The organism is Mycobacterium senriense (genome assembly GCF_019668465.1).
GTDB lineage: Bacteria > Actinomycetota > Actinomycetes > Mycobacteriales > Mycobacteriaceae > Mycobacterium > Mycobacterium senriense.
In genome coordinates this window covers 2793066-2905128 of sequence record NZ_AP024828.1, presented here as the reverse complement: position 1 = coordinate 2905128, position 112063 = coordinate 2793066, and the positions used below count along the sequence as shown (strand labels likewise).

The 112063-nt window shown below is 66.6% G+C and carries 122 protein-coding genes, 2 pseudogenes and 1 riboswitch (2 of these 125 only partly in view); of the genes and pseudogenes, 58 read left to right on the top strand and 66 right to left on the bottom strand.

The window, feature by feature from the left end:
- Positions 1–944 carry the 3' portion of a carotenoid oxygenase family protein gene (locus MTY59_RS14055; RefSeq protein ID WP_221041689.1) on the top strand. The gene continues 571 nt to the left of window position 1, outside the view, so only the last 944 of its 1515 coding nucleotides appear in the window; its start codon lies beyond the left edge, outside the window; it ends in the stop codon at positions 942–944.
- Positions 944–1426 (top strand): VOC family protein, encoded by a 483-nt coding sequence (locus MTY59_RS14050; RefSeq protein WP_221046438.1) that lies wholly within the window; start codon positions 944–946, stop codon positions 1424–1426. Before MTY59_RS14055 ends, MTY59_RS14050 begins: the two co-directional genes overlap by 1 nt.
- A 4-nt stretch (positions 1427–1430) precedes the next feature.
- Here MTY59_RS14050 and MTY59_RS14045 read toward each other — a convergent pair whose 3' ends face one another.
- The 8 genes from MTY59_RS14045 to MTY59_RS14010 all read right to left on the bottom strand — a co-directional run bounded on the left by MTY59_RS14045 (position 1431) and on the right by MTY59_RS14010 (position 9370).
- Positions 1431–1865 carry a hypothetical protein gene (locus MTY59_RS14045; protein ID WP_221041688.1) on the bottom strand — a complete coding sequence of 145 codons (435 nt, stop codon included), beginning with the start codon at positions 1863–1865 and terminating at the stop codon, positions 1431–1433.
- A 67-nt stretch (positions 1866–1932) separates the two neighbouring features.
- Positions 1933–2703: a VOC family protein gene (locus MTY59_RS14040; protein ID WP_221041687.1), complete on the bottom strand. Its 771-nt coding sequence runs from the start codon at positions 2701–2703 to the stop codon at positions 1933–1935.
- Between the two features lie 87 nt (positions 2704–2790).
- Positions 2791–3264, bottom strand: coding sequence for a type II toxin-antitoxin system Rv0910 family toxin (locus tag MTY59_RS14035; protein ID WP_221041686.1), 474 nt, complete (start codon positions 3262–3264; stop codon positions 2791–2793).
- 3 nt (positions 3265–3267) lie between these two features.
- Positions 3268–3456 carry an antitoxin gene (locus MTY59_RS14030; RefSeq protein WP_007777099.1) on the bottom strand — a complete coding sequence of 63 codons (189 nt, stop codon included), beginning with the start codon at positions 3454–3456 and terminating at the stop codon, positions 3268–3270.
- A gap of 66 nt (positions 3457–3522) precedes the next feature.
- Entirely contained in the window at positions 3523–5904 is a 2382-nt protein-coding gene (locus MTY59_RS14025) for a cation-translocating P-type ATPase (RefSeq protein WP_221041685.1), read from the bottom strand.
- Positions 5901–7484, bottom strand: coding sequence for a serine hydrolase (locus MTY59_RS14020; protein WP_221041684.1), 1584 nt, complete (start codon positions 7482–7484; stop codon positions 5901–5903). The genes MTY59_RS14025 and MTY59_RS14020 overlap by 4 nt, the downstream gene beginning before the upstream one ends.
- 39 nt (positions 7485–7523) lie before the next feature.
- Positions 7524–8633, bottom strand: coding sequence for an MBL fold metallo-hydrolase (locus MTY59_RS14015; protein WP_221046166.1), 1110 nt, complete (start codon positions 8631–8633; stop codon positions 7524–7526).
- A 5-nt stretch (positions 8634–8638) separates the two neighbouring features.
- Entirely contained in the window at positions 8639–9370 is a 732-nt protein-coding gene (locus tag MTY59_RS14010; protein WP_221046165.1) for an enoyl-CoA hydratase, read from the bottom strand.
- 27 nt (positions 9371–9397) lie between these two features.
- On the opposite strand from MTY59_RS14010, the gene MTY59_RS14005 reads away from it, so the two are divergent.
- The 3 genes from MTY59_RS14005 to MTY59_RS13995 all read left to right on the top strand — a co-directional run bounded on the left by MTY59_RS14005 (position 9398) and on the right by MTY59_RS13995 (position 13003).
- Positions 9398–10870: a carboxyl transferase domain-containing protein gene (locus tag MTY59_RS14005; protein ID WP_221046164.1), complete on the top strand. Its 1473-nt coding sequence runs from the start codon at positions 9398–9400 to the stop codon at positions 10868–10870.
- Positions 10871–10939: 69 nt separating this feature from the next.
- Entirely contained in the window at positions 10940–11650 is a 711-nt protein-coding gene (gene prrA / locus MTY59_RS14000; RefSeq protein WP_007777113.1) for a two-component system response regulator PrrA, read from the top strand.
- Positions 11651–11665: 15 nt separating this feature from the next.
- Positions 11666–13003 (top strand): sensor histidine kinase, encoded by a 1338-nt coding sequence (locus MTY59_RS13995; RefSeq protein ID WP_221046163.1) that lies wholly within the window; start codon positions 11666–11668, stop codon positions 13001–13003.
- A 4-nt stretch (positions 13004–13007) separates the two neighbouring features.
- Here MTY59_RS13995 and arfC read toward each other — a convergent pair whose 3' ends face one another.
- The 3 genes and pseudogenes from arfC to arfA all read right to left on the bottom strand — a co-directional run bounded on the left by arfC (position 13008) and on the right by arfA (position 14508).
- Complete coding sequence (gene arfC / locus MTY59_RS13990; RefSeq protein WP_221046162.1) at positions 13008–13487, bottom strand: channel accessory protein ArfC, sunset domain variant; 480 nt, start codon at positions 13485–13487, stop codon at positions 13008–13010.
- Positions 13488–13516: 29 nt separating this feature from the next.
- Positions 13517–13597, bottom strand: a pseudogene (gene arfB, locus MTY59_RS27345) (channel accessory protein ArfB); the annotation flags it as partial.
- Between the two features lie 11 nt (positions 13598–13608).
- The gene (arfA, locus tag MTY59_RS13985) at positions 13609–14508 is read right to left on the bottom strand and encodes a channel-forming protein ArfA/OmpATb (RefSeq protein ID WP_250160825.1); all 900 of its coding nucleotides are present in this window, start codon (positions 14506–14508) and stop codon (positions 13609–13611) included.
- Positions 14509–14594: 86 nt separating this feature from the next.
- Here arfA and MTY59_RS13980 point away from each other — a divergent pair, with 86 nt between their 5' ends.
- Positions 14595–14858, top strand: a complete 264-nt coding sequence (locus tag MTY59_RS13980) for a DUF2630 family protein (RefSeq protein ID WP_221046160.1) — start codon at positions 14595–14597, stop codon at positions 14856–14858.
- A complete protein-coding gene (locus MTY59_RS13975; protein WP_221046437.1) occupies positions 14855–16429 on the top strand; it encodes a phytoene desaturase family protein in 1575 nt (524 codons plus the stop codon). Before MTY59_RS13980 ends, MTY59_RS13975 begins: the two co-directional genes overlap by 4 nt.
- 21 nt (positions 16430–16450) lie before the next feature.
- Here MTY59_RS13975 and MTY59_RS13970 read toward each other — a convergent pair whose 3' ends face one another.
- Positions 16451–17749: a citrate synthase gene (locus tag MTY59_RS13970; RefSeq protein WP_221046159.1), complete on the bottom strand. Its 1299-nt coding sequence runs from the start codon at positions 17747–17749 to the stop codon at positions 16451–16453.
- 158 nt (positions 17750–17907) lie between these two features.
- Positions 17908–18570: a pyridoxamine 5'-phosphate oxidase gene (gene pdxH, locus MTY59_RS13965; RefSeq protein ID WP_221046158.1), complete on the bottom strand. Its 663-nt coding sequence runs from the start codon at positions 18568–18570 to the stop codon at positions 17908–17910.
- A gap of 72 nt (positions 18571–18642) precedes the next feature.
- Between pdxH and MTY59_RS13960 the strand changes: the two genes are divergently transcribed.
- Positions 18643–19764, top strand: coding sequence for a citrate synthase 2 (locus MTY59_RS13960; protein ID WP_221046157.1), 1122 nt, complete (start codon positions 18643–18645; stop codon positions 19762–19764).
- Between the two features lie 130 nt (positions 19765–19894).
- Positions 19895–20353: a VOC family protein gene (locus tag MTY59_RS13955; protein ID WP_221046156.1), complete on the top strand. Its 459-nt coding sequence runs from the start codon at positions 19895–19897 to the stop codon at positions 20351–20353.
- Positions 20354–20426: 73 nt separating this feature from the next.
- On the opposite strand, the gene MTY59_RS13950 is transcribed toward MTY59_RS13955, so the two are convergent.
- The gene (locus tag MTY59_RS13950) at positions 20427–22115 is read right to left on the bottom strand and encodes an FAD-dependent oxidoreductase (RefSeq protein ID WP_221046155.1); all 1689 of its coding nucleotides are present in this window, start codon (positions 22113–22115) and stop codon (positions 20427–20429) included.
- A gap of 17 nt (positions 22116–22132) precedes the next feature.
- Entirely contained in the window at positions 22133–23158 is a 1026-nt protein-coding gene (locus MTY59_RS13945) for an AurF N-oxygenase family protein (RefSeq protein WP_221046154.1), read from the bottom strand.
- A gap of 244 nt (positions 23159–23402) precedes the next feature.
- On the opposite strand from MTY59_RS13945, the gene serC reads away from it, so the two are divergent.
- Positions 23403–24521, top strand: coding sequence for a phosphoserine transaminase (gene serC, locus MTY59_RS13940; RefSeq protein WP_221046153.1), 1119 nt, complete (start codon positions 23403–23405; stop codon positions 24519–24521).
- A 122-nt stretch (positions 24522–24643) separates the two neighbouring features.
- Positions 24644–25417 carry a septation protein SepH gene (gene sepH / locus MTY59_RS13935; RefSeq protein WP_065029274.1) on the top strand — a complete coding sequence of 258 codons (774 nt, stop codon included), beginning with the start codon at positions 24644–24646 and terminating at the stop codon, positions 25415–25417.
- Positions 25418–25495: 78 nt separating this feature from the next.
- Here the strand turns inward: sepH and MTY59_RS13930 are convergent, their stop codons facing one another.
- The 3 genes from MTY59_RS13930 to MTY59_RS13920 are packed head-to-tail and all read right to left on the bottom strand — an operon-like array spanning position 25496 to position 27070.
- Positions 25496–25774 carry a DUF2537 domain-containing protein gene (locus MTY59_RS13930; RefSeq protein ID WP_065056357.1) on the bottom strand — a complete coding sequence of 93 codons (279 nt, stop codon included), beginning with the start codon at positions 25772–25774 and terminating at the stop codon, positions 25496–25498.
- Between the two features lie 10 nt (positions 25775–25784).
- Positions 25785–26642, bottom strand: coding sequence for a TrmH family RNA methyltransferase (locus MTY59_RS13925; RefSeq protein ID WP_221046152.1), 858 nt, complete (start codon positions 26640–26642; stop codon positions 25785–25787).
- A complete protein-coding gene (locus MTY59_RS13920) occupies positions 26639–27070 on the bottom strand; it encodes an Rv0880 family HTH-type transcriptional regulator (RefSeq protein ID WP_221046151.1) in 432 nt (143 codons plus the stop codon). Before MTY59_RS13920 ends, MTY59_RS13925 begins: the two co-directional genes overlap by 4 nt.
- A 203-nt stretch (positions 27071–27273) precedes the next feature.
- On the opposite strand from MTY59_RS13920, the gene MTY59_RS13915 reads away from it, so the two are divergent.
- Together MTY59_RS13915 and MTY59_RS13910 are read left to right on the top strand one after the other, a co-directional pair.
- Positions 27274–27549 (top strand): DUF2530 domain-containing protein, encoded by a 276-nt coding sequence (locus tag MTY59_RS13915; RefSeq protein WP_221046150.1) that lies wholly within the window; start codon positions 27274–27276, stop codon positions 27547–27549.
- A gap of 20 nt (positions 27550–27569) precedes the next feature.
- Complete coding sequence (locus MTY59_RS13910) at positions 27570–28025, top strand: SRPBCC family protein (RefSeq protein ID WP_221046149.1); 456 nt, start codon at positions 27570–27572, stop codon at positions 28023–28025.
- A gap of 212 nt (positions 28026–28237) precedes the next feature.
- Here MTY59_RS13910 and MTY59_RS13905 read toward each other — a convergent pair.
- Positions 28238–29023 (bottom strand): annotated as a pseudogene (locus MTY59_RS13905) (DUF3027 domain-containing protein); the annotation flags it as partial.
- Between the two features lie 142 nt (positions 29024–29165).
- Between MTY59_RS13905 and MTY59_RS13900 the strand changes: the two are divergent.
- Together MTY59_RS13900 and MTY59_RS13895 are read left to right on the top strand one after the other, a co-directional pair.
- On the top strand, positions 29166–30836 hold the full coding sequence (locus MTY59_RS13900; protein ID WP_221046148.1) for an MFS transporter: 1671 nt from the start codon (positions 29166–29168) through the stop codon (positions 30834–30836).
- On the top strand, positions 30833–31333 hold the full coding sequence (locus MTY59_RS13895) for a DUF2771 domain-containing protein (RefSeq protein WP_221046147.1): 501 nt from the start codon (positions 30833–30835) through the stop codon (positions 31331–31333). Before MTY59_RS13900 ends, MTY59_RS13895 begins: the two co-directional genes overlap by 4 nt.
- Before the next feature lie 16 nt (positions 31334–31349).
- Here MTY59_RS13895 and MTY59_RS13890 read toward each other — a convergent pair whose 3' ends face one another.
- The 3 genes from MTY59_RS13890 to MTY59_RS13880 all read right to left on the bottom strand — a co-directional run bounded on the left by MTY59_RS13890 (position 31350) and on the right by MTY59_RS13880 (position 34823).
- A complete protein-coding gene (locus MTY59_RS13890) occupies positions 31350–32354 on the bottom strand; it encodes a glutathione S-transferase family protein (RefSeq protein WP_221046146.1) in 1005 nt (334 codons plus the stop codon).
- A gap of 15 nt (positions 32355–32369) precedes the next feature.
- Positions 32370–34322: an acyl-CoA dehydrogenase family protein gene (locus MTY59_RS13885; RefSeq protein WP_221046145.1), complete on the bottom strand. Its 1953-nt coding sequence runs from the start codon at positions 34320–34322 to the stop codon at positions 32370–32372.
- 93 nt (positions 34323–34415) lie between these two features.
- A complete protein-coding gene (locus MTY59_RS13880) occupies positions 34416–34823 on the bottom strand; it encodes a cold-shock protein (RefSeq protein WP_221046144.1) in 408 nt (135 codons plus the stop codon).
- Between the two features lie 164 nt (positions 34824–34987).
- Here MTY59_RS13880 and MTY59_RS13875 point away from each other — a divergent pair, with 164 nt between their 5' ends.
- The 4 genes from MTY59_RS13875 to MTY59_RS13860 all read left to right on the top strand — a co-directional run bounded on the left by MTY59_RS13875 (position 34988) and on the right by MTY59_RS13860 (position 38032).
- Entirely contained in the window at positions 34988–35395 is a 408-nt protein-coding gene (locus MTY59_RS13875; protein WP_221046143.1) for a YccF domain-containing protein, read from the top strand.
- The gene (gene moaA, locus MTY59_RS13870; RefSeq protein ID WP_221046142.1) at positions 35392–36474 is read left to right on the top strand and encodes a GTP 3',8-cyclase MoaA; all 1083 of its coding nucleotides are present in this window, start codon (positions 35392–35394) and stop codon (positions 36472–36474) included. Before MTY59_RS13875 ends, moaA begins: the two co-directional genes overlap by 4 nt.
- Complete coding sequence (locus MTY59_RS13865; RefSeq protein ID WP_221046141.1) at positions 36467–36757, top strand: MoaD/ThiS family protein; 291 nt, start codon at positions 36467–36469, stop codon at positions 36755–36757. The genes moaA and MTY59_RS13865 overlap by 8 nt, the downstream gene beginning before the upstream one ends.
- Before the next feature lie 235 nt (positions 36758–36992).
- Positions 36993–37179, top strand: a riboswitch (cyclic di-AMP (ydaO/yuaA leader).
- A 13-nt stretch (positions 37180–37192) separates the two neighbouring features.
- Positions 37193–38032, top strand: coding sequence for a transglycosylase family protein (locus MTY59_RS13860; RefSeq protein ID WP_221046140.1), 840 nt, complete (start codon positions 37193–37195; stop codon positions 38030–38032).
- Between the two features lie 116 nt (positions 38033–38148).
- Here the strand turns inward: MTY59_RS13860 and MTY59_RS13855 are convergent, their stop codons facing one another.
- From MTY59_RS13855 to MTY59_RS13840, 4 genes are read right to left on the bottom strand one after another with little or no spacing between them, the layout of a single operon-like run.
- Positions 38149–38574, bottom strand: coding sequence for a molybdenum cofactor biosynthesis protein MoaE (locus tag MTY59_RS13855; RefSeq protein WP_221046139.1), 426 nt, complete (start codon positions 38572–38574; stop codon positions 38149–38151).
- On the bottom strand, positions 38571–39053 hold the full coding sequence (locus tag MTY59_RS13850; protein ID WP_221046138.1) for a MogA/MoaB family molybdenum cofactor biosynthesis protein: 483 nt from the start codon (positions 39051–39053) through the stop codon (positions 38571–38573). The genes MTY59_RS13855 and MTY59_RS13850 overlap by 4 nt, the downstream gene beginning before the upstream one ends.
- The gene (moaC, locus tag MTY59_RS13845) at positions 39050–39580 is read right to left on the bottom strand and encodes a cyclic pyranopterin monophosphate synthase MoaC (protein WP_221046137.1); all 531 of its coding nucleotides are present in this window, start codon (positions 39578–39580) and stop codon (positions 39050–39052) included. The genes MTY59_RS13850 and moaC overlap by 4 nt, the downstream gene beginning before the upstream one ends.
- A gap of 8 nt (positions 39581–39588) precedes the next feature.
- Complete coding sequence (locus MTY59_RS13840) at positions 39589–39789, bottom strand: hypothetical protein (protein ID WP_221046136.1); 201 nt, start codon at positions 39787–39789, stop codon at positions 39589–39591.
- 152 nt (positions 39790–39941) lie between these two features.
- Here MTY59_RS13840 and MTY59_RS13835 point away from each other — a divergent pair, with 152 nt between their 5' ends.
- Both MTY59_RS13835 and MTY59_RS13830 read left to right on the top strand, forming a co-directional pair.
- A complete protein-coding gene (locus tag MTY59_RS13835; RefSeq protein WP_221046135.1) occupies positions 39942–42200 on the top strand; it encodes a helicase-associated domain-containing protein in 2259 nt (752 codons plus the stop codon).
- 52 nt (positions 42201–42252) lie between these two features.
- Positions 42253–43902 (top strand): DNA repair helicase XPB, encoded by a 1650-nt coding sequence (locus MTY59_RS13830; protein ID WP_221046134.1) that lies wholly within the window; start codon positions 42253–42255, stop codon positions 43900–43902.
- Positions 43903–43919: 17 nt separating this feature from the next.
- On the opposite strand, the gene MTY59_RS13825 is transcribed toward MTY59_RS13830, so the two are convergent.
- Complete coding sequence (locus tag MTY59_RS13825; RefSeq protein WP_221046133.1) at positions 43920–45065, bottom strand: thiolase family protein; 1146 nt, start codon at positions 45063–45065, stop codon at positions 43920–43922.
- Positions 45066–45137: 72 nt separating this feature from the next.
- Entirely contained in the window at positions 45138–45551 is a 414-nt protein-coding gene (locus tag MTY59_RS13820) for a Zn-ribbon domain-containing OB-fold protein (RefSeq protein ID WP_221046132.1), read from the bottom strand.
- 150 nt (positions 45552–45701) lie between these two features.
- Between MTY59_RS13820 and MTY59_RS13815 the strand changes: the two genes are divergently transcribed.
- Entirely contained in the window at positions 45702–45995 is a 294-nt protein-coding gene (locus MTY59_RS13815) for a putative quinol monooxygenase (protein WP_221046131.1), read from the top strand.
- Here MTY59_RS13815 and MTY59_RS13810 read toward each other — a convergent pair.
- Positions 45992–46975 (bottom strand): LLM class F420-dependent oxidoreductase, encoded by a 984-nt coding sequence (locus MTY59_RS13810; RefSeq protein WP_221046130.1) that lies wholly within the window; start codon positions 46973–46975, stop codon positions 45992–45994. The two genes, MTY59_RS13815 and MTY59_RS13810, sit on opposite strands and share 4 nt — an antisense overlap.
- Positions 46976–47062: 87 nt before the next feature.
- Here MTY59_RS13810 and MTY59_RS13805 point away from each other — a divergent pair, with 87 nt between their 5' ends.
- Entirely contained in the window at positions 47063–47332 is a 270-nt protein-coding gene (locus MTY59_RS13805) for a hypothetical protein (RefSeq protein WP_221046129.1), read from the top strand.
- A 15-nt stretch (positions 47333–47347) separates the two neighbouring features.
- On the opposite strand, the gene MTY59_RS13800 is transcribed toward MTY59_RS13805, so the two are convergent.
- Positions 47348–47884 carry a TetR/AcrR family transcriptional regulator gene (locus MTY59_RS13800; protein WP_221046128.1) on the bottom strand — a complete coding sequence of 179 codons (537 nt, stop codon included), beginning with the start codon at positions 47882–47884 and terminating at the stop codon, positions 47348–47350.
- A 79-nt stretch (positions 47885–47963) separates the two neighbouring features.
- Between MTY59_RS13800 and MTY59_RS13795 the strand changes: the two genes are divergently transcribed.
- Genes MTY59_RS13795 through MTY59_RS13785 form a run of 3 tightly spaced genes read left to right on the top strand, consistent with a single transcriptional unit; the run spans position 47964 to position 50724 of the window.
- A complete protein-coding gene (locus MTY59_RS13795; protein ID WP_221046127.1) occupies positions 47964–49172 on the top strand; it encodes an FAD-dependent monooxygenase in 1209 nt (402 codons plus the stop codon).
- Positions 49173–49232: 60 nt separating this feature from the next.
- A complete protein-coding gene (locus MTY59_RS13790) occupies positions 49233–50093 on the top strand; it encodes an LLM class F420-dependent oxidoreductase (protein WP_221046126.1) in 861 nt (286 codons plus the stop codon).
- Positions 50094–50118: 25 nt separating this feature from the next.
- Positions 50119–50724, top strand: coding sequence for a class I SAM-dependent methyltransferase (locus MTY59_RS13785; protein ID WP_221046125.1), 606 nt, complete (start codon positions 50119–50121; stop codon positions 50722–50724).
- Between the two features lie 70 nt (positions 50725–50794).
- On the opposite strand, the gene MTY59_RS13780 is transcribed toward MTY59_RS13785, so the two are convergent.
- Positions 50795–52939: a 3-hydroxyacyl-CoA dehydrogenase NAD-binding domain-containing protein gene (locus MTY59_RS13780; RefSeq protein WP_221046124.1), complete on the bottom strand. Its 2145-nt coding sequence runs from the start codon at positions 52937–52939 to the stop codon at positions 50795–50797.
- Between the two features lie 4 nt (positions 52940–52943).
- Entirely contained in the window at positions 52944–54155 is a 1212-nt protein-coding gene (locus tag MTY59_RS13775; protein ID WP_221046123.1) for an acetyl-CoA C-acetyltransferase, read from the bottom strand.
- Positions 54156–54372: 217 nt separating this feature from the next.
- Here MTY59_RS13775 and MTY59_RS13770 point away from each other — a divergent pair, with 217 nt between their 5' ends.
- Entirely contained in the window at positions 54373–55560 is a 1188-nt protein-coding gene (locus MTY59_RS13770) for a pyridoxal phosphate-dependent aminotransferase (protein WP_221046122.1), read from the top strand.
- Here MTY59_RS13770 and MTY59_RS13765 read toward each other — a convergent pair.
- The 4 genes from MTY59_RS13765 to MTY59_RS13750 are packed head-to-tail and all read right to left on the bottom strand — an operon-like array spanning position 55557 to position 58091.
- The gene (locus tag MTY59_RS13765; protein ID WP_221046121.1) at positions 55557–55997 is read right to left on the bottom strand and encodes an SRPBCC family protein; all 441 of its coding nucleotides are present in this window, start codon (positions 55995–55997) and stop codon (positions 55557–55559) included. The two genes, MTY59_RS13770 and MTY59_RS13765, sit on opposite strands and share 4 nt — an antisense overlap.
- 51 nt (positions 55998–56048) lie before the next feature.
- Positions 56049–56504 (bottom strand): SRPBCC family protein, encoded by a 456-nt coding sequence (locus MTY59_RS13760; protein WP_221046120.1) that lies wholly within the window; start codon positions 56502–56504, stop codon positions 56049–56051.
- Positions 56505–56562: 58 nt separating this feature from the next.
- The gene (locus MTY59_RS13755) at positions 56563–57642 is read right to left on the bottom strand and encodes a CaiB/BaiF CoA transferase family protein (protein WP_221046119.1); all 1080 of its coding nucleotides are present in this window, start codon (positions 57640–57642) and stop codon (positions 56563–56565) included.
- Between the two features lie 5 nt (positions 57643–57647).
- A complete protein-coding gene (locus tag MTY59_RS13750) occupies positions 57648–58091 on the bottom strand; it encodes an SRPBCC family protein (protein WP_221046118.1) in 444 nt (147 codons plus the stop codon).
- Between the two features lie 65 nt (positions 58092–58156).
- Between MTY59_RS13750 and MTY59_RS13745 the strand changes: the two genes are divergently transcribed.
- Positions 58157–59842: an alpha-keto acid decarboxylase family protein gene (locus MTY59_RS13745; protein ID WP_221046117.1), complete on the top strand. Its 1686-nt coding sequence runs from the start codon at positions 58157–58159 to the stop codon at positions 59840–59842.
- A 4-nt stretch (positions 59843–59846) separates the two neighbouring features.
- Here the strand turns inward: MTY59_RS13745 and MTY59_RS13740 are convergent, their stop codons facing one another.
- The 5 genes from MTY59_RS13740 to MTY59_RS13720 all read right to left on the bottom strand — a co-directional run bounded on the left by MTY59_RS13740 (position 59847) and on the right by MTY59_RS13720 (position 63807).
- Positions 59847–60032 (bottom strand): (2Fe-2S)-binding protein, encoded by a 186-nt coding sequence (locus MTY59_RS13740; RefSeq protein WP_221046116.1) that lies wholly within the window; start codon positions 60030–60032, stop codon positions 59847–59849.
- 10 nt (positions 60033–60042) lie between these two features.
- A complete protein-coding gene (locus MTY59_RS13735) occupies positions 60043–60669 on the bottom strand; it encodes a fatty-acid--CoA ligase (protein WP_221046115.1) in 627 nt (208 codons plus the stop codon).
- A complete protein-coding gene (locus MTY59_RS13730) occupies positions 60666–62069 on the bottom strand; it encodes a FadD3 family acyl-CoA ligase (protein ID WP_250160824.1) in 1404 nt (467 codons plus the stop codon). The genes MTY59_RS13735 and MTY59_RS13730 overlap by 4 nt, the downstream gene beginning before the upstream one ends.
- Positions 62070–62109: 40 nt before the next feature.
- Positions 62110–63300 carry an amidohydrolase family protein gene (locus MTY59_RS13725; RefSeq protein WP_221046114.1) on the bottom strand — a complete coding sequence of 397 codons (1191 nt, stop codon included), beginning with the start codon at positions 63298–63300 and terminating at the stop codon, positions 62110–62112.
- A gap of 87 nt (positions 63301–63387) precedes the next feature.
- Entirely contained in the window at positions 63388–63807 is a 420-nt protein-coding gene (locus MTY59_RS13720) for a lipoprotein LpqH (RefSeq protein WP_221046113.1), read from the bottom strand.
- Positions 63808–63915: 108 nt separating this feature from the next.
- On the opposite strand from MTY59_RS13720, the gene MTY59_RS13715 reads away from it, so the two are divergent.
- On the top strand, positions 63916–64671 hold the full coding sequence (locus MTY59_RS13715) for an enoyl-CoA hydratase/isomerase family protein (RefSeq protein ID WP_221046112.1): 756 nt from the start codon (positions 63916–63918) through the stop codon (positions 64669–64671).
- Positions 64672–64739: 68 nt separating this feature from the next.
- Positions 64740–65105 (top strand): hypothetical protein, encoded by a 366-nt coding sequence (locus MTY59_RS13710; protein WP_221046434.1) that lies wholly within the window; start codon positions 64740–64742, stop codon positions 65103–65105.
- Here MTY59_RS13710 and MTY59_RS13705 read toward each other — a convergent pair.
- Positions 65021–65740 (bottom strand): TetR/AcrR family transcriptional regulator, encoded by a 720-nt coding sequence (locus MTY59_RS13705; protein WP_221046111.1) that lies wholly within the window; start codon positions 65738–65740, stop codon positions 65021–65023. The two genes, MTY59_RS13710 and MTY59_RS13705, sit on opposite strands and share 85 nt — an antisense overlap.
- Positions 65741–65932: 192 nt before the next feature.
- On the opposite strand from MTY59_RS13705, the gene MTY59_RS13700 reads away from it, so the two are divergent.
- Positions 65933–67228: a cytochrome P450 gene (locus MTY59_RS13700; protein WP_221046110.1), complete on the top strand. Its 1296-nt coding sequence runs from the start codon at positions 65933–65935 to the stop codon at positions 67226–67228.
- Between the two features lie 19 nt (positions 67229–67247).
- Here the strand turns inward: MTY59_RS13700 and MTY59_RS13695 are convergent, their stop codons facing one another.
- Genes MTY59_RS13695 through MTY59_RS13680 form a run of 4 tightly spaced genes read right to left on the bottom strand, consistent with a single transcriptional unit; the run spans position 67248 to position 69707 of the window.
- Positions 67248–67574 carry a cytochrome C oxidase subunit IV family protein gene (locus MTY59_RS13695; protein WP_431190735.1) on the bottom strand — a complete coding sequence of 109 codons (327 nt, stop codon included), beginning with the start codon at positions 67572–67574 and terminating at the stop codon, positions 67248–67250.
- Entirely contained in the window at positions 67535–68113 is a 579-nt protein-coding gene (locus tag MTY59_RS13690; RefSeq protein WP_221046109.1) for a cytochrome c oxidase subunit 3 family protein, read from the bottom strand. The genes MTY59_RS13695 and MTY59_RS13690 overlap by 40 nt, the downstream gene beginning before the upstream one ends.
- Entirely contained in the window at positions 68110–68925 is an 816-nt protein-coding gene (locus tag MTY59_RS13685; protein ID WP_221046108.1) for a hypothetical protein, read from the bottom strand. The genes MTY59_RS13690 and MTY59_RS13685 overlap by 4 nt, the downstream gene beginning before the upstream one ends.
- Positions 68922–69707 (bottom strand): hypothetical protein, encoded by a 786-nt coding sequence (locus tag MTY59_RS13680; RefSeq protein WP_221046107.1) that lies wholly within the window; start codon positions 69705–69707, stop codon positions 68922–68924. Before MTY59_RS13680 ends, MTY59_RS13685 begins: the two co-directional genes overlap by 4 nt.
- 99 nt (positions 69708–69806) lie before the next feature.
- On the opposite strand from MTY59_RS13680, the gene MTY59_RS13675 reads away from it, so the two are divergent.
- The gene (locus MTY59_RS13675; protein WP_221046106.1) at positions 69807–70409 is read left to right on the top strand and encodes a TetR/AcrR family transcriptional regulator; all 603 of its coding nucleotides are present in this window, start codon (positions 69807–69809) and stop codon (positions 70407–70409) included.
- Between the two features lie 3 nt (positions 70410–70412).
- Here MTY59_RS13675 and MTY59_RS13670 read toward each other — a convergent pair whose 3' ends face one another.
- Positions 70413–70802: a hypothetical protein gene (locus tag MTY59_RS13670; RefSeq protein WP_221046432.1), complete on the bottom strand. Its 390-nt coding sequence runs from the start codon at positions 70800–70802 to the stop codon at positions 70413–70415.
- A 212-nt stretch (positions 70803–71014) separates the two neighbouring features.
- Between MTY59_RS13670 and MTY59_RS13665 the strand changes: the two genes are divergently transcribed.
- The 3 genes from MTY59_RS13665 (at position 71015) to MTY59_RS13655 (ending at position 73094) form a co-directional block, all read left to right on the top strand.
- Positions 71015–71803, top strand: coding sequence for a hypothetical protein (locus MTY59_RS13665; protein WP_221046105.1), 789 nt, complete (start codon positions 71015–71017; stop codon positions 71801–71803).
- Positions 71800–72441, top strand: a complete 642-nt coding sequence (locus MTY59_RS13660; protein ID WP_221046104.1) for a hypothetical protein — start codon at positions 71800–71802, stop codon at positions 72439–72441. The genes MTY59_RS13665 and MTY59_RS13660 overlap by 4 nt, the downstream gene beginning before the upstream one ends.
- Positions 72442–72572: 131 nt before the next feature.
- Positions 72573–73094 (top strand): Rv2253/PknI dimerization domain-containing protein, encoded by a 522-nt coding sequence (locus MTY59_RS13655; protein WP_221046103.1) that lies wholly within the window; start codon positions 72573–72575, stop codon positions 73092–73094.
- Between the two features lie 69 nt (positions 73095–73163).
- Here the strand turns inward: MTY59_RS13655 and MTY59_RS13650 are convergent, their stop codons facing one another.
- The 9 genes from MTY59_RS13650 to MTY59_RS13610 form a co-directional block, all read right to left on the bottom strand.
- Positions 73164–74936 (bottom strand): MCE family protein, encoded by a 1773-nt coding sequence (locus MTY59_RS13650; RefSeq protein WP_221046102.1) that lies wholly within the window; start codon positions 74934–74936, stop codon positions 73164–73166.
- Entirely contained in the window at positions 74937–76286 is a 1350-nt protein-coding gene (locus MTY59_RS13645; RefSeq protein ID WP_221046101.1) for an MCE family protein, read from the bottom strand.
- Positions 76283–77701 (bottom strand): MCE family protein, encoded by a 1419-nt coding sequence (locus tag MTY59_RS13640; RefSeq protein ID WP_221046100.1) that lies wholly within the window; start codon positions 77699–77701, stop codon positions 76283–76285. The genes MTY59_RS13645 and MTY59_RS13640 overlap by 4 nt, the downstream gene beginning before the upstream one ends.
- A complete protein-coding gene (locus tag MTY59_RS13635) occupies positions 77698–78816 on the bottom strand; it encodes an MCE family protein (RefSeq protein ID WP_221046099.1) in 1119 nt (372 codons plus the stop codon). The genes MTY59_RS13640 and MTY59_RS13635 overlap by 4 nt, the downstream gene beginning before the upstream one ends.
- Positions 78816–79838, bottom strand: a complete 1023-nt coding sequence (locus MTY59_RS13630; protein WP_221046098.1) for an MCE family protein — start codon at positions 79836–79838, stop codon at positions 78816–78818. Before MTY59_RS13630 ends, MTY59_RS13635 begins: the two co-directional genes overlap by 1 nt.
- A complete protein-coding gene (locus MTY59_RS13625; protein WP_221046097.1) occupies positions 79835–81097 on the bottom strand; it encodes an MCE family protein in 1263 nt (420 codons plus the stop codon). The genes MTY59_RS13630 and MTY59_RS13625 overlap by 4 nt, the downstream gene beginning before the upstream one ends.
- 19 nt (positions 81098–81116) lie before the next feature.
- Positions 81117–81962: an ABC transporter permease gene (locus MTY59_RS13620; protein WP_221046096.1), complete on the bottom strand. Its 846-nt coding sequence runs from the start codon at positions 81960–81962 to the stop codon at positions 81117–81119.
- A 7-nt stretch (positions 81963–81969) separates the two neighbouring features.
- Positions 81970–82788 carry an MlaE family ABC transporter permease gene (locus MTY59_RS13615; RefSeq protein WP_221046095.1) on the bottom strand — a complete coding sequence of 273 codons (819 nt, stop codon included), beginning with the start codon at positions 82786–82788 and terminating at the stop codon, positions 81970–81972.
- Positions 82789–83182: 394 nt separating this feature from the next.
- Positions 83183–84388, bottom strand: a complete 1206-nt coding sequence (locus MTY59_RS13610) for a CaiB/BaiF CoA transferase family protein (RefSeq protein WP_221046094.1) — start codon at positions 84386–84388, stop codon at positions 83183–83185.
- A 340-nt stretch (positions 84389–84728) separates the two neighbouring features.
- On the opposite strand from MTY59_RS13610, the gene MTY59_RS13605 reads away from it, so the two are divergent.
- The 7 genes from MTY59_RS13605 to MTY59_RS13575 all read left to right on the top strand — a co-directional run bounded on the left by MTY59_RS13605 (position 84729) and on the right by MTY59_RS13575 (position 90753).
- Complete coding sequence (locus MTY59_RS13605) at positions 84729–85430, top strand: SDR family NAD(P)-dependent oxidoreductase (protein WP_221046093.1); 702 nt, start codon at positions 84729–84731, stop codon at positions 85428–85430.
- Positions 85431–85482: 52 nt separating this feature from the next.
- Positions 85483–85683 (top strand): ferredoxin, encoded by a 201-nt coding sequence (locus MTY59_RS13600; RefSeq protein WP_008253744.1) that lies wholly within the window; start codon positions 85483–85485, stop codon positions 85681–85683.
- A gap of 48 nt (positions 85684–85731) precedes the next feature.
- Positions 85732–87096: a cytochrome P450 gene (locus tag MTY59_RS13595; protein WP_221046092.1), complete on the top strand. Its 1365-nt coding sequence runs from the start codon at positions 85732–85734 to the stop codon at positions 87094–87096.
- 72 nt (positions 87097–87168) lie between these two features.
- The gene (locus MTY59_RS13590) at positions 87169–87618 is read left to right on the top strand and encodes a hypothetical protein (protein WP_221046091.1); all 450 of its coding nucleotides are present in this window, start codon (positions 87169–87171) and stop codon (positions 87616–87618) included.
- 32 nt (positions 87619–87650) lie between these two features.
- Complete coding sequence (locus MTY59_RS13585; RefSeq protein ID WP_221046090.1) at positions 87651–88547, top strand: hypothetical protein; 897 nt, start codon at positions 87651–87653, stop codon at positions 88545–88547.
- Positions 88544–89116, top strand: coding sequence for a hypothetical protein (locus MTY59_RS13580; protein WP_221046089.1), 573 nt, complete (start codon positions 88544–88546; stop codon positions 89114–89116). Before MTY59_RS13585 ends, MTY59_RS13580 begins: the two co-directional genes overlap by 4 nt.
- A gap of 242 nt (positions 89117–89358) precedes the next feature.
- Positions 89359–90753, top strand: coding sequence for an alpha/beta hydrolase (locus tag MTY59_RS13575; protein WP_221046088.1), 1395 nt, complete (start codon positions 89359–89361; stop codon positions 90751–90753).
- A 5-nt stretch (positions 90754–90758) separates the two neighbouring features.
- Here MTY59_RS13575 and MTY59_RS13570 read toward each other — a convergent pair whose 3' ends face one another.
- The 3 genes from MTY59_RS13570 to MTY59_RS13560 form a co-directional block, all read right to left on the bottom strand.
- Positions 90759–91934, bottom strand: a complete 1176-nt coding sequence (locus MTY59_RS13570; RefSeq protein ID WP_221046087.1) for an acyl-CoA dehydrogenase family protein — start codon at positions 91932–91934, stop codon at positions 90759–90761.
- Positions 91918–92916, bottom strand: coding sequence for an acyl-CoA dehydrogenase family protein (locus tag MTY59_RS13565; RefSeq protein WP_221046086.1), 999 nt, complete (start codon positions 92914–92916; stop codon positions 91918–91920). Before MTY59_RS13565 ends, MTY59_RS13570 begins: the two co-directional genes overlap by 17 nt.
- Positions 92917–93001: 85 nt before the next feature.
- Positions 93002–93640 (bottom strand): nitroreductase family protein, encoded by a 639-nt coding sequence (locus MTY59_RS13560; protein WP_221046431.1) that lies wholly within the window; start codon positions 93638–93640, stop codon positions 93002–93004.
- A gap of 294 nt (positions 93641–93934) precedes the next feature.
- Here MTY59_RS13560 and MTY59_RS13555 point away from each other — a divergent pair, with 294 nt between their 5' ends.
- The 6 genes from MTY59_RS13555 to MTY59_RS13530 all read left to right on the top strand — a co-directional run bounded on the left by MTY59_RS13555 (position 93935) and on the right by MTY59_RS13530 (position 99018).
- A complete protein-coding gene (locus tag MTY59_RS13555) occupies positions 93935–94315 on the top strand; it encodes a carboxymuconolactone decarboxylase family protein (protein ID WP_221046085.1) in 381 nt (126 codons plus the stop codon).
- A gap of 8 nt (positions 94316–94323) precedes the next feature.
- Entirely contained in the window at positions 94324–95220 is an 897-nt protein-coding gene (locus MTY59_RS13550; RefSeq protein ID WP_221046084.1) for an NAD(P)-dependent oxidoreductase, read from the top strand.
- Positions 95221–95469: 249 nt separating this feature from the next.
- Positions 95470–96561 carry an amidohydrolase family protein gene (locus MTY59_RS13545; protein WP_221046083.1) on the top strand — a complete coding sequence of 364 codons (1092 nt, stop codon included), beginning with the start codon at positions 95470–95472 and terminating at the stop codon, positions 96559–96561.
- A 29-nt stretch (positions 96562–96590) separates the two neighbouring features.
- Positions 96591–97736: an amidohydrolase family protein gene (locus MTY59_RS13540; RefSeq protein WP_221046082.1), complete on the top strand. Its 1146-nt coding sequence runs from the start codon at positions 96591–96593 to the stop codon at positions 97734–97736.
- 1 nt (position 97737) lies between these two features.
- Positions 97738–98136, top strand: a complete 399-nt coding sequence (locus MTY59_RS13535) for a Rieske (2Fe-2S) protein (protein ID WP_064882584.1) — start codon at positions 97738–97740, stop codon at positions 98134–98136.
- A gap of 15 nt (positions 98137–98151) precedes the next feature.
- A complete protein-coding gene (locus tag MTY59_RS13530) occupies positions 98152–99018 on the top strand; it encodes an alpha/beta fold hydrolase (protein ID WP_221046081.1) in 867 nt (288 codons plus the stop codon).
- Between the two features lie 5 nt (positions 99019–99023).
- On the opposite strand, the gene MTY59_RS13525 is transcribed toward MTY59_RS13530, so the two are convergent.
- The gene (locus MTY59_RS13525; RefSeq protein ID WP_221046080.1) at positions 99024–99497 is read right to left on the bottom strand and encodes a hypothetical protein; all 474 of its coding nucleotides are present in this window, start codon (positions 99495–99497) and stop codon (positions 99024–99026) included.
- 36 nt (positions 99498–99533) lie between these two features.
- On the opposite strand from MTY59_RS13525, the gene MTY59_RS13520 reads away from it, so the two are divergent.
- The 3 genes from MTY59_RS13520 to MTY59_RS13510 are packed head-to-tail and all read left to right on the top strand — an operon-like array spanning position 99534 to position 102334.
- Positions 99534–100838, top strand: a complete 1305-nt coding sequence (locus MTY59_RS13520) for an NADH-ubiquinone oxidoreductase-F iron-sulfur binding region domain-containing protein (RefSeq protein ID WP_221046079.1) — start codon at positions 99534–99536, stop codon at positions 100836–100838.
- On the top strand, positions 100835–101131 hold the full coding sequence (locus MTY59_RS13515; protein WP_221046078.1) for a ferredoxin: 297 nt from the start codon (positions 100835–100837) through the stop codon (positions 101129–101131). The genes MTY59_RS13520 and MTY59_RS13515 overlap by 4 nt, the downstream gene beginning before the upstream one ends.
- A 27-nt stretch (positions 101132–101158) precedes the next feature.
- Complete coding sequence (locus MTY59_RS13510) at positions 101159–102334, top strand: acyl-CoA dehydrogenase family protein (RefSeq protein WP_221046077.1); 1176 nt, start codon at positions 101159–101161, stop codon at positions 102332–102334.
- Here the strand turns inward: MTY59_RS13510 and MTY59_RS13505 are convergent, their stop codons facing one another.
- Genes MTY59_RS13505 through MTY59_RS13495 form a run of 3 tightly spaced genes read right to left on the bottom strand, consistent with a single transcriptional unit; the run spans position 102335 to position 104982 of the window.
- Positions 102335–103291, bottom strand: coding sequence for an LLM class F420-dependent oxidoreductase (locus tag MTY59_RS13505; RefSeq protein ID WP_221046076.1), 957 nt, complete (start codon positions 103289–103291; stop codon positions 102335–102337).
- Positions 103292–103303: 12 nt separating this feature from the next.
- Positions 103304–104047 carry a hypothetical protein gene (locus MTY59_RS13500; RefSeq protein ID WP_221046075.1) on the bottom strand — a complete coding sequence of 248 codons (744 nt, stop codon included), beginning with the start codon at positions 104045–104047 and terminating at the stop codon, positions 103304–103306.
- An 11-nt stretch (positions 104048–104058) separates the two neighbouring features.
- Complete coding sequence (locus tag MTY59_RS13495) at positions 104059–104982, bottom strand: NAD-dependent epimerase/dehydratase family protein (RefSeq protein WP_221046074.1); 924 nt, start codon at positions 104980–104982, stop codon at positions 104059–104061.
- A gap of 185 nt (positions 104983–105167) precedes the next feature.
- Between MTY59_RS13495 and MTY59_RS13490 the strand changes: the two genes are divergently transcribed.
- The 7 genes from MTY59_RS13490 to MTY59_RS13460 all read left to right on the top strand — a co-directional run bounded on the left by MTY59_RS13490 (position 105168) and on the right by MTY59_RS13460 (position 111324).
- Positions 105168–105491 carry a hypothetical protein gene (locus tag MTY59_RS13490; RefSeq protein WP_221046073.1) on the top strand — a complete coding sequence of 108 codons (324 nt, stop codon included), beginning with the start codon at positions 105168–105170 and terminating at the stop codon, positions 105489–105491.
- Positions 105492–105640: 149 nt separating this feature from the next.
- Positions 105641–107296: a thiolase C-terminal domain-containing protein gene (locus MTY59_RS13485; protein ID WP_221046072.1), complete on the top strand. Its 1656-nt coding sequence runs from the start codon at positions 105641–105643 to the stop codon at positions 107294–107296.
- Entirely contained in the window at positions 107293–108183 is an 891-nt protein-coding gene (locus MTY59_RS13480) for an alpha/beta hydrolase (RefSeq protein ID WP_221046071.1), read from the top strand. The genes MTY59_RS13485 and MTY59_RS13480 overlap by 4 nt, the downstream gene beginning before the upstream one ends.
- Entirely contained in the window at positions 108183–108998 is an 816-nt protein-coding gene (locus MTY59_RS13475) for an NAD(P)-dependent oxidoreductase (protein ID WP_221046070.1), read from the top strand. Before MTY59_RS13480 ends, MTY59_RS13475 begins: the two co-directional genes overlap by 1 nt.
- Entirely contained in the window at positions 108995–109795 is an 801-nt protein-coding gene (locus tag MTY59_RS13470) for an NAD(P)-dependent oxidoreductase (protein WP_221046069.1), read from the top strand. The genes MTY59_RS13475 and MTY59_RS13470 overlap by 4 nt, the downstream gene beginning before the upstream one ends.
- Before the next feature lie 111 nt (positions 109796–109906).
- Positions 109907–111112: a cytochrome P450 gene (locus MTY59_RS13465; RefSeq protein ID WP_221046068.1), complete on the top strand. Its 1206-nt coding sequence runs from the start codon at positions 109907–109909 to the stop codon at positions 111110–111112.
- Between the two features lie 11 nt (positions 111113–111123).
- Positions 111124–111324 (top strand): ferredoxin, encoded by a 201-nt coding sequence (locus tag MTY59_RS13460; protein ID WP_007777398.1) that lies wholly within the window; start codon positions 111124–111126, stop codon positions 111322–111324.
- Positions 111325–111327: 3 nt separating this feature from the next.
- On the opposite strand, the gene MTY59_RS13455 is transcribed toward MTY59_RS13460, so the two are convergent.
- The 3 genes in view from MTY59_RS13455 to MTY59_RS13445 are tightly spaced (at most 30 nt apart) and all read right to left on the bottom strand, a layout consistent with a single transcriptional unit that may run on beyond the window.
- Positions 111328–111612: a DUF1330 domain-containing protein gene (locus tag MTY59_RS13455; protein ID WP_221046067.1), complete on the bottom strand. Its 285-nt coding sequence runs from the start codon at positions 111610–111612 to the stop codon at positions 111328–111330.
- Between the two features lie 30 nt (positions 111613–111642).
- A complete protein-coding gene (locus MTY59_RS13450; protein ID WP_221046066.1) occupies positions 111643–111831 on the bottom strand; it encodes a ferredoxin in 189 nt (62 codons plus the stop codon).
- A protein-coding gene (locus MTY59_RS13445) for a cytochrome P450 (protein ID WP_221046065.1) crosses the window boundary here: on the bottom strand, positions 111828–112063 show its end. It continues 1036 nt past the right edge of the window; the window shows 236 of its 1272 coding nt (coding positions 1037–1272); its start codon lies off the right edge, out of view; its stop codon occupies positions 111828–111830. The genes MTY59_RS13450 and MTY59_RS13445 overlap by 4 nt, the downstream gene beginning before the upstream one ends.

Sequence of the window (112063 nt, the reverse complement as noted above, 5' to 3'; positions counted from 1 at the left end):
ACAGAACCGGCGAACTGCTGTTCTTCAACTACAGCAAGCAAGAGCCGTACATGCACTACGGCGTGGTCGACGAGCGCAACGAGCTGGCGCACTATGTCGACATCCCGCTGCCCGGCCCCCGCCTCCCCCACGACATGGCGTTCACCGAAAACTACGCCATCCTCAACGATTTCCCGCTGTTCTGGGATCCCCAACTGCTCGAACACGACGTGCACCTACCACGCTTCTATCCCGACCTCCCATCGCGCTTCGCGGTGATCCCCCGCCGCGGAGACACCGGTGACATTCGCTGGTTCGAGGCCGACCCCACGTTCGTGCTGCACTTCACCAACGCCTACGAAGACGGCGACGAGATCGTGCTCGACGGCTTCTTCGAAGCCGACCCGTTCCCACTCGATACCGGTGGGACCAAGTGGGACAAGCTGTTTCGCTTCCTCGCCCTGGATCGCCTGCAGGCCCGGCTGCACCGGTGGCGCCTCGACCTGGTCACCGGCGCGGTGCGAGAAGAGCAGCTCTCGGAGTCCATCACCGAGTTCGGCACCATCAATCCCGAGCACGTCGGCGGCGTCTACCGCTACGCCTATGCCGCCACCGGCAAGCCCGGCTGGTTTCTGTTCGACGGCCTGGTCAAACATGACCTGCGCACCGGAACCGAGGAGGGGTTCGCATTCGGTGCGGGCGTCTACGGCAGCGAGACCGCGATGGCCCCGCGCGTGGGCGCCACCGGCGAGGACGACGGCTACCTGGTCACCCTCACCACCGACATGAACGCCGACGCCTCCTACTGCCTGGTGTTCGACGCCGCCCGGGTCGGCGACGGACCGGTGTGTAAACTTCAACTGCCCGAACGCATTTCCAGCGGAACCCACTCGACGTGGGCACCCGGCGCCCAATTGCGGCGCTGGGACACCGCCGACTCGGCGGCCGGCGCGATCGGGCTGTGATGAGCGCCGGCAAGCACCACCACACGACGCACTGGCCGATGCCGCTCGCGCCCATCGGTGCCATCCGTTTCGCGCGCCGTTCCACGCATTTCGCCGAAACAGTGCGATTTTACCGCGATCTCGTGGGGCTCCCGCTCTACGAGACGTTCGGGGACAGCTACGGAAGCAACGGCGCCATCTTCGGGTTGCCGAGCTGGAACCTCACCATGGAGATCGTGGAGGCCGTCGACCCCGTCGCGGTGGACCATCACGAACAGCTGTGTCTGTACTTTCCCGACCAACAGGCGCAACAAGCCGCCCTTGAGCGCCTGCGCGGGACGGGCGTCGAGCCCGTCGAACAGCACCCCTATTGGGAGGCCACGGGCGCGGTCACCTTCCGCGACCCGGATGGACGGGAAATTGTGTTCGCGCCCTTCGTATTCGGCGTCAACGAGCCCGAGGACAGCCGCGCGTCTGGGACGCACGAATTCCCGTCGTCCTGACTGTTCAGCGGTCGGACCGCCCGGAAGCCACCGCGGCGATGACCGCCACCAGCGAGCACGCCACCGCACAGATCGCGGCGCCCGCGCCGACGTACAGCCCGTATTCGGCCGACACCGGCGGGTTGACGTTGAGCTTGTAGTACCACACCGTCAGCGCCACGAGCAGCAGCGAAATCAGCAGCGCGGCAACCGAAGCGATCTTCACCGACAGCCCACGGCCGATCATCGCGCCGACCACCAAAAGCGTGGAGGCCAACAGCACGATGAGCTGACCCGCACCGAACCCCCGGGGCAATTCCAGGTTGCCGTGAGCGCCGCCGATGGCGTTGGACCAGCCCCCGCCGTTGACGGTCGTCCGCAGCCACGGCAGCCATGCGCTGGCCGACACCACGACGGCGAAAAACGCCACCAGCCAACCCGGGCGCAGTCGGCGAGTCATGGTAGCGAGATTAACGGACTCTCACAGCGGCCCGCGTGAGCGAGCGCGAGGCTCGCCGTACGAGGCGCTACGTCTGCAGCGAGGACAGGTTGAAGACCGCGCCCGTCGGGTCGCCCGCGGCGGCCAGCCGTCCGTACGGGGTGTCCTCGGCGTCGCGCACCACGATGCCGCCGTTGTCGGCGATCACCCGCAGCGTCTTGTCCACGTCCTCGGCGCCGAAGAAGATCACCCAGTTCGACGGGATGTCCTGCGGCAGGAACGCGGCGCCGTCCATTACGCCGAGCAGTTGCTCGTCGCCGAATCGTGCGGTGGTGTAGCGGAATTCGTCGGTGTCGGACACAGTCTCGGTCTGCCATCCCAGGACGTCGCGGTAAAAGTCGAGGGCCGCGCCGTAACCGCGTGTGGTCAGCTGGTGCCACGCCGGTGCACCGGCCGCACCGATGAGCTCGAAGCCGCGGTGTTCCAGCGGCTGCCACAGTCCGAAGACCGCGCCGGAGGGGTCGGTCGCGACAGCCATGTGGCCCTTGGCGGGCACCTCCATCGCCATGCACACCGCACCACCGGCACCGGTTACCGCGGCGACGGTGGTGTCGATGTCGGCGGTGTGGAAGTAGGTGGCCCAGTGGTCGGGCGACCCGGCCTCGGGCCGGTTGGCCATGATGCCGGCCACCGGGTGGCCGTCTTTGGCGGCATTGACGTAGCCGCCGTACTCGGGTCCGGCGGACTCGAAGGTCCAGCCGAAGACCGTGCCGTAGAACTGCTGGGCGCGGGCGACGTCGGACGTGGTCAGATCGATCCAGCATGGGGCGCCCAGCGGGGCGCAGTCGCGGACGGGCACGGTGACCTCCTGGTGGTGTCCTGGCCCCGAGGAAAGGGCTTCACATTATCGACTGCTGCCCAGCCTAAAACTCATCGGCGCCGGCGATCAGCGACGAGGCCCACCGTCTCCGTTCGTGCTCGGGTCGGCGCGGGTGAACACCGTGACGAAGTTCTCCAGTGATTGGTTGATGTCGCCGCGCAGGGCCGCGGCCACGATCATGCCGATGGGGCCGAACAACGCCGGGCCGCCCAGGTGCACGTCGAAGCTGACGATGGAGCCCTCATCCTTGGGCGCGATCTTGGCCATCAGCTTGACCTTGACCCCGCCGACGCCGTCGCCGTTGAGCGTCATGCCCTCGGGCGGCTTGTAGCGCACCACCGTCCATTTGATCCGGCTGTACATGCCCTTGACCTCAACGATCGACTCGACGATCGTGCCCTTTTCGATCTCGTCGGGCAGGGTGCTGCGCCACACCCGGTGAATGGTCAGCCAGTCCTTGTACCGGGACAGGTCGGAGGCGTGCTGCCAGGCCACCTCGGGTGGCAGCGGGACATCGATTGATCCGGAAAGCTTCGCCATTGCTCAGTTCTGCTGGTCGCCGGTGTCCGCGGCGCCGGTGGCCTTCTTGGCCTGCTCCTGCACCTGGTGGATGGTGTCGGTGTATTTGCCCTGCGTCTTGTCGTCGACGAACTCACCGGCCTTGTCGATCGCCATTTCCACCTTGTCCGCATTCTGCGACAACAGGTCTTTTGCCTTGTCCAGGAATCCCATGCGCCCTCCCTTTTCCCGGCATCGTACTTGCCCCGCGGCGGCGCATTGCAGGTGAGTTCGGCGCGCTCAGCGCCACAACCTCGGCTGCACGCCCAGCACTTTGGCGCGGATCCACCACGCGGCCTCAACGGCGGCCGCACCCAGCACCCCGACGCCCAGCGCGGTCGACGTCACCGCGACATTGGACGGGTCGAGCAGGAACCCCTTGCGCGCCAGCGGCAGGCTGAAAATCACGACATAGGCCAGGCCCGAAGCGATTACCAGCGCCAGCCGCCACCACTCATAGGGGCGGGCCACCACGGCCAGCACCCACAGCGCGGTCATCAGCAACGTGATCAGGGCCGCTGTGGACGCCTGATCCTGTTGGACGAAGGTGGCGTGGCGGCCGTGATAGGCCAGCAGGTAGGAGGCGAACGTCGCGGTGCCGACGATCAGCCCGGAGGGCAGCGCCGACGTGAGGACCCGGCGCACAAAGCCCGAGTGGGCGCGTTCGTTGTTGGGTGCCAGCGACAGGATGAACGACGGTATGCCGATGGTGAACCAGGCCGCGATGGTGACGTGGATGGGCTGGAACGGGTAGAGCAGCGGATCGGCTTTCAGCGGTTTGGAGAGCAGGCATTCGATGCCCACCAGCAACGCCAGCAGCACCGAATACACCGTCTTGGTCAGGAACAGGTTTGCGACGCGTTCGATGTTGCCGATCACCCGGCGCCCCTCCCCGACGACATAGGGCAGCGTGGCGAACCTGTTGTCCAGCAAAACGATCTGCGCCACCGCGCGGGCCGCCGGGCTGCCGGCGCCCATCGCGACACCGATGTCGGCGTCCTTGAGTGCCAGCACGTCATTGACGCCGTCGCCGGTCATCGCGACGGTGTGTCCGTGTGATCGCAGGGCGCGCACCATGGCGCGTTTCTGGTCCGGCCGCACCCGTCCGAAGGTGGTGTGGGTGTCCAGCGCATCCGCCAATTGCTCTGTCTCGGCGGGTAACTGGCGCGCATCCATCGTCTCACCGCGCAGCCCGAGCTTGCCGGCCACGGCCCCGACCGAGACCGCGTTGTCCCCGGACAGCACCTTGACCGAAACGCCTTGTTCGGCAAAGTATTTGAGCGTCTCACGCGCGTCCGGACGCACCTTCTGTTCCAGGACCACCAGCGCGACGGGGGTGACGCGTCCCGGCGCGTCGGGGTGGTCCACGGCGACGTCACCGGCGCCGACCAGTAGCACCCGCAGCCCCTGCGCCCCGATCCGCTCGGCCTGTTCGGCCGCCGCCGACCCCGGCTCGAGCAACACGTCCGGCGCCCCCATCACCCAGTTGCCGTGATCTTGGAACGAGACGCCGCTCCATTTGGTGGCCGACTTGAAAGGCGCTGTCGCCGTGGCGGTCCAGCCGGGCGGTTCGTGGTAGGTCTCGGCGATGGCCCGCATGCTCGCGTTGGGTCGCGGGTCGGCGGCGGCCAACGAGGCCAGCACGTCGGCGATCCGCTCCCCCGGCCGGTCGAGTTCGTCCACGGTCGCCACCCGCATGCCGCTTTCGGTCAGGGTGCCCGTCTTGTCCGCGCAGACCACGTCGACGCGCGCGAGTCCCTCGATGGCGGGCAGCTCCTGCACCAGGCACCGGCGCTGACCGAGCCGGACCACCCCGACCGCGAAGGCGACCGACGTCAGCAGCACCAGCCCTTCGGGGACCATCGGCACCAGTGCGCCGACCGTGCGCAGCACGGCCTGGCGCCAGTCGGCGCGCGTGGTGAACAGCTGGGTGTAGATGGTGAGCAGGCCGGCGGGCACCAACAGGTAGGTGATGAACTGCAAGATGCGGTTAATGCCATTGCGCAGTTCGGATTTCACCAAGGTGAACTTGCTGGCCTCCGCGGCGAGCTTGGTGGCGTAGGCGTCCGGCCCGACCTTGGTGGCGCGGTAGGCGCCGCTGCCCGCGACCACGAAACTGCCCGACATCACCGCGTCGCCGACGGCCTTCGCAATCGGGTCGGCCTCACCGGTCAGCAGCGACTCGTCGACTTCCAGATTCGCCTCTTCGACGATCTTGCCGTCGACGACGACCTGATCGCCCGGGCCCAGCTCGATGATGTCGTCGAGCACCACTTCGCCGGGCGGCACCGCCCGGGTTCCGGATTGCCTGCGCACCAACGGTTTCGCCTGTCCCACGATGGCGAGCTTGTCCAGCGTCTGCTTGGCCCGGATCTCCTGAACCATGCCGACGACACTGTTGGCGATGATCAACAGCCCGAACATCCCGTTGATCACCGAGCCCGTCGCCAGCACGATCAGCAGCAACACCCCAAGGATCGCGTTGATCCGGGTGAAGACGTTGGCCCGGACGATAGCGGTGATGCTGCGCGTGGCGCGTTCCGGTACCGCGTTGCTCTTGCCGTCGGCCACGCGCTGCGCGACGTCGGCGTCGGTCAGGCCGGCGGCGGGAGCGAGCGTCATCGCGTGAAGGTTCCCAGCTTGTTGGAGTCGTAATACTCCAGGTTCAGCGTGTTGCCCGCGAACACAGCTTTGGAAAGCGTTCCGGGTGGCGCGTTTTCGTCGGTAAGCGGGAAGGTGAAGGTGTCGCCGTCCCAGTGCGTGAGGGTGGACGTCCGGTTTTTCGGCCCCATCGCGAGTTGCAGCGCGCCGTCGCGTTCGGTCACCACGGCCGGTCCCCAGTAGTCGCTGGCGTATCTGCCGGCGTAGTCGCTGAGCGGTCGGGCCGGGGCGGGGTTGGCCGGGGGCGGCCTGCCGACCAGCGAGCCCACCGGGTTGTTCAGCCAGCCGATCGCCTTCTTGTACAAGGGACCCCAGTCCTCGCGGATTTGACCATACTGGACGAGGTCCATGAATTCGGCGGTCAGCGTTTCCGGGATGCCGTAGGGCGCGGCGTTGGTCAGCGCGATGATGCCCAAATCCTCGGACGGCAGCACCACGAAGTTGGTCGCCGCACCCAAATCGAATGCGCCGGAATGACTGTACTCGGTGCGTCCCGACGAATCGACCGAGGAGTTGAAGCCGTATCCGTAGAAGCCGGTGCGCGCCTGTGGTGTTTTGGCGGGCGACGACACCATCTGCGGGCTGGTGGCGGGCAGCAAGGCTTCCGGTGACGTGATCCGCCCGCCGTTGTAAGTTCCGTTGCCCAGCAACATCAACAGCCAGCGCGCCATGTCGTTCACCGATGAACTCACGCCGCCGGCCGGCGATTGGGGATCGGGGTCGCGCTGGAAACGGGCCTGCCACTTGTCGTCGACCTTGATGTGGTTGACCGCATGGTTGGGCCGGGCGGTGAAGTCGGCGAACCGCGAACTCGTCGATGTCATTCCCAGCGGGCGGTAGAGCACCTCGTCGGACAGGTCCTCCCACGGCTTGCCCGCCGCGGCCGCCACCGCCTCGGCCCCGGCGGTGATTCCATAGTTGGTGTAGGCGTAGCTGATTCGGAACGGATCGAGCGGCAGATACTTGAGCCGCTCCAGCGTTTGGCGGCGGTCGTAGCCCAGGTCTTCCAGCTTGTCACCGGCGTGGTCGGGCAGCCCGGAGCGATGCGAGTACAGGTCGCCGACGGTCACATGGCTGGTGACGTAGGGATCGCCGAGCGTGAACCATGGGAGCTTGGACGCCACGGGCGTGTCCCAGGCGACGACGTTGTCGCTGACCTCGTGCGCGATTACCGTCGCGCCGACGGATTTGGACACCGAGGCCAGCTGGAAGACGGTGTCGGCGTCCACCATGTTGTCCCGGCCTTGCCCCTTGCTCACGTCCTTGATGCCGAAGCCTTTGGCGTACAACACCTTCCCGCCGTGCACCACGGCCACCGCCATCCCCGGGATGCCGGTGCTTTTCATCAGGTCATTGACCAGACCGTCGACCTTCGCGACGGCATCATCGATACGGCCGGCGGGTATCGACACGCCGGAGACCTGGTTGGGCGGAACGTCAGACAATGTGGACGGTGGACCGGCTGTCGGCTGCGCGGAGCCGCAGCCCGCCAACCCGAGCAGCGTCGCGGCGAATGCGGCCGCGGCCGCACGTGTGGTCATGCGCGAACCCTAACGCGGTGCGATGCGCGCCACGTCAATCTACAGCCGCCACCAGGGGTCGGATTTCTGCGGCGCCGCGGGATCGATGCGTTGCCCGGGCAGCGGCACCGCCACGTCCACCCGCTCGGGCGCGGCGGCGGCCAGCAGGCGCTCAACCGGTTCCGCCCACGGGTGCGGGGCCAACCGGAAAGTGCCCCAATGGATCGGGACCAGTAGCCCGCCGTCGGTGACGTCCAGGTGCGCCCGCACCGCCTCCTCGGGGTTCATGTGCACGTCGGGCCACGCCGTGTTGTAGGCCCCGATGGGCAGCAGGGTCAGGTCGAACGGCCCGTGGTCGGCGCCGATCTGCGCGAAGCTCTTGGTGTAGCCCGTGTCGCCGCCGAAGTACGCGCGATGGTTCGGACCGATGAAGGCCCATGACGCCCACAGCGTCGTGTTGCGGTCCAGAAAGCGTCCCGAGAAGTGCCGCGCCGGCACGCACACCACCGTCAGCTCGTCGACCTTGGCGCTCTGATGCCAGTCGAGCTCGACGATGCGGTGCTCGGGGACGCCCCACATGCGCAGGTGGGCCCCGATGCCGAGCGGCACGAAGAACGGTGCCCGCTGGGTGCGGGCCAGCGCCCTCACCGTGTCGATGTCGAGGTGGTCGTAATGGTCATGGCTGATCACCACCGCATCCACGGCGGGCAGCGCCTCGAGTTGGATCGGCGGCGGGTGCAGCCGCTGCGGGCCGACGACGTCCGACGGCGAGCACCGGTCGCTCCACACCGGATCCGTGAGCACCCGGTAGCCGTCGATCTCCAGCAGCGCCGTGGAATGGCCGAACCAGCTGACGGCCAGCCGGCTCGGGCCGGTCTCGAGGATCCCCGGCGACGCCAGCGGGATCGGCCCCTTCGGCCGGCTGTTGCCCCGATTCCCGATCAGCTCCCACGCGACGAGCCGCAGTTGCTCGCGGTCCATCTTGGTTTCGGAGGCGGGCTCGAGGTTGACGAAGACGCCGTCACGGTAGTGCGGCGACCCGGCCGTCACCGCCGCGATCGAGGCGGGGTGCGCGCCGAGCGCGTCCGGCGCGCCGTGCAGCGCCCGCACCAGCCAGCCACCGGCCGCCAGCGACGCCGTACCGGCGACCAGCCGTAGCGTCCCCCGCATATTTGTCAGGCCCCCTGAAACTTCGGCGGTCGTTTCTCGATCCTCGCGACCTGGGCCTCGACGACGTCCTGGCTGCTCCAGGCCTTGTCGAAGAGTTCCTTGTGCACCGGCCCGGCCTCTTCGATGGCACCGTCGTCGTTGAGCACCCGCTTGGCGTGCTGGATCGCCAGCGGCGCCAGGCCGGCGACCTCGGCGGCCCAGGCCTGCGCGTCTTCCAGTGTCCCGATGCGGTTGGCCATCCCGGTCTGCAGCGCCACGTCGGCGGTCAGTTTCTCCGCGGTGAGCAGCATCGCACGGGCGCGGCCGTGGCCGACGAGCGAGGACAGTCGCCGGATGCTCCAGTTATCCAGGGCCAGGCCATATTTCGAGGTAGGGAACTGGAAGAAGGCGTCGGGCGCGACGACCCGCAGATCGCATTGCATGGCCAGCTGCAGGCCGGCGCCGATGGCCGGCCCGTTGATGGCCCCGATCACCGGGATCAGCGTGGCGTCGAGCACCCTGTGCAGTTCGATGAGCCGGTCGGGGTAGTCGGCGGCGAAGGCATCACCGCTGAGGTCCGCCCCGGCGCAGAACACCGTGCCCTGACCCGTCAGCACGATCGCGCGGGTGGAGCCGTCGCCGGCCTTCAGCACGGCCTCGCGCAGCTCCTCGACCAGCTGGGAGTTCAAGGCGTTGCGGCGCTCGGGGCGCTGCAGCTCGATGGTCATAACGGCTTCGGCCTGGGTAACACCGATCATGGCAGCCACCCTATATAGCCTCGTCACGTGAGTCGTATTACGGCTGGTCAACTCCGCGATGCGGTGCTGGACGAAAATTCCTTCATCCAATGGGACAGCGAACCGCTGGCGGTGCCGGTCAGCGCCTCCTACGCCGAAGAGCTGGCCCGCGCCCGGGAAGCGACGGGCCTGGACGAATCGGTGCTCACCGGCGAGGGACGCGTCTTTGGGCGTCGAGTCGCCGTGGTGGTCTGCGAGTTCGGCTTCCTGGGCGGGTCGATCGGGGTAGCCGCGGCCGAGCGGATCACCGCCGCCGTGCAGCGGGCGACGGCCGAGGGTCTGCCGCTGCTGGCGTCGCCCAGCTCCGGCGGCACCCGCATGCAAGAGGGCACGGTCGCGTTTCTGCAGATGGTGAAGATCGCCGCCGCCGTCCGGCTGCACAAACAGGCACACCTGCCCTACCTTGTCTATCTGCGCAATCCGACCACCGGCGGGGTGTTCGCGTCCTGGGGTTCGCTCGGTCATGTGACGGTCGCCGAGCCCGGCGCGCTGATCGGCTTCCTCGGGCCGCGCGTCTACCAGTTGCTCTACGGCGAACCCTTCCCCGAGGGCGTGCAGACCGCGGAGAACCTGCAGCGACACGGCGTGATCGACGGCGTCGTCCGGCTCGACGAGCTGCGCCGGACGCTCGACCGTGCCATGACCGTCATCGCCGACGCTCCCGAGCCGCTGCCCGCGCTGGCGCCACCCGAACCGACGCCCGACGTCGCGGCGTGGGACTCGGTGGTGGCGTCGCGACGGCCCGACCGGCCCGGGGTGGGGTTGTTGCTGCGGCACGGCGCCACCGATCGGGTGCTGCTGTCTGGGACCGGCCAGGGAGAGGCCGCGACCACGCTGTTGGCGCTGGCCCGATTCGCCGGCCAGCCGGTGGTGGTGCTGGGCCAGCAGCGGCTGACGGGCGGCTTGGTGGGGCCCGCGTCGCTGCGCGAGGCACGCCGCGGCATGGCGCTGGCCGCCGAGCTGCGTCTGCCGCTGGTGCTGGTGATCGATACGGCGGGCCCGGCCCTGTCGGCCGAAGCCGAACAGGGCGGGCTGGCCGGACAGATCGCGCAGTGCCTGGCCGAGCTGGTGACGCTGGACACCCCGACGGTGTCGGTGCTGCTGGGCCAGGGCAGTGGCGGCCCGGCGCTGGCGATGGTGCCTGCCGATCGGGTGCTGGCCGCGTTGCACGGCTGGCTGGCTCCGCTACCGCCGGAGGGCGCCAGCGCGATCGTGTACCGCGACACCGAGCACGCCGCCGAACTCGCTGCGGCACAAGGCATTCGATCGGTCGATCTGCTGAAGTCCGGGATTGTCGACGCGATCGTGCCGGAGCATCCCGATGCCGCCGACGAGCCGGTCGAGTTCGCGCAGCGATTGTCGCGGGCCATTGCCGCCGAGGTGCAGGCGCTGCGGGAGCTCCCCGCCAGCGAGCGGCTGGCCGCCCGGTTGCGGCGCTACCGCAACATCGGTCTGCCCTGAGCATCGTGGGAAACCGCCGGGTAAGACAGCGGTGTAGCCTCCCACAGCCGTAGTCGACAATCAGGCAAAATGGGCGGCATGGACACTGGAGCTAGCTCACCGCGCGTCTTGGTCGTTGACGACGATTCAGATGTGCTCGCGTCGCTCGAACGCGGTCTGCGGCTGTCCGGATTCGAGGTGTCGACGGCGGTCGACGGCGCCGAGGCGTTGCGCAGCGCCACCGAGACGCGCCCGGACGCGATCGTGCTCGACATCAACATGCCCGTGCTGGACGGCGTCAGCGTGGTCACGGCGCTGCGCGCCATGGACAACGACGTCCCGGTCTGCGTGCTGTCCGCGCGCAGCTCCGTCGACGATCGGGTCGCGGGCCTGGAGGCCGGGGCCGACGACTACCTGGTCAAACCCTTCGTGCTGGCCGAGCTGGTCGCACGGGTCAAGGCGCTGCTGCGCCGCCGCGGCGCCACCGCCACGTCCTCCTCGGAAACCATCACGGTCGGGCCGCTGGAAGTCGACATCCCGGGCCGGCGGGCCCGGGTCAACGGCGTCGACGTCGACCTGACCAAGCGGGAATTCGACCTGCTGGCGGTGCTGGCCGAGCACAAGACGGCGGTGTTGTCCCGCGCGCAGCTGCTCGAGCTGGTGTGGGGTTACGACTTCGCCGCCGATACCAACGTCGTCGACGTGTTCATCGGATACCTGCGCCGCAAGCTGGAGGCGAACGGTGGCCCCCGGCTGTTGCACACTGTCCGCGGAGTGGGATTCGTACTGCGCATGCAGTAGCAGGTCGGCCGGCCCATGAAGTTTCTGTCCCGGATTCTGACCCGTACGCCATCGCTACGGGCCCGGGTCGCGGTCGCGACGGCCATCGGCACCGCCATCGTGGTGGTCATCGCCGGAGCGGTCGTGTGGTTCGGCATTACCAGCGCCTGGAAGGAACGCCTGGATCGCCGTCTGGACGAGGCGGTCGGTTTCGCCATCCCGTTCCTGCCCCGTGGCGTCGACGACATCCCCCGTGCCCCCAACGATCAGGACACCGTCATCACCGTCCGGCGCGACGGACAGGTCAAGTCCAACTCGGATGTCACGCTGCCGCCGCTGGAGGTGGGCTATGCCGACACCTACATCAACGGGGTGCGCTACCGGGTGCGGACCTTAGAGGTCCCCACGCCGCAGCCGGCGACGGTGGCCGTGGGTGCGACCTACGACGACACGATCGCTCAAACCAACAACCTGCATCGCCGGGTCATCCTGATCTGCGCGCTCTCGATCGGCGCGGCAGCGGTATTCGCTTGGCTGCTGGCGGCTTTCGCGGTACGGCCGTTCAAACGCCTGGCCCAGCAAGCCCGCTCGATCGACGCCGACGAGCGGCCGCAGGTGGCGGTGCGCGGCGCCAGCGAGGCCGTCGAGATCGCCGAAGCCATGCGCGGCATGCTGCAGCGCATCTGGACCGAACAGGACCGGACCAAGGACGCGCTCGCGTCGGCCCGCGACTTCGCCGCCGTGTCCTCCCACGAACTGCGCACCCCCCTAACCGCGATGCGCACCAATCTCGAAGTGCTGTCCACCCTGGACATGCCCGACGAACAGCGCAAAGAGGTGCTGGGTGACGTCATCCGCACCCAGTCGCGCATCGAGGCCACGCTGACCGCCCTCGAGCGCCTGGCCCAGGGGGAACTTTCGACGTCCGACGATCACGTGCCCGTCGACATCACCGAGCTGCTCGACCGCGCCGCCCACGACGCCGCCCGGATCTACCCCGGGGTCGACGTTTCGCTGGTGCCCTCACCCACCTGCATCATCGTCGGGTTGCCGGCCGGGTTGCGCCTCACCGTCGACAACGCGATCGCCAATGCCGTCAAGCATGGCGGCGCCACCCAGGTGCAGCTGTCGGCGGTCAGCTCGCGCGCCGGTGTGGAGATCGCGATCGACGACAACGGCACCGGCGTGCCCGAGGACGAGCGCCGGGTGGTGTTCGATCGGTTTTCCCGCGGATCGACGGCCTCCCATTCCGGGTCGGGGCTGGGCTTGGCGCTGGTTGCCCAACAGGCGGCGCTGCACGGTGGGACGGCGGCGCTGGAGAGCAGCCCGCTGGGCGGCGCGCGACTGGTAGTGCGGCTCCCGGCGCCGAGCTAGCGCCCTATCGCCGCCGCGGGTTGTTCGGGCTGTCGCGCCAAGGCGAGAAACCCGCTTGCTGCGCGGACTTCTCGTCGCTGAACCAGACCTCGGCGGCGGTCGAGTCGTAGCTCGGATCGTCGGGCGTGAAGTACATCTTGCCGTCCGTACGGGCTTTGATCAGATATCCCGCCGGTCCCAGGCCGCCGGGCTGGGCGTCGGCGGAGCCCGGGCCGTACGGCGCGCGCGGCGACGGCGGAATCTTGGTGGTCGGCGAATCCTTGGCGATCGGGATCTTCGTGGTGCGCCGTTCGGTGACCGCAATTTTCGTGGTGCGCTCCTCGGTCACCGGGATCGCGGTGGTGGCGGGCTCCGGCGCCACCCCCTTGCGCGGCGACTCCGACACCGGCGCTTGGCTTTTGACGGGGGCCATCATCAACGTGAGCGTCAGCACCAAGCCCAGACCGAACGACAGGCCGAAAAGCCACCAGTGCACGTGACTCATCGCCGGGCGCCCTTCCCCGGGCGGTTGAGCAGTGTGGCAATCACCCACGCGACGGCCGAGCCCGCCACGAACGCGAGCAGGTACCACAACCACTGGATGACGAAGTCCACCCCGAATCTCCTTAGCTGATTACGATTTCGACCCGGCGATTCTGGGCCCGCCCGCCGTCCGTGCCATTGGGGGCGATCGGATTGGCCGAGTCGAAACCGGTGGTGCTCAAGCGGTTGGCGGGCACGCCCTGGGCTTCCAGGAAGCCGGCGACGGCTTGCGCGCGCTCTTCGCTCAACGGCACGTTCAGGCTCGTATTGCCGGTGTTGTCGGCGTAGCCGTTGATGGCCGCGTGCGCGTTCGGGCACGCCTTGAGTTTGTCGGCGACCCGGGTCAGGATCTGGCCGTCGGACGCGGTCAGACTGCCGACGTTCGATTCGAAGGTGAGAGCGCCGTCGGTCAGGGTGTTGATCGCCGATTGCAGGTTGGTGCACGACGCGCCGGTGGGCGACGGAGACGCCGCCGGTGCGTTGACGGCAAGATTGTCAACGACATTCAGGGTGGGCCAGATGCGCTTCGCGTCGGTGTCGATGGTGTTCTTCTGCTCGGGGGATGCCGCGGTGCCCGCCAGGGTGATGGTGTCGCCGGCGACCGTGAGGGCGAAGTCGGCGACCGACGCGCTGTCGGAGAAAACGGGCTTGGCCTTGGCGAAATCGAGTGCGTCGACGGCGGGATCGATGCGGATCTGGTCGACGATGTTGAGGCCGGGGGGCAGTGCACCGGTGAGCACCTTCAGCAGCGCCACCTTGGCGGACTCGTCGGGGAAGTCTCCGCTCAGGGTGACGCTGTTGCCGTTGCGGACCATGGAGAACGCCGCCAACGAAAACTTCGGCGCACCAGCGCTGGTCGACGGCGCCGAGGACACCCGGCCGGACGGGGATCGTGCCGACACTTCGTAGCCGATTGTGGCTATCAGGAGCGGAATGACCAGCAGGGCGATCAGCCAGGGCAGGCCGGGCCGTTTGATGCTCACGACGGCCTCCCTCATCTGGCCCGCGTTTGCCAGGCGAGATGCAAGCCTACCGATTCACCCCCTCCCGAGTCGGGCACACTGGAGCGATGGCCAACGGCAGTAAACCGACCGACAAGGACACCCTGGCAGTCATCCGTGACCTGGTCGCCGAGGAGAAAGCGCTGCGGGCGCAGCTGCAGCGCGGAGACATCGACACGTCGGAGGAACATGACCGCCTCCGGCGGGTGGAGGTCGAACTCGACCAGTGCTGGGATCTGCTGCGGCAGCGCCGGGCACTGCGCGAGACCGGCGGCGACCCGCGAGAGGCGGAGGTGCGTCCGCCCGACGAGGTCGAGGGCTACCTGAGCTGAGCGGCCACGCGACCGATGTCGACGCCGTAATCGTTGGAGGCGGCCACAACGGCCTCGTCGCGGCCGCTTATCTGGCCCGCGCGGGTATGCGGGTGCGCCTGCTGGAACGGCTGGACCACACCGGCGGCGCGGCTGTTTCGGCGCAGGCCTTCGACGGTGTCGGCGTTCGGGTATCGCGCTACTCCTATCTGGTCAGCCTGCTGCCCACGCGCATCGTCGAGGACCTGGGCGCCGATGTGCGGCTGGCCCGGCGGCCGTTTTCGTCGTACACACCCGACCCCGCGACCGGCGGTCGCGGCGGGCTGCTGATCGGATCGTCCGATGACGGCTTCGCCGCCATCGGGGCGGGCGGGGATGCGCGGGGGTTCGCCGAGTTCTACCAACGCTGCCGGCTGGTGACCGAACCACTGTGGCCGACGTTGCTCGAACCGCTGCGCACCCGCAAGGACGCCCGCCGGCTAGTGACGGAACGCGGCGATCGCCGCGCGGCAGCCGCGTGGCGGACCGTGATCGAAGACCCGATCGGGCACGCCATCGCCGACGCGGTGCGCAACGACGTGGTGCGCGGGTTGATTGCGACCGACGCGTTGATCGGCACCTTCGCCCGCCTCGATGACCCATCGCTGACCCAAAACGTCTGCTTCCTGTATCACGTGCTCGGCGGGGGCACCGGCGACTGGAACGTCCCGATCGGCGGCATGGGCGCGGTGACCACGGCCGTGGCCGCCGCCGCCGTGCGACACGGCGCCGAAATCACCACCGGCGCACAGGTTTACGCCGTCAATCCCACCGGCGAAGTGCGTTTCCGCAGCGGCGGCGACGACCGCGTGGTTAGGGGCCGGTTCGTCCTGGCCGGCGTCACACCGACGGTCCTGGCCGGGCTGCTCGGAGAGGAACCGGCACCCACATTCGCCGGCGCGCAGGTCAAGGTGAACCTGGTGCTGGCGCGGCTGCCCCGGCTGCGCGACCACGCCGTCACCCCCGCACAGGCATTCGCCGGGACGTTTCACGTCAACGAGACCTGGACGCAACTCGATACGGCCTATTCGCAGGCTGCCGCCGGTCAACCGCCGAATCCCTTGCCGTGCGAGGCCTATTGCCACTCGCTGACCGACCCCAGCATCCTGTCGGACGGGCTGCGCGACTCGGGCGCGCACACGATGACGGTGTTCGGTCTACATACCCCGCACTCGCTTTTCGGCGGCACCGACCCCGATGCGCTGCGCGATCGACTGACCGATGACGTGCTGGCGTCGATGAATTCCGTTCTGGCCGAACCGATTCAAGACCTGCTGCTGACCGATGCGCAGGGCCGGCCGTGCCTCGAGACCACGACCACGCTGGATCTGGAGCGCACCCTGCGCATGACCGGCGGCAACATCTTCCACGGCGGCCTGTCGTGGCCGTTCGCCGAGGACGACGACCCGCTGGACACCCCGGCGCGGCAATGGGGCGTGGCCACCGCACACGAACGAATCATGCTGTGCGGCTCGGGCACTCGCCGCGGCGGGGCGGTGTCGGGCATCGGCGGGCACAACGCAGCGATGGCGGTGCTGGCCTCGCTGCGCTAGCGGATGTGCTTGCGCAGCCGTCTACTTACGCGCGTCGATGGTGACGTAGTCGCGCTCGGTGTAGCCGGTGTAGATCTGGCGCGGGCGGCCGATCTTGCTGTCGCCCTCGTCGTGCATCTCACGCCAGTGCGCGATCCAGCCGGGCAGTCGGCCCAGCGCGAACAGGACGGTGAACATCCGGGTCGGGAAGCCCAGCGCCCGGTAGATCAGACCGGTGTAGAAGTCGACGTTGGGGTAGAGCTTGCGCTCGATGAAGTAGTCGTCGGTGAGCGCGGCCTCTTCGAGCTGCTTGGCGATGTCCAGCAGGTCGTCGTCGCCGCCGAGCTTGGCCAGAATCTTGTCCGCCTGCTCCTTGACGATGCGGGCGCGCGGGTCGTAGTTCTTGTAGACCCGGTGGCCAAAGCCCATCAGCTTGACGCCCTCTTCGCGGTTCTTCACCTTGCGGACGAACTCGCTGACGTCGTCGTCGCTTTGGCGGATCTTCTCGAGCATCTCGAGCACCGCCTGGTTGGCGCCGCCGTGCAGCGGGCCCCACAGCGCGTTGATGCCTCCGGAGATCGAGGTGAACAGGTTGGCCTGCGACGACCCCACCAGCCGGACCGTCGATGTCGAACAGTTCTGTTCGTGGTCGGCGTGCAGGATGAGCAGCATGTCCAGCGCCCGAACGATTTCGGGGTCCGCCTCGTAGGGCTCCGCGGGCAGCCCGAACGTCATGCGCAGGAAGTTCTCCACCAGCGACAGTGAGTTGTCCGGGTACAGGAAGGGCTGGCCGACCGACTTCTTGTAGGCGTAGGCCGCGATGGTCGGCAGCTTGGCCAGCAGGCGAATCGTGGACAGCTCGACGTCCTCGGTGTCCATCGGGTCAAGCGAATCCGGGTAGTAGGCCGATAGCGCGTTGACGGCGCTGGACAACACCGGCATCGGATGGGCATTGCGCGGGAAGCCGTCGAAGAAACGCTTGAGATCCTCGTGCAGCATGGTGTGCAGTTGGATCCGCTTGGTGAAATCGGCCAGCTGCTCCTTGCTCGGCAGTTCGCCGTAGATCAAGAGGTAGCTCACCTCGATGAAGGTCGACTTCTCGGCGAGCTGCTCGATCGGGATCCCGCGGTAGCGCAGAATGCCCGCGTCGCCGTCGATGTAAGTGATGGAGCTCTTGCACGCGGCGGTGTTGACGAAGCCGTTGTCGAACGTCGTGTAGCCGGTCTTGTACAACAGCGAGCCCAGCGCGATGCCGTCGGCGCCCTCCGTGGCGCTGACGATCTGCAGGTCGGTCTCGCCACCCGGGTACTTCAAAGTGGCGGTGTCGTCGGTGTCTGCCACGAGAACCCCTTTGCGCTCTGGCTGATATGGCTGCTGACTTGGTGCTTACTGCAAAAGGTAGTCGTTATGAGGATGGGGCGCCTGCCCGGGGTCGAGTCCGCTGGTCACGCCAGCAATCGATCCCGTCCCGCCGCCGCGCGACGTGCATCATCTGCGGGTTAGGGCTGCAGGCGCTCCACCCGATCTCCGGTTATGCGGATGCGGTTGTGCAATCGGTTTTCCCGGCCCTGCCAGAACTCGACCAGTTCCGGGGCGATGAGATAGCCACCCCAGCCCGGCGGGACCGGGACATGCTCGCGGTCGGCGAAGCGAGCGGTCACCTCGCCCAGCTGGTCGAGCAGGGCCGCCCGCGACGCGATCGGTTGCGATTGGTGCGACGCCCACGCGCCCAGCTGCGACCCGCGCGGCCGCTTGGACCAGTAGTCCTCGGTGACCTGGGCGGTGACCTTGCTCACCGGCCCACGGATGTGGACCTGACGGCCGAGCTGGTACCAGGGAAACGTCGCCGACGCATACGCTGTCGCCGCGAGATCGTCGCCCTTGGCCGAGTCATAGTTGGTGAAAAAAGTGATTCCGGTCTCGTCCACGCTCTTGCACAAGACCGACCGGCTCGCGGGCTTGCCGTCGGCGGTGACGGTGGCCAGCACCAACGCGTTGGGTTCGGCCACACCCGAGCGCTCGGCGTCGTCGATCCATTTGCGCAACAACGAAACCCAGCCGTCGCGCAACCAATCCGCGTCGAGATCTGGACTGCCGTCTTTTTCCACTGACCCGTACTCCACACGCATTCTTTGCAGGTGCTCGTCGTCTGGTCCTGCCATCGCGTCAACGCTACCGGCGCTTGCTACCGGCCGGTAGCGTCGGCCCGATCAGGGGGTGCGAGAATTTTCGGTATGACTGTGGTCCCCGAAGACTTTGTCCCCGGCCTGGAAGGCGTGGTCGCCTTCACCACCGAAATTGCCGAGCCGGATAAAGACGGCGGTGCGCTGCGCTACCGCGGCGTCGACATCGAAGACCTGGTGAGCCAGCACGTCACCTTCGGTGACGTGTGGGCGTTGCTGGTCGACGGCAAGTTCGGCCGCGGGCTGCCGCCCGCCGAGCCGTTCCCACTGCCCATCCACACCGGCGACGTCCGCGTCGACGTGCAGGCGGGACTGGCGATGCTGGCCCCGATCTGGGGGTACAAGCCGCTGCTGGACACCGAGGACTCCGTCGCCCGCGACCAGCTGGCCCGGGCGTCGGTGATGGCGCTGTCCTACGTCGCACAGTCCGCGCGCGGCATCTACCAGCCCGCCGTGCCGCAGCGGATCATCGACGAATGCGAAACCGTCACCGCCCGTTTCATGACGCGGTGGCAGGGCGAGCCGGATCCACGCCACGTCGAAGCGATTGACGCATACTGGGTCTCGGCCGCCGAGCACGGGATGAACGCCTCGACGTTCACCGCCCGGGTGATCGCCTCGACCGGCGCCGACGTGGCGGCGTCGTTGTCCGGGGCGATCGGGGCGATGAGCGGGCCGCTGCACGGTGGCGCGCCGGCGCGGGTGCTGCCGATGATCGAAGAGGTCGAGCGCACCGGCGACGCGCGTGCCCTGGTGAAAAGGATTCTGGACAGCGGCGACAAGCTGATGGGCTTCGGCCACCGGGTCTACCGCGCGGAGGACCCGCGGGCCCGAGTGCTGCGCGCCACCGCCCAACGGCTGGGCGCCCCCCGCCACGAGGTCGCGGTCGCGCTGGAGCAGGCGGCCCTGGCCGAGTTGCGCGAGCGCCGTCCGGACCGGGCGATCGAGACCAACGTCGAGTTCTGGGCCGCGGTGATGCTGGACTTCGCCCGGGTGCCGGCCAACATGATGCCGGCGATGTTCACCTGCGGCCGCACCGCCGGGTGGTGCGCGCACATCCTCGAGCAGAAGGGGCTGGGCAAGCTGGTCCGGCCGTCGGCCATCTATGTGGGCCCCGGCCCGCGCAGCCCGGAATCCGTCGAGGGCTGGGACCGCAGTCTCACCAACGCCTGAACCACCCTTCTTGTCGGTACCCGGCGATCTAATGATTGCCGTCGCGATGAGTTTTCGTCGCCGACGCAGTCATAAATCGTGAACCTGCCCGCCTCGGGCCGGTCAGGGAACCGACAGAAGGAGAACCAGCATGGCGATCAACATCGAACCGGCACTGTCCCCGCACCTGGTGGTCGACGACGCCGCCGCGGCCATCGATTTCTATGGCAAGGCTTTTGGGGCACAGGAGATCGGGCGCGTGCCCCGTCCCGACGGCAAACTGGTGCACGCCGCGGTGCGCATCAACGGCTTCACGGTGATGCTCAACGACGACTTCCCGGAGGTGTGTGGCGGCAAGTCGATGACGCCGACGTCGCTCGGCGGCACCCCCGTCACGATCCACCTGACCGTCACCGACGTCGACGCCAGCTTCCAGCGGGCGCTGGATGCCGGTGCCACGGTGGTGACACCGTTGGACGACCAGTTCTGGGGCGACCGCTACGGCATGGTCGCCGACCCGTTCGGCCACCATTGGTCGATGGGGCAGCCGGTCCGCGAGGTCAGCATGGAAGAGATCTCGGCGGCGATGTCCGGCCAGGGAGCCGGTTAGTGGCGGCCGCGTTCGCGGCCGCGGCGATCGCGAGCGCGGCGAAGCCGGGCGAAGCGGGGCGCCGCCAGCGAGACTAGCCGAGCAGCCGATCCAGCAGCCGGCGTCGCTGCGGCGGCGCCGGCTCCGCGGCGCCCGCGGCCGCGAGCATGGCGGACACGTCGGTGAACTTGTTGCGGGGCCGGCCGGCGTCGCTGCCGCGTGCGATTTCGGCGGCGTCGATGGCGCGCCATCCCGCAGCATCGATCGCGTCGGGCTGACGGTCGTACACCAGGCGGCGCAGCGCGTCGGGTTTGGCGACCGGATCGGTCAGCTTGCCTGCGTTGAAGTCGGCGACCAGAGCCTGCACGGTCTGCAACGAACAGGATTTGTTGGTGCCGATGAAACCGCTGGGGCCCCGCTTGATCCAGCCCGCGACGTATGCGCCGGGCACCGGCCGTCCGGAGGCGGGGTCGACGACGCGGCCCCCGTCGTTCGGCACGACAGCCGACGATTCGTCATAGGGAAGGTCGCGAATCGGCTTGCCGCGGTAGCCGATCGACGTCAGTACCAGACCCGTTTCCAACCGGCGCGTCTCGTCGGTCCCGGTGACGGAGAACTCCATGCCGGTGGCGCGCTGGTCCCCCAGTACCCGCTTCGGGGTGAGCCGATACGCCAGCCTGATCCTGGGTCGCTGCGACGGCGCGGAATCGTCGCCGAGCGTGCTCAAGATTTCCAGCTTGCGCTTGGTCAGGGCGTCCGACGCGGTCGCGAGCTCGGCCGCCACCAGCTGATGGTCGGCCGCGCTGAGCACCACCTCGGAGCTGCCGGTGAGCCCGATCAGCTCGGGCAACGTGAACGCCGACTGGGCGGGCCCGCGCCGGGCGGCGATCACCACCTCGCGCACCGCCGAGCCTCGGAAGGCCGCCAGCGCGTGGTCGGCGATGTCCGTGCGGGCCAGGTCGTCGGGATCGGAGGTGAGTAACCGGGCAACATCGAGGGCGACGTTGCCGTTACCGACGATCACGACCCGCTCGTGGCTGAGATCGACTGGCAGACCGGCGAAGTCGGGATGTCCGTTGATCCACGCGACCAATTCGGTTGCGGTTCCGGTCCCCGGCAGGCCCATGCCCTCGATGTCCAGCCGGCGGTCATCGGGTGCACCGACGGCGTACAGCACGGCGTGGTGATGAGCCAGCAGGTCCGCGTGGCTCAACTGGTTGCCGACCTCGACGTTGAGATAGAACCGGAACCGGCGATCACTGGCGACCCTGTCGAACAGCCGGGTGACGCGCTTGGTGTTCTGGTGATCCGGCGCCACCCCGGCCCGCACCAAACCGTAAGGCGTGGGCAGCTTTTCGAAGACGTTGACGCGCACGTCGCGCTGGGTCAGCAGTTCGTCGGCGGCATACATGGCCGCCGGCCCCGACCCGACGATGGCCACCGTCAGCGGCCTTCGACGGGCGTGCACCTCGGCGGCCGGGATCACTGATGCCAGCTTCGACGTCGGCGGCGGCTTCTCGCCCTTCGGCCGCTCCGGATAGAAGGAAGCGTTGATCTCGATGAAGGGCAGCTGCTTTGAGTCCAGCCGGGTGTCGGGCGCGATGGCGCCGACGGGGCATGCGCTCACGCAGGCACCGCAGTCCACGCACGCCACCGGATCGATGTGGAGCATCTCCGAGGTGGCGAAGCCGGGCTCGTCCGGTGTCGGGTGAATGCAATTCACCGGGCACGCGAAAACGCAGGACCCGTCGTTACAGCACGACTGGGTAATAACGTGCGGCATACAGGAACTCGCAGTGGTTACGCGGCCGGGACGGCGGCAAGGTGCTGGCGCTGCGGCTCGCTGCGGTACCGCGACGGCTTGCCGTTGATCTTGCACAACCGCCACATCAACCGCGCCGAGCGCGTCTCCATCAGGCCGGTGTCGTAGGCCAGCATCCGCACGTCACCGAACATGTCGCTCAACCACTTTCGCGATTCCGGCGACCGGAAGAACAGTTCCTTCTTGACGTCGCGCGGGATGTCGAATTCGCGCCAGAACGCCTTGGGCGGCACCACGATTGCGCGACACAGCGCCTTCATGGTCAGCGGCAGGTACAGGGCGGTCCAGAACCGCTGCCGCTTGGTCAATTCCGGCACCCGCTTGCGCAGGAACTCGTGGGCGAACGAGATGTGGCGGGCTTCCTCGGCCACGTGGATCGCCATCACTCGTTCCATGATGGGGTGCAGCGACTTGCCCTCGCGCAGAACGTTTTTCTGCGTGTGGTCGATGGGCTCCTCACCGGCGAGCACGCCGATGAAGAACGCTACCGGCAGCGGGCCGGCCACCAGCGGAACCAGCGGCGAGAGCCACTTGAGCATCCGCGGCATGCCCGGCACGTCGGCGCCGATGCGGTTGACCATCTCCTGGAACATCATGGTGTGGTTGCACTCTTCGACGGACTCGTGCAGGCAGTACCGGTACTCCGGCGATCCGTTGGGCACCCAGAACGTGTAGTTCATCAGGCCTCGGATCAGGATGGATTCGAAGTGCAGACCCACCTTGGCCACGTTGGCCTGTCGCCACATCCCGATCTTGATCTTGCGCTCGTCCGACTGCGCCTGATACCAGGGATGCCGCCCCAGCGGGTCGGTCGCGGGCAGAATCCACCGCGGATCGTTTTCCGTGACAGCGAATTCTGGTGAATCCCAATCGATATCGGTGTACGGATTGAAGTTGCGCCGCACCGACCCCTCGGACAGTGTGGCAAGCATGTTCACGTATTCGGCGTCGTCGCGCACTTCCATGTTGCTTCGCCAACGCCGGACTAATCGCGTCCTAGCCATATCCAGGCCTCCCCAACGAGGTTTACATTTGGACGTGCTATGTCCAGACAGTACCGCAGGTACCGGATATTCTCTAGACCCCCGCCCGGCAGTGTGACCTGACCGGTGGTCATGGATTTTTTATGCCCCAGATCACACGCCGCCAAACGACGGGGTCACCCGAGCAGGCCTTTTGCCCCGGCGGCCGGGGCCGGCGGCCGGGCGGCGCACCCACCCGTCAGGTCGGCTCACTACCCTGATGAGCATGGCTGACCAGCTCGAGATCCCCGCTGACATCAAACCCCGCGACGGCCGCTTCGGGTGTGGCCCGTCGAAGGTCCGGCCCGAACAATTGCAGGCGCTGACCACGACCGCAGCCCCGCTGTTCGGCACCTCGCACCGGCAGGCGCCGGTGAAGAACCTGGTGGGCCGGCTGCGGTCCGGGCTCGCCGATCTGTTTTCGCTGCCGGAGGGCTACGAGGTCATTCTGGGCAACGGCGGCGCGACCGCGTTCTGGGATGCCGCGGCCTTCGGCCTGATCGACAAGCGGTCGTTGCACCTGTCCTTCGGCGAGTTCAGCTCGAAGTTCGCCTCCGCGGTCGCCAAGAACCCCTTCGTCGGCGATCCCGTCGTCATCAAGGCGGACGCCGGCAGCGCACCCGAGCCGCAGAGCGACCCCTCGGTCGACGTCATCGCCTGGGCGCACAACGAGACGTCCACCGGCGTCGCCGTGCCCATCGCCCGGCCCGCGGAGTCCGGCGACGCGCTGATCGTCATCGACGCGACCTCGGGCGCGGGCGGCCTGCCGGTCGACATCGCCGAGACCGACGCCTACTACTTCTCTCCGCAGAAGAACTTTGCCAGTGACGGCGGCCTGTGGCTGGCCGTCATGAGCCCGGCGGCGCTGGCCCGCGTCGAGTCCGTCGCCGCCTCCGGCCGCTGGGTGCCCGACTTCCTGTCGCTGCCCATCGCCGTGGAGAACAGCCTGAAGGACCAGACCTACAACACCCCCGCGGTCGGCACCCTGGCGCTGATGGCCGAGCAGGTCGACTGGATCCTGGGCAACGGCGGGCTGGACTGGGCCGTCAAGCGCACGGCGGACTCGTCGGGCCGGCTGTACTCCTGGGCCGAGGAGCGGGCCTACACCACGCCGTTCGTCACCGACCCGAAGTTGCGTTCGCAGGTGGTGGGCACCATCGACTTCGCCGACGAGGTCGACGCCGGGGCCGTGGCGAAGATCTTGCGGGCGAACGGCGTCGTCGACACCGAGCCGTACCGCAAACTCGGCCGCAACCAGTTGCGGGTGGGGATGTTCCCGGCGGTGGACCCCGACGACGTCAGCGCACTCACCCAATGCATCGATTGGGTCGTCGAGCGGCTGTAACCAACCGGCAATCGGCGCGCAACCGCACAGCGTGTCAGCACAGGTGATGGGCGGTTGCTGGACTAAAGTGCGCACGTGATGGGTCCGTCGCTGACCTGCACGGAGCCTGCGAGGAGATAACCATGCGGGAACTCAAAGTGGTTGGGCTGGATGCCGACAGCAAATATGTCATCTGCGAGGGTGACGATCCCGCGGAGCAGTTCAAGCTGGCGGCCGACGACCGGCTGCGAGCCCTGCTGCGCGACGCAGCCCTGTCCTCTGAGCAACCGCAGCTCGAGATTGAAGTCACCAACATGCTGAGTCCCAAAGAAATTCAGGCCAAGATCCGCGCCGGCGCCTCCGTCGAGCAGGTCGCCGCGGCGTCCGGCTCGGAGGTGTCGCGGATCCGCCGCTTTGCCCACCCGGTGCTCTTGGAACGATTCCGCGCCGCCGAGCTGGCAACCGCCGCCCATCCGATGCTGGCCGACGGTCCCGCCGTGCTGACCCTTTTGGAGACGGTCAGCGCCGCGCTGGTGACCCGGGGCCTCAGCCACGACAAACTCAGCTGGGACGCCTGGCGCAACGAAGACAACCGCTGGACGGTGCAGCTCGCGTGGAAGGTCGGGCGTTCCGACAACCTCGCGCATTTCTGCTTCTCCCCCGGTGCCCACGGCGGAACCGTGACCGCCATCGACGACGCGGCCAGCGCGCTGATCGACCCCAACTTCGAACGTCCGCTGCGCCCGGTGGCCCGGGTCGCCCACGTCGACTTCGACGAGCCCGCGAAGCCGCCCGTCGCGGAACCCGAGGCGGTCGTGGAGCCCGACGAGAAGCCCGTGCACACCCGCCGGGGCAAGCCGGTCATCCCCGCGTGGGAAGACGTGTTGCTCGGCGTGCGCTCGGGCGGGCAGCGCTAGTCCCGATGGTGGCGACCCGCCGCTGAACGCGATGCTGGCGACCCGCCTCCCCCGGCCACGCCGCGCTCGCGATCGCCACTAAACGCGACCCGCGGCCGTCAGGGCCAGCAGCACAATCCACGCACCCGCGACGCCCACCGCCGCGCCCAGCACGAACCAGCGCAGCACCGGGGTACGCCGCCACCCCCACAAGGTCGGTGCCAGTCCCCCGGCGGCAACGACGTTGAGCCCCACGGCCAGCAGCGCGTGCACCCGAACCAGCCCCAGACTGAGCACCACGATCGCGGCGGCGGTGACCACCGCAACGAAAGCCGTCACCGTCAAACCCGTTGCCCAAGGGACGGATTCGTCTCTCATCAGCCGGAGCCTAGTCTGACTGTCCATCGCCGCCCCTCGTCATCGAGCGGGCGCGCTCGTAGAACGCCAACGCCGCCGCCGTCGCGACGTTGAGCGAGTCGGTGCCCCGCGACATCGGGATGCGCACCCGCACATCGCTGCGCCGCAGGGTGGCCGGCGTCAGCCCCGGCCCCTCGGCGCCCACCAGCACCGCGACGCGGTGGTCGCGCGCGGTCGTCATCGCCTCCGGCAAGGCGCACGCAGTGCCTTGCGGAGTCATCGCCATCAGTTGAAAACCCTTCTCCCGCAACGTCTCAAGCTCGCCGGGCCAACAGGCTGCGCGGGCATACGGCACCAGCAGCGCGTGGCCCATCGACACCCGGACCGCGCGGCGATACAGCGGGTCGGCGCAGCCGCTGCCGAACACCACCGCGTCGACGCCGAGGCCCGCGGCGTTGCGGAAGATCGAGCCCAGGTTCTCGTGGTCGTTGACCCCTTCGAGCACCGCGACGGTGCGGGCCCGGGCGATCACGTCGGCGACGCTGGGTTCGGCCACCCGCCGGGCGGCCGCCAGCACGCCGCGGTTGAGGTGGAAGCCGATCACCTGAGCCATGACGTCGGCGGAGGCTCGGTAGAACGGCACGGCGCTGCCGGCCAGATCATCCTCGAGCTCGGCGAGCCGGCGATCGGTGCCCAACAGGGCGTGCGGGCGGAAGCGCGACGCCAGCATGCGCTGCACCACCAGCACGCCCTCGGCGATCACCAGCCCCTTGCCGGACGGCAGGTCGGGACGGCGGTCGACGCTGTTCAGGTCCCGGAAATCGTCGAGCCTCGGATCGTGGGGGTCGGCAACGTCCTGGACATTCAGGGCTGCGGTCCGGTAACTCACGGGCCTTCGTCGACCAGGGCCAACATCAGATCGGCCGCGTTGCGCAGGGTGTCACGTTGTTCGCGGTCCAGCGTGGCCAGCCGCTTGGCCAGCCATTCCTGGCGGGCACGACGGTTCGCCTTGACCAGCTCGGCCCCGGACTCGGAGACCGAGACGAGCACCTGCCGGCCGTCGACCGGGTGCGGCGCGCGGTCCACCAGGCCCATTTCTGCCAGCGATGCGATCACCCGGGTCATCGACGGCGGCCGGACCCGTTCGCGGATCGCCAGGGCGCCCGGTGTCATCGGGCCTTCGTTGGTCAGCATTGCCAGCGCCGACAGCTGGGACAACGACACGGGCGACGACGGGTTGCGAAATCGCAGTTGGCGGGCCAGCCGCATAACAGCCAGTGACAGGTCGCTGGCCAGCCGCGCATCGCTGTCAGGCATGGCGCGAGGTTACACGCAAGCCTGAGAAACCGGGACACGAACCGGTGAACGACGGGTGTGGAGTCTTTTCGCTAAGCTTCGGGATTTTGCTCGAAACGCTTACCCGCCCGCCTATCCCGCCTTGCTCGGCGGTTCGGAGATCATCCGTTTCGGCGAGTGGGTGTGCCGCCCGCGAACACCGGCGGCGGGCTATGTTAATGGCGATGCCTGCCGAACCCGGTGATGACCGCACCGCGCCGCCGCTGCCCGCCGCGCTGCTGCACGTGTGGCCCTTCATCGCGCTCGGCGCGCTGGGCTGGCTGGCCGCGGCGGCCGCCGCGTTCCTGGTGCCCCCCCTGCAGGGTTGGCGTCCGGTGGCCCTGGCCGGGCTGGGCGTGGGGGTGCTCGGCACGAGCATCTTCCTGCTGCAGCTGGCCGCGGCCCGGCGCGGCGCGCGCGGCGCCCAGGCCGGGCTCGAAAACTATCTCGACCACAAGTAATCCGCACACCTGGAGGAGCGATGGTAGCCCCGCTGTTGCAGACACATGTCGACATCGACGCCCCGGTGGCCACCGTGTGGGGATTGATTTCCGATCTACGACGAATGCCGCAGTGGAGCCCGCAGTGCCGGTGGATGAAACCCTTCGGCCCGGTCCGTCAGGGCACCAGGACCCTCAACCTCAACCGGCGCAAGCGGATGTTCTGGCCGACCACGTGCACGGTCGTCGAGATCGTCCCCGACCGCAGGCTCGCGTTCCGCGTGGACACCAACAACACCATCTGGACCTATGAGCTCGAGCCCAGCGGCGAGGGCACGCGGCTGATCGAGAGTCGTCACGCCGAAAACGGCGTCACCGCATTTTCGAACCTGTCGGTGAATGCGCTGTTCGGCGGGACCGAGAACTTCGAACGCGAATTGCTCGACGGGATGAACGCCTCGCTGGCGCGCATCAAGGCCGCCGCCGAGACCGGCTAGTCCGGGGTTTCGGTCTGCGGCTGCTGCTCGGGCTCCGCCTGTTGATCAGGCTCCGGGGCCTCGGACATGGGCTCGGCTTGCGCCGTCTCACCCGGCGCCTCAGCCTGTTGCTCCGCGGCCTCGGGCTGTTGCTCTGCAGCCTCCGGCTGCGCTTCGGCCTCGACCTCCGGCTGCGCTTCGGATGCCTCCGGCGACTCCGCAGGGGCCGCAGACGGCTCGACCGGTGCCTGGCTGACGTCCAGCAGGCCGTCGTCGTAGGGCTGGTAGGCCGGCGACCCGGTGCCCGCCGGGGCCGGGGTGTCCGAATGAGCACCGCAGCCGTACAGCTTGTCGACGATGTGCCCGTCGGCCGACAGCTCGTTGCCGCACACGCCGAACAACGCGCCCAGGGATCCCGAGAGCGGCAGGAAGAAGCCGCAGTCGCGGCACACCCGCTTGGTCGATCTCGCCATCGGCGAGTCGGGGCCGTAATCGCCGGTGCGCCAGCGCTCGGCCGCCTCCGAGCGGCCCTCGGCGCTCATCACCCAACGCCGGCCCAGCCCGATTTCCGCGGCGGTCTCGTCGACCTGGGGATCACCGCTGGCGGTGTAGCCGGGAACCAGCCGGGGATCGTCGGCGGCGGGCGCCAACAAGTCGCCGGGGCTCAAGTCGCCGGGCCGCACCCGCTCCTCCCACGGCACCCATTCCGGGGCCAGCAGCGCCGTCGGCCCGGGCACCAGTACCACCTCGCTGATCGTGGCGTGATCGGCGCCGGGATAGGCGGCCACGACCACCGCCCACTGCCAGCCCTGGTAGCCGGGCAGATGCGCCAGGAATCGGTGGGTGGCGGTGTTCGGGTCTTCGTAGCCGACGCCCAGATAGTCGCCGACCATCTCCGGCCCGCTGAACTCCACGACCGCGGCCCTGGCCTGGTCCGCCGCGCTGGTGAGCACCGTCGCCAACCCTTCGGGCCAGTCGGCCGCGGTCGCCACGGCGTACTCCACGGTCGGCTCCTCGATGGGTCGGGTCGCGCTGTCTTCTGTCTGCATTGCGGTTCCAATACTAGGTTGACGAGCCACGCCCCGTTACCTGCAGACGCATTCAGGCGGCATAGGGGAGAATCGGGACGTGTCTGGACGGCGGCAAAACAATCCGGGCCGCGTGGCCTCTCAGCCGGGCCGCCGGTCCCGCGATGGCGCCTCCGCTCAGCATCCGGGCGCGGCCAATTACCCCGCCGGCGGGGCCGATCGGGGCACCGGCCGCCCGTCCGATCAACGCACCGGCCGCCCGTCGCCGATGCCGAGCGCCAATCGCTACCTGCCCCCGCTGGGCCACCAGCCGGAGCCCGAACGCAACACCGCCGCGGCGCCGCGCGGTCCGGCTTCCGGCGAGCGGATCACGGTCACCCGCGCCGCGGCGCTGCGCAGCCGCGAGATGGGTTCGCGGATGTACTGGATGGTGCAGCGCGCTGCGACGGCCGACGGCGCCGACAAGTCCGGCCTGACGGCGCTGACGTGGCCCGTGGTGGCCAATTTCGCGGTGGACGCCGCGATGGCCGTCGCGCTGGCCAACACGTTGTTCTTCGCCGCGGCCACCGGCGAGAGCAAGGGCCGGGTCGCGCTGTATCTGTTGATCACCATCGCGCCGTTCGCGGTGATCGCGCCGCTGATCGGTCCGGCGCTGGATCGACTGCAGCACGGCCGCCGCGTCGCCCTTGCCGCGTCGTTCGCCCTGCGCACAGCGCTGGCCGTGCTGCTGGTGATGAACTACGACGGCGCCAGCGGCAGTTTCCCGTCTTGGGTGCTCTATCCGTGCGCGCTCGCGATGATGGTGTTCTCGAAATCGTTCAGCGTGCTGCGCAGCGCGGTGACACCGCGGGTGATGCCGCCGACCATCGACCTGGTGCGGGTCAACGCCAGGCTGACCATGTTCGGTCTCCTGGGCGGCACCATCGTCGGTGGCGCGATCGCGGGTGGGGTCGAATTCGCCTGCACCCACCTGTTCAAGCTGCCCGGGGCGTTGTTCGTGGTGATCGCGGTGACGATCGCCGGCGCCATGCTGTCGATGCGGATACCGCGCTGGGTCGAGGTGACCGCCGGTGAGGTTCCCGCCACCCTGAGCTACCGCCAGGACAGTGAACCCCTGCGCCGCAGCTGGCACAAGGAAGTCAGCGGGGCACTGCGACAGCCGTTGGGCCGCAACATCATCACCTCTCTGTGGGGTAACTGCACCATCAAGGTCATGGTGGGCTTCCTGTTCCTGTATCCCGCGTTCGTCGCCAAGGCCCACCAGGCCAACGGATGGGCCCAGATCGCCATGCTCGGGATGATCGGCGCCGCGGCCGGGATCGGCAATTTCGCCGGCAACTTCACCAGCGCGCGCCTGAAGCTGGGCCGGCCCGCCGCGCTGGTGGTGCGCTGCACGGTGGCGGTGAGCGCGGTCGCGCTGGCCGCCTCGGTGGCCGGCAACCTGATGATGGCCGTGATCGCCACCCTGGTCACGTCGGGATCCAGCGCCATCGCGAAGGCGTCCCTGGACGCGTCGCTGCAGAACGACCTACCGGAGGAATCCCGCGCGTCGGGCTTCGGACGCTCAGAGTCGACGCTGCAGTTGGCCTGGGTCCTCGGCGGCGCGCTCGGGGTGTTGGTGTACACCGAGTTGTGGGTCGGTTTTACCGCCGTGACCGCGCTGCTCATTCTGGGCCTGGCGCAGACCCTGGTCAGCTTCCGCGGCAATTCACTGATTCCCGGCCTGGGAGGGAATAGGCCGATCATGGTCGAGCAGGAGGGCACGCGCCGCGGCGTCGGCGCCACGGCGGTGGTTGCCGAGTGAAATCCGGAAGCAAGCGGGGTGTGGCCGTGCTGCTCGCCTGCCTGGTGGCTGTGCTCTGCGTCGGCGCCGGCGTGGCGACCTGGCTGTTGGGGGGCCGCTCCGGTCCGCGCCACCCCGAGATCAGCGCGTATTCGCACGGCCACCTGACCCGGGTGGGGCCATATCTGTACTGCAACGTGCTCAACCTCGAAGACTGCGAGACCCCGCAGAACCAGGGCGAGCTAAAGGTCAGCGAGCGCTACCCGATTCAGCTCTCGGTGCCCGATGCCATCTACCGGGCGCCCTGGCGGTTACTGCAGGTTTACGACGACCCCACCAACACCACCAGCACTATTTTCCGGCCGGGCACCCGGTTCGCCGTCACCATCCCCTCGGTCGACCCGCATCGCGGGCGTCTGGCCGGGATCGTCGTGCAGTTGCTGACGCTGGCGGTCGATCCCGCGGGCGAGCTACGCGACGTCCCGCACGCGGAATGGTCGGTGCGGCTGACCTTCTGAGGGCCGGCCTTGCCGCTCAGGCCCCGTGGCCGGCGGGCACGCGTTCACCTTCGACCGGTGGGCCGGGCGGTGTACCCGTCCCGAAGGGCTTGCCGCCCAAGCTCTCTCGCCCGTGCGGGGATAGCCAATTGGTCAGGTCCGGACCCTTGGGCACGATCCGGGTGGGATTGATGTCGGCGTGCACGATGTAGTAGTGCTGCTTGATCTGGACGAAGTCGACGGTGTCACCGAAACCCGGGGTCTGGAACAGGTCGCGCGCGTAGGCCCACAGCACCGGCATCTCGCTCAATTTGCTGCGATTGCATTTGAAGTGCCCGTGATACACCGGGTCGAAGCGGGCCAGGGTGGTGAACAGCCGCACGTCGGCCTCGGTGATGGTGTCGCCCACCAGGAATCGCTGAGTGCTCAGCCGCTCGCTCACCCAGTCCAGCGCGGTGAACAACCGATCGTAGGCCGCCTCGTAGGCCTGCTGCGAACCGGCGAACCCGCACCGGTACACGCCGTTGTTGATCTCGGTGTAGACCCGCTTGCTCACCTCGTCGATCTCCGCGCGCAGCCGTTCGGGATACAGCTCGGGCGCCCCGTCGCGGTGATAGGCCGACCATTCCGTCGAGAAATCCAGGGTCATCTGCGCGAAGTCGTTGGTGACCACCGCACCGGTGCCGACGTCGACGATCGCGGGCACCGTGATGCCCTTGGGGTAGTCGGGAAACCGCTTGAAATAGGCGTCCTGCAGCCGCGGGATCTTCAGCACCGGGTCGACACCACCGGGATCCAGATCGAACGTCCAACTGCGCTCGTCGTGCGTTGGACCGCAAAACCCAATGGAGAGAACACTTTCCAGGCCGAGCAGGCGGCGCACGATGATGGCGCGGTTCGCCCACGGGCAGGCGCGGGCGACGATCAGCCGATACCGCCCGGGCTCGACGGGATAGCCGTCGCGCCCATCGGCGGTGATGCGAGTGGTGATGTAGTTGGTGTCGCGGGTGAATTCACCTGCCGGAGCAACATAGGAAGCCATAGCTCCCATCGTCTCTCAGCTCGGGCTCGTTGCCGAACGATCGCCGGACAAGAACCGCCGGGCCAGGTTGTTCTCGGTGGAGGAACCCTCGTCCCAGTGCGCGATCCACGGTCCGGTGCCCTCGGACTGATCGAGGATCCCGTCCTCGAGCCAGGTGTAACTCCCCTGCAGGAGATTGCGGGTCAGTTGCACGTCGCTGACGTCGGTGTTGTCCCACAGCCCGCGGAACAACGTCTGTACTCGCAGGCTCGCCTGCTCGCAGAACACTTCGGCCAACTCGTAAGCCTGCCGGCCGACCGCCGGATCCGCGGCGCGCTGAGCCTCTGCGCGCACGCACACCGCGGACATCGCGAACAATTCCGCGCCGATATCGACGATGCGCCCGAGGAATCCCTGGCGCTGCTCCAGCTTGGCCTGCCAGCGTGCCATCCCATAGAAGGTGTTGCGGGCCAGCTTGCGGCTGGAGCGTTCGACGAACCGCAGGTGTGACGCCAGCGCGCCGAACTCTTGATAGGCGCGGGGCCGCTGACCTTCGCCGAAAACCAATTGCGGCAACCACTTTGCGTAGAATCCACTCGCCCCGACCGCTGCGGCAGCCTTCTGCCGCAGACCGGCGTCAGCCTTGGCGAGATCGCCGGCGGCAGCAAGGTGGGCGTCGACTGCCTCGCGGGCGATGAGCAGCCTCATGATCTCGCTGGAACCTTCGAAGATGCGGTTGATCCGCAGGTCCCGCACTGCCTGCTCGACCGGTACGGCGCGTTCGCCGCGGGCGGCCAGCGACTCGGCGGTTTCATACCCTCGACCACCGCGGATCTGCATCACCTCGTCGGCGATCAGGCATGCCATCTCGCTGGACCACAGCTTGGCCAACGCCGCCTCGATCCGGATGTCGTTGCGTCCCTCGTCGGCCATCTGCGCGGACAGCTCGAGTACAGCGTCAAGTGCGTAATTGGTCGCGGTGATGAACGAGAGCTTGCCCGCCACCGCTTCGTGTTCGGCCAGCGGTTTGCCCCACTGCACCCGTTCACCGGACCACTCGCGCGCGATCTTGAGCGCCCACTTCGACGACCCCGTCGCGCTCGCCGGAATGGACAGCCGCCCGGCGTTGAGTGTGGTCAGCGCGATCTTCAGACCGTCGCCTTCGGAGCCGATCAGGTTTTCTTTGGGAACCCGGACGCGGTGCAGCCTGGTCACGCCGTTCTCGATGCCGCGCAAACCCATGAACTTGTTGCGGCGCTCCACTGTGATTCCGGGCGAATCGGCTTCGACGACGAAGGCGCTGATGCCGCCGCGGTGGCCTTCGCTGCGGGGCACCCGGGCCATGATGACCAGCAGTTCGGCCACGACACCGTTGGTGGTCCACAGCTTCACGCCCTCGAGTTCGTAAGCCTGTCCGTCGTCGACCGGGGTGGCCGTCGAGGCCAGGCGGGCGGGATCGGAGCCCACGTCGGGTTCGGTGAGCAGAAACGCCGATATGGCCCCAGCGGCGCACCGCGGCAAGAACTTCCGTTTCTGCTCCTCGGTCCCGGCGAGTTTGAGCGGTTCGGGTACGCCGATCGACTGATGGGCGGACAGCAGCGCGCCGAGGCTGGGATGGACGCTGGAAACCATCATCAGCGCGCGGTTGTAGGCGACTTGCGACATGCCCAGCCCGCCGTATTCCGACGGTATTTTCATGCCGAAGCAGCCGAGGTCGGCCAGACCCTTCACGTACTGGTCGGGAATTTGCGCGTCGCGTTCGATGACGCTGCCATCGACGGTGCCCAGGAATTCGCGCAGCCCGTTGAGAAACGCACCAATGCGGGCCTCGTCGGCGTCGGACGGCCTGGGAAACGGATGTATCAGCTCCAACGGAAAACGACCGAGGAACAGCTCTTTTGCGAAGGACGGCCTATCCCAACCGGTTTCGCGTGATTCCTCGGCGAGAGCCCTCGCTTGTTCCTCGGTGACCTGCGCCTGCTGTGCCATCGCAGCCTCCTTGCTAGACGACCGTGAGGTGTGAATACCCCGTGCGCGGCTCGCCACCACGCCGTCCGCCGGCAAATTGGCTGGTTGTCTGGGTCAGCTGTCGAGCTCCCGGGCGACGGCCTTGACCACCTCGGAAACCCGGCGGGCGGTCTTGCGGTCCGGGTAGCGCCCCTTGCGCAATTCGGGCTGCACGGTGCTTTCCAGCAGCGTGATCATGTCCTCGACCATGCCGTGCAGCTCGTCGGGGCTGTGCTTGTGTTCGGCGGGCGCCTCGCGACGGGTCTTGGTCAGGCTGGGCGGCGGCTCAATCAGCTTGAGGCTCAACGCTTGCGGTCCGCGCCGTCCGGAGGCGATGCCGAACTCCACACGCTGGCCCGCCTTAAGACCCTCGACCCCGGCGGGCAACGCCGACGAGCGGACGTACACGTCTTCGCCGTCCTCCTGCGACAAGAAGCCGAAGCCCTTCTCAGCGTCGTACCACTTAACCTTGCCAGTCGGCACTGGTCTCACCTGCTTGTCTAAGAATCAATAGAAATAGGCAACGCAATAAGCGTCCCGCCTGCGCAGGACGCCGTATTAGGAGTCTGATCCTACTCGGATGCCCGGGTAACGAGCACCCCCGTTATCGGGTACTCGGTACGCTTGGTGGTACCCGCGGAGGAGATATGCGCCTGATCCTTAACGTCATCTGGTTAGTCTTCGGCGGCCTTTGGATGGCCGTCGGATACTTGGCTGCAGCGATCCTCAGCTTCTTGCTCATCATCACCATTCCGTTCGGCTTCGCGTCGCTGCGCATCGCCTCCTATGCGCTGTGGCCGTTCGGCCGCACCATCGTGGACAAGCCGACCGCGGGATCGGGCGCCCTGATCGGAAACGTCATCTGGGTGGTGCTGTTCGGGGTGTGGCTGGCGATCGGTCATCTGGTCAGCGCGGCGGCGATGGCGCTGACGATCGTCGGCATTCCGCTGGCGCTGGCCAACCTCAAACTGATTCCGGTGTCATTGATGCCGCTGGGCAAGCAGATCGTTCCGGTCAGCTCGCCGACTCACTATGTGCCGCCGGTGGCCGCATGACCCTGACGACGCTGGGCGTCCCGACGGTGCCGAGCCGCGATGGCGGCCCGGCCGTACCCGCGGACGCGCCGACCACCGGCCCGCTGGTGGATACCTACGGGCGGGTCGCCACCGATCTGCGGGTGTCGCTGACCGACCGCTGCAACCTGCGGTGCAACTACTGCATGCCCGCGGAAGGCCTGAACTGGCTGCCGGGCGAACAACTGCTCAGCGCCGACGAGCTGGCCAGGCTGATGCGCATCGCGGTCACCCGGCTGGGGGTGACCAGCGTGCGGTTCACCGGCGGCGAACCCCTGCTGGCGCGCCACCTCGAAGAGGTGGTCGCCGCGGCCGCCGACCTGCAGCCGCGCCCCGAGATCTCGCTGACCACCAACGGTGTCGGGCTGGCGCGGCGCGCCGCCGGACTCGCGGCGGCCGGCCTGAACCGGGTCAACGTCTCACTGGACAGCGTGGACCGGAAGAATTTCGCTGCCATCACCCGCCGCGACCGGCTCGCCGACGTGCTGGCCGGCCTGGCCGGTGCCCATGAGGCCGGCCTGACGCCGGTCAAGGTGAACGCCGTGCTCGATCCCGGCACCGGCCGCGAGGACGTGGTGGGGCTGTTGCGGTTCTGTCTGGAGCGCGGCTACCAGTTGCGCGTCATCGAGCAGATGCCGCTGGATGCCGGGCACCAATGGCGACGGGACGCGGCGTTGAGCGCCGACGACGTGCTGGCGGCGCTGCGCCCGCACTTCCGGCTGCGGCCCGACCCGGCGCCGCGCGGATCGGCCCCCGCCGAGCTGTGGCTGGTGGACACTGGCCCGGGCACGCCGAGCGGCAAGGTCGGCGTCATCGCATCGGTCTCGCACGCCTTCTGCGGGGCGTGTGACCGGACCCGGTTGACGGCCGACGGCCAGATCCGCAGCTGCCTGTTCGCCGAGCAGGAGACCGACCTGCGCGGCCTGCTGCGCAGCGGCGCACCCGACGACGCGATCGAGGCGGCGTGGCGCACCGCGATGTGGGGCAAGCCCGCCGGTCACGGCATCAACGACCCGAACTTCATCCAGCCCGATCGTCCGATGAGCGCGATCGGTGGCTAGCCCGACGGGACAGACCCCTGTCCAAGCCAGCGGAATCCAGGTGACGGTGCGCTACTTCGCGGCCGCCCGCGCGGCCGCGGGTGTCGAGTCGGAAACGGTGGTGCTGCGCCCCGGCACCACGGTCGGCGAGCTGGTCGAGCGGCTCGGCGCCCAGGGGTCTCGCCTGGCCACCGTGCTAACCCGATGCTCGTACCTGCGCGACGGGATCGCCGTCCGCGACGAGACCGCGGCGTTGCAAACCGGTGACACGATCGATGTTCTACCGCCCTTTTCTGGCGGCTGAAACTGTGAGTTATCTCACGTAACGGATTGATAACGGCGCGATCACGCTCCGATATCGCGCATGTTGACCTGCGCAAACACTATGTGTTCCTGCGGTTTTCGCGAATGGCCGGGAGGGAAACGCCGGGTTTCGCAAGACGTGACGAGACCAACAGAAACCGTTACCGTCTCCGAAGGCTCGCCAGCCGTCCCGATTGGCGGACCTCCCCTCCCTATCGCGCCGAGCTCCATCCAATAGGCGGGGGCCACCGAACAACATGGATGGAGACGGGGGACCCACCCGGTCCACCGTGATCGGATTGGGGCCGCTCGCGGCTCCTAGGGGTGAAGCCGGCGTCGTCTCGCACGACGACTACGCCGGCCGGGTGGCCTCTCCAACCCGAACCCGACAGCTGACCTCGCAGGCGCGTGACGAGAGAGGAATACACCGGCGCGTATGAGTGGACGTCACCGTAAGCCCAGCAGTTCAAACATCAGCGTCGCCAAGATCGCCTTCACCGGTGCGGTTCTTGGTGGCGGGAGCATCGCCCTTGCCGGCCAGGCGGCAGCGGCCACCGACGGTGAATGGGATCAGGTAGCCCGTTGCGAATCCGGTGGCAACTGGGCCATCAACACCGGCAACGGTTACCACGGCGGCGTGCAGTTCAGCTCGAGCACCTGGGCGTCGCACGGCGGTGGCCAATACGCCCCCTCGGCCGAACTCGCCACCAAGGAACAGCAGATCGCCGTCGCCGAGCGGGTGCTCGCCAGCCAAGGCCGTGGCGCCTGGCCCGTGTGCGGTGGCCCGCTGTCGGGTGCCAGCCAGCGCGACGTGCCCACACCGGCCGGCCTGGACGCCCCCGGCATCAACGGCGCCCCGGCGCCGCTGGCCCCACCCGCGGACGCGCCCCCGCCGGACGCCCCGCCGCCGCCCCCGCCGCCAGCTCCGGTGCAACTGGCCTCGTTCGACCAGCCGGCACCGCCGGACGCTCCTCCGCCGCCCCCGGCGGATCTGCCGCCCGCACCCCCGGCCGACGCCCCGCCCGCACCCCCCGTGGACCTGCCGCCGGCGCCTCCGGCCGACGTCCCGCACCCGGCCGACGCGATGCCGCCCGCACCCCCAGCGGACGCACCGCCCGTCGTGAACACGGACTTCCACGGTTTCGTACCGGTCGGCATGCCGCAGTATGTGTCCGAGGCCGGCTACACCCAGCAACTGTGGGACGCCATCCGGGCACAGGACGTTCAGGGCAACGACGCGCTGGACGCTCTCGCTCAGCCGTCTCCCAACGCCTGACCCCCACACCCCCCGCACGCCCCGAAAACCCTCCTGTTCGGGGCGTGTCGGGCACGGCGCACCATTCCGGTGGCCGGCGTCAGGCAGGCCGATGTAAGGCGGACGTGACTACGGCGTCAGGCCGAGCCCACCCATTCCTCGGTGCCGTCGGCGAAGTATTGGTGCTTCCACACCGGTAGCCGCGCCTTGATGGTGTCCACCAGGTGCGCACAGGTGGCGAACGCCGCCTGCCGGTGGTCGGCGGCGACGGCCGCCACCAGGGCGGCCTCTCCGATGCGCAGCGCGCCGATCCGGTGGCTGGCGGCGACGGCACGCACGCCGCTGGCCTGCTCGGCCACATCGGCCACCACGTCGGCGATGACCTGCTCGGCCGACGGGTGCGCCGAATACTCCAGTCGCACCACCCGCCGTCCGCCGTCGTGGTCGCGGATCACGCCGACGAACCCGACGATCGCCCCGGCCGACTGATGGCCCACCAATTCTTCGTGCTCGGCCAGCGAAATCGGGCGCTCGGTCATGGCGGCGCGCACGACGAGCGTCATCGCTGGTGATCTTTACCGGCGAGCTGGTCGAGCGCGTGGTCGAGCACACCGGCGAGCACGCCGAGGCCGTCGCGCACCCCTCCGGGCGAACCCGGCAGGTTGACGATCAGCGTCTGGCCGGCCACACCGCACACCCCGCGCGACAGCACCGACGTCGGCACCTTGGGCAGGCCCGACTGGCGGATCGCTTCCGCCAGCCCCGGGACCATGTAGTCGACGACGGCCACGGTCTGGTCCGGTGTGCTGTCGCTGGGCGAGATGCCGGTGCCACCGGAGGTGATGATGACGTCGACCTCGGCGTCGATCGCGGTGCGCAGCGCGTCACCGACCGGCGGCCCGTCGGCGACCACCTCCGGCTGCACATCCGAAAAGCCCCGCTCAGTCAGCCATTCGGCGATGATCGGGCCGCAGCGGTCGTCGTACACGCCCGATGACGCGCGGGTCGAGGCGATGATGATGCGGGCTGAACGGGAACTCATGGGCGCGCCCACCTTCCGGTTTTGCCGCCTTCTTTGCGCAGCACTCGAATGTCGTCGATTCGCGCCGCCGGGTCTACCGCTTTGATCATGTCGTAGAGCGTCAGGCCCGCGACGCTAACGGCCGTCAGCGCTTCCATCTCCACCCCCGTGCGGTCGGTGCTTCGGACCGTTGCGATGATCTCGATCTCAGACTCGCCCACGGTGAAGTCGATGTCGACCCCCGTGAGCGCGAGTTGATGACAAAGCGGGATGAGGTCGCTGGTGCGCTTCGCGGCCTGGATGCCGGCTATCCGCGCGGTGGCCAGCGCATCGCCCTTCGGCAGGCCGCGGGTCGAGATCAGCCCGACCACTTGTGCCGACGTGCGCAGGACGCCGGCAGCGACCGCGGTCCGCTTGCTGGCTGCCTTCTCGCTGACGTCGACCATGTGCGCCGCCCCGTGATCGTCCAGGTGTGACAGGGCGCCCGAGCCGGAGTCTGCCGATGCCCGGCTCGCCGAGGCTTCGGAGGCCTCAGGGGCCTTAGCCATTGGGCGGCCTACCGATTGACGGCGGTGACCGGGTGCACGTAGGGCAGATCGGTGGAGGGCAGCGGGAACTCCAGCTCGCCGAAGGGCGACAGCGCACCCGTGCGATCGGTCACGAGCTCACTGACCGCATGGTCGTCGGGGTCCGTCGTCGGCCAGCCGTTGTCGACATACTTGGTCTTGCGGGCTTTGCCCTCAGCAGTGTCAGCCACGAGGTCCATTCTTACAGGTGGCCCCACAGCATGTGGCGCAAGACCGGGGTTGGCGGACGCGCGGCCCTCAGCGCCGATGGTCACCGGCCTGGTGATGCGATCACTCGCCGAGCTCTGCTCGGTACCCGCGGCCTGCTTTACGCTGGTCAGCAATGACCGACAACACCCCGGATATACCGCTGGGGTCTTGGCTGGCCGAGTTATCCGATGAGCGGCTGATCCGACTGTTGGAATTGCGGCCGGACCTCGCCCAGCCGCCACCCGGCAGCATCGCCGCACTGGCCGCGCGCGCCCAGGCCCGCCAGTCGATCAAGGCCGGCACCGACGACCTCGACTTCCTGCGCCTGGCCGTTCTCGACGCGCTGCTGGTGCTGCAGGCCGACGCGGAGCCGGTGCCCACGGCGAAGCTGCTGGCGCTGATCGATGACCGCGCCCCCGAATCCGACGTACTCGACGCCGTGGACGACCTCCGGCAACGCGCCCTGGTCTGGGGCGAGGCCGCGCTGCGGGTGGCTGCCGACGCCGCGACGGGAATGCCGTGGCATCCGGGCCAGGTCGTCCTCGAGGACACCTCGCGCAGCGCCGAGGAGATCGCCGGTCTGATCGACGACCTCAACGAGGCGCAGCTCGAGGTGTTGGAGAAGCTTCTCGAGGGCTCCCCGATGGGCCGCACCCACGACGTCGCGCCCGGTGCGCCCGCCGACCGGCCGGTGCCCCAGCTGCTGGCCATGGGGTTGCTGCGGCGCATCGACGCCGAGACGGTGATCCTGCCCCGTCACGTCGGACAAGTGCTGCGCGGCGAGCAGCCCGGTCCCATGCAGCTGACCGCACCCGACCCGGTGGTGTCGACGACCACGGCCGACGACGCCGACGCGGCGGCCGCCGGGGCCGTCATCGACTTGCTGCACGAGGTCGACGTTCTGCTTGAAACGCTTTCCACCGCACCGGTTTCCGAGCTGCGCAGCGGCGGGCTCGGCATTCGTGACGTCAAGCGGCTGAGCAAGGTGACCGGCATCGAGGAGTCGCGGCTGGGGTTGATCCTCGAAGTCGCGGCCGCGGCCGGATTGATCGCCAGCGGCATGCCCGACCCCGAGCCGGTCACCGGCGAGGCGCCGTACTGGGCGCCGACCGTCGCCACCGACCGCTACACCGCCATGTCGGCGGCCGAACGCTGGCAGCTGTTGGCGAGCAGTTGGCTCGACCTTCCCGGCCGCCCGGCGCTGATCGGCAGCCGCGGGCCCGACGCCAAGCCCTACGGCGCCCTCACCGACGGGCTGTACTCCACGGCCGCACCGCTGGATCGCCGGCTGTTGCTCGGCATGCTGGCCGAGCTGTCCCCCGGCGCCGGCGTCAGCCCGGCGGCAGCCTCCGCGGCGCTGATCTGGCGGCGTCCGCGTTGGGCGAAGCGGTTGCAGCCCGGACCCGTCGGGGACCTGCTCGCCGAGAGCAATGCCCTGGGCCTGGTGGGCCGCGGGGCGATCAGCACGCCCGGGCGGGCGCTGCTCGACGACGACGGGGATCCGCAGACCGCGATCGAGGCGATGAACCGGGCCCTGCCAAAGCCGGTCGACCACTTCCTGGTGCAAGCGGATTTGACCGTGGTCGTGCCGGGACCGTTGGAACGCGACCTGGCCGAGCAGCTCGCCGTCGTTGCCACCGTCGAATCGGCCGGCACCGCGATGGTGTACCGCGTCAGCGAGCAGTCGATTCGGCACGCACTCGATGTCGGCAAGACCCGCGACTGGATGCATTCCCTGTTCGCCAAGCATTCCAAAACGCCGGTGCCGCAAGGGCTTACCTATATGATCGACGATGTCGCGCGGCGGCATGGGCAGCTGCGGATCGGCATGGCCGCGTCGTTCGTGCGTTGCGAGGACCCCGCGCTGCTGGCGCAGGCCGTGGCCGCGCCGGCGACCGAAGAGGTGCAGTTGCGCGCGCTGGCGCCGACGGTCGCGGTGTCGCCGGCGCCCATCGGCGAGGTGCTCGTCGCGTTGCGCGCCGCGGGCTTTGCTCCGGCGGCCGAGGATTCGTCCGGCGCCATCGTCGACGTGCGTCCGCGCGGCGCCCGGGTGGCCACACCGCAGCAGCGCCGCCCGTATCGCCCGGTTCGGCGTCCCAACAGCGAAAGCCTCAACGCGGTGGTGGCGGTGCTGCGCAAGGTGACTGCCGCACCGTTCGGCAATATCCGCGTCGATCCCGCCGTCACCATGACCCAGTTGCAGCGCGCGGCCAAGGAACAAGACACCCTGGTGATCGGTTATCTGGATGCGGCGGGCGTGGCCACCCAGCGAGTGGTGTCGCCGATCACCATCAAAGGCGGTCAGCTGGTCGCCTTCGATTCGGCGTCCGGGCGGCTGCGTGACTTCGCCATCCACCGCATCACGTCGGTCGTGTCGGCCACCGCCCGATAATGGTTGGCATACCCGCCGACGTGAACACAGACGAGGAGGAGTGGCGCTGACGATGTCTGACGGACCGTTGATCGTGCAGTCGGATAAGACGGTGCTGCTCGAGGTGGACCACGACCAGGCCGGCGCGGCGCGTGCCGCCATCGCGCCATTCGCCGAGCTGGAGCGCGCGCCCGAGCACGTACACACCTACCGCATCACCCCGCTGGCGCTGTGGAACGCCCGCGCCGCCGGTCATGACGCCGAGCAGGTAGTCGACGCGCTGGTGAGCTTCTCGCGCTACGCGGTGCCGCAGCCGCTGCTGGTCGACATCGTCGACACCATGGCCCGCTACGGCCGCCTGCAACTGGTGAAGAACCCCGCGCACGGCCTGACGCTGGTGAGCCTGGATCGCGCGGTGCTCGAAGAGGTGCTGCGCAACAAGAAGATCGCCCCGATGCTCGGCGCCCGGATCGACGACGACACCGTCATCGTCCACCCCAGCGAACGCGGCCGCGTCAAGCAGATGCTGCTCAAAATCGGTTGGCCCGCAGAGGATCTCGCTGGCTACGTCGACGGCGAAGCGCATCCGATCAGCCTGGCCCAGGACGGCTGGCACCTGCGTGACTATCAGCAGATGGCCACCGACTCGTTCTGGTCCGGCGGCTCGGGGGTGGTGGTGCTTCCGTGCGGCGCGGGCAAGACGCTGGTGGGCGCCGCCGCCATGGCGAAAGCCGGTGCGACGACGCTGATTCTGGTCACCAATATCGTCGCGGCGCGGCAATGGAAGCGCGAGCTGATCGCGCGCACGTCGCTCACCGAGGAGGAGATCGGCGAATACTCCGGTGAGCGCAAGGAGATCCGGCCGGTCACCATTTCGACGTATCAGATGATCACCCGGCGCACCAAGGGCGAGTACCGGCACCTGGAGCTGTTCGACAGCCGGGACTGGGGGCTGATCATCTACGACGAGGTCCATCTGTTGCCGGCACCGGTGTTTCGGATGACCGCCGATCTGCAGTCCAAGCGGCGCCTGGGCCTGACCGCCACGCTGGTCCGCGAGGACGGCCGCGAGGGTGACGTGTTCTCGCTGATCGGCCCGAAACGCTATGACGCGCCGTGGAAGGACATCGAGGCGCAGGGGTGGATCGCGCCGGCGGAGTGCGTCGAGGTGCGGGTCACCATGACGGACAACGAGCGGATGCTGTACGCCACCTCCGAGCCCGAAGAACGGTACAAGCTGTGCTCGACGGTCCACACCAAAATCGCTGTGGTCAAATCGATCCTGGCGAAGCATCCCGGTGAGCAGACGCTGGTGATCGGCGCCTACCTCGATCAGCTCGACGAGCTCGGCGCCGAGCTGGACGCCCCGGTGATCCAGGGGTCGACCCGGACCAAGGAACGCGAAGAGCTGTTCGACGCGTTCCGGCGCGGCGAGCTGTCCACCCTGGTGGTCTCCAAGGTCGCGAACTTCTCCATCGACCTACCGGAAGCCTCTGTGGCCGTGCAGGTTTCGGGAACGTTCGGCTCACGCCAGGAGGAGGCGCAACGGCTGGGCCGGCTGCTGCGACCCAAGTCCGACGGTGGCGGCGCCATTTTCTATTCCGTGGTGGCGCGCGACAGCCTGGACGCCGAGTACGCCGCGCACCGGCAGCGCTTCTTGGCCGAGCAGGGCTACGGTTACATCATCCGCGACGCGGACGACCTCCTGGGGCCGGCGATTTAGCCTGGGGCTCAGGCGGTTCAGCGCGACAGAATGGTCGCCGACGCGGTGCCGGGCGCGCCGTACACCTGGGCCAGCCCGACGCGCGGGTTGCCGGGCACCTGACGCTCCCCCGCCTCGCCGCGCAACTGCCGCACCAGTTCGTGCATCTGCCGCAGGCCCGACGCGCCGATCGGCTCGCCGTTGGCGATCAGTCCGCCGTCGGTGTTGACGGGCATCGAGCCGTGAATCTCGGTGGCGCCGTCGGCCAGCAGCTTCTCCTGCTCGCCGTCCGCGCACAGACCGGTCTCGGCCATGTGGATCACCTCGGCGCCGGCATCGGTGTCCTGCAGCTGCGCGACGTCGACGTCCTCTGGGCCGATGCCGGCCGCCTCGTAGGCGGCCTTGGCGGCATACACCGTCGGTGACGCGTCCTCGTCCACCGGCGCCGACGTGGCGTGCACCTCGTAGGCACCGAAGCGCCGGGTCCGAATCTCGCAGGCGCGCACGTAAACCGGCTTGTCGGTGAACTTCTCGGCCATATCCGCGCGACACATGACGACCGCGGCGGCCCCCTCGTCCGGCGCGCAGAACATGTACTGCGTCAACGGGTAGTTCAGCGCGGGCGACTTGAGGATCTCCTCGACGGAGATCTCTTTGCGCCGGAAGGCATTCGGGTTCAGCGCACCATTGCGGAAGTTCTTGTTGGCCACCCGCGCCAGCGTCTCCTGCGAGATGTTGTGGTCGTGGATGTACTTGTTGGCCTTCATCCCGAAGAACTTGGTGGTGACGAACTGGCCGTTGTTGGCGTACCACTGGGGCAGCGCCAGCTTGGCCGGGTCGTCGGTGAAGGCGCCCCGCGGGTGCTTGTCGAGCCCGATCGCGATGCCGATGTCGTACTTGCCCAGCCGGATGGTGTCGGCGGTCTGCTGAATGGCACTGGCCGAGGTGGCGCAGGCGTTGAACACGTTGGTGAACGTGATGCCGGTCAGCCCGACCAGGCGCGTCACCGCGTCGGGATTGGAGACCTCGTAGCTGCCTCCGAAGCCGAACTGGATGTCCTTCCAGTCCACGCCGGCGTCTTTGAGCGCGAGCTGGACGGCCTCGGCGCCCATCTGCATCGCGGTCTTCTCGAACCGGCCGAACGGGTGCAGGCCGACACCGATGATGGCGACGTCGTTGGTCATCTCAATCCTCCTGGGTAATGGTGGCGACCCGCTTCGCCCGGCTACGCGGCCCTCGCGATCGCCGCGGGTCCGTCAGACCGGCTGGAAAGCGAAGGTGATGATTTCGGCGCCCTCGGCGTCGGTCGCGAAAGGCACCATGGTGAGTTCGACTTCCTGGCCGAACTGCAGCTTGGCCGGGTCGTTCTCGGTCAACCGGCCTTCGACGCGGATGACGTCACCGAGCTGGACCAACCCCACGCCGAACGGCACGAAGTCCTTGCCGGTCGGGCCGGCATAAGGAGCTCCGGGCGGGAAGCCCTGGGTGGTCCATGCCACCAGCGTCCCGCGCCGGGGCAACAGCACGTCGGACATTTCGGCGGCGCTGCATCGCGGGCACCACTGCTGCACCGGGAAGGTGGTGGCCGCACAGCTGCCGCATCGGCTGCCGATCAGCTGCGGGCAATCATCGGGCCAGGTAGAGATCTCGGGGGCTAGTGCCTTCTGCATCGAGGGTCCTCCTGGATCGTCCACAATCCACCAACAGAATATTGCTCACTGAACCGTATAACAGCTTTCCGAAAAGCGGAAACCGCATTCTCATCCGCGGGAGGAAGGCCAGGCCATCGGCCGCCTCGGGCTCGGAGATAAGTTGGGGCCATGACGGTCACGGTGATACTCGAGCTCAGATTCAAACCCGACGAGGTCGCTGCGGGGCGCGAGCTGATGGGCCGGGCGCTGCAGGACACCCGGGCGTTCGACGGCAATGTTCGCACCGACGTCCTTGTCGATGAGGACGACGAAGGGCACTGGCTCATCTACGAGTTGTGGGAGACGGTCGAACACGACGAGGCGTACCGCGCGTTTCGCGCCGGCGAAGGCAAGCTGACACAGCTTCCTCCGCTGCTGGCCGCGCCCCCGGCCAAGACCAGGTACCTCACCAGCGACGTCTAGCTCAGCGCGGGAATCACTTCGCGTTCGAACAGCTCGATGCCGGAGCGGTCGTAGGCCGCTTCGGGGAAATAGCAGATGGCGTATTCGCACCCGAGGTCGCGGACCTTGGTGATCCGCTCGATGACTTGTTCCGTTGTGCCCGTTGCCCCCTCCGAACCGCCGGAGAGCATGGCATCCGCCGCCGCCTCGGGGACGTAGCGGGACATGCGGTCGCGTATGCGCTGCCGCCGGTCTTTGACGTCGGCCTCGGAGGTGCCGACGATCGCGCTGAAGTTGGCTGAGCGCACGATGGCGTCGAAGTCGGTGCCCACCTCACGACAGTGCTCCGCCAGCACATCCGATTTGTGTTTGAAAGCCTCGAGCTCCGGCGTGAAGTTCGTGTATTGCGCGTACTTCGCGGCGATGCGCAACGTCACCTTCTCGCCGCCACCGGCGATCCAGAAGGGAATGCCCCCGTCCTGCAACGGTTTCGGTTCGACGATCGCGCCGTCGACCTGATAATGCTTGCCGTCCAAGCTGACCTTGCCGTCGCGCCACGCATCGCGCATGATCTGCACGCCTTCGTCCAGACGGCCCAATCGCACACCTGCCGATGGGAACCCGTAACCGTAAGCGCGCCATTCATGTTCGTACCAGCCGCCGCCGATGCCCATCTGGATGCGGCCACCGGAGATGATGTCGGCCGTCGCGGCCACCTTGGCGAGGTAGACGGGATTGCGGTAGCTCATCGCCGTGCACATCTGGCCCAGTTTGATCCGCGACGTGGTTGCCGCGTACGCCGCCATGAGCGACCACGCTTCATGCGTGGCCTCGCCGGTCGGCATCGGCACGGTGTGGAAGTGGTCGTAGACCCACAGCGAGTCCCACGCACTGTTGTCGGCGTAAGTGGCCAGGTCCCGCATCACCGCCCAGTGTTTTTCGGGTTCGATGTCAACCAGATCCATCCGCCAGCCCTGCGGAATGAAGAGTCCAAAGCGCATAACTAGGGACTGTATCCCGCACGAGCTCACAGCGGATCGTTAAGCCGCGCTCAGTCGCCGCTCACGCCTGAGCCGTACATATATCGGATGACAACCAATTCAGTCGGCGTTCGCGGTCGACACATCCGTGCCACGCCAGCGCTCTTCGCCGGTGCCGCGGCCATCGCGACGCTCGTCCTCTTCGGCGCGGCACCGCACGGTGGCGCCGACGCCGTGGTCGCCGCGGGGTCGTCGGCCACCGCCCCCTTGCCGACGGACGACACGAATTTCGTCAACGACAACGGCCAGACCTCCGGCGACACCTTCACCCAGAACGCCCAGGACCAAAGCACCGCGAGCGGTGCCGGCACGTCCTGACGTAACCCCTGCCCCTCATACACCCAGCGCGTCGAGCGCGGCCGCCACCGACTTCTCGCGCAACTCCTCGTGGCGTGCATCGGGAAACTGCACGCAGCAGTCCTGCAAGCCGCCGAACGCGATCACCGCCCGAGTGGACTGCGCCAGCGTCGGCTTTTTGCCGAAGACCAGCCTGGCGAGCCGCTCCCGCCACGCCAGCACGGTGTCGATCAGGTCGAGGTCGATCAGCGTGGACAGCTCGGTCAACAGCAGCACCAGATCCCGCCGGTGCCGGTAGTGGAAGTCGAAATAGCCCTCCAGCAGCTCACGCACATCGTTGTGTCGGCGGCCCTCGTGGTCGGCGACGAAAGCTTCGCCCTCGTCGATCAGCGGCACCAGGATGCTGCGCACCAGGTCTTCGCGGGACGGAAAGTGGTAGTACAGCGCGGGTTTGGTGATGCCCAGCACATTTGCGATGTCCTGCAGGCTGGTGCGCTGCACGCCCCGCTGCAAGAACAGCTCGCGGGCGACCTCCTGGATGCGCTCACGGGTGTCCGACCGGGGCCTGCTCACCGCACCAGTTTATCTGACTTACCGATAGGTAAGTGCGATGTTATGCTTACCGAACGTTAAGTAAGTGTGGGAGGTGATCATGCGGATACTCATCTCCGGCGCCAGCATCGCCGGCCCGGTCTTGGCGTACTGGCTGACCCGGTACGGCTTCGACGTCACCGTCGTGGAGCGCGCGCCGACGCTGCGCAAAACCGGCGGCCACGCCGTCGACTTGTTCCGTCCCGCAATGGAAATCTCGGCGAAGATGGGCGTCCTGCCGCGCATCGAGGCACTGGCCACCGGAACGGAACGCCTGACGATGTACCGGGAAGGCCGGACGAAGGCCACCCGGATCGACCTCGCCAAGATCTACGCCGCCACCTCCGACCGGCACGTGGAGATCATGCGCGACGATCTGAGCGAGATCTTCTACGACGCCGCCCGTGACGACGTCGAGTACCTGTTCGGCGACTCGATCACCGCGATCGAGCACGACGGCACCGTGACATTCGAGCACGCCCCGGCGCGCACCTTCGACGTCATCGTGGGCGCCGATGGGCTGCACTCCCACGTCCGGCGCCTGACCTTCGGCGAGGAGGCCGACCTGACGCGCTTCCTCGGGGGGTACCTGTCGGTGGTGTCGGCACCCAAGGGGCTGGTCGATGCCGGCGAGATGGTCGCTCACGTCGGTGCAGGCCGTTTCGCCGGGATCTACACGGCGGATCACCTGGATGACGCCCGCGCGGTGTTCATGTTCCGCAGCAAAACCGAATTGGACTATGACCATCACGATGCGTTGCGGCAGAAGGAATTACTGCACCAGGCGTTCACCGGGATGCACGATCAGGTGGACAGCTGGCTGGGCGAGCTGGAGCGCACCCCCACCTTCTACTTCGACTCGATCACCCAACTGCGCACCGACCGGTGGTCGCGCCGCCGGGTCACCCTGGTCGGCGACGCCGGGTACTGCCCGGGACCCGCGGTGGGCGGCAGCACCAGCCTCGCCGTCCTCGGCGCCTACGTGCTGGCCGGCGAACTCGCCGAGGCCGATGGCGACCACCTGCGCGCCTTCGCCGCCTACGAGTTGCGGATGCAGGAACCGGTGCACCGCAGCCGGAATTTCGCCCGCGGCGCGGCCAAGGGCATCATCCCCGGTTCACGAATTGGTGTGTGGGCGTTAACCCGTGGCGCCCAGCTGATCTCGGCGATGCCGGGGTCGCTGTCCCGGTCCGTGGCCAAGCTCAACACCAAGGGCATCCGGATGCACGATTCCATGCCGGTTCCCGAATACACCGGAAGCGACGTCTGACAGCATGTCCTGTAGAGCCGCGGCCACGAGCAGCCGCGCGCCGCGAAGGGAAGGCCGCACATGGAACTGACCGGTGTTGGAATCTGGAGTAGTCAGCTGCGCTATGGCGACCCGGCCGAATCCGCCGAGGCCGCAGCCGAACTCGACGAACTGGGCTTCCCGGCGCTGTGGATACCCGACGTCGGCGGCCCGGTGTTCGAGGCGGTGGCCCACCTGCTCGGCGCGACCAGACGGACCGCGATCGCGACGGGAATCCTGAACCTGTGGATGCATTCGCCCGCCGATGTGGCCGAATCCTATGCGACGCTGACCGCCGAGCACGGCGACCGCTTCCTGCTCGGAATCGGGGTCAGCCATGCCCCGCTGATCGATGCCGGCCATCCCGGGCGATACCGCAAACCGCTGGCGGCGACAGCGTCATTCCTGGACGGCTTGGATGCCGCACCGCGGCCGGTTCCCACCGAGCGCCGGGTGCTCGCCGCGCTCGGCCCCAAGATGCTGACGCTGTCGGCGACCCGCGCCGGTGGTGCCCACCCCTACCTGGTCACCCCCGAGCACACCGCTTCCGCCCGTTCGACTTTGGGACAGGGCCCGTTGCTGCTTCCCGAACAGACGGTGATCCTGACCGACAGCGCCGACGAAGCTCGCCAGATCGGAACCGATTGGCTGCGCGCGTATTTGGCCCTGCCCAACTACGCGAACAACCTGCTGCGCACCGGCTTCTCCGAAGACGACCTGTCGCAGGTTAGCGATCGGCTCTTCAATGCGATCATCGCCTGGGGTGACGAGGAGGCCGTCATGCGTCGCGTCGCCGAGCATCGGTCCGCGGGCGCCGATCATGTCTGCGTTCAGGTGCTGCGGGCCGACCCCCGGGCCTTCCCGCGGGAGGAATGGCGCCGCATCGCCGCCGCCTCCCGCTGACCGGCCGACGGTCCTAGGGTGAGCTATGGCTTCCAAACAGACGCTGTTCCGGATCTTTTACCGCATCGGCTTCACCCCATGGGATGGTCACCCGCTCGCGCAGAGCGTGCGGGATCTGGTCGAGGGAACCCGCGATGCCGCGGCACTGCCCGCCGGGTCGGCCCTGGAAGTCGGCTGCGGTACCGGTGACTGCGCCATCTACCTCGCCCAACACGGCTGGAACGTCACCGCTGTCGACTTCGTGGCCAAGCCCCTCGAGCGGGCGCGTGCCAAGGCACGCGCGGCCGGCGCCGCGGTCGAGTTCGTCCAGGCCGACGTCACGCAGCTGAGCCGGACCGGCATCGGCGCGAACTTCGAGCTGATCGTCGACAACGCGTGCCTGCACAACATGAGCGACGCGGACCGCGACGCCTACGTCCGGGAGATCACCGCCGTCGCGGCACCGGACGCGCGGCTGCTGATCGTCGCGTTCGTCCCCGGCGGCCGGGTCGGGGTGCGCGGCATCGACCGCGCCGAGATGGAACGACGATTCACCCAGAGCTGGACGCTGTTGTCGGCCGGGGCCGAACGCGAGCTGGACCGCTCCGAGAAGACGCCGGCGTGGTACTACCTGTTCCAAAGGCGTAGTTAGTCTTCGCGATCCCAACACGCAAAAGCCCCCGAAACCTCGTTGTTTCGGGGGCTTTTCGCGCTCGCAGTACTTAGCTCAGCGACGCCGGCGGCAGGAAGCGGTCGCCGTACTTGGCGGCCAGTTCCTTGGCCCGGGCCACGAAGGCTTCCTTGCCGATACCGCCCGCACCCTGGTAGCCGACGATGAACTGGGCGCTACCACCGGTGTACGGCGGGAAGCCGATGCCCATGATCGACCCGATGTTGGCGTCGGCGGTGGACGTCAGCACGCCCTCGTCGAGGCACTTCTGCGTCTCCAGCGCCTCGGCGAACAGCATGCGATCGATCATGTCCTGCAACGGAATTTCCGCGCTGCCCGACTTGAACGTCTCGCGCAAGCCCGGCCACAGCCGGGTCCGCTTGCCGTCGGCGTACTCGTAGAAGCCGGCGCCCTTCAAGCGGCTGGGCCGGCCGAGCTCGATCATCTTCTCGACGACGGCCTCGGCAGGGTGCGGCTCGTAGCTGCCGCCCGCCTCCTCGACACCCTGGCGGGTGGCCGTCGCGATCTTGTGCATCAGCTCCAGGTTGAGCTCGTCGGACAGCTGCAGCGGCGGGGCCGGGTAGCCGGCCTGCGACCCGGCGTGCTCGACGCTCGCCGGCTCCACGCCCTCGCCCAGCATCGCCAGCGCCTCGTTGACGAACGTGCCGATGACGCGGCTGGTGAAGAAGCCGCGGCTGTCGTTGACCACGATCGGGGTCTTGCCGATGGCCAGCGTGTAGTCGAACACGCGGGCCAGCGCCTCGTCAGAGGTCTTCTCGCCCTTGATGATTTCCACCAGCGGCATCTTGTCGACCGGCGAGAAGAAGTGGATCCCGATGAAGTCCTCTTGGCGCTTCACGCCGGTCGCCAGACCGGTGATCGGCAGCGTCGAGGTGTTGGACCCCAGCAGCGCGTTCGGCTCGACGATGTCCTCGATCTCCTGGAACACCTTGTGCTTGAGTTCCTGGTTCTCGAACACGGCCTCGATCACGAAGTCGACGCCCTTGAGGTCGGCCGGGTCGGCGGCCGGCGTGATCCGGTCCAGCAGCGCCTTGCTCTTCTCCTCAGTGGTCTTGCCACGCTGAAGTGCTTTGGCCTCAAGCTTTTCCGAGTAGCCCTTGCCCTTCTGGGCGGCCTCGAGGCTGACGTCCTTGAGCACCACCTCGTAGCCGGCCTTGGCCGAGACGTAGGCGATACCGGCGCCCATCATGCCCGCGCCCAGCACCCCGATCTTGTTGATCTTGACCGGCTCGATGCCGTCCGGACGGGAACCACCGCCGTTGATGTGCTGCAGGTCGAAGAAGAACGCCTGGATCATGTTCTTGGCGACCTGGCCGGTGACCAGCTGGGTGAAGTAGCGGCTCTCGATGCGGCTGGCGGTGTCGAAGTCGACTTGCGCGCCCTCCACGGCCGCGTCCAGGATGGCCCGCGGCGCCGGCATCGGCGCGCCCTTGAGCTGCTTCTTGAGCAGCGCCGGGAACGACGGCAGGATGCCGGCCAGCGCGGGGCTGGACGGGGTGCCGCCGGGCATCTTGTAACCCTTTTTGTCCCAAAGCTGTTCGTGCGAGTCGGGGTTGGCCTTGATCCACGCCTTGGCGGCGGGCACCAGTTCCTCGACCGAACTGACCAGCTCGTCGACCAGCCCGATCTCCTTGGCCTTGTCCGCCTTGAAGCGGGTGCCCTGCGACAGGATGTTCATGAAGGCGTTCTGGATGCCGAACATCCGCACGGTGCGGGTCACGCCGCCACCGCCGGGCAGCAGCCCCAGCGTGACCTCGGGCAGGCCGACGACCAGGCCCTTGACGTCCGCGGCGATGCGGTGGTGACACGCGAGCGCGATCTCCAGGCCACCGCCCAGCGCCGCGCCGTTGATGGCCGCGACCACCGGCTTGCCGAGGGTCTCCAGCGCGCGCAGGTCACGCTTGACCGACTCGACGGTGTCGAACGCCTCGCCGGCGTTCTCCGGGCCGAGGTTGATCATCCCCTTCAGGTCACCGCCGGCGAAGAAGGTCTTCTTCGCGCTGGTGATGACCACACCGGTGATCGAATCCTTCTCGGCGGCAAGGCGTTCCACAGCGTTGCGCATCGACTCGCTGTAGTGCTCGTTCATCACGTTGGCTGACCCGGTGGGGTCGTCCAGGGTCAGCGTGACGATGCCGTCGGCGTCCTTATCCCACTGAATGGTGTTCTCTGCCATGGTCTCAAACCCTCTCGATGATGGTGGCGACACCCATGCCGCCGCCGATGCACAGCGTGATCAGCGCGCGGCGAGCGTTGCGGCGCTCGAGCTCGTCGACCATGGTGCCGGTGATCATGGCGCCGGTGGCGCCCAGCGGGTGGCCCATCGCGATGGCGCCACCGTTGACGTTGAGCTTCTCGTCCGGGATGTTGAGGTCCTTCTGGAACTTCAGCACCACCGACGCGAACGCCTCGTTGAGCTCGAACAGATCGATGTCGTCGATCGTCAGGCCCGCGCGGTCGAGCACCTTCCGGGTGGCCGGTGTCGGTCCGGTGAGCATGATGACCGGGTCGGAGCCGCTGGTGGCGGTGGCCACGATGCGCGCCCGGGGGGTCAGCCCCTGCGACTTGCCCGCGGCTTCCGAACCGACCAGCACCAGCGCGGCGCCGTCGACGATGCCGGAGCTGTTGCCGCCGGTGTGGACGTGGTTGATCTTCTCGACATAGTGGTACTTGGTCAGCGCGACGTCGTCGAAGCCGCCCATCTCGCCGATGCCGTCGAAGGCGGTCTTCAGCTTGCCCAGGCCCTCCAGCGTGGTGTCGGGCCGCATGTGCTCGTCGTGGTCGAGGATGACCAGGCCGTTCTGGTCGCGCACCGGCACGACGGACTTGGCGAAATAGCCGCCCGACCATGCCGCAGCCGCCTTCTCCTGCGAGCGCAACGCGTAGCGGTCGACGTCCTCGCGCGAGAAGCCCTCGATGGTGGCGATCAGGTCGGCGCCGATGCCCTGGGGGACGAAGCCGATCTGGTAGTTGGTCTCGGGGTCGGTCGCCCAGGCGCCGCCGTCGGAACCCATCGGGACGCGGCTCATCGACTCGACACCGCCGGCCAGCACCAGGTCGTCCCAGCCGGAGCGCACCTTCTGCGCCGCGGTGTTGACGGCCTCCAGGCCCGACGCGCAGAACCGGTTGAGTTGCACGCCGCCGGTGGTCTCGGGCAGGCCGGCTGCCAGCACCGCGGTGCGGGCGATGTCGCCACCCTGGTCACCGACCGGGGACACGACACCGAGGATCATGTCGCTGATCAGGTTCTCGTCCAGGTCGGGGAAACGCCGACGGAGCTCGTCAACCAGGCCGACGACCAGGTTGAGCGGCTTCACCTCGTTCAGCGAACCGTTGCGCTGCTTGCCCCGCGGGGTGCGGATGGCCTCATAGATAAAAGCTTCTTCGGACATACGACTTCCTGTTCTCCGAATTGGGTTCGAATCCGTCTTCAAGACGAGGTCCCGCGCCAGCCTAACAGGGGCCCCGGCCAACCTGTTGGTTGGGCAAGACCGCGCAGCTCAGCGACACCCCGCCGGGTAGCGCCCGAGTGTGCGTCCAGCCGCATACTCGTCATCGAACGTGCGGCTGGCCGCACACTCGCCGCAGCGCATCCTAAGCTCGACCACCATGACGGTGTCGCGACTGCGCCCCTATGCGACGACGGTGTTCGCCGAGATGTCGGCGCTGGCCGCGCGGATCGGAGCGGTGAACCTCGGCCAGGGGTTCCCCGACGAGGACGGGCCCCCGGCCATGCTGAAGGCCGCCCAGGAGGCCATCGCCGACGGCGTCAACCAATACCCGCCGGGCATCGGCATCGCACCGCTGCGCCACGCCATCGCCGCCCAGCGGCAGCGTCGCTACGGCATCGAATACGACCCCGACACCGAGGTGCTGGTGACGGTCGGGGCGACCGAGGCCATCGCGTCCGCGGTGATCGGCCTGGTCGAACCCGGCTCCGAGGTCCTGCTCATCGAGCCGTTCTACGACTCCTACTCGCCGGTGGTGGCGATGGCCTCCGCGCAACGGGTGACCGTGCCGCTGGTCCCCCATGGCCGCGGCTTCACCCTGGACGCCGACGCCCTGCGCCGGGCGGTGACGCCACGGACCCGCGCGCTGATCGTCAACTCCCCACACAACCCGACCGGCTCGGTGCTGAGCGCCGAGGAGTTGGCGGCCATCGCCGAGGTCGCGATCGCGGCCGATCTGCTGGTGATCACCGATGAGGTCTACGAGCACCTGGTGTTCGACGGACGGCAGCATGTGCCGCTGGCCGGCTTCGACGGCATGGCCGAGCGGACAATCACCATCTCCAGCGCGGCCAAGATGTTCAACTGCACCGGGTGGAAAATCGGATGGGCTTGCGGCCCAGCACATCTCATTGCCGGGATGCGCGCGGCCAAACAGTATCTGAGCTATGTCGGCGGGGCGCCGTTCCAGCCGGCGGTGGCCCTGGCGCTGGAGACCGAGGATGCGTGGGTGGCCGGTCTGCGCGCCACTTTGCAGGCCAGACGCGATCGACTGGCCGCCGGGCTGATCGACGTCGGGTTCGAGGTGCACGACAGCGCCGGCACGTACTTCGTGTGCGCCGATCCGCGTCCGCTGGGCTACGACGACAGCAGTGCGTTCTGCGCGGCGCTGCCGGAAAAGGTTGGGGTGGCCGCGATCCCGATGTCTGCCTTCTGCGACCCGGCCACCACGAACGGCCCGGCCGACGTGTGGAATCACTTGGTGCGCTTCACCTTCTGCAAGCGTGACGACACGCTCGACGAGGCGATCAAGCGACTGGCCGCGCTGAAAACCGGTTCAGTGGGCTAACCCACGGCACCCATCACGCGCTTGCGCAGGCCCTCCAGCGCGGCGTAGAGGATTTTGTTGCCGGCCGAGCGGACCCAGAACCCGGGCAGCGGCACCCTGAGCTCGATTGTGAGGCTGAATCGCACCCGGGTCTTGTCGTCGCCCTCACGCTCCAGGTTGTATTCGCCGTGCTGAGCGTGCTGCTGCGCGGTCTTCTGCGCGTCCCAGACCATCCAGTCGGGGCCCCAGTGGTATTCGACCATTTCGGTATCCGCGATGCCGCTCACCCTGATCGTCATCTTGACGTGGTGTGGCAGGCCGTCGGGATACCTGTCGACGACTTCGACCCGCTTGTGCAACGGTGACCACGAGGGGACGGCGTCCATGTCGGCCAGCGCCTCCATGATCACTCTCGGGGGCGCCTCAATGACAATCTCAGACGATGCTTGTATGGCCACCGGCTACCAAATTTAGCAATCGTGCCGCCTCGGCGACCCGAAAAACCCGAATTACGTTGCCTTGTCCGAACCGCCACCGGATTGGATCATGGCGCACAGCCCCTTCATCGACGAGTCGAGGACACTCTCGGCCGCCCGCCGCACGATGAACGCGGGCATGGGCCGGCCGGGCTCGACGGTGACGTCGAAGCGCACCCGGGTCTGGTCGACCCCTTCGGGTTTGAGGGTGTACTCGACGTGCTGCCCATGCTGCTGGGAAGTTCCCGTGGCGTCGTAGACAACCCAATCCGGGCCCCAGTGGTATTCCAGGACCTCTTTGTCGACCAGCCCGAGAATCTTGATGGTGGTTTTGACGTGGTGCGGCCGGCCGTCGGGATACCGGTCGATCACTTCGATGTGTTTGTGCAGCGGCGACCACGATGCCAGGACACCGACATCTGTCAGCGCTTCCATGACCACTTCTGGCGGCGCGTTGACGACAAATTCCCGTGATGCTTTTACGGCCACTGGAGATCAACTTAGCAACGTCGGCCCCGATGCGGACCGATTCGCCGTAAACAGTTTCCTACCAGTTGATTTCGCTGAGCGGCGTGGTCGCCGCCGGGGGCGGTCCGACCGGTCCGGCCGGGGTCCGCGAAAACCGTGGGGCGGGCGCGGCCTGGTCGGCGCCGTGGGCGGTGATCACCGTGGACCGCGCCCGGAGGTGTTCATCGGCGGCGGCTTCGCTCCACGTCAGCACTCCGGTGACGCACGCGTCGGTGCCGGCGAAGGTCTGTGTCCATTCGTCGCGGGTCCGGCTGGCGAATCGTTGGGTGAAGATCTCGCGGATCCGCGGGTAGGAGGCTCTGTCGTGTTGGGCGGGCACGTCGTCGGGTGACAGGCCAAGCCCCGCGAGCAACGCCGCGAAGAACTGTGGCTCGATGGCGCCGACGGCGACGTATTGTCCGTCGGCGGTCTCGTAGCAGCCGTAGAACGGGGCGGCGCCGTCGAGCAGAAACGATTCGCGCCGGTCCCGCAGTGCGCCAGTGGACTTCATGGTCCACATCATCTGGGCCAGCAGGCTGACTCCGTCGACCATCGCCGCGTCGATCACCTGCCCCATGCCCGAACGTTCCCGTTCGTACAGAGCGGCCGCGATGCCGATCACCACCAGCATCGAACCACCGCCGAAGTCCGCGACCAGGTTCAGCGGCGGCATCGGTGGCCGGTCTGCGTAGCCCAGCGCCGACAGCGCACCGGTCTGGGACAGGTAGTTGATGTCGTGACCGGCGGTCGGCGCCAAGGGCCCGTCCTGTCCCCAGCCGGTCATTCGCGCGTAGATCAGCCGCGGGTTGACCGCCGCGCAGTCGTCCGGCCCGATGCCGAGTCGCTCGCAGGTGCCGGGCCGGAAGCAGTCCAGCAGCACGTCGGCCTTGCCGGCCAGTTCCAAGAGCGTCTGCGGCTGCGTCTTGACGTCGAGGTCGACGATTCGCTTGCCGCGGTGCAGCAGGTCGCGGTCTTCGGCCGGCATGGCCAAGCCGCCCGGGCGGCGCACCCGAACCACGTCGGCACCCAGATCGGCGAGCAGCATTCCCGCGTGCGGCCCCGGTCCGATGCCGCCGAGTTCGACGACTCGCACCCCCGCCAGCGGCCCGCCACCGCTCACGGCGGCTACTTACCCTTCTTGACCTGGAGCACCCGCTCGCGCAGCGCCTTGGTCGCCGAATCGATCGTTCCCTTCACGGCACGCTTGAGCACGAAGCCGGGCAGCGGCACGTTCGGGTCGGCGAGAAGCTCGAACTTGACCAGGGTTCCGTTGCCTTGCGGCACCAGCGTGTACTTCCCGTCCTGCGCCTTCTGCTGCGAGGAGCTGACCAGCTTCCAGCTCACGACGTTGTCGCCCCACGTGTAGGCGATCACCTGTTCGTCGGTGATCCCGGCGACCTTGACCTTCATCTTCACTTGGCGGGGCCTACCGTCGTCGCCGGTGTCGAGGATCTCCGCGCTCTGGTGCGGCTCCGACCATTCGGGCATCGCGTCGAAGTCGGCGATGACGTCCAGAATCTCCTCCGGACTGGCTTCGATGACGATGTCGCGGGATTCTTTGAGTGCCATGGCCCGCACGATACTGGCCCGGCGTCTCACCCGGAACGGATTGGACCGGGCGTACCGTCGTGGCTGTGACTGATGCCGCGACCGATCCCGCATACACCGTCGGTGACTACCTGTTGGACCGTCTCGCCGAGCTCGGCGTCTCGGAGATCTTCGGCGTTCCCGGCGATTACAACCTGGAATTCCTCGACCACATCATCGCCCACCGCAGCATTCGCTGGGTCGGCAACGCCAACGAGCTGAACGCCGGCTACGCCGCCGACGGGTATGGGCGGCTGCGCGGAATGTCGGCATTGGTAACGACTTTCGGCGTAGGCGAGCTCTCCGCGGCCAACGCGGTCGCGGGCAGCTACGCCGAGCAGGTTCCCGTCGTGCACATCGTCGGCGGCCCGTCCAAGGATGCCCAGGGCACCCGGCGGGCGCTGCACCACTCGCTCGGCGACGGGGACTTCGAGCACTTCTTCCGGGTCAGCCGCGAAATCACCTGTGCCCAGGCCAATCTCATGCCCGCCACGGCCCGCCGTGAGATCGACCGGGTGCTGTCCGAGGTGCGCGAGCAGAAGCGCCCCGGCTACATCCTGCTGTCCACCGACGTGGCCCGCTTCCCCACCGAGCCGCCCGAGGCGCCGCTGCCCCGCTACACCGGCGGCACCAGCCCCCGCGCCCTGGCGATGTTCGTCGAGGCCGCGACCGAACTCATCGGCGACCACCGGATCACCGTGCTCGCCGACCTGCTGGTGCACCGGCTGCAGGCGATCAAAGAACTCGAGGCGCTGCTGGCCGCCGACGTGGTGCCGCACGCCACGTTGATGTGGGGAAAGAGTCTGCTCGACGAAAGCTCGCCCAACTTCCTGGGCATCTACGCCGGGTCCGCGAGCGCGCCGGTGGTGCGCACCGCGATCGAAGGGGCGCCCGTGTTGGTCACCGCCGGCGTGGTGTTCACCGACATGGTCAGCGGCTTCTTCAGCCAGCGCATCGACCCGGCCCGGACGATCGATGTCGGCCAGTATCAGAGCAGTGTGGCCGGAGAAGTCTTCGCGCCGTTGGAGATGGGTGCCGCGCTCGAGGCACTGGCAACCATCCTGGTCCGCCGCGGGATCTCGTCGCCACCGGTGGTATCGCCGCCGGCCGAGCCGCTGCCGCCGCCCCCGCCGCGCGACCAACCGCTCACCCAGAAGATGTTGTGGAACCGCCTGTGTGGGGCCCTCACACCGGGCAACGTGGTGCTTGCGGACCAGGGCACCTCGTTCTACGGCATGGCCGACCACCGGCTGCCTCAGGGCGTGACCTTCATCGGCCAACCACTCTGGGGCTCAATCGGTTACACGTTGCCCGCCGCGCTGGGGGCGGCGGTGGCGCATCCGGACCGCAGGACGGTGCTGCTCATCGGGGACGGCGCCGCGCAGCTGACCGTCCAAGAGCTCGGCACCTTTTCGCGCGAGGGCCTGTCCCCCGTCATCGTGGTGGTCAACAACGACGGCTACACCGTCGAACGGGCGATCCACGGCGAGACCGCGCCGTACAACGACATCGTCAGTTGGAAGTGGACGGACGTGCCCCGCGCGCTGGGCGTCACCGACCATCTGGCGTTCCGGGTCCAGACCTACGGCGAACTCGACGACGCTTTGACCGCCGCCGCGGACCACCAGGACCGCATGGTGTTCGTCGAGGTGGTGTTGCCGCGGCTCGAAATCCCCAACCTGCTAGTCGAACTCGTCCAGCCCACGTCACCGGACGGCAGTCCGCGACGGTGACGCACTAGCGCGAGTCCGGCGTCCGATCCGCACTGGAAGACCGCAGGATGGCCTGCACCGTCCGCCGGCAGCGACCGCAGTCAGCGCCCGCACCGCACGCCTGGGCGACTTCCTTCGTGGTCGACGCCCCGCACGACACGGCTTCATTCACGGTTTGACTGGTGACTCCATTGCACAGGCACACGAACAACGGAGAATCCTCAGTCCGCCTCGATGCGCATCATGTCGAAGAATCGGCCGACGAACAGCGGCGGGTAGGCACCGATGCCGGCCCCGGACATCCACTGCGCCGCGGCATCGGGGTGGTCGATCCAGTCCCGGGCGCTTTCTTCGTCGGGGAACTCCTGCAAGATCAGCACTTCGTGGTCGTCGTCGAAAGCTTGGAATACCCACGTCTTTCGGATGCCGGCCGTGGTGAATCGGTCGATCGCCGTGCTGACTTCGGAGGTCAGCAGGGATACGTCGTTGACGGACGCGATGGCGGCCACGACGACGCCCGGTGCCGCCGGGGTATTCGGTGGCTGCGCGATGAACCTGTCGACGATCTCGCCGGCGAACACGGCGGGGATGTCTTCGACGCCGGCCTCGTCGAACCAGTCGAAGAAGACGCGGGAGCGCAGCAGCTCCACGATCGGCTCACGGCTGTGGACGCCGATCATCACCAGTACCCGACCGTGGTCGTGGGTCGAGGTGTAGACCAGCACGTGGTGCGCGCCGATATCGGCCAGGGCGGCCTTGTTGCGTTGCAGCAGCGGCCATACCCGGGTGGGATCGGGGACGCGGTAGTCCGACGCGATCACCATCGAGTGAATATCGCCGTTGTTCATCGGAGTTGGTCCTTCATCACTTTCCCCGTCGCGTTGAGTGGGAGTGAATTGAGGAACTCTACCGTGCGCGGCACCTTGAATCCGGCCATCCGGGCGCGACACCAGGCGATCAATTCGTCGGCGCTGACGTCGCCTTTGCGGACCACGAACGCTTTTCCGACCTGGCCCATCCGTTCATCGGGGACGCCGATGACGGCCGCCTGCGCGACGGCAGGGTGGTTGAGCAGGAAGCCCTCGATCTCGGCCGGGTAGGCGTTGAAGCCACCGACGATGAACATGTCCTTTTTCCGGCCGACGATGCGCAGCCGCCCGGCCTCGGTGAAGTCGCCTAGATCTCCGGTGTGCAGCCAGCCATCGTCGTCGATCGCCTGGGCGGTGGCCTCGGGTTCGTCGAGGTAGCCCTTCATGACCCCGTAGCCGCGGACCAGCACCTCGCCGTCGTCGGCAATGCGCACCTCGACCCCGTCGCAGGGCACGCCCGCTGTGGTGGCGACATCCTCGAAGGAGTCACCGGGCAGCGAGAGGGTGACGTTGCCGGCCTCGGTGAGCCCGTAACCCGTCATCAGCGTCTGGAACGGCAGCTCGTCGTGGATGCGACGGACCAGCTCGACGGGGATGTCGGCGGCGCCGGTCACCCCCGCCCGCAACGACGACAGCCCGGACTTGTCCCGCACCGTCAGCAACGAGTGATACAGCGTCGGCGGTCCGGGGAGCATCGTGATGCGTTCGCGTTCAATGAGATCCACGACCGTGTCAATGTCGAACACCGCGACGGGCAGCATCGTGGCACCGCGCAGGAAAGACGTGACGAGACCCGCCTTCAGCCCGAAGGTGTGGAAGTACGGGTTGATCTGCAAGTAGCGGTCACCCTCGCGCAGGTCCGCAAGGGTCGCCCACTCCTCATACATGCGCAGTGTTTGACCGTGACAAAGCATCGCCCCCTTGGGGCGCCCGGTCGTGCCCGACGTGAAGATGATGTCCGAGGTATCGGTGCCGCTCACCGGTCGCTCGAATGGTGAACCGCTGGACAGGAAGTCGGACTTCAGGTCGATCACCGGCACGCCGGCGGGCGCGGCGTAATCCTGGTCCAGGAAGCCCTTCTGGACCAGGACGGCCTTCACCTTGCTGCGGACGATGATGTCGCCGGCTTCTTCGGTCTTGAACCGGGCGTTGACCGGGACGAGCACGCCGCCCGCGGTGAGCAACCCGAATGCCGCGATGATCCACTCGGCCGAATTGGGCGCCCAGATCGCGACCCGGTCACCCTTGTCGACGCCGAGGTCAGCGAATGCGCCTGCGGCGCAACGGATCCGCTCGACTACCTGCCTGAAAGTCAAGCGCAGCGGACCGTCGACGACTGCTTCCGCGTCGCCGAAACGGTCCGCCGCGCTCAGGACCATCTCGGGGATGGTCTGCCACGGTTGTGTGTTCAGCGCGCTACTAAACCGTGACGAGCCGACCGAGGTTGCCGCCCATGATCTTTGCCTGGTCGTCGGCGGACAGGTGCGACAGCGCCTCGATGTAATAGGTCGGCTCCGCCAGCCCCTCGGGATGCGGCCAATCCGAGCCGTACAGCACCTGATCCACCCCGACGAGGTTGACCAGATCGTCGATGCCGTCCTCGAAGAACGGGCTGACGTGGATCCGGCTCTTGACCATCTCGACGGGATCGCTCGGGAACGCCTCCGGGGCCTTGCGGAAGACCTCGGCCAGGCCGTCCAGCAGCGGGGTCATCCACTTCGAACCGGCCTCGACGATCGCGACCTTCAGCTTGGGGTGGCGGTAGAGCGCGCCGTGGATCACCCACGACCCCACGGAGTCCTGGATCGGCCGCCACTCGTTGAGGATGCCCATCGCATTGGTTTGGAAGGGCAGCATCTCTGCGTTGGCACCGTCCCATTCGGAGGTGTACCGGGAGTAGCCACTGTCGCTGGAGTGCATGCCGACCAGCACGTCGTGCTCGACGACCCGCTCCCAGAACGGGTCGAACTCGGGCAGCGCAAACGACCGGGGACCGCGGAAGCCGGGGACCGGAGCCGGACGAATCAGGATGGCACGGGCGCCGCGCTTGACCGCCCACTCCAGCTCCTCGATCGCCTTCTCGACGATCGGCAGGGTGATGACCGGGGTGGTGAAGATGCGGTTCTGGTAGTTGAAGCCCCACACCTCGTCGAGCCACTCGTTCAGCGCGTGGACCAGGACGTGGATCGCAACGGGGTCGTCCGACAGCCGCTCCTCGAGGAGGCTGGCCAGCGTCGGGAACATCAGGGTGCGGTCCAGGCCCAGCTCGTTCATCTTCTCCAGGCGCGGGCCGGGCTCGAAGAACGCCGGGATCGCGCGCATCGGCTCACCGAACAGCTCGCGCTTGCTCTTGCCGTCCGGGTTTCCGTACTTGAAGTACTCCTCCCAAGCACCCGGCCGGGCGACGACCTCGAACGTCGGGTTCGGGATGTAGTTGCTGATCTGGCCGCGGATCGCGATCTTGGTGCGCCCGTTGATCTGCACGTACTGGACGAAGTCCTTGTACTCCTTGGGCAGGAACTTGGTCAGCGCCTCCGGCGGCTCGTAGAGATGGTTGTCCGCGTCGAAGATCGGGAACGGGACGTCCACCTTGTGCGACAACTGGCCCATGAAATCCTCCTTCTTGATTTGTGAGAATACTATTCTCTACAGGCGGCTAATCGCAACGCGGTCCCGCCGAATCCCGGTTCGACGTGCTCAGCACGACACGAAGATCTTGTAGGTGGCGTCGGCCGGTTCACCGGGTTTGTCGGTTCTGTAACCGTTGGCGGTGCCTGACACGGTGAATTTGTCGCCCGTCATGCTCATGTCCGCGCTGCCGCCGTCGCCCCGCGAGTACATGCCGCTGAAGCCACCCAGGTTTTGGATGTGTACCGACTCGACCGTCGCCGGTTGCGCGCCCTCGTCGATGACGAGTTTGGCGCCGGCAAAATTGCCGCCGATTTCGATCGTCCGGCTCCACTCCCGCTGGCTGCACTTCACGATGTGGAAGTTTCGGTCGTTACCGTTCACGGTGACGGACGCCGTGCTGGCGAGTTGGGTTGTTGGCTTCGACGTGCACCCGCCAGCCAACGCAACGGTAAGGACCGCAGCGGCGGCCACGATTCGGTTCCGCATCGAGTCACCTTCATCCTGGCTGACGACATTCTTTGGCCTGCAGCGATGATGTTATTCTCGCGAAAAGAGAATGCCAATATCGGCTTTTTGTCGAGGAGCGATACACACATGGTGGACCTGGAGATCGACGACGGGCTGGCGGTGGTCACCATCGATCGCCCGCAGGCGCGCAACGCCATCGGCCTGGACACCATGGACCAGCTGGAGAAGGCGCTCGATGCGGCGGCCGGCGCGCAGGCGCTGGTGATCAAGGGTGCCGGGGACAAAGCGTTCGTCTCCGGCGGCGACCTCAAGGAATTGAGCGCACTGCGGACCGAGGAGGACGCCGCGGCCATGGCCCGGCGGATGCGGTCCATCTGTGATCAGCTGGCGGATTTCCCCGCTCCCGTCATCGCCGCGCTCAACGGCCACGCGTTCGGCGGCGGGGCCGAAGTCGCCGTCGCCGCCGACATCCGGGTTGCGGCCGACGACATCAAGATCGCCTTCAACCAGGTGCAGCTCGAAATCATGCCGGCCTGGGGCGGAGCCGAGCGGCTGGCCGCGCTGGTCGGCACGAGCAGGGCGCTGCTGTTGGCCGGCTCGGGAACCGCCCTCACCGCGGCCGATGCCGAACGCATCGGCTTGGTGGATCAGGTCATACCCCGCGGCGTGTTCGACTCACCCGATCATGGGTGGCGAGCGGTCGCCCGCTCGCTGGCACGCAGGCCGGCGACCGAGATAAAGCGGGTAATCCGCGGAGTTTCTGCTGAGGAGGCGATAGCATCCTTCGCACGGCTATGGGTTGCCGACCCGCACTGGCAGGCCGCAGAACGGGTGATGAACCGCAACGCCAAGCCGCGCCCGGCATCCGGAGGAGCGTCATGACCACGATGAAGACAGTGATGGGCGTCGGCTCCATCGTGTCGTTGGCTTCTCTATTGGCAGCAGCGGGTCTGCTGGTGGGAACCGGACGGGCGCATGCCGATAACCCGGTCATGCATCACGTCAGATACACCGTCAGCACGCAGAATCCGATTTATACCAGCATCTATTACCTGGACCATCAGCCGGACAAATTTTCCGACTACAGCCACAACCCCTACTCGTTCACCCCACACGTCGACGTCGACCTGGCCCCGGGCAAGCCGTGGGGCTTCGATCTGGACATGTCGAATCCCGACGTTTACGCGATGGTCGTGGCGAGCACGGGCACGGAGCCCGGCACGCCGGGACTTCATTGTGATCTGGCGGTGGACGGCGCCGTGGTCGTATCCAAGGACGGCCCCAAAGGCGTGCTCTGCTCGCTGCGGAACTGGTGAACCAGCCAGGTCTCCGGTACACCCTCGATCGGCTGCGGTTCGCCTTCCAGGCGGCGCAAGTAGTTCTCGACCAACTCCACCGTCTCGGCATGGCCGGCGGACATACCGATCGCCCGCTCGAGCACCAGAAAGCGCGACAGGCTGCTCATCAGCACGGTCCACACCACCGGAGGAATGTCGATGTCCTGGCCCTCGTCTTGAATTCTGGAGCCGTAGCGCTCCAGCGCCGTCGCCACCGCTTGGCGTTCCGCTTCGCGGAAACGCTCGGCGTAATAAGCGATTTCGGCCCGCATCTCCTTGCGGTGATTGGCCAGCGCCATGAATTCCATGGAAATGCGCGTGAATGCGGGATCGGTGCCGAACCGCCACAGCGCCCACAGCGGCTGCGGCGACTTCATCAGCTGCGCGTGCACCTCGAGCGCTTCTTCACCGCGGCGGCGGAAAACCTCGAGGAACAGCTCCTCCATGGTGCGGAAGTAGTAGTGAACCAGCTGCGGCTTCAGCCCTGCCTTGTTCGCCAGGCGCCGCGACGTGACGGCGGCATAGCCCTCTTCGAGCATCAGCCGCTCGGCCGCGTCGAGCAACAAGACACGGTTTTTCGCGTCCGGCGCCCCGATTCTGCGGGCCGATGTCATGTCCCTGCTCCGTACTGTGTGCCATCCCGTGCCGACCACACGGATCGTATCGTGGCGCGGCGTTGCGACCTTGACCCTGACATTACCGCCATGCTAAGCAGGTGCTCAGCAAGTTTCGATCTCGAAATCGGGCGGCGGTAGCGACGTGCCGCCGAATACCACCGGTAACCCAGCCCAGGGAGACGCAATCCGATGAGCACCTTCGACTCGATCGACTTCTTCACCGATCCGTCACTGGTCCCAGATCCGCACCCGTACTTCGACTACCTGCGCAGCCAGAACCCGGTGCTGCGCCTGCCGCACTACGGCGTCGTCGCGGTCACCGGTTACGACGAAGCCTGCGAGATCTACAAGGACCCGGAGACGTTCTCCAACATCGTCGCGCTCGGCGGTCCGTTCCCGCCGCTTCCCTTCACGCCCGAAGGCGATGACATCACCCCGCAGATCGACCAGCACCGCAGCTCCTTCCCGATGAACGAGCACATGGTCACCATGGACCCGCCGGAACACACCAAGGCACGATCGGTGCTCGCCAAGCTGCTCACCCCGAGCCGGCTCAAGCAGAACGAAGAGTTCATGTGGCGCCTGGCCGATCGTCAGCTCGACGAGTTCCTCGGCACCGGTGAGTGCGAGTTCATCGCCGAATACTCAAAGCCCTTCGCCACCTTGGTGATCGCCGACCTGCTCGGCGTGCCGTTGGAGGACCACAAGGAGTTTCGCAAGGTCTTGGGGGCCGACCGCCCCGAGACGCGGGTGGGTGCCCTGGACCACGAGTCGGTGGGCATCAATCCGCTCGAGTGGCTCGACGACAAGTTCTGTAACTACATCGAGGATCGGCGGCGCGAACCGCGCGGCGACGTGCTGACGTTCCTGGCGGAAGCGAAGTACCCGGACGGCTCGACGCCTCCGGTGATCGAGGTCGTCCGGTCGGCGACGTTCCTTTTCGCCGCGGGACAGGAGACCACGGCGAAGCTGCTCAGCGCCGCGCTGCAGGTAATCGGTGACCGGCCCGACATCCAGCAGCAGTTGCGTGAGGACCGCAGCCTGATCCCGGGGTTCATCGAGGAATCGCTGCGGATGGACAGCCCCGTCAAGAGCGACTCCCGGCTGGCCCGCAAGGCGACCACCATCGGCGGGGTGGACATCCCCGCCGGCACCGTGGTGATGATCCTGCCGGGCGCGGCCAACCGCGACCCGCGCCGGTTCGAGAACCCGCACGAGTTCGACCTGCGCCGCAAGAACGTCCGCGAACACATGGCTTTCGCCCGTGGTGTGCACTCCTGCCCCGGCGGCCCGCTCGCCCGCGTCGAGGGCCGTGTCTCGATCGAGCGGATCCTGGACCGGATGCCGCACATCGAGATCAACGAAGCCCGTCACGGGCCGGCCGCCGAGCGCCGCTACACCTACGAGCCGACGTACATCCTGCGCGGCCTGAGCGAACTGCACCTGAGTTTCACCACCGCGGACGCGGTAGCGCCGGTGGCGTAGGGCTTTTCGCTCGCGGGCGCTACCGGACCTGCAGGCCGACGAAGTAACAGCCGAGCAAGACGACGGCGATCAGGATCACCCACGCGTCGGTGAGTCGGCACAGCAGGACCGGGGCGTCTCGCACCTCCATGAACTCGCGAAAGATGATGCGCACCTTCACCAGTGCGATGACGATGACGCTCGACGTGACCAAAGCGCTGGATTTCAGCGCCCCGTCGACGGTGCGGTCTATCCATAGATAAGCCAGCGTCAGCGTGGCCAAGATCGTCCAGACCAACAGCAGTCTCTTGTTGAATCTGATTTCGATCACCTCACCACGTAGAGCAGCGCAAAGATCAGCACCCATAGGAAATCGACGGTGTGCCAATAGGTTGCGCCGGTTTCGATGATTTCCTGGGAGCGCCGCGCCGGACTTCGGAGTTGGTAGACGATGACGCCGAGGACGACAAAGCCGATCAGCAGGTGGACGAAGTGGATCCCGGTGAGGAAGAAATAGAACATGAAGAAGTCGTTGCGCTCTATGCCGTTTCCGGCCTGAACCAACCTGGCCCACTCAAACACCTTGAAAGACAAGAACACCACGGCCAATGCTGCCGTGATGCAGACATCCCTGAGACCCGCCCCATAGGCGCCGGCGCGGGCCGACTGAACACACCGGGCCACCGACCATGAACTGAGTAGCAGAACCAAGGTGTTGAAGACACCGACGCGCAGGTCGAGGTGAGCCTGCGACTGAAGGAAAAGCTCGGGATTGCGGCCCCGTGAGAACAGGTAGAAGCCGAAATAGCCTGTGAATACCAGTGTCTCGAACAGGACGAAGGCCCACATGTCGGGCTGACCTGGCACGGACCTGACGCGTTCGCGCTTGTCGGCCAGGTCGGTCACGGCGCAACCGCCTTTTGCCGCGGCAGGTCCGGCAGCTCCCCGGTCCCGAAATCTTCGCGGCGGATCATCTGAAACAGCATGACGATGAACGTGACTTGGTAGATGCCGAATACGACCATGTCCAGCCACCAAGCGATCTCGCCATCCCACGCGAACACGCCACGCCGGAACATCCAGCAGGGCGCCACGACAACCTCGGTCAGCGCGTTGCACAGGTTGAGATAGCCGAACCACTTGGGGAATACCCGGTTTCGGTCGAGCAGGATCGCCAGCATCCAGATCAGCGAGCCGATCAGGAAAACCCCCATGGTTCCGTCAAAAGACAAGAAGGCGAAGTCATACAGCCAGCCGATCACCCGGGGGTCGCGGTCAGGTCGCAGCGTGCCGACGATCAGCGCGATGTTGAGCAGCAGCATGCCGGGAACCGCGCTGAGCGAGTAGATGAGCAGGTACGAGTACGCGAACGCGCGGCTGACCGACATGCGCCGCATGGAATATGCGATGAGGGCATTGTTGACCGCGATCATGCCGCTGATGGCGAAGATGACGCCGAAGCCGACGGGTATGCCGAGGCGACGTTCGGCGAACCAGTGGACCTGCGTTGCGAGGTCCCAGGTGGGCTCCGGCGGCGGCTGGACTTGGGCCACGATGAAGAACATCGGGAAGAACAGGCCGTAGAACACCATCAGGATCCCCCACGCCAGCCACAGCTCTCGCTTGGGGTCGCGCCGCAGGTGCCAGCCGATTCGCTGATGCAGTGGGCCCGCGGGCGGGGTTGCCGGGGACGTCGGCGGGGTTATCACCGCGCTCATGCGGTGACCAATCCGTCTGGGCGTCCGCGGTTCTCGGCACGTTCGCGATAAAGGGCTTGGCCCAAGACAAGGCCCATCACGACGATCCAGATGGCAATGGCAATATTCTTCACCCAGAACGACAGCAAGCCGTCCCAGGCCAGCGGACCGGTCAACGAGACGCCGACGAATGATGCCGGCACCAGCGCAGCCCCCACGACGAGATTGAAGTAGGCCACCCAACGGTTGAACACCGGGTGGGACGGATCATCGAAAAAGATTGCCAGGGACAAGATTACGCACTGCCCGATGAAGAACGGGACCAGGATGGTGAAGGTGATCCAGCCGAGATCGTTGAGCAGCTGCGTCAGCTCAGGGCTGCGCTCCGGCCGAAAGGCTGCCAGCAGCCAGCAGACATCGGCGATGAGAAACAGCGTCGGACCACCGGCCGCACAGCCGAGCATGGCGTAGGAGAAGATCGGCGTCCGATGCGCCATGCGGCGGATCTGCAGCACGATCAGGGCCAGGATCGGCACCAGACACACACCGAACCAGTTGAAGAGGATCATGCTGGAACGGATCTGAGGAATATGCGCCGGATCGCGGTAGAACGCGGCCACCTGCTCGGCCGACATGGTGGGTGACATCGGCGGGTTGAAACCCGGGAACAGGAAGAACGCGGCGATCCACAGGATCAGCGCCGCCGGCAGCGTCCACAGCAGGATCAGCTCACCATCGGTCCGCCGCGACGCGATCCGCACAGATTGGCCACCGCCTGCGTCGTTCCCGCCCACGTCGGACATCGGCACTCCTTCCCCACACGGAATCACCCGAAACTCGGCTAGTGAGCGAAGCTAGCCGATCGGCTAGTCACGGTCAATAGCGTCGACTAGTCTCGGTGCGTGGAAGCAGCACGCCAGCCGGTCAGCGGTGAGCAGTTCTGGCTCATCGCGCACAGCCCGGCCCGAACGCGGGTACTCGATGCCGCGCTCGATCTGATCGCCACACACGGTGTCAGCGGTACGTCGCTGCAGATGATCGCCGACGCCGTCGGGATCACGAAAGCCGCTGTCTATCACCAATTCCGGACCAAAGAGCAGATCGTCATCGCCGTGACCGAGCGTGAACTGGGCCGGCTCGAGCCGGCTCTCGAGGAGGCCGAAGCCTGCGACGACGGCCCGCAAGCGCGCGACGCCCTATTGGTGCGTGTGGTCGAGATGGCCGTTCGCGATCGCCGGTTGGTCCGCACGCTGCAATTCGATCCGGTCGTCGTCCGATTGCTGGCCGAACACAAGCCGTTTCAACTATTCATGGACCGTCTGTACCGAGTGCTGTTGAGCGATGCGGGACTGGACGGGCGGATCGAGGCCGCCATGTTTTCCGGCGCGCTGAGCACCGCGGTCATGCATCCACTGGTGGCCGATATCGACGACGACACACTGCTCGATCGGGTTACCGATTTGAGCCGACGCCTGCTGGGCCTTCCTCGGCAAACGCCCGAGTGACTGCTAAGTGTCGGCGCGGACCCAGCTCGATATGCCGTCGTGAGCAATACAGATGAGGAACAGACCGTCAGGTGCCTGCGCGACGTAGTTCAGATAGTTCTGGCAGTCGGCATTTTCTTCCTTGACCCCCGCCATCGGCGGTGAGCGGAACCATCGCGGCTGGTATCGCCTCGGCGAGCCGCAGAACATCAGGCGTCCGGGCTCCGAGGCGAAGGAAACGTATCCGTCGGCTACACCGAAGGCGTAGTAGGTGGTGTTGTCACACGGCGCACCGAGAACCTGATGGGGCATGATGCCCGGGGTGCAGGCGGGGTAGTCGCAGACGCTCGGCCCAGCCGAGGCTTGCGGCGCCGCCACCACTCCGGCGCCGAGCAACGCGGCAACCAGAGCCACGATTGATCGCACCCGATTACTTTGCCACACCTGAAAAGAAAATTCTCCTGGTTGGAGAGGATCGTCTGAATCACATCGCGATCGGCGCCGAGCCACCGCGAACCCCACCATCCCCGGCCGCTAGCGAGTGAGCATTTCCGCATGTGAGAGGCGCTAGGGCGGCCGCCCGAGGACGGTGTGGGGCCCAGGTCGGAGTGATAAGCTGCTTCTCCGTGCATGATCCGAAGGGACCTGACGCCGACCATAGTGATGGCCCGGCGGAAGTGTCCGACCCCGACGAGTTGCAGTCGCGCTCCGGGGTCGACTCGGAAGCGGACGCGCCCGTCCCGGAAGTGGACGCAGACGACGAAGTGGCCAAGGCTGACGCGCGCGCCGAGGCGGCCCGGGCACGCCTCTCAAAACTGCGGATGGCCGCCGAAACCGGGGACGCTTCCCAGGATGTCGACCAGCAGGACAAATCAACCTGGGCACGACGCCGATTGCTGCGGCGTCTCGTGCGACCACGGTGGCTCCGGCGCCTGGGGCGGAAGGCAACAGCTGTTGGCGTCGGCATCGTGCTGTTCTCGGCTTCCCTCGGAGCCACCGGTTACATGGTGTGGCAGCACCACATCGCGGTGCACAATCGCCAACTCGCCGCGGAGTTCAGTGCCGCCGCCCGGCAAGGGATTACGGCTTTCATGTCGATTGACCCCGATCATGCCAGGGAGGACGTCCAGCGCACGATCGATGCCTCCACGGGCGACCAGAAGGACCAGCTATCTGTGCTGTCGACCCTGATGGTCAAGAAGGCCGAGGAGACCAAGGTCGGCACCAAGGTCACCATCGAAGCCGTCGCCGTCGAGTCGTTGAGCGACAATTCGGGAGTCGTGCTTGTGGTGGCGAAAACCGATCCCATTGGGCCGGATAACGCCAAGCCGCCACCGGCCTTGTTTCGGCTGAGCGTCAATATGAACCGCGACGGTGTCCGGCTCAAGATGTCGAAAGTTGATTTCCTGCGATGACTGTCGAACATGGCTCGTCGCTGGACGGCACCGAAAAGGCGAGTGACGGCGTCCAAACTTCACCCGCCGACGAGGACGGGACGCCACCCGCTACCGAGGGAACGGCACGTTTGCGCGGGCAGGCGGCTATTCGCCGCCGGGCGGTCCGGTATTGGGCAAGGTGGCGTTCGATCATCGCGACGATGTTGGTTATTGCCGCCGTGGGAGTCGCTGCCGGCGTGTACTTCATCCTGTACCGGCCGGATCAGCAGGTCGGTGACGCGGCGGCGCGCCGGGCAATCCAGGCCGCATCAGATGGAGCCGTGGCGGCGTTGTCGTATTCCTACGACCATTTGAACCGCGATTTCGACAACGCGAAATCACATCTCACCGGCGACTTTCTGGCCTATTACAGCAAATTCAGTGACGAGGTCGTTGCGCCGGTGGCACAGAAGGGACAATTGACAGCGACCGCCAAGGTGATTCGGGCCGCAGTCTCGGAATTGCACTCCGATTCGGCCGTCGTGCTGGTTTTCGTCGACCAGACCACGAAAAGCGCGCAAAAAAAGGATCCCGAGAACACGCAGAGCAGCGTCCTGGTCACGCTGACAAAAGTCAACGGTTCCTGGCTGATCGCGAAATTCGACCCGTCCGGATGAGCGCGGCAGATCTTGTCCCAACCGTTACCTGGCGACCCGGAGCGGTGTAACGTCATCGTTCGAGAACGCCGCAACCGACGGCGAAAAGGTGCCACAGGCACTCTCGGATTACACGCTTCGAGGAGCACCTGATGCGTTCAGTCAAAACACTCACCACCGCAACGCTATTGGTTGCCACCGCATTCGGCGGTTTGAGCACTGCACCCACGGCTCAGGCGATAACCAAGGAAGACGTGGCCCTCAACGGGACTTTCCGCGCCACGTCCATTGGCGATTGGGCCCAGAGAAATGATCAGTACTTCGGCGAACCAACGGTATACCAAACGTGGACCATCAGTTCGACGTGCGACACGACCTTGGACTGCCATGGCACGGTGACGAGTGACCAGGGATGGACCGCTGCCCTGTATATGAAGGATGGGGAGATGTGGAAGGTGAGACGCGAAGTGCCGAACTGGGAGCGGTGCGAGGACGGTACCGCGTTCCCCGGGACACAGAGCTTCTTTTTCTACCCGGTGAACGACAATGGTGGATTCCAAATCGGGTCGCGAGTCCTGTCGGGCAAGGACAAGACAGTGGGCCCGAGCGGTGCCTGCGGGCAAAACAATTGGCTTGATATCACGATGCCGTTGCGCCTGGACCAGCTGTCCTGACCGGGCGGTCGTAGCTGCATTGCCCCGCCCCTCGGGCCGCTTCGCGGTCCGCATCATCTCAGGGCGACTTCAGGTGGGCAGCATGTCCTTCCACGTCCTGGGTGCTTTCGGAGCAACGAGATCCGACTGCTGATACAACTTCCCGTCCGGACCGACATAACGACCGGTGCGCGGATCGTACTTTGCGACTACGACGGAGGGCGCGGGCTTAGATGCGTTCGCTCCGAACGAGCTTGGCGCGGCCTGGGGGCCTCCGCCGCCGGCCGCGTCGGCCGGTGCAGGGTCGGCCGCCGGTGCCGGCTCGGGAGGAACGAGCGAGGCTAGAGGCAGTGCTGGTGGCGCGGCGGGCGGCGGCGGAAGTTCCCCCGCCGCAGGGACGTCGAGTGGCGCGATGGGCGGCAGGTCCGCCGACATTCTCGACATGGGTAGCGACGGGCCCGACGACGGCAACGGCGGAGCTGCGGCGCCCACCGTGCCCGGTGGTGGACTTTCTCCCCGAGGCCCCGCCGGTGTGCCGCGCGGCACCGCCCCCGGCGGCAGCGGCGTTCCCTCGACCGGGCCGAAGATCCTGTCATTGGTGGTGATCCGGTCATCGGGCGGGACACCCTGGGCTAGCAGGTTCGGGTCCAGCGGATAGGGACCGAGGGTGTGCTGGCGCATCGCCAGCGGCATGTATGGCTTGTCGCTGTTGCAGATTTCGACGGTCGGCGCGCGCTTACCAGGGTGCCCCATGCAGGGATAGTTGCGGGCACCGCGCACCCCGATCGGTGAATCCTGCGGGAGTTTGCAATACAACCCGTCCGGTGTGTCGATGTCGGTGAGGTCGTCGGGGGATCGCCACGTGTTGGGTGGCATGAAGCCGACCGTGCAAATAGGCGGATCGTCGACCGTGGCTGCGAAGTCGCCGTAAGCCCTGCCGTCGGGATGGTTTTCACCCGCAGCGGCCTGCTCGATAGCAACCCCCGACGGCAGCAACACCAGCAGCTGCTCGATCGAGGGATGGTAGGTGACGCCGATCTGCCCGATTGTGGTCAGGTTGGCAAGCAACACCGGCAGCGTCGGTTTGATTTGTTCCAGAAGCCGGGATGCTTCGTTCGCGGTGTCAGGACCTTTCTCCAGGATGGTGCGGAAGTGGGAATCGTTGTTCACCAACGTGTCCGAGATGCCGGCGAAGCTGCGCGCCCATGTTCTGATCGAATCGGTGGTGCGCGCCTGGGTGTCCAGCAGCGGCCCGGTGTCTTCGGTGAGGGCTTTGGTGCGATCGACGACGCCGTTGGCGTCGTGGGACAGCGTCTTCGAGGAATCGATCAGTGACCCCAGGTCGTAACCGGAACCGTTGAAGCCCTGGAAGGACTCGTCGAGCAATTGGCCGAGCTTGGTCTTCGGGATGCTCTGAACCAAGGCATTGACCTGCTCGAGCATTGGACCGACCGGCTGCGGAATTGTCGTGTCGCGCATGGTGATAACCGAGCCGTCGTGCAGGTAGGGCGGCGAATTGGTTTTGGGCCGCAGGTCGACGTACTGTTCACCCACTGCTGAGACACTGAGCACCTCGGCTTTCAGGTCCGCGGGGACCCTGGGTGAAGTGCTAAGCGACAGCGTCGCTTTCGCGCCGGTCGGCGTCAAACCCACCGACGTGACCTTGCCGAGCTGAACCCCGCGATAGGTCACGTTGGAAAACCGATACAGGCCGCCGGTGGCCGGCAGCTCCAGTGTCACCGTCATCCGGCCGATGCCCAGCAGCGTCGGGGCTTGGATGTAGAACAGGACCATCGCGATGATGCCAATGGTTCCGGCGATCGTGAAGATCGCCAGCTGGATACGAACGAAGCGCGTCAGCATTTATCCACCGGCTCCCGTTCCAGGCGCTTCTGCGGGCGCCGGCGTTTGACCAAGACCCGCGTCAGGCACCGGCGCGGCACCAGGCGGGGGCCCGGGCAACGGTGCCGCGTTCGGCGGAGGGCCGGGCAGCGGGGCCGCGCTCGGCGGAGGCCCGGGCAACGGGCCGTAAGCCGATGAAGGTCCCGGCACCGCACCCGGCGGTGGTGGGGGCAGCGGCAACGCGTTGGGATCGACCCACGGTGGCCTCAACGGGTTATGCAGCGGATCCAGTGTGTAATTCATCCGATACGGGTCGCCGGGCACCGGTGGTACGGGCATATCCAGCTGCCCCCAGTGGGTTCCTAAGAACAAGCCCTTCTTCAGCCGCGGAATCGTTATGTCGAAATCGAAATGCAGGTTGAAGAAGTCGCCTCGGACCGCCCGGTCGACGAAGTTCTGGGTGAACGGGAACACAAACGCTGCCGAGATGGCCGCGCCGAACTCCGGTCCGACATCGGCGAGCGCTTTGATGGTCGGCTCCAAGTTCTTGAGGTTCGTGACCAGGTCGGCCTGGGTGTCGTTGACCAGCCGGGTGGCGGTGTTGCTGAACACCCGAAGGTGATCCAGGGCGGCCGTCAGACGCGGCCGCTCCTTGATCAACACCTCGAGCGCGGGCGGAATCTTGTTCAGCGCCTGGGTAATTACGTCGCGTTGGTCGGCGAAGGTGGCCGACAGGCGATTCAGCGCCTGGATGGAGGCGACGATGTCGTCCCGCTGGTCGTCCAGTGTCCCCACGAACGTGTCCAAGCGGGTGATCAGATCACGCACCGCGCCCTCGTGCCCGGACAGGGCGGCCGAGAAATTGTGGATGACCTCCCCGATCTGTCCCAGTCCACCGCCGTTGACGACCGCGCCCAACGACGACAGCGTCTGCTCCGTCGACGGGTAAGCCGATGACCGGCTCAGCGGGATGGTGGCGCCCGGCTGCAGCCGTCCGCTTCCCTGCTGGCCCGGCGGCGTATTGAGCTCCACATGCATCGAGCCCAGCAGGCTGGTCTGACCGACGGTGGCTACCACGTTGGCCGGGACCACCACATCGCGCTTGACCGAGATCTCGACGTCGGCGTGCCAACCCTGCACCCGCATCGCACCCACACTGCCGACCACGACGTCGTCGACCATCACCGGCGAATTCGACTCCATCGTGCCGACATTCGGGAGCTCGACGTGGTAGATGTTGGCCCCCGGCCCGCGCCCGACCGCACCGGGCAGGGGTAGTGAATTCAGGCCGTGGAATGCGCATCCCGTCGTGGTCAACACCACGCAACAGCCGACGGTGAACACCCGCCGAACGATCACCCGGGCGATCATTGTTGTGGCCCTTCGTCTGGCAGCAGCATGCCCGACACGGTCGGCGCCGGTGGTGGTGGCATCGGTGTCGACGCTGGTGGCGGCAGCGGCATCGCCGCGCCCGGTATCCGCTCCGGCGGCACAGCCCCCGGCGGTCCCACCGGATCACCCGGCAGGCCGGTGTAGGCGGACACCGCGGGCGGGATCTCGGGTGGTGCGGGTTTCGGGCCCTCGCCGCCGGGCGCCAGGCGCGGCTCGGTGTAAAGAACCCTGCCCGGGTCTACCGACTTGGATATGAACGGGTTGAGGGGAATCGGCGAGTTGTTCCAGCTGGTCTGCCGCAATCCGGGGCCGAGGAACAGGGAGCACAGCTTGCCCGATTCGACCGCGGTGATGTTCTCGATGGCGCCGATTTGCGTGCAGCCCGGAGTGGATAGCAGAACCTGACCGCCCCACGTGGGATTCGCCATGTTCATGAGCCCGAATCCTCCCACGATGGTTCCGGTGTCGGCGTTGTAGTCGTTGAAGAAGTTGGCGTACGCGTTCGGCGCTGTATGCAGAATGTTTTCCAGGGCCATGTGGTGATCGACCAGATTCTGCGTGACATCTGCCAGCCGGGCGATCTGTTCGCTGGTCTGGTTGCGGGTCTCGGCAATGAATCGCCGCACCTCGCCGACCGCCGTCGACAGATCGGTCAGGGCCGCGTCCAGGTCGGATTTGCTGTCGTTGACCACGCTGGTGAGCGTGGCCAGGCGACCGTTGAACTGTTCGATCTGCACGTTGCTGTCGCGCAGCGCGCCGACGAAGGTCTGCAGGTTTTTGATGATGTCGACAATGTTGCCGCTGCCGTTGGCGAGAATCCGGCCCACCCCGGACAATTGACCCAGTGTTTGCCGCAGCTTGTCGCCGTTGCCGTCTAGGGCGTTGGCGGCGCTGTCGATAAACCGGCCCACCGATGTGCCCGATACCCCACTCTTGGGTCCCAAATCCGTTGCCAGCCGCATCAACTGGGTTTTGACCTCGTCCCACTCGACCGGCACCGCGGTGCGCTCAACCGGAATGACCGCCCCGTCGCGCATAACCGGCCCACTGTCGCGATAGGCCGGTGTGAGTTGGACGTAGCGGGAAGCCACCAGATTCGGGGCGACGATAACCGCCTTCGCGTCCGCCGGAATGGGCACCCCATGGTCGACCTTGAGGACCATCTTGGCCTGGGTGCCCTGCGGCTGAATGGATTTGATGTTGCCGACCTTGACACCCGAGACCCGTACCTCGTCATGGGGATAAATCGCGGTGGCGGTGGTGAAGTAGGCGGTGATCGTCCGTGGGCCGAAGAACGTGTTACGGACGACCATGGCGGCGCCGGCAACGATCAGCCCGACCAAGACGACCGCTGTCACGACGGTCAGCCGCTTGCGCGGAATCCGGGAGATCATTGCGATCCTCCGATCCGTCCGCCCAACGTGCAGCCAGGGCATTGTGGAATGGAGTTGTACGGCCAAGGCGTCAGCGCCCGAGGTATCGGCGACGGGAAGCCGGGACCCTTGGAAGTATCGAAGGTGCGGAATCCCCAGAGGTAGTCGACCAACTCCTGGAAGAGTTGCGGGACAAGGAAGTTCGGGGCGAACGCCTGGTATGCGTACATACCCGAGATGGCCTCACCGGTAGTGATCGCGAATTTGGCGAGACCCGGCAGTGCTTTGCCGATGTTGTCACGGTTCTTCTCCAAGACCGCGAGGACCCTGTTCAGCCGCTCCAGCGTCGGTGCCAGCGCGCTTTCGTTGTCATGCACCAAGCCCGTCAGCTGCTTGGCCACCACCGAGGTGTTGGCCAGCAGATCCACGATCTCTTGCCGGCGGGCGACCAGCACTTGGAGCAGAGAATCGGAGTTGAGGATGAGCTTGTTGACCTGCATGCTGCGTTCGGAAAGTATGCCGGTGACATCGCCGGCACTCTTGAACAACTCGCCGAGGTTCTTGTTACGGCTGTTGAGGGTTCGCGATAGGCGGGTGAGCGCGTCGAAGGCCGGCCCCATTTGGGGTGCGATCTGGTCGAGCGTCGCCGCCAGCGTGTCCAACGACTGATTCAGCGCCGTGGTGTTGGTGCCGGCCGTGTCCGACGTCAGGTCGCTGACCGCTTCGGTCAGTGAATACGGAGAAGACGTGCGCGAGATGGGGATCAGGGTCATCGGATGCATCGTGCCGCTGCCCGCGGACTCCACCGTCAGCATCCGCTCGCCCAGCAGCGTGCCGGTGCGGATGTGCGCGGAAGTCTCCGAGCCGAGCAGGATGTTGCCCTTCATCGCGAACGTCACCAGCGCATCGCCGTGGCGCAGCTTCACATCCGACACGTTGCCGACCTTCATGCCCGACACAACCACGGGGTTGCCCGTCGCAAGGCCGCCGGCTTCGGTGAACAGCGCCTGGTAGCGGACCATCGTCGCCCATTGAATGAATCGGTCGGGCGACAGGCCGACCAGGATGACCATCACCGCCAGAACGACGCCGATGAGTCCGGGCTTGACGAGCTGAGCTCCGCGATACTTGAGCATCAGGGTTCCGTGCACCTTCCCGCATCTGACCTATAGATATTGGCGCGCACGGTCTTACCCGAAAGGTCCGTGCCGCGGATCCCGAACTGGCAGAGGTAGTACGGGATGGTGGCGCCGTTCACGCCGAGCCGGACCAGCTTGCGATAGTTCTGCGGTGCCTTTTGGAGGGCGCCGTCGAGGCGGTCCCTATCGTTATCGAGGATCGGCGCCAGCCGATTCAACTGAGCTATGGTGCCCGACAGCGGCGGGCGGGCCTCGGCCAGCAGATCCGCGAGCGAGGCGGTTCCCTTGTCCAGGGCGTCAATGGCGGAGCCGATGGTGTCGCGGTCACCCGACAGGCCGCTGACAAGCTGCTCGAGGCGATCGATCGCGCCGGAGAACTGTTTACCGTCCTTGCCAACCGTGCCGATCACGATGTTGAGGTTGTCGATCAGCTGCTGCACGGTTTGATCGTTGTCGGCCAATGCATTTGAAAACGACGTCGTCTTGGCGAACAGCGACTCGAGCGTCCCGCCCTGGCCCTGGAAGACCTGCAACAAACCCGACGTCAGGGCGTTGACGTCGCGCGCATTCAGGCCCTGGGTAACAGGTTTGAGTCCACCGAGCAGCAGATCGAGGTCAAGCGCCGGCGCGGTGCGGCTGACCGGAATCTGACCGCCGGTCGGCAGCCGCTTGGGCGAGCCCGGACCGTCAACGAGTTCGAGGTAGCGATCGCCGACCAGGTTAAGGTAGCGGACCGCCGCCCTACTGCCCTCGGTGAGGACGACGTTGCGGTCGGCGTCGAACTTCACCACAACCTTCTTGTCCGGCTGCAGCGAAACACTGTTGACCGTGCCAACCCGGATGCCGGCGACCCGCACCGACTGGCCCGGCTTGAGACGTGACACGTCGGTGAACACCGCCGAATACTCGGTCGTCGCACCCGTCCGGTACTGGCCGAATATGAAGAACAGGAATGCGGTAAGCGTCGCCATTACAACCGCGAAGATGCCGAACTTGATCAGCGTTGCGCGCGTTCTCATCCGGGCTCTCCGATCTGAGCGGAGTTGCGTGGCGGGCCGACGATGGGCCCGTACAACAGCTGCTTGAGGAGGTCGGAGTTGATCAACAGCTGTGGATTCCCGTATACCACGGGGTTCGCGCCGGTATCGGTAATCAGCTGCGGCGGAGACGTGTTGAACGGCAGATGCGGCAGACCCACGCACTGGGGACCGCCCGTCGCCGCGACCTTGGGCAGGTTCGTCGGATACCGGTAGCGTTCGGCACCCCATGTGAGGCTTGCCGAGATGTTGATGCTCGGTTCCGACAACGGCGCCCCGTGCGACATCTGTACGAGCCCGCCGAAAGCGCAGGTGAGGGCCGGGCCGTACTCGTTGGTCAGATCGGTGGTCGGCACCAGCAGATGCAACACATTCGTCAACGGTTGGCGGTTCGTCGACAAGACCTCGTTGCCGATGTCGGCCAAGCCGATCGCGCTGATCAGCAACGCATCCAGGTTGTGCTGCTCATCGACAAGCGTCTTGCTGATCCGAGTCGCGTTGGCCGCGGTCTTGATCAGGTCCGGAGCCGCGTCGGCATAGGCGTTGGACACCGCCGGCAAGACCGCGAGGTCATGCCGGAATGCGGGAAGGCTCGGCTCCAGCCTGGCCAGAAACGAATCCAGGTCGCTCAGCGACTGGCCAAGCTGTGGGCCCCGCCCGCTGAACGCCTGTGCCAGCGCACCCAGCGACTCGTTGAGCTTCGGCGGGTCGATGTGGCTCAGCACCGACACCAATTGCTGGAAGACCGTGTTGATTTCGACCATGACGTGCTGGCCCTGCAGCGTCTGGCCGCTGTGTAGCCGTTGGGACGAGGGCTGGTCGGGTGGCACCAGCTCGACGGACTTGGCGCCGAAGACCGTCGATGACGCGATATTGACGAGCACGTTGCCGGGGATGAAGTGCAACTGCGATGGGTCCATCGCCAAGTGAATGGCCGCCTCGCCGTTGGGCAGCGATTGGATCGAGGCGACCTTGCCCACCTGCACGCCGCGCATCTTGACCTTGGCGTCGGGGTTCATGACCAAGCCGGCTCGTTGCGAGATCACCGTCACCGGCACGGTTTCGGTAAAGGAGCCCTGAAACAGACCCACCGCCACGGCGAAGATCAGAGCGATGATGAGGACGGTGGCCAGTCCGAGCAGCGGCGGCAGGTAATTCCGTTCGGCCGGCCGCCGCGCATGGCCGCTGCGCGCCGGTCGGCCGGCGACCGCGCCGCGACCCGCTGGAACGTTCTGCGTCATTGCTGTTTCACCTCCTCTGCTAACCGGACAGGTTGAAGTTGCCGTTCGTACCGTAAATAGACAGCGAGACCAACAGCGTCACCGACACCACGACGATGAGCGAGGTGCGCACCGCGTTGCCGGTGGCATTGCCGACACCGGCCGGCCCCCCCGACGCGAAATAGCCGTAGTAGGTGTGGATCAGCAGGATGGTGAGGGCCATCAGGATGGCCTGCAGGAAGGACCACAACAAGTCGATCGGGTTCAGGAACGTGTTGAAGTAGTGCTGGTACAAACCCTGCGACTGTCCGAGCAGGAATGTAGTAGTGAACTGACTCGCCACGAAAGACAGGATGACGGCGATGCTGTACAGCGGGGTGATGGCCATCATTCCCGCCAGAATCCTGGTGCTCACCAGATAGGCAACCGGCCGAATGGCCATGCTCTCCAACGCATCGACTTCTTCGTTGATCCGCATGGCACCCAGCTGAGCGGTCACCCCGGCGCCGAAGGTGGCCGCCAGACCGATCCCGGCCACCACCGGTGCCGCGATACGCACGTTGATGAACGCGGACAGAAAGCCCGTCAGCGCCTCGATGCCGATGTTGCCCAGTGAGGTGTAACCCTGAATAGCCAGCGTGCCGCCGGCCGCCAGCGTCAGGAAGCCGACGATCACAACGGTTCCGCCGATCATCGCCAAAGTGCCCGCGCCCATGCTGATCTCGGCGATCAATCGAACGACCTCGCGCGTGTAATGGGTGGCCGCAAAAGGCACCCCGGCGAGCGCTTTACCGTAGAACAGGGTTTGGTCGCCGATCCGCCCCATCACGGCGACCGGCCTCTCGAGTTGGCGGGTTAATCGCGGATATGCAGCCCTCAGCGCCACTGTTGCCCTACTTCGCCGTCATCTTGATGCCGATCGCGGTGACGACCACGTTGACGACGAACAGGGACATGAACGCATAGACCACGGTTTCATTTACCGCGTTGCCGACGGCCTTGGCGCCACCGCCGGTGATCGACAGCCCCCGATAGCAGGCGACCAAGCCGGCGATGAGGCCGAACAGGGCTGCCTTGACGCAGGAAATGACGACCTCGGGCACGCCGGTGAGCAAGGTGATGCCCGCGGCGAACGCGCCGGGGTTGACGTCTTGGACGAACACCGAAAAGACGTAGCCGCCAAGGACGCCGATGATGACAACGAGGCTGTTGAGCAGAAAGGCGACCAATCCGGAGGCCAGCATGCGTGGTGTGACCAGCCGCTGAATCGGGTTGATGCCCAGCACCTCCATCGCGTCGATCTCTTCGCGGATCGTTCGCGACCCCAGGTCGGCGCACATGGCCGTGGCCCCCGCGCCCGCGACGATCAACACCGTGACCAGCGGTCCGAGCTGGGTTACCGCACCGAACGCGGCACCCGCACCGGATAGATCCGCCGCGCCCAGTTCACGCAGCAGGATGTTGAGCGTGAAGCTGACCAGGACGGTAAACGGGATCGCCACCAACAGGGTCGGAGCCAGCGATACCCGCGCGACAAACCAGGACTGCTCCAAGAACTCCCGCCACTGGAACGGCCTGCGAAACACGAACCTGACCGCATCGGCCGACATCGCGAACAAGGCTCCGACGGCTTGCATCGGTCCCGAGAAATCGAACTTGAGCCTGAGTGCGGGCAATCCCGTCGACCAGTGGTCAGCTCCCTTATTTGCCATCGGCGGCAGCCCCTTCCCAAGCTACGAGACCGACAGTCTTGTTGTGGCGCAACGAGTGCGGTACATTCAGCACTATTGACAGCTGTAAAGGCGCGCTGACGAGGGCGAAATGCTCAGCGGGCAGCCGTGTTCCGGCGTCCGCCCGCGATGCGACAGCTGCGAGTCCGCTCACCACAGACCTCCGTTCCGTCGCGTTAAATGGCGCCTCAAAACGAGGGGCTCCACGTCTTGAAGCGTCCGGCGATTATGACTCATGCCGAGTCCAGGCGGAGCGAAAAATGCATAACCGTTATCGCGCGTCTCGCGGCGGGTGCGAGGACGCAAGGCAACTGCGTCCCAGCACAAGCGACGGTCGGATCAAGCCTGTCACTGCTAGCTCCAGTCCCAGTGGTACTCAAGTGACGGCACCGGCCGTCTTGAGTTCGATGATGCGGTCCCAGTCGAGGCCGAGCTCCATCAGGATCTCGTCGGTCTGTTCTGCGAATCCGGGGGCCGGGCCGGTCTGAGGCGCTGCGACGTCGAACTGTACCGGGTTGGCCACCAGCTCGAGTCCGCCCGCCTTGACCATGTACTCGTTGGAGCGGATCTGCGCGTCGTCGGCCGCCTGCAGGGTGTCCTGCACGGGTGCCCACGGGCCGGAAAGCGTGGCGAAGCGCTCGCTCCACTCGGCCAGCGTGCGGGTGGCGATGGCCTTGGTCAGCAGCTCCACGGCGTCGGCCGTGTTGGCGGCGATGTTCTCCACCGTGTCGAAGCGCGGGTCATCGGCCAGCTCCGGCAGGTCGACATGGCGACACACGTCGGCCCAGAACTTGGTGGGCTGCATCATCACGAACGATATGTAGCGGCCGTCGGACGTCGTGTACAGCCCCACCAAGGGGTTATTGGGAGCGCCGTGCACGCCGGGCGGGGGCGATTCCATTCGCTGGTTCAGATGCTTTGTCAGCGCAACGGTATGGCCGAGCGACCACAGTCCGCTGCCCAGCAGCGACACATCGACGACGGACGGTTCGCCGGTGCGCTCGCGCTTGAGCAGCGCCGCCGCGATGCCACCGGCGAGGTTGGTACCTGAGATGGTGTCGCCGTACGCCGGTCCGGGTGGCGCGATCATGCCCGGCATGCCGGCGGGGGTGATGGTGGCGGCGGTTCCGGCGCGGCACCAGAACGCGGTCATGTCGTAGCCACCCTTGGTCGACTCCTCGCCGCGCGGGCCCAGAGCGCTGCCGCGCGCGTACACGATCCTGGGGTTGATCGCCCGGATGTCGTCCACGTCGATGCCGAACTTCTTGCGGTGGTCGGGCAGGAAACTGGTCAGGAAGACGTCGGCGCGACGGGCCAGCTCGTAGAGCACTTCCTTGCCCTCGGGCACCGACATGTCCAGCCCGATGCTGCGCTTGCCGCGGTTGGCGTGCTCGATGTTGGGGTTGGGATCGCCTTCAACCCGCAGCATCCCGGTCTGCCGCAGCCCGCGCTGGGGATCACCGGTCACCGCGTGCTCGACCTTGACCACGTCGGCGCCCCATTCGGCGAGCACGGCACCCGCCGACGGGACGAACCCGTACATGGCGACCTCGAGCACGCGGATGCCTTCGAGCGGCCTCATGCGCCGGCTCCTTTCGCTGAGGCGGCTGGGGCGGGCTCTGCCGTGTCCTGGGCAGGCATTCTGTACCCCCTAATGTGGTGGCGATCACGATAATTTCATTCTCTTCCCCGGCGAATCTTACATTCGAGTTTCGATAATTCAAGAAAGTCTCAGGAACCGGATCGAGGTGCTGACCAGGGCCGCAAATGGCCGTACGCTGTCGGCCTGGGCCTCTCCATGCAGGCTGGGCGCGGTGTTGGGCGCGTGTTGCATGCCGATCCGCGTGGAGAGTAAGGTTCTCATAATTGTAAGGGAGATTCTTTGTGACTGAAATGGCCCCCTTCGGAGTAGAGGCCTCGACATGAAGACCGCGGTAGTCACCGGTGCCGGGTCCGGCATCGGTCTCGCCGTCGCGCAACGCCTGCGTGCCGACGGCTTGAACGTCGCCTCTATCGACCTGCGTCCGTCCGAAGCCGACTTCGCTTTCACCGCCGACGTCACCGACAGGTCGCAGGTGGATGCGGCGCTGTCGGCCATCCGCGCCCAGCTCGGACCGGTGACGGTTCTGGTCAACGCCGCCGGCCTCGACGGGTTCAAGAAGTTCAACAACATCACCTTCGAGGACTGGCAACGGGTGATCGACGTCAACCTCAACGGCGTCTTCCATACCGTCCAGGCGGTGCTGCCGGACATGGTCGAGGCGGGGTGGGGACGCATCGTCAACATCTCGTCGTCGAGCACGCATTCCGGCGCGCCCTACATGAGCCACTACGTGGCGGCCAAGTCGGCGGTCAACGGCCTGACCAAGTCGCTCGCACTCGAGTACGGGCCCAAGGGCATCACGGTCAACGCGGTGCCGCCGGGCTTCATCGACACACCGATGCTGCGCGCGGCCGAGAAGAACGGCTTCCTCGGCGACATCGACGAGACCATCGCGCGGACCCCGGTGCGGCGGATGGGCACCCCCGAGGACATCGCGGCGGCATGCGCATTTCTGGTGTCCGAGGAAGCCGGCTACATCACCGGTCAGATCTTGGGCGTCAACGGCGGTCGAAACACCTGAGCGTGGCGATTCGTCCGCGATACCCGGCAACCAGTGTGAGAGGAGAAAGCCCGTGAAGGTCTGGGTGGATTCAGAACGGTGCCAGGGCCACACCCTGTGCGCGATGATCGCTCCGGAATCGTTCCAGCTCAGCGACATCGACGGCAGTTCGTCGGCGATCGACGAGGTGGTGCCCGCCGATCGCGAGGACCAGGTGCGCGAAGCCGCGCAGTCCTGCCCCGAGCAGGCCATCATGATCACCGACGACGCCTGAGCCGGCACCGGGTCCTTAGCCAGCGAAACACGTAGGGAGACTAGAGCGTTGAGTGTCGACGACGTCGTCAATGACAGCGACCGCAAAAAGAACCGGTACCACTTCGACCGGCATTCCTCCGAGTACCGGTCGAAATTCAAGGCGATCACCGAAGAGATGCACGCCAAGTGCCCCATGGCCTGGACGGAAACCTATGGCGGGCATTGGGTTGCGGCCGGCAGCCACGAGGTCTTCGAGCTGGCCCGCTGTCCTGTCGTCTCCAACGATCACGACATCCGCGGCGAACGTCGTGGCTACAAAGGCATTTCGATCCCCACGGCCAGGCGCGTCAGCGCCGTGCGCGGCGGGATCCTGGAGATGGACGACCCCGAGCACCGCATCTACCGAACCGTGCTCAACCCGTATCTGTCGCCGGCGGCGATCAAGCGCTGGGAACCGTTCATCGACGACGTGACGCGCGCCTGCCTGGACGAGAAGATCGAGAGCGGGCACATCGACTTCGTCGATGACCTGGCCAACATCGTGCCTGCCGTCTTCACGCTGGCAATGCTGGGCATCCCCCTGAAGAAGTGGAACATGTACAGCGAACCGGTACACGCCGCTGTGTACACGCCCGAGCACTCCCCCGACATCGAGCGGGTTACCGCGATGCACCGCGAGATGGGGCTCGACATGGTCAACAGCATGATCGAGATCCGCGAAAACCCGCGACCCGGAATCGTCAACGGCCTACTCGAGATGCGCATCGACGGCGAACCCGCCCCGGAGCTCGAAATTCTCGGGAACCTGGGCCTGGTCATCGGCGGCGGCTTCGACACCACGACAGCCCTGACCGCCCACTCGCTGGAATGGCTTTCGGAGCACCCGGAGCAACGACAGTTGCTCAGCGACGAGCGCAAGACCCTGCTCGACCCCGCGACCGAGGAGTTCCTGCGCTATTTCACCCCGGCGCCCGGGGATGGCAGGACCTTCTCCGACGACACCGAGCTCGACGGCACCCAGTTCAAAGAGGGTGAGCGGCTGTGGATTTCGTGGGCGATGGCCAACCGCGACCCCTCGGTGTTCCACGACCCGGACCAGATCATCCTCGACCGTAAGGGCAACCGGCACTTCAGCTTCGGGCTGGGTGTTCACCGGTGCATCGGCTCGAACGTGGCACGCACCGTGTTCAAATCCATGCTCACCGCGGTACTGGACCGCATGCCCGACTATCAGTGCGACCCGGAGGGCACCGTCCACTACGAGACCATCGGTGTCATCCAGGGCATGCGAAAGCTGCCGGCCACCTTCACGCCGGGCCGCAAGGCCGGGGCGGGTCTGGACGAGACGCTGGAGAAGCTACAACGCATCTGCGATGAGCAAGAACTCGCCAGGCCGATCACCGAACGCAAGGAAGCCGCCGTTATCGACTGAGCCGCGCATGATTTTTGCGAGTAGACCTGTTCAGCGTGACCGCGTCCTATATTTGAGGCAACGCGTAGGCAGATGGGAGACGGTCGGGTGAAGACTTTCGCAGCGAGCCTAGCGCTTGCCACGGCCGCGCTGACTGTCACGCCGAGCGCCCACGCGGACGGGAACATGCCGTATGCCAACTACCGGGTGGACACGAACCGGGATCCCGGCCACAGCTGGATTTGGTCGATTAACCCGTGCACCCCGCAAGCGCCGGGATGCTTGAGCGTGTACGCAACTCCGCAGCCCAACGGGCAAGCGGCGCCCTGGCGGGCAGACGCACATCTATCCAACGGCCGCTACACCTTGGCCGTTGATGATCCCTTCGGTGTGCGCTGCGTGGTCCAGTTCTTTCCCTCCCATGACGTTTACTCGTGGGATGCGGTGACGCTGGCCGGTCAGGTCGACTCGACGTTCGACACCGGCTGCGGTGGGGGACCCGGGGGCAGCAACAGTTGGCCGTTCTCGCTCATGCGATTCTAGCCGCGTGAGACGTACAGGAGTCAGTAAGCACGATGGCTGAGGCCAAGGAACCGCCGCAAGATTCGGCCACCTCGAAAGCCGAGGCGAGGGCATTGCTCGAGGAAGCCGAGGCCGAGGCCGCCGAGGCCGAAGCGCTGGCCGCCGCGGCGCGCGCCCGCGCTCGCGCGGCCCGCCTCCGGCGTGAAGCGCTGGCCCAGGCTGAGGCAGAGGCAGAGGCAGAGGCAGAGGCCGAAACCAAGCGCGAGACCGCCGAAGAGGTGCCGGTCGCCGACGACGATGGAACCGACACCGCCGAGTCGGAGACTGACGACGACACAGACGACGTCAGCGACACCGCCGAGGCAACCGCTGACGACGAGACACAGGCCGAAGAAGGCTCCGACGAAACCGCCGAAGAGGCAGAAGCGGAAGATGAGCCAACCCGCCCTCGGCGCCGCATGCGGCTGCCCTCGTGGTCGGTGGCATGGAAAGCGGCCGTCATCGTCCTCATCTGTGCCTTCGTCGCGGCCAGCGGATACATGATGTGGCAGCGTCACGAAACCGTCGAGCGCAACCAGCGCGCCGCGAACTTCATTGCGGGAGCCAGACAGGGTGTCGTCAACATGATCTCCATGGACTTCAATAAGGCCAAGGAGGACGTCCAGCGGGTGATCGACAGCTCGACCGGCCAGTTCCGGGACGACTTCCAGGCGCGTGCAAAAGATTTCACGACCGTCGTCGAGCAGTCCAAAGTGGTTACCCAGGGAACCGTGAATGCGGCGGCCGTGCAATCCATCAACGGGGATTACGCGTTGGTTCTCGTCGCGGCGACATCGCACATCACCAACGCCGCCGGCGCCAAAGACGAACCACGCAACTGGCGGCTCAAGGTGACCGTCAAAGATGATGGTGGGCAATACAAGATGTCCAACGTGGAGTTCATTCCATGAGCGAGGACAATCCCGGCATCGACGCGGTCGACGACTCTTCCACACAAACCGAACGCGTTGAAGGTAGCGAGCCCGCCAGGCGGCGCAGGGTGAAAGTCGTTCCCGTGATTCTGATTGTGCTGCTGCTGCTTTCCGGTGGCGCGGCGACGTGGCTGTACTTCAAGCAGTACCGGCCCGATAAACAGACCGACGCCGGCGTCGCGAGCGCGGTCGCCAATGCGGCGTCGGACGGGACGGTCGCGTTGCTGTCCTACTCGCCCGACTCGCTCGACAAAGACTTCGCCGCCGCCAAGACCCACCTGTCCGGGGACTTCTTGTCCTACTACAACCAGTTCACCGAACAGATCGTGGCCCCGGCGGCCAAGCAGAAGGCACTGAAAACCAACGCTCGGGTGTTGGGAGCCGCGGTCCAGGAGCTGCATCCGAATTCGGCCGTCGTGCTGGTGCTGGTCGACCAGAGCACCACGAGCAAGGACAACCCCGACCCCTCGATGGCCTCCAGCAGTGTGCTGGTGAGCCTGACCCGGGTCAACGGCGCCTGGCTGATCACCAAATTCGATCCTGTCTAGGCAGTTTCAGCCATCCGACCGTCGAGTGTGAACCCACGGCTTTGATTGTGAGCTGAGGGCGACGACACGCCGACGGCACCCGCCGTGGCGTCACGCTCGAGGCCGTAGATTCACACGCGACGCCGTGGCCCTCCGAAGGCCACCGCGAGCGCGCCCAAGGATTCATCAAGAATTCGCCTAGGTCGGCATTCGATCCTTTTCTCACGCAGCTGGATCGCTGGCAGCTGAGAGGAGGAATCGCCATGTCGCTTCTGGGCAACCACATATCTTTGATCCACGGTTGGGTGCCGATCACGGCCCAGATCGTCACGCCGATCATGCTGGGGCTCGCTGCCGGGTGGCGGTCGCGTCGCTGGCGCCTGCTGTGGCTGCCGGCCGCCGCCGTCGCCGGAGTCATGACGGCCATCGGGGCGCATTCCTGCATCGCCGACGGCGCCAGCAAGTCGGCACCGGACGCGCTGTACGTGTGGATCGCGCTGGTCGGCATGGCCACGGCGGTGCTGATCCTGGGTTGGCGCGGTGCGGGGTGGTGGCGGCGTGCACTGTCGATCGTGGCGGTGCCGCTGTGCCTGCTCTGCTCGCTGCTCGTGCTCAACCAATGGGTCGGCTATTTCCAGACCGTGCAGGGCGCGTGGGAGCAGATCACCTCCGCTCGGCTGCCGAACCAGACCGACAAGGCCGCCGTGATTGCGTTGGCGGCGAAGGGAACCAAGCCCGCGAACGGCAGCCTGGTATCGGTGCAGACTCCCGACGACGCGTCGCATTTCAAGCACCGCGAGGAAATCGTCTACCTGCCGCCGGCGTGGTTTGCGAGTTCCCCGCCGCCGCAGCTGCCGACGGTGATGATGATCGGTGGCATGGTCAACACGCCCGCCGACTGGGTGCGCGCCGGCAACGCCGTACAGACTGCCGACGCCTTTGCGGCGGCGCACGGCGGCAATGCACCGGTGCTGGTTTTCGTGGACCCGACCGGGGCGTTCGACAATGACACCGAAGGCGTCAACGGAACCCGCGGCAACGCGGCCGACCATCTGACGAAAGACGTTGTGCCCTATATGGTCTCGAACTTCGGGGTCAGCCCGGACCCGTCCCACTGGGGCGTCGTCGGCTGGTCGATGGGCGGGACGACCGCAGTGGATCTCACCGTCATGCACCCCGACATGTTCAGCTCGTTCGTCGACATCGAGGGCGACCTGACCCCCAACACCGGAACCAAGGCACAAACCATCGCCAACCTTTTCGACGGCGACGCCGACGCGTGGGCGAGATTCGATCCGACTACGGTGATCAACCGCCACGGCCGCTACACCGGCGTATCCGGTTGGTTCGCGATCACCTCTGGTGGTTCGCCGACGCCGCATCGCAATGTCACGATTGTCGATAACGCCGCGCTGTCTGTCGCAAGCCGAAATGCTGCCTCTGACCCTGGTAATCAGGCTGCGGCCGCCGCTTCCCTGTGCCAGCTCGGCCGGGTGAACGCCATCGACTGCGCGGTGGTCGCCCAGCCCGGGAAGCACGACTGGCCGACTGCCGGCACGGTGTTTGCCACGGCATTGCCGTGGCTGGCAGGCCAGCTGGGCACTCCGGGCGTGGCCCGGATGCCGTTGGCCGGCAATGTCTGTCAGCTAGCGCTGTGACCGCGCTAGCCGCGCGGCAGGCCGAGCACCCGCTGGGCGATGATGTTGCGCTGGATCTCGGAGGTACCGCCGGCGATGGTCCCCGAGAAGCTGCGGGCGTAACGCTCGAACCAGCTGGCGAAGTAGTGGTCGAGGTTCATGTGCGCATACGGCCCCGTGAGCCCGGGGTGCACGAGCCCCTCGGATCCCGCGGACGTCAAGGCCAGTTCCATGCCACGCAACTCCGCTTCGGAGCCGAGCAGCTTGAGCACCGAGATCGCGGCCACGTCATCCTCGCCGCGCGCGGCGCGGGCCAGGGCCGCCGAACCCAGCAGGCGCAGCGCCTGCTTGTCCATGATCGTGCTCGCGTATTGGTCTCGCTCGACCTCGGTGCTGGGATGGAAGTCGTCGATCATGTTCTCGAGGCGATCGGCGAAACCCAGCCACATCATGGTGCGTTCATGCCCCAGCGATCCGTTGGCCACCCGCCAACCCTGGTCGAGCTCGCCGACCAGGTTCTCGGCCGGCACCCGCACGTCGGTGAAGAAGACCTCGTTGAAATCCAGATCGTCGACACCGCAGATCGACGGGAACGGCCGGCGCACCAGACCCGGGGTATCGGTGGGGATGATGAGCGCGCTGATTCCCTTGTGCTTCGGCGCATCTGGATTGGTACGGACGAACGTCAACAAGACGTCGGCGTCGTGGGCACCCGAGGTCCACACCTTCTGGCCGTTGACGACGAAGTGATCGCCGTCGCGCACCGCACGGGTCCGCAGCGACGCCAGATCCGAGCCCGCGCTGGGTTCGCTCATCCCGAGTGACGCGGTGATCTCCGCCCGCAGGATCGGCACCGCCCAGCGCCGCTTCTGTTCGTCGCTGCCGAACGACAACAGCGACGCCCCAACGATGTTCACGCCCTGCGGGTTGAAGCTGTGGTAAATCCGGCGGCGGCTGAGTTCCTCGAGGTAGACGAACTGCTGAATGACCGTCGCGTTGCGGCCCCCGAATTCCGGTGGCTGGCTGGGTAGTAGCCAGCCGTTGTCGAACAACAACCGCTGCCAGTCGCGCGCCCACTGCGGCATGTGCGAGACCGACCGGGGCCGCTCGAGCGTTCCGCTTGCGGGGGGCAAGTTTTCGTCGAGGAACGCCGAGAACTCGGCACGGAACTCCTCGACGTCGGAATCAAAAGTCAGCTGCACGGTATTCCTCCGCGATCCGCGCCCGGTGCTCCGCCGCGCCGCCGAGTATCAGCTCACCCGCTTTTGCTCGTTTCAGCGCGAACTGCAGGTCATTCTCCCACGTGAATCCCATTGCGCCATGCAGCTGTAGGCCGTGCCGGAATACCAGCGACTGGCATTCCCCTGCCGATGCCTTGGCCATCGCGGCGGCCAGCCGGCGGCGGGGATCGTCGGCCGCGATCGTCAGCGCGGCGAAGTATGCAAGGGCGCGGGCTCGTTCCACCGCGACGTGCATGTCGGCGGCCTTGTGCTGGACGGCCTGGAAGGAACCGATCGCGACGCCGAATTGCTGACGGCTTTTGACGTGCTCGAGCACCAGGTCGAGGATGCGTTGGCAGGCGCCGACCATCGTGATGGCCATGCCGGTCAGCGCGGAATGATGGGCGCGCTCGGCGTTGACCGTAAGCCGCTCGCTGTCGGGTACCCGAACGTCCGCGAACGACAGGTCGGCGACGTGCAGCACCGGGTCGAACACCGCCGCGCGCCGGGCCGACACCTGACTGGACTCGACGAGGAACACGCCCGCATCGGTCACCACGGCCAGCCGATCCGCGCGATCGCCGTCGAGCACATGGCGGGCCGTGCCGTCCAGCACCCAACCCTCGGCGTCGCGGTGCGCCGCGATCCCGCCGTAGACCGCGGTGCCCGATTGGTGCGGGTCGAACCGGTCGCCGGCCAGCGGGGCGAACTGGCTCATCGTCGCCAGGAACGGGGTGGGGTCGGTGGCGCGGCCGAGCTCCTCGAGCACGATGGCCAGCTCGACGGCGCTGTCCGCATCGCTGAGCTCGGTCCAGCCCTGGTCTACATACGATTTCCACAGCGGGCTCGGGTCGACGCCCCCTTCGGCCACGCTGCGCACCAGCGACGGCGGGCACTGCTTCGCGACGGCGTCGCGCACGGTGTCCTGCCACAGTCGCTGATCAGCATCGAACTCCAACAGCATCCGCGCCGCCTCTCGTCGTGACTGTCAGGCGAGAATAACATTCTCGGTTGCGGAAGTAGTAATCTCGGATTCCGGGCACGGGTTATCAATGCGGGCCATCCCCGCCGAGCGCACCCTCGACGAGGCCATCGGCGGCGTTGTCCCAACGGTCGAGGTTCACGAACTCGGCAAGCGGGCGACGGCGCAGCGGCCCGTGATTGCCCTTCGGCCACCCGACCACGATGTGGCCCGCGACCATCCAGCCCTCCGGTATGCCGACGGCTTCCCTCAGCAGCTGTTCACCGCCATACGAGGCCCAGCTGGTCAGACAGGCGCCGAGTCCCTGGGCGCGCGCCGCCAGCAGGAAGTTCTGCATTGCGGGAAAGATCGAGCCGCCCAGCAGGAGCTCCGACGCGGTCGGGTAGTGCGCCTGGGCGAACAGCACCGAGGTGAATTCACCGGCCCGGTCGTGCAATTCATACGTCGCACGGTAGGTACGGGCGCGGCGGCTGGTGTCGTCGACGGCAGGCCGGCTCATGCCGTAGACCGGCTCGATCACTTCCAGCGCGTGGGCCGCGGCCTTGGCCACCACGGCCCGCTGCTCAGGCGAGCGCAACACCACGAAACGCCAGCCCTGCGCGTTCGCACCCGAGGGGGCCCACCTGGCCGCCTCGAGGCAGCGCGCCAGAGTTGCATCGTCCACCGGTTCGTCGGTAAAGCGCCGGATCGTTCGGGCCGTCGACATCACTTCCCAGATGTCCGCGCTCGCTCCGCTCACTGCTTCTCCTCAACGTCTAGGGGTGCCGCCGGCCCGCGCCGTGAGCTCGTATTCCCAAGCTCTGCAGGGTGATTGGGCGTCGGCTACATTTCAGCATTCTCGCCGACGGAACGATGACACAAGCGGGCAGACCCATCTGAAACTCGACTGTAGACGCCGCGGAGCGGCGATGATGCAAGACTGCGCTCAGGCAATCGGAACCTCGGCAGCGCGCACCTACGACAACATCGCGGCCGCTGCCCCGAACTGAAGGGGAAAACATTGGATCGCGAAACCTACCAGCGGGGGCTGCAAATCCGCTCCGAGGTGCTGGGCGAGGAGTACGTCAGCCGCGCATTGGCCAACGCGGACGACTTCACCGGACCCCTGCAAGACCTCGTCACCGAATACTGCTGGGGCGCCGTGTGGGGCCGCGAGGAACTACCGCGAAAAACCCGCAGCATGCTCAACCTGGCGATGATCTCAGCGCTCAACCGGCCCAACGAATTACGCACCCACGTCAAGGCGGCGCTGACCAACGGTGTCACCCGTGAGGAAATCCGCGAGGTCTTCCTGCAGGTGGCCATCTACGCCGGTGTGCCGGCCGCCGTCGACAGCTTTCGCATCGCAAACGAGGCGTTCGCCGAATTGGACCGGGGCTAGGGCGCAGCGTGGACGTCGGGTTCATCGGGCTGGGAAACATGGGCTTTCCCATGGCATGTCGCCTCATTGGTGAAAAACATGATGTCGTCGCCTTCGACACGCGCGGCGAGGCCCTCGAGCGCGTCGTCGCCCTGGGAGCACGCTCGGCGTCATCGCCCAAAGAGGTCGCAGATCGCGCCGACACGGTGCTGGCCAGCCTGCCCACACCGGGCGCGTCACTCGAGGTGGCCACCGGTCCGGCGGGAGTAATCGAAGGTGCACGGGTGAAGCGCTACGTCGACTTGTCCACTGTCGGTAGCCAAATGGCGATGCAGATCCACGGCCTGCTGGCCCAGCGCAATATCGTGGCGATGGACAGCCCGGTCAGCGGCGGCCTCGGCGGGGCCGAGAACGGCACTCTTGCGCTGATGGTGTCCGGCCCGCGCCACGAATTCGACGCCGTGCGAACCGCGCTCGAAGCACTGGGCCGGCCGGTGTATGTCGGCGACAAGCCCGGCTCGGCGCAGACGATGAAGCTGGCGAACAACATTTTGGCGGCAAATGTGCTGACCGCGACCGCGGAAGTCGTCGTGATGGGCGTCAAAGCCGGCCTAAATCCCGGCGTGATGATCGAGGTGCTGAATGCGGGATCGGGTGCGACGAGCGCGAGCCGCGACAAGTTCCCCCGCGCGATCCTGCCGCGCACCTTCGACTACGGCTTTGCCACCGGGCTGATGCTCAAAGATGTGCGCCTTTATCTCGATGAAGCCAGAGCGCTTGGTGTGCCCGCCGAGGTTGCCGAGACTGTCGGCCGGCTGTGGGAGGCGCTCGCCCGCGCCGAAAAAGGGCCCGACTCCGATTTCACGACGGTGATCAAACCGTTCGAGCGGGCCGCCGGCGTCACGGTGGGCGGGTCTTCGGAGTAGCCCTCGGAGGCCGGCCGTCGCGGTGACGAACGGCCCGGATCGCATCGTTTCGCGGCTTGGAGAATGGTATTATCCGGAAAGAAGAACCCGACTTGCTCATAGGATCGCAAAATGCCCGCTACCAGGGATTATGATTAAACGAAATGCTTACCGGAAACCCGTTGATGGACCGCCGAGGAAAATGTTAGATTGGCTATCATATGACCTCGCACGGCTGGCCGCGGCCGCCGGAGCCGAAGGGTGGCGCTCGTGATCACACACGCTGATGGAACCAGCACGCCGTTGATCGACGCGAGCGTGCACATCTTCTTCCCGTCCAACAAAGCGCTGCGAAAGACTTTGCGTGAGCCGTTCAAGAGCCGCGGCTTTCCGGATTACGAGATGGACTGGTACGGCGCCCCCGGCGGTGAGTACGCGCCCAACACCGAGGGCCCCGACCGCCAATACCCCGGTTCCGACCCGGATTTCGTTGCCAATGAACTTTTTTCGAAGCGCGGCGTCGATGTTGCGGTCCTGCACCCGATGGCGCGCGGCATCATGCCGGACCGGCACCTGGGCAGCGCGCTGCACGCCGCGCACAACGAGATGATGGTGTCGAATTGGCTGGAGTCCAGCCAATTCGGCGAGCGGTTCCGCGGCACCATCCGGGTCAACCCCGACGACATCCCGGGCGCGCTGCGCGAGATCGAGAGATGGCGCGCGCATCCGCGGGTGGTCCAGATCGGCGTGCCGCTGCAGTCCCGCGATCTCTACGGAAAACCGCAGTTCTGGCCGATCTGGGAGGCCGCCGTCGACGCCGGGCTTCCCGTCGCCGCGCACATCGAAGTCGGGTCGGGCATCGCGTTTCCGCCGACGCCGAACGGGAACACCCGTACCTACGAGCAGTACGTCAGCTTCATGGCGCTGAACTACCTGTATCACCAGATGAACATGATCGCCGAGGGAGTATTCGAGCGATTCGACGGCCTCAAGTTCGTATGGGGCGATGGCGCCGCCGACTTCATCACGCCGTTCATCTGGCGGATGGACACCTTCGGCCGACCGCACCTGGAGCAGACACCATGGGCTCCGCGAATTCCCAGCGACTATCTGCCCGGTCACGTGTATTTCGTTCAGGGCAGTCTCGACGGGCCCGGCGACGTCGAGTTCGCCGGCGAATGGTTCGGCTTCACCGGTAAAGACGACATGGTGATGTTCGGCTCGAGCTATCCACACTGGCAGTGCGGTGATGTCACGAAGTTGCCCAGCGCGTTGTCCGCCGAGCAGCGCGAGAAGCTGTGCTGGCGCAACGCGGCGCAGCTCTACGGCATAGACATTCCCGCCGGGGTGGGCGCAGAGTAGAAGTATCGCGACGGACTGAGGAGAGCCAGATGACGTTGACCCATTCGCAGGAGCGGGTTCCCGCTACCGAGCGCATAGCCGTCCGCTGCGTCGACTCGGATGTTCACCCGGCGCCCAAGCGCGGAGAGCTACTCCCGTACATCCCCGAGCCGTGGCGCAGCAAGTACTTCCTCACTCGCTCCGTTGGCGAGCAGATCTACTACGACGCCCCGGACTACGCACACTCCTACGCCATGCGCGTGGACTCCTTCCCCGCCAACGGCGAGTTCCCGTGCAGCGACCCGGATTTGGCGTTCCGTCAGCTGATCATGGAGGCCGGCTCCGACATCGCTATCCTGGAACCCGCGGCCTACCCGGCACGCATTCCCGAAGCACAGCATGCGATGTCGGCCGCGCTGAACGACTGGCAGGCCAATCACTGGCTGGACAGCCACAACAACTGGCACGAACGGTGGCGCGGGTCGATCTGTATCGCGATCGAGGAGTCGGAAGAGTCGGTGCGCGAGATCGAACGCTGGGCCGGACACCCCTTCATGGCACAGATTCTGATCAAGGCCGAGCCGCGGCCGTCCTGGGGCCACCCGAAGTACGACCCGATCTGGGCGGCCGCCACCAAGCACGACATCACCGTGAGCTGCCACCTGTCACGCAGCCAGTTCGATGAGCTGCCGATCCCGCCGGTCGGGTTCCCCAGCTACAACCACGACTTCATGGTGACCTACTCCCTGCTGGCGGCCAACCAGGTGATGAGCCTGATCTTCGACGGTGTCTTCGACCGGTTCCCGACGCTGCGGATCGTCTTCGTCGAGCACGCATTCAGCTGGATCCTGCCGCTGATGTGGCGCATGGACGCGATCTACGACGCACGCAAGTCGTGGCTCGACATCAAGCGCAAGCCAAGCGAGTACGTCAAGGACCACATCAAGTTCACCACCCAGCCGCTGGACTATCCGGAGGACAAGACCGAACTGACCCGCGCGCTGGAATGGATGGAGTGCGAGAAGATCCTGCTGTTCTCCTCGGACTACCCGCACTGGACGTTCGACGACCCGCGCTGGTTGGTCAAGCACCTGCCCAAGCACGCCCGCGACGCGGTCATGTACAAGAACGGCATCGCGACCTATCACCTGCCCGAGACCGTTCCGGTACTCGAGGGTCAGACCCGGGTGCTCTGAGTTGACGGAGGAAACCAAGCGGCCCGAGCCACGTCTCGCCCAGGGCCGCGAGCATGTAGTCGCAACCGTAGACGAGATCCCGCCGGGCACACACAAACTGGTACCGATCGGACGGCACGGCGTCGGCGTCTACAATGTCAACGGCACCTTCTACGCCATCGCGAACTACTGCCCGCACCAAGGCGGGCCGCTGTGTTCGGGACGAGCCCGGGGACGCACGATCGTCGACGAGACCGCGCCGGGTGACTCCGTCATGGTGCGCGACCTGGAATACATCTACTGTCCTTGGCACCAATGGGGTTTCGAGCTGGCGACGGGTACCACCGCGGTCAAGCCCGAATGGAGTATCCGTACCTATCCGGTGCGCGTCGTCGGCAATGACGTTTTGGTTCAGGCCTAACTACAGGAGAATCGGGTGCCTTCTATCGAGATCAACGGGGGAAACGTCGTCTACGAAATCCTCGGTGACTCTGGCGATCTCATTGCCCTGACGCCGGGCGGCCGGTTCAGCAAGGAGATCCCCGGCCTGCGTCCGCTGGCCGATGCCCTGGCCGACGGTGGCTACCGGGTGCTGCTGTGGGACCGGCCCAACTGTGGCGCCTCCGATGTGCAATTCTACGGGCAGAGCGAGTCACACATGCGCGCCGAGACGCTGCACAAGCTGGTGACCGGCCTGGGCTTCGAGCGCTGCATTCTGGCCGGAGGGTCTGGCGGGGCAAGGGATTCCATGCTGACCACGATGCTCTACCCCGAGATGGTCACCAAGCTCGTGGTGTGGAACATCGTCGGCGGCATCTACGGCACCTTCGTGCTCGGCTCCTTCTACATCGTTCCCAGCATTCTCGCGGTGCGCGGCACCGGCATGGACGGCGTGGTGAAGGTGGCCGAATGGCGCGAGCGCATCGAGGAGAACCCGAACAACAAGCAGCGGTTCCTCGACTTCGATAAGGATGCGTTCCTCAAGGTGATGCTGCGCTGGCTCAATGCCTTCGTCTCCAAGCCGGGCCAGACGATTCCGGGCGTCGAGGACGAGATGTTCGACCGGATCAAGGTCCCCACGTTGATCATTCGCGGCGGTGAGAACGACATGGACCACCCGAAGCGGACGTCGCTGGAGGTGAGCTGCCTGATCAAGGGATCAAAGCTCATCGACCCGCCCTGGCCCGAGGACGCCTGGGAGCGCGCGTCCGAAGACCGCGCCGCGGGCCGGGTGCAACACTTCAACATGTTCGACACCTGGGTGCAGGCGGCGCCCGCGATCCTTGACTTCCTGGGCTCGTAATGGTGCTACACGGTGCGAATGTGGACCTCACAGTTGAGCGACGCCTCCAGCGCCGTGTGTACCCGGCTTTCCGGAATCCGTTCGAGGTCGGACTCCCGCAGCGTCACATGGACGATGTCGAATCCGTCATCGCCGGGCGTGCGCTCGATGTCACCGGTCAACCCGAACGCAGACAGCACTCCGTGCGCGTCGTCGTCGGTGCCCCGGCTGACAAACGTGATCACGCCCGGAACAGGAGCACCCCCGAACGCGCTGGCGCACAATCCGATCGCCGTCTCTTTGGCCATGTCGCCGTCTTTGGCCGCAATGAGCAGTTCGACTTCGCGGCGGCTTGCGGGCATGGACTCGAGGTCGTTCTCGACCACTTCCGCGCCGGCCGTGGCCGCCAGTTCGAGGAGAGCCGCCATGCCGTCACGTAGTTGTGCGGGCGTGAGCACGCTGTCCGGGTCGACGTTGACACGCACCACCGCAGTCCGCATGTGCGCTAGCCTAACTAAGACGATGGCAGGCCAGCTTTGAACACCACCGAGTCCACAACCATCACTACCGCGACCTTCCCCGGTTGCACGCCGCGGCTGCTGAGTGAGCACACCGGCCAGGCCCGGGAAGATCTGGTGACCTATCGGAAGCTCGGCGGCTACCGCCCGCTTGCCAACCCCGACGAATTCCTGAGCGAAATCGACGCCAGCGGTCTGGTCGGGCGCGGCGGTGCGGCGTTTCCCCTCGCGGTGAAGCTGCGCACGGTGCGCGACAATGGCCGCTCGCTAGGTGTTCCCGTCGTCATCGCGAATGGTGAAGAGGGAGAACCGGCTTCGGTCAAGGACCGCTGGCTGCTGCGCAATCGTCCTCACCTGGTCCTGGACGGGCTGCGCCTCGCCGCGACGATCGTCGCCGCCGACCGCGCCTACATCTACGTGTCCGACCCCGAATCGGCGCACAGCGTCAAATCCGCGCTCGGCGAACTGGATCCCGACGCGCTCGGTGTCACGATCGACATGTTCACAGTGCAACCGGGATACGTCGCCGGCGAGGAAACCGCCGCGGTTCGGGCGATCAATGGCGGCCCGGCCAAGCCGACAGACAAACCGCCGCGGCCCTTCGAAGCGGGAGTCGACGACCGGCCCACCTTGGTGAGCAATGTCGAGACTTTGGCGAACCTGCCCTACCTGCAGGGCCACAGCTCGGCCGATTACCGGTCGCAAGGCACGGCGTTGTCACCCGGCACCTTCCTGGCCACCATCACCGGGGCCGGTAAGCCGCCGGCGCTCTACGAACTCCCCCACGGCCTGGCGTTCACCGAATTGCTTAGTTTGCATGGTGTTTCAGCCGACCAGGTGCGCGGTGCGTTGATGGGCGGCTACTTCGCCGGTCTGCTCAACCGCTCGGTGCTGGACCTAACCCTGGACCACGAGACGATGCGACGTGTCGGCAGCGGTTTGGGCTGCGGCGCGATTTCGGTCATCACCGACGACTGCCCCGTTGCGGTGGCGGCATCGGTGCTCGCGTACTTCGACCGCGAAAACGCCGGGCAATGCGGATCGTGCTTCAACGGAACGGCGGCGATGGCCGCGGCCGCCGGGGCGCTGCGCGACGGCGCCGCGACCACAGAGGATGTCGAACGGTTGCGCCGGTGGTCGGTGCTGCTGCGTGGACGCGGCGCGTGCGCCACGCTGGATGCCGCCACCAACATTGCCGCCAGCCTGCTCGATCAGTTCCCGGACGAAGTCGGTGCGCATCGCGACGGCACGTGTCCGGACTGCGCGCCCCGCGCGTTCCGCGCGGACCGTCCCTACGAGGCGGAAGCTGTGAGGCAAGCATGAAAATCCGTCTGGACCGCACCATTTGCGACGGCTTCGGCATCTGCGCCAAGCACGCTCCGGGATACTTCTCGCTGGACGACTGGGGGTACGCATCCCTCATCGGGGACGGCACGGTGGCCGAACGGGATCGCGACGCGGTCATGCGGGCGCTGCTCGACTGCCCGGTGCACGCCATCACCGAAATCGGTCAGCGCACCTCGCGCGCCTCTCAGCCGACACTCGCCGACACCGAGGATCCGGCCGAGCACCTCAAAACCGAAGAGAACGAGGCAGAGTGGGGATTTACGCGTTGAGCGGTCCTCGCCCGGACAAGTGATGCCATGCAACTCACCTTTGACAGCGACGTAGAGGCCTTTCGCGCGGAGTTCGTCGACTTCCTCACCGAACACCTGCCGACGCAGGCTCAAGCCGCGGAGCGTCCTTCGTCGACTTCGCACGTGCCCGAATGGTCACGCCGCTGGCAGCGGCTCCAGTTCGACCACGGGTGGCTACTGCCGGGCAACCCACCGGAATTCGGCGGCCGCAACGCAAACATCCTGCAGCAGTTCGTGCATCGCGAGGAGCTGTCACGGCGCCGGATCTATCACTGCTTCAATCCGCAAGGCGTCGGCATCATCGCGGCATCGCTGTTGTCCTTCGGCACCGAGGAGCAGAAGCGGCGTTGGGCCGTTCCGATCTTGCGAGCCGACAAGACCGCTTCGCTGGGCATGAGCGAACCCGGAGCCGGCTCCGACCTCGCCGGGCTGCGCACGAAGGCCGAGTTGGTGGGCGCTGAGTTCGTGGTCAATGGGCAGAAGGTATGGACCTCCGGCGCCCATGACGCCGATGTCATTCTGACCTTCGTTCGCACGGACCCGAACGCTCCCCGCCACAAGGGAATCAGCGCACTTCTCATCCCGACCGACGTTCCCGGGGTGGTGCGTCGTCCCTTCCCTTCGGTCTATGACTCAGACGAGCTGGACTTCAACGAGGTGTTCTTCAACGATGTCCGGGTGCCCGCGGATAACCTGGTCGGCCCGCTCAATGGCGGGTGGCAGGTCGCCAACGGCTCGCTCGGCCACGAGCGCACGCTGATGTGGATGGCCTTCGCGAACCGGCTCGAGCAACTCCTCGAGGACTACCGGCCGGTCGGCGAGGTGAACGCGGACCACTACGGCACCATCGTGATGGACTACTACGCATTACGACTGCTCGGGTCCGCCGCGCTGGGCCGAGCGGCCCGCGGTGAAGTAGACGTGGCCGCGTTGTCCGTGCTGAAGGTGTTCGGTTCCGAGGCCGAGCAGAGCGCGCTGCGGCACGCATTGGACGCGGCCGGGGTCGACGGATTAGCCGACAGAATGCTGACCGCCCCGTACAACCCTTACGCGCCTGACCTTTTCACCGCCAGCTGGTTCGCGCGCTACATCAGCAGCTATGCGGGCACCATCGCGGGCGGCACGTCGGAGATCCAGCGCAACATCATCGCCCAGCGTGTGCTTGGACTTCCGGCGCGCTGATCACAGAGCCGGACACAGCGACGACAGGAACTGCTGAGTCCGGCGTCGCGAGTCGGTCCGCTCACTGATGTCCTTGCCCAGCGGCACGATTCGCACGGCCAGGTCGGTGACACCCGCGTCCCGATAGCGGCGCAGCCGAGCCAGGACGGCCGTCTCGTCGCCGGCCGCCATGGTGTCGCCGACATCCTCGGCGTCACCGTGCTGCAGCAGCCGCACATAGTTCGGCGAGAAATCCGCGTGCCCCAACACCTCGCTGGCGTAGGCGCGAGCATCGTCGATCTCGCGGTCCGAGCAGAGCGCGACGGGAACGCCGGCGACGATCCGCGGCGCGGCCCGCCCGGCCCGCTTCGCCGCCGCGGTGATGCGGGGAACGACGTGGTCTCCGATCGCCCGCTCGTCCGCCATCCAGAGGATGGTGCCACCAGCCCGCCCGCCGGCGAGTTGCAGCATTGTCGGCCCGAGCGCCGATAACAGTACCGGCATCTCGAATGCGTCCGTGACATCGACCGGCGAATGGACGCAATAGTTTTCGTTGTCGACGTCGACAGTCCCCGGTCCCGCGAAGGACGCCTGGAGCACGGCGAGGTAGTCATCCATCAACCGCGCCGGGCGGTCGTAGGGCAAGCCCAGTTGCGAGTTGACAATCCAGTGATGCGAGGGCCCGATGCCGAGCGTGAACCGCCCGCCGCATGCCACCTGGGTGGTCAGCGCTTGTTGCGCCATGATCATCGGATGGCGAGTCTGGATCGGAACGACGGCCGTTCCGATCTCGATGCGATCGGTGGCCTGCCCGAGTAAAGCCACGGCGGTCATGGCGTCGAGGTAACCGGGGACCTGCGGCATCCAAAACGATGTGAACCCGTCGCCTTCGGCCGCGACACCGTCGTCGATCAGCCCGGCTAGCCGATCCGCGCGCGAGCGCTCCTTATCGGAGCCAACCATCAAGCCGATGCGCACGGAACCCGTCCCCTATGGCACATACCGATCCCACTCGTATGGAACGACCGCGAAAAATGGCGCGGCGAAAAGAGGTTTGATGTCCGACTCGGCCCAGCGGGCCTTAAGCACCGGGCGCAGCCGTTCGGCGCTGGCGATGGGATCGTCATCGAGGAAGCAGCAGGTGATCGTCTGGTTCGCTCGGGCACTGGCCAGGCTGGCATCGACCTGGCGCGACAACGCGGACCAGACACCGGCGACACCGTCGACCTCCACCAGCGGGTTCAACGACGCCGATCCCCGCTCGACCAACACGAACGCGCCCCGCACGGGCAGCCAGGGCAGCACGTCCGACCCGACCCTGACGCGCGGCGCGGCCGCTTTGCGTTGCACCTCGTAAACGCCGCGCTCGACCGGTGGCAGCAGCGGGAGTTTGCGGCCGGCATTGCCCAATGCCGTTGACAGCTCATTGAAATCCTGCAGTCCGGCCGTGTCGGTGAAGAAGTACGTCATCACGTGATCGACCGCGTCCAAGGGCCCCTCGCTGAGCGCGCGTGCGGCACGGCAGGCCGGTGTCGACACCAGGCGCAACGAGGCGCGCACCGCGGCCAGCCGGTGTTGCTCGGGGCGGTGGTCCATGCTGTGCCAGCGCAGGTACTCCGCGTCCTTCCCGTCGGGGTGGCGGATCGCCATGGAGACGAACAACGTGGTGATCTCGCCGCTCCCGGTGGCGAGAATCTCGGCGACCTCGTCCGACGGCGTGCCGGGAAGATGCATAGCGTCAGCCCTCAGGGTCTCGTCGATTCATGTTGGGGCAGCGGAATTTCGGGATGGCGGGCCGCGACCATGCGCCGGAAGCCCTCGCGCCAGGGCACCTTGGTGCGGCCGAGCACGTCGTGCATGCGGGTGACGTCCGGCCATAGCGGGGTGTGCGCCTGGGGCGTGTACTCGAAGATCGGCTCGACACCGACGAGCTCACCCATGAAGGTGCAGTACTCCTCGACGCTGACCGTCTCGCTGCCCGCCCAGTTCACCACCACGGGCGGCACCGCGGCGACTTCCAGCGCGCGGATGCCGAGCTCCACGTAGTCGTCTTCGTAGATGGGGTTGTAATGGTTCGGCTTGTCGGGATGCAGCCGAATGGGCTTGCCCGCCAACATCGCATCGAGACGGTCGGCGGGCGCACCGCCCTGGGGCCCATACGTCGAACAGATCCGGATGATGGTGAGCGGAACCTGGTAGCGCCTGGCGACCCAGGTGCACACCGCTTCCGCGGCAACCTTGGAGAAGCTGTAGTTCGCCCGCAACGGCGCCCCCGGCGGATCGGCCTCGGTCAGCGGTCGGCGGCCCTGGTAGGCGTAGATCGAGCCGGTGGAGCAGAAGACGAAACCCTTTGCGGCGCGGCAGTGGTGGAGCAATTCGCCCGAGTTCTGTGCGTTCGTTTCAACGCACCGGCTCCAGTCCTCGGTGCCCGGGTCTACGGCCGCATGAAAGACGTAGGTGAAATCGTCCGGGAGCGCTGAGAAGTCGCCGGCACTGACATCCAGCGCCACGGGCCTGATCCCGGCGTCCACCAGTTTTTGCCGGGCGGCCGGATCTTTCAGGCGCGCGGCGCCCCACACCTCGTTTCCCGCCGCCGCCAGAGCACGCGCGATCGGAAACGCGATCTTGCCCGTCGCCCCGGTGATCAGGATCTTCTCTGCGTCGAGCAACCAGCCCTCCGAGTGTTAAGTACTTGATACCGCGCTGGCGAGCATAACTCTTCGCCGACAGGAAACGCCACGACGACCCAGCCCGGTGTTGTGTCGCGCCGAATGGTTTCATCTGGTCGCGGCGGTAACGGCGGAATAAACTGACACCAGCCGGGGTCGCGATGGCCCCAACTGGGAGGCCCACCATGAGGTGGATTTTTGGTCGTCTGACCGCCGCCATTGCGGTCGCCTTCGTGGCGATGACTGTCGCGGTGATCGCGACGCCGGCAATCGGCTCGGCGCAGTGCGATCCCAACATGTCGTGGAATGTGTCGACGTTTGAATGCAAACCGCTGCCGGCGCCGCCGCCGTGGTACACCGCTCCGCCGGCATATGCGCCGTCATTCGTGGCACAGGATGTGCCACCGCCGCCACCGCCTCAGCCGTGGTGGTCACCGAACGCCCCGATGTGGAGTGCCGGCTTCCACCAATGGGGCGCCTATTTCGACGGCGTCTGGGTGCCGTACTGACGGCGGGCGTTTTTCCTGGCCTGAGATGCATCACGAGCACTGCCTACGCCGTCTAGATCGCCCCTGCTCGGGAGTGATAACGTAATTCTCCGATTCGTATAACGGGCCTACCAAACTGCTTTCGGGGCCGTTCGACTCGCGGAGGTGACGTGTCAGCAGCGCCGGGCCGCCCATTGCCCCAGGTCACGCAGGAGAACGAGTTTTTCTGGAAGTCCGGCGCCGACGGAAAGCTACGGCTGCAGGAATGCAGGGCCTGTGAATCGCTGATCCATCCACCCGCGCCGGTCTGCCGGTACTGCCGGTCCCGCGACATCGGAGTGCGGGCAGTTTCGGGCCGGGCGACGCTCGCCGGATTCACCGTCAACGAACGGTTCAGCCTGCCCGGACTGGCGGCGCCCTACGTAATTGCGCAAGTGGCGATCGCCGAGGACCCGCGGGTTCGGTTGACCACCAACATCGTCGAGTGCGAACCCGATCAGCTCGAACTCGGCGAACAGGTCGAGGTCGTCTTCGAGCAGGTCGAGGATGTGTGGTTTCCGCTGTTCAAGCCGCGTGCCGACGGGCAGTCCGGTCCCCTACCGGGTGATGAGATCGCGCCGGAACGGTTCGGCGAACACGTCCGGCCGATGCTGACCGCCGAAAAGTTCGAGGACAAGGTCGCGCTGACCGGGATCGGCGCGTCGCCGATCGGACGCCGGTTGATGCAGATGCCACTGGCGCTGACGGTGCAGGCGTGCGAAGCGGCCATCGCCGATGCCGGCCTGACCTACGCCGACATCGACGGCCTGTCCACCTACCCCGGCGCGATCAATGTCGGCGGCTTCGGGGAGGGCGGCACCACCGCCCTCGAGGGCGCACTCGGCATCCGGCCGACTTGGCACAACGGCGCGATGGAGACGTTCGGCCCCGGTGGCTCGGTGATCGCCGCGATGCTCGCGGTCGCCTGCGGGCTGGCGCGTCACGTGCTGTGCTTCCGCACGCTGTGGGAAGCCACCAACGGCGAGCTGATGAAGCAGGGCAAGATCACCCCGTCGATGGGCCGAATGTCGGGCTGGCAGATGCCATTCGGCGCGACGTCGGCGGCACACACGTTGGCGATGAACGCGCAGCGGCACTTTCACCGGTATGGCACCACCAAGGAAACGCTGGGCTGGATCGCGTTGAACCAGCGCGCCAACGCCGAACTCAACCCGACCGCCATCTATCGGACGCCGATGACGATGGACGACTACCTCAACGCGCGGCCCATCACCACACCGTTCGGACTGTACGACTGCGACGTGCCGTGCGACGGCGCCATCGCCGTCATCGTCTCGGCCGTCGACGCCGCCCGCGACCTGGCCAAGCCGCCGGTGCTGGTGGAAGCGGTGGGTACGCAGATCGTCGAGCGACTCGACTGGGACCAAAGCACTCTCACCCACGAACCCCAGGTACTGGGCCAGGCGGCACACGTGTGGACACGCACCTCGCTGCGGCCCGCCGACGTCGACGTCGCCGAGCTCTACGACGGCTTTTCCTTCAACTGCCTGTCCTGGATCGAGGCGCTGGGTTTCTGCGGTATCGGTGAGGCCAAGGAATTCCTGGACGGCGGCAAGAACATTGCGCGCGACGGCCTGTTGCCGCTCAATACCCACGGCGGCCAGCTTTCGCACGGCCGCACGCACGGCATGGGACTCCTGCACGAGGCGATCACCCAGCTTCGCGGCGAGGCCGGTGACCGCCAGGTCGCCGACGCTCGCGTCGGTGTGGTCAGTAGTGGCGGCCTCACCCCTAGCGGCGTGATCCTGCTGCGGGCCGACACATGAGTTCCGCTCCCCGTCCCCGGCTGGTGATCGTGGACGGGGTACCGATGTCGGCGTTGGTCGCCGAAGCCGAAGACCCCAAGGCCGTGATTGTGGCGATTCACGGGGGCGGTACCACCGCAATGTATTTCGACTGCCCGGGCCATCCGTCGTATTCCCTTGCCCGGACCGGCGCGGCAGCCGGATTCACCGTGGTGGCCCTGGATCGGCCCGGCTATGGCAGCTCGGCGCCCTATCCCGAAGCGATGGTCTCCGGTGAGCAGCGCGTCAACCTGGCTTACGGTGCTGTCGATCGCATCCTCGGCGAACGGCCGCGTGGCGCAGGCGTATTCGTGTGGGGCCATTCGGGCGGTTGCGAGCTGACGATACGGTTGGCCGCCGACGCCCGGGGTGCCGACCTGCTCGGCATCGAGCTCGCGGGCACCGGCCGCCACTACCACCCCGCGGCCAAGGAAATACTGAAAATGGCTACCCGCGAACGCCGCCCGTCGGGCATGCGCGAATTGCTCTGGAGCCCAGAGGAACTCTACCCGCCCAAGGTCCTCGGCGGAGCCACGGTTTCGCCGTCGGCTCCGTCTTACGAGGACCAGATGGTATCGGACTGGGCGCGACAGACCTTTCCGGAGCTGGCGCCCGCCGTGCGCGTCCCGGTGCACTTCAGCATCGCCGAGCACGAAAAGGTCTGGCAGACCGACGATGCGGCGGTGACCGAGATCGGCGCACTGTTCGCCGGGGCGCCGCGGTTCATCGTGCATCGACAACCGGGCGCCGCGCACAACATCAGCCTCAGCCACGCCGCCCCGGACTACCACTCGAAAGTTCTTGATTTCGTCCGGGAATGCGTGACTGAGCGTGCATCGAACACCGAATCCGATCTGGAGGCTGGGTGATGCGCGTCGGATTCATCGGCTTGGGCAGCCAGGGCGGACCCATGGCGCGGCGGATCGCCGAGGGCGGATACCCCACCACGCTGTGGGCGCGCAGACCGGAGGCCCTCGAAGCGTTCGCCGACACCCCGGCGAAAGTCGCCGGGTCTCCCGCCGAGCTGGCCGCGGCCAGTGATCTGGTGTGCCTCTGCGTGATCGGCGATGCCGACGTCGACGAACTCGCCTGCGGCGAAAACGGATTATTGACGACGATGCAAACCGGCAGCGTCATCGCCGTGCACAGCACGGTGCACCCGAACACCTGCCGCGAGCTTGCGAACAAGGCCGCCCCGCAGGGTGTTTCCGTCATCGACGCGCCGGTGAGCGGAGGCGGAGGCGCGGCGGCCGAGGGCCGGCTACTGGTGATGGTCGGCGGTGATACCGACGTCGTCGAACGCTGCCGTCCGGTCTTCGAAACCTATGCCGATCCGGTCGTTCACCTCGGCGAACTGGGTTCCGGACAAACCACGAAGCTGCTGAACAATCTGTTGTTCACCGCCAACCTGGCCACTGCGGCCGCCGCCCTGTCACTCGCCGGGGAGCTGGGCGTCGAGCCGGACCGTCTCACCGAGGTGGTTTCCCGCAGTAGTGGAAACAGCTTCGCGCTCAACGCCCTCGGCGGTATCGGCGGGCTGGATCGGTTGGCCGGTGTCGCGGGAGGCCTGCTGCAGAAGGATGTCCGGCTGGTGGTCGACCTCGCCGGCCGGGTCGGGGCGAACGGCGGGGCCGTGCTCGATGCGGCCGACGCGGCGCTGGCCCTGATGAAACGCCCCCGGTGAGGGTCGGATTCATCGGGGCGGGGCGGATGGGTCGCCCCATGGTGGGCCGTCTGGTGGCGGCCGGTCACGACGTCCACGCACTGGGCCGGACCGTCGAAAAGCGCCGCGAACTCGAGCAACTGGGCGCGCGGGCGGTCGACGAGGCGGCCAAGGCCGGTGCGGACGCCGATGTGGTGGCGCTCTGCGTGTTCACCGACCAACAACTGCGGGATGTCTGCCTGGACACCGCACTGCTGCCGAGCATGCCGGCCGGTTCGGTACTGGTGGTACACACCACCGCGAATCCGAACACCCTGGTCGCCATCGCCGAGCGCGCCACCGCGGTTGGCGTCGTTGACGCCGCGGTAAGCGGTGGGCCGCACGACATCGAGGCCGGCCGGCTCACGCTGTTCGTGGGCGGCGCCGACCAATCGGTTGACCGGGTGCGGCCATTGCTGGGCTGCTATGCAGATCCCGTCCTGCGCGTCGGGCCCACGGGTGCCGGCCAGAAGGTGAAGCTCGTCAACAATGCGCTGTTCGCCGCGCAGATCGGGCTGCTTGCGGAGTCAATTCGACTGGGAGAGCGGCTTGGCGTGCCGGAATCGACGTTGCTGACCGCCTTGCAGCACGGCAGCGCGGCCAGCCACGTGCTGAACCTCGTCGCGTCAGGCGGTTCCGTCGCGTCATTCATCGAGGTCGCCGGCGAGTTCGTCGGTAAAGATGTGGCCGTCGTCCGCGGTATCGCCGCGGAGCTGGGCGGCGGGCTGGGTGCGCTGGATGACGTCATGGAGAAGATCGACTTCGCGAAGAGGGTTTGAAATACCAGCGTTTTGGTCTTTCCGGTTCGTCACGAAGGTATTACCGTTAGCGTTACAGTCAGGGGCTCCGCTGTAAAGGTTCAGCCCGACCTCGCCGCTGAGGAGGATTCAGTGACCAAACCGAAGGTTGTCTTCGACCCGTACGCCGAGGACTACTTCAACAATCCGTTCGACATCTATCGGCGGATGCGCGAGGAAGCGCCCCTGTATTACGACGAGAAAGAGGATTTTTACGCGCTGACCCGCCACGAAGACGTCGCGGCCGCGTTCAAGGACTTCGAGACGTATTCGTCGGCGCGCGGCTGCGACCTGGCGATGGTGCGCCGGGGCATCGCGCCCGAGCAGAAGTCGATCATCTTCATGGACCCGCCGGAGCACCGCCACATGCGCAGCCTGCTCAATAAGGCGTTCACTCCGCGGGCCATTCAATCGCAGCGCGAGACGATCATCGAGGTGATCGACAAGTACCTCGGCGCCGTCGACTCCGACAATTTCGACGTCGTGCAGGACTTTTCCGGGCCCTTTCCGGTGGAGGTCATCACCCGGATGGCCGGCGTGCCGGAGGAATACCGCCAGCAGGTGCGCCACTGGATCGACACCAGTCTGCATCACGACCCGGGGCAGATCGAGATCAGCGAAGCCGGCATGCAGGCCAACATCGACACGGCGATGTACTACTTCAGCCTGGTCCAGGAGCGGCGTCAGGAGCCGCAGGACGACATGATCAGCCGCCTGATCGCGGCCGAGATCCCGGGCGAAAATGGCGAGCTGCGCAAGCTCGACGACATCGAGATCTGCGGATTCGCAACCCTTCTGGGCGGCGCGGGCGCCGAGACCGTCACCAAGCTGATGGGCAACGCGGCGGTCATCTTCGCCAACCACCCCGACCAGTGGCAGAAGCTGCAGGAGGACCGCGACAAGATTCCTGGGGCCGTCGAAGAGCTACTGCGCTACGAGGGACCGGTCCAGTACAACGTCCGCTACACCCTCAAAGAGGCCCACGTCAGCGGTGGCGTGATCCCGGCGGGCAAACCCGTATTCCTCTGCGGCGCCGCGGCGAACCGCGACCCGGAGGCGTTCACCGACGCCGACACATTCGACATCGAGCGTGACCATACCGAGGCGCAGCACCTCGGACTCGGGTACGGGATCCACAGCTGCCTCGGCGCCGCACTGGCCCGCCTGGAAAGCCGGATCGCGCTGGAGCGGCTGCTCGATTTCATGCCGCGCTACGAGGTGGACTGGGCGGGGTGCAAACGGGTGAACATGCAGAACGTTGCGGGCTGGAAGAACGTGCCCGTCAAGGTGCTTCGGTAAGGGGGTTGGCGGTGACGAAAAAGATCGAAGTCGATTGGGGACTCTGCGAGAGCAACGGCGTCTGCATGGGCATCAACCCCGACATATTCGAACTCGGCGACGACGACATGCTGACGGTCCATCAGGAAGAAGTGACCCCGGAGAACGAGGCCGACGTGCGCGAGGCCGTCCGTCAATGCCCCCGGCAGGCGATCTCCATCGTCGGAGAGTAGCGGTCAGAGTCCGGAGAGGATGACCGCGTTGCAGTCGGCCGCCGCCTGCCGCAGTTTCGCTGCCTTTTGGTAGCCCTCGGACTCGTACCACGCCCGGGCGGCGTCCACCGACTCGAATTCCAGGACGACGGTCTGGTCGCCGTGCCAATCGCCTTCGACGACTTTGGGTGCGGTGTCCACCGCGAGTACGGTGGCGCCACTCATCGCCGATCCGGCGGCTTGGGCGTATGCCTTCATGCCTTCCGGGTCTTTGATCGCCTCGGTGAGGATGACATAGCCTTTTGCCACTCGAATCTCCTTACTCGCCGGTGTATTTGGTTACTTCTCGCTGATCGCCTGCTCGGGACAGCATTCGATTGCCTCCTGAGCTGCCGCCGCCAATTCCGTTGGAACGTCGGAATCTATGGCCTCGGCGTAACCGTCGTCGGTCAGGCTGAACACGTCGGGACACAGCGTGAGACACATGCCGTGACCGCGACACTTCTGGTCGTCTACCCAAACTTTCATGCCAGTGTGAACTCCAGGTGCAGTTCGGTCAGGCCGCGCAGGATGTACGTCGGAACATATTGGTAGCGGCGGTCATTTGCCGGTCCATGAACCTTTTCATCGATCCTGATGTCGGTCGTGCGGTCGAGCAACCGCTCGATCGCCACCCGGGTTTCGGCCCGCGCCAGCGGCGCGCCCGGGCAGCTGTGGATGCCGCGCCCGAACGAGATGTGTTGGCGGGCGTTCTTGCGGG

Excerpts from the sequence above, each read along its gene's own strand:
- MTY59_RS14050 (WP_221046438.1), top strand. The coding sequence starts at position 944 with ATGAGCGCCGGCAAGCACCACCACACGACGCACTGGCCGATGCCGCTC.
- MTY59_RS14045 (WP_221041688.1), bottom strand. The coding sequence starts at position 1,865 with ATGACTCGCCGACTGCGCCCGGGTTGGCTGGTGGCGTTTTTCGCCGTC.
- MTY59_RS14035 (WP_221041686.1), bottom strand. The coding sequence starts at position 3,264 with ATGGCGAAGCTTTCCGGATCAATCGATGTCCCGCTGCCACCCGAGGTG.
- MTY59_RS14030 (WP_007777099.1), bottom strand. The coding sequence starts at position 3,456 with ATGGGATTCCTGGACAAGGCAAAAGACCTGTTGTCGCAGAATGCGGAC.
- MTY59_RS14025 (WP_221041685.1), bottom strand. The coding sequence starts at position 5,904 with ATGACGCTCGCTCCCGCCGCCGGCCTGACCGACGCCGACGTCGCGCAG.
- MTY59_RS14020 (WP_221041684.1), bottom strand. The coding sequence starts at position 7,484 with ATGACCACACGTGCGGCCGCGGCCGCATTCGCCGCGACGCTGCTCGGG.
- MTY59_RS14015 (WP_221046166.1), bottom strand. The coding sequence starts at position 8,633 with ATGCGGGGGACGCTACGGCTGGTCGCCGGTACGGCGTCGCTGGCGGCC.
- MTY59_RS14010 (WP_221046165.1), bottom strand. The coding sequence starts at position 9,370 with ATGATCGGTGTTACCCAGGCCGAAGCCGTTATGACCATCGAGCTGCAG.
- prrA (WP_007777113.1), top strand. The coding sequence starts at position 10,940 with ATGGGCGGCATGGACACTGGAGCTAGCTCACCGCGCGTCTTGGTCGTT.
- MTY59_RS13995 (WP_221046163.1), top strand. The coding sequence starts at position 11,666 with ATGAAGTTTCTGTCCCGGATTCTGACCCGTACGCCATCGCTACGGGCC.
- arfC (WP_221046162.1), bottom strand. The coding sequence starts at position 13,487 with ATGAGTCACGTGCACTGGTGGCTTTTCGGCCTGTCGTTCGGTCTGGGC.
- MTY59_RS13980 (WP_221046160.1), top strand. The coding sequence starts at position 14,595 with ATGGCCAACGGCAGTAAACCGACCGACAAGGACACCCTGGCAGTCATC.
- pdxH (WP_221046158.1), bottom strand. The coding sequence starts at position 18,570 with ATGGCAGGACCAGACGACGAGCACCTGCAAAGAATGCGTGTGGAGTAC.
- MTY59_RS13960 (WP_221046157.1), top strand. The coding sequence starts at position 18,643 with ATGACTGTGGTCCCCGAAGACTTTGTCCCCGGCCTGGAAGGCGTGGTC.
- MTY59_RS13955 (WP_221046156.1), top strand. The coding sequence starts at position 19,895 with ATGGCGATCAACATCGAACCGGCACTGTCCCCGCACCTGGTGGTCGAC.
- MTY59_RS13950 (WP_221046155.1), bottom strand. The coding sequence starts at position 22,115 with ATGCCGCACGTTATTACCCAGTCGTGCTGTAACGACGGGTCCTGCGTT.
- MTY59_RS13945 (WP_221046154.1), bottom strand. The coding sequence starts at position 23,158 with ATGGCTAGGACGCGATTAGTCCGGCGTTGGCGAAGCAACATGGAAGTG.
- serC (WP_221046153.1), top strand. The coding sequence starts at position 23,403 with ATGGCTGACCAGCTCGAGATCCCCGCTGACATCAAACCCCGCGACGGC.
- sepH (WP_065029274.1), top strand. The coding sequence starts at position 24,644 with ATGCGGGAACTCAAAGTGGTTGGGCTGGATGCCGACAGCAAATATGTC.
- MTY59_RS13930 (WP_065056357.1), bottom strand. The coding sequence starts at position 25,774 with ATGAGAGACGAATCCGTCCCTTGGGCAACGGGTTTGACGGTGACGGCT.
- MTY59_RS13920 (WP_221046151.1), bottom strand. The coding sequence starts at position 27,070 with ATGCCTGACAGCGATGCGCGGCTGGCCAGCGACCTGTCACTGGCTGTT.
- MTY59_RS13915 (WP_221046150.1), top strand. The coding sequence starts at position 27,274 with ATGCCTGCCGAACCCGGTGATGACCGCACCGCGCCGCCGCTGCCCGCC.
- MTY59_RS13910 (WP_221046149.1), top strand. The coding sequence starts at position 27,570 with ATGGTAGCCCCGCTGTTGCAGACACATGTCGACATCGACGCCCCGGTG.
- MTY59_RS13890 (WP_221046146.1), bottom strand. The coding sequence starts at position 32,354 with ATGGCTTCCTATGTTGCTCCGGCAGGTGAATTCACCCGCGACACCAAC.
- MTY59_RS13885 (WP_221046145.1), bottom strand. The coding sequence starts at position 34,322 with ATGGCACAGCAGGCGCAGGTCACCGAGGAACAAGCGAGGGCTCTCGCC.
- MTY59_RS13875 (WP_221046143.1), top strand. The coding sequence starts at position 34,988 with ATGCGCCTGATCCTTAACGTCATCTGGTTAGTCTTCGGCGGCCTTTGG.
- moaA (WP_221046142.1), top strand. The coding sequence starts at position 35,392 with ATGACCCTGACGACGCTGGGCGTCCCGACGGTGCCGAGCCGCGATGGC.
- MTY59_RS13860 (WP_221046140.1), top strand. The coding sequence starts at position 37,193 with ATGAGTGGACGTCACCGTAAGCCCAGCAGTTCAAACATCAGCGTCGCC.
- MTY59_RS13855 (WP_221046139.1), bottom strand. The coding sequence starts at position 38,574 with ATGACGCTCGTCGTGCGCGCCGCCATGACCGAGCGCCCGATTTCGCTG.
- MTY59_RS13850 (WP_221046138.1), bottom strand. The coding sequence starts at position 39,053 with ATGAGTTCCCGTTCAGCCCGCATCATCATCGCCTCGACCCGCGCGTCA.
- moaC (WP_221046137.1), bottom strand. The coding sequence starts at position 39,580 with ATGGCTAAGGCCCCTGAGGCCTCCGAAGCCTCGGCGAGCCGGGCATCG.
- MTY59_RS13835 (WP_221046135.1), top strand. The coding sequence starts at position 39,942 with ATGACCGACAACACCCCGGATATACCGCTGGGGTCTTGGCTGGCCGAG.
- MTY59_RS13830 (WP_221046134.1), top strand. The coding sequence starts at position 42,253 with ATGTCTGACGGACCGTTGATCGTGCAGTCGGATAAGACGGTGCTGCTC.
- MTY59_RS13825 (WP_221046133.1), bottom strand. The coding sequence starts at position 45,065 with ATGACCAACGACGTCGCCATCATCGGTGTCGGCCTGCACCCGTTCGGC.
- MTY59_RS13820 (WP_221046132.1), bottom strand. The coding sequence starts at position 45,551 with ATGCAGAAGGCACTAGCCCCCGAGATCTCTACCTGGCCCGATGATTGC.
- MTY59_RS13815 (WP_221046131.1), top strand. The coding sequence starts at position 45,702 with ATGACGGTCACGGTGATACTCGAGCTCAGATTCAAACCCGACGAGGTC.
- MTY59_RS13810 (WP_221046130.1), bottom strand. The coding sequence starts at position 46,975 with ATGCGCTTTGGACTCTTCATTCCGCAGGGCTGGCGGATGGATCTGGTT.
- MTY59_RS13805 (WP_221046129.1), top strand. The coding sequence starts at position 47,063 with ATGACAACCAATTCAGTCGGCGTTCGCGGTCGACACATCCGTGCCACG.
- MTY59_RS13795 (WP_221046127.1), top strand. The coding sequence starts at position 47,964 with ATGCGGATACTCATCTCCGGCGCCAGCATCGCCGGCCCGGTCTTGGCG.
- MTY59_RS13790 (WP_221046126.1), top strand. The coding sequence starts at position 49,233 with ATGGAACTGACCGGTGTTGGAATCTGGAGTAGTCAGCTGCGCTATGGC.
- MTY59_RS13785 (WP_221046125.1), top strand. The coding sequence starts at position 50,119 with ATGGCTTCCAAACAGACGCTGTTCCGGATCTTTTACCGCATCGGCTTC.
- MTY59_RS13780 (WP_221046124.1), bottom strand. The coding sequence starts at position 52,939 with ATGGCAGAGAACACCATTCAGTGGGATAAGGACGCCGACGGCATCGTC.
- MTY59_RS13775 (WP_221046123.1), bottom strand. The coding sequence starts at position 54,155 with ATGTCCGAAGAAGCTTTTATCTATGAGGCCATCCGCACCCCGCGGGGC.
- MTY59_RS13770 (WP_221046122.1), top strand. The coding sequence starts at position 54,373 with ATGACGGTGTCGCGACTGCGCCCCTATGCGACGACGGTGTTCGCCGAG.
- MTY59_RS13750 (WP_221046118.1), bottom strand. The coding sequence starts at position 58,091 with ATGGCACTCAAAGAATCCCGCGACATCGTCATCGAAGCCAGTCCGGAG.
- MTY59_RS13735 (WP_221046115.1), bottom strand. The coding sequence starts at position 60,669 with ATGAACAACGGCGATATTCACTCGATGGTGATCGCGTCGGACTACCGC.
- MTY59_RS13730 (WP_250160824.1), bottom strand. The coding sequence starts at position 62,069 with ATGGTCCTGAGCGCGGCGGACCGTTTCGGCGACGCGGAAGCAGTCGTC.
- MTY59_RS13725 (WP_221046114.1), bottom strand. The coding sequence starts at position 63,300 with ATGGGCCAGTTGTCGCACAAGGTGGACGTCCCGTTCCCGATCTTCGAC.
- MTY59_RS13720 (WP_221046113.1), bottom strand. The coding sequence starts at position 63,807 with ATGCGGAACCGAATCGTGGCCGCCGCTGCGGTCCTTACCGTTGCGTTG.
- MTY59_RS13715 (WP_221046112.1), top strand. The coding sequence starts at position 63,916 with ATGGTGGACCTGGAGATCGACGACGGGCTGGCGGTGGTCACCATCGAT.
- MTY59_RS13705 (WP_221046111.1), bottom strand. The coding sequence starts at position 65,740 with ATGACATCGGCCCGCAGAATCGGGGCGCCGGACGCGAAAAACCGTGTC.
- MTY59_RS13700 (WP_221046110.1), top strand. The coding sequence starts at position 65,933 with ATGAGCACCTTCGACTCGATCGACTTCTTCACCGATCCGTCACTGGTC.
- MTY59_RS13695 (WP_431190735.1), bottom strand. The coding sequence starts at position 67,574 with ATGGGTGCTGATCTTTGCGCTGCTCTACGTGGTGAGGTGATCGAAATC.
- MTY59_RS13685 (WP_221046108.1), bottom strand. The coding sequence starts at position 68,925 with ATGAGCGCGGTGATAACCCCGCCGACGTCCCCGGCAACCCCGCCCGCG.
- MTY59_RS13680 (WP_221046107.1), bottom strand. The coding sequence starts at position 69,707 with ATGTCCGACGTGGGCGGGAACGACGCAGGCGGTGGCCAATCTGTGCGG.
- MTY59_RS13660 (WP_221046104.1), top strand. The coding sequence starts at position 71,800 with ATGACTGTCGAACATGGCTCGTCGCTGGACGGCACCGAAAAGGCGAGT.
- MTY59_RS13655 (WP_221046103.1), top strand. The coding sequence starts at position 72,573 with ATGCGTTCAGTCAAAACACTCACCACCGCAACGCTATTGGTTGCCACC.
- MTY59_RS13650 (WP_221046102.1), bottom strand. The coding sequence starts at position 74,936 with ATGCTGACGCGCTTCGTTCGTATCCAGCTGGCGATCTTCACGATCGCC.
- MTY59_RS13645 (WP_221046101.1), bottom strand. The coding sequence starts at position 76,286 with ATGATCGCCCGGGTGATCGTTCGGCGGGTGTTCACCGTCGGCTGTTGC.
- MTY59_RS13640 (WP_221046100.1), bottom strand. The coding sequence starts at position 77,701 with ATGATCTCCCGGATTCCGCGCAAGCGGCTGACCGTCGTGACAGCGGTC.
- MTY59_RS13635 (WP_221046099.1), bottom strand. The coding sequence starts at position 78,816 with ATGCTCAAGTATCGCGGAGCTCAGCTCGTCAAGCCCGGACTCATCGGC.
- MTY59_RS13630 (WP_221046098.1), bottom strand. The coding sequence starts at position 79,838 with ATGAGAACGCGCGCAACGCTGATCAAGTTCGGCATCTTCGCGGTTGTA.
- MTY59_RS13625 (WP_221046097.1), bottom strand. The coding sequence starts at position 81,097 with ATGACGCAGAACGTTCCAGCGGGTCGCGGCGCGGTCGCCGGCCGACCG.
- MTY59_RS13615 (WP_221046095.1), bottom strand. The coding sequence starts at position 82,788 with ATGGCAAATAAGGGAGCTGACCACTGGTCGACGGGATTGCCCGCACTC.
- MTY59_RS13610 (WP_221046094.1), bottom strand. The coding sequence starts at position 84,388 with ATGAGGCCGCTCGAAGGCATCCGCGTGCTCGAGGTCGCCATGTACGGG.
- MTY59_RS13605 (WP_221046093.1), top strand. The coding sequence starts at position 84,729 with ATGAAGACCGCGGTAGTCACCGGTGCCGGGTCCGGCATCGGTCTCGCC.
- MTY59_RS13590 (WP_221046091.1), top strand. The coding sequence starts at position 87,169 with ATGGGAGACGGTCGGGTGAAGACTTTCGCAGCGAGCCTAGCGCTTGCC.
- MTY59_RS13585 (WP_221046090.1), top strand. The coding sequence starts at position 87,651 with ATGGCTGAGGCCAAGGAACCGCCGCAAGATTCGGCCACCTCGAAAGCC.
- MTY59_RS13580 (WP_221046089.1), top strand. The coding sequence starts at position 88,544 with ATGAGCGAGGACAATCCCGGCATCGACGCGGTCGACGACTCTTCCACA.
- MTY59_RS13575 (WP_221046088.1), top strand. The coding sequence starts at position 89,359 with ATGTCGCTTCTGGGCAACCACATATCTTTGATCCACGGTTGGGTGCCG.
- MTY59_RS13565 (WP_221046086.1), bottom strand. The coding sequence starts at position 92,916 with ATGCTGTTGGAGTTCGATGCTGATCAGCGACTGTGGCAGGACACCGTG.
- MTY59_RS13560 (WP_221046431.1), bottom strand. The coding sequence starts at position 93,640 with ATGTCGACGGCCCGAACGATCCGGCGCTTTACCGACGAACCGGTGGAC.
- MTY59_RS13540 (WP_221046082.1), top strand. The coding sequence starts at position 96,591 with ATGACGTTGACCCATTCGCAGGAGCGGGTTCCCGCTACCGAGCGCATA.
- MTY59_RS13525 (WP_221046080.1), bottom strand. The coding sequence starts at position 99,497 with ATGCGGACTGCGGTGGTGCGTGTCAACGTCGACCCGGACAGCGTGCTC.
- MTY59_RS13515 (WP_221046078.1), top strand. The coding sequence starts at position 100,835 with ATGAAAATCCGTCTGGACCGCACCATTTGCGACGGCTTCGGCATCTGC.
- MTY59_RS13510 (WP_221046077.1), top strand. The coding sequence starts at position 101,159 with ATGCAACTCACCTTTGACAGCGACGTAGAGGCCTTTCGCGCGGAGTTC.
- MTY59_RS13500 (WP_221046075.1), bottom strand. The coding sequence starts at position 104,047 with ATGCATCTTCCCGGCACGCCGTCGGACGAGGTCGCCGAGATTCTCGCC.
- MTY59_RS13490 (WP_221046073.1), top strand. The coding sequence starts at position 105,168 with ATGAGGTGGATTTTTGGTCGTCTGACCGCCGCCATTGCGGTCGCCTTC.
- MTY59_RS13480 (WP_221046071.1), top strand. The coding sequence starts at position 107,293 with ATGAGTTCCGCTCCCCGTCCCCGGCTGGTGATCGTGGACGGGGTACCG.
- MTY59_RS13475 (WP_221046070.1), top strand. The coding sequence starts at position 108,183 with ATGCGCGTCGGATTCATCGGCTTGGGCAGCCAGGGCGGACCCATGGCG.
- MTY59_RS13450 (WP_221046066.1), bottom strand. The coding sequence starts at position 111,831 with ATGAAAGTTTGGGTAGACGACCAGAAGTGTCGCGGTCACGGCATGTGT.